Genomic DNA, 115,343 nt, shown 5'->3' on the forward strand with positions numbered 1-115,343 from the left:
CTTTTCGTTCGCGTAAGGATGGCAAATGAATTTCCATGGTATTGATTCGGTACAATAAATCTTCACGGAATGTTTTATTTTTTACTTCCGCTTTAATATCGCTATTTGTTGCGGCAATAATACGGACATTTAACGGTCTTGGTTTGCTTTCGCCCAAGCGGGTTACGGTTTTGGTTTGTAAAACATGTAATAATTTAGCCTGTAAATGCAACGGAATATTGCCAATTTCGTCCAGAAAAATAGTACCATTTGAGGCCATTTCGAATCTTCCCGGAGTATCAATTTTGGCATCCGTAAAAGCGCCTTTCGCATATCCAAAAAGTTCGCTTTCAAATAAATTATCGCTCAAAGAACCCAAATCGACATGCACAAAAGGCTGGTTTTTTCGCTCTGAATGCTGATGAATAAACTCGGCAAAAACATATTTTCCGGTTCCGTTTTCACCTAAAATCAATACATTAGCATCGGTTTTCGCAACTCTTTCAGCAATAGAATAAGCTTGTTTTATTTTTTGGGAAGTCCCTACAAAATATCTTTTTTCGGTTTTATCAACTACTGGTTTTTTACTGTTTTTTCTACTTTCGGCCACAGCCTTATCAATTGTTTCCAGCAATTTTTCGTTGTGCCAGGGTTTCAAAACATAATCGAAAGCACCAATTTTGATTCCTTCGACAGCCGTTTCAATTTTACCAAATGCCGTCATTAAAATTACAATAGTTTGTGGCGAAAGTGTTTTGATTTCTTTCAGCCAATGAATTCCTTCTCGCCCATCTTCAAAACCAATGCGGTAATTCATGTCTAACAGAACCACATTTATTTCATTTTCGCTTAAAAGAGAAATGATTTTTTTTGGATTGTTAGTGGTAAAAATGGTTTCAAAATGCTTTTTGAGAATCATTTTTGCCGAAAAAAGAATTTCTTCCTGATCGTCAACAATTAATATTTGAGCTATTTTTTTTCGCATCTGTCTTTTTTTGTCCGATTTTGAACGGTCAACTGTTCATTATTGAACACTCCTTTTTTTGAATGGTTTTTAAAGCTTCTTTAAAATCAAGGCTTTACAAATTATAAATTTTGTGGCACAGTATTTACCTATTGGTAATCAGTAAATTATTTAAAAAATGGACAAGGTAATTCCTCGTAAAAATAGAAAATTTAGATATCTCACAATAGCAATTGGAGTTTTTTTAGTTTTGGCCGTTATCGTCTTTTTTTCGTTTAACACTAAAAGAAGTTTAAATGTAAAAGCTGAAGAACTATCAATTCAAAAAATAGAAAAAGCCTATTTTGAAGATTTTGTGGTTTTCCAGGCCAAAGTCGAACCTTTGAATGTAATGCTTGTAAATGTTACCGAAGGAGGATCTGTAAAAGAGATTTTTGTCGAAAACGGAGCAATGGTAACCAAAGGACAGTCGCTGGCACGATTGTATAACCCAAACACAGAATTGAATTATCTTACTCAGGAAACAGCCATTATCGAGCAAATCAATAATCTGAATAGTGGAAAATTGAATATCAGAAATCAGGAACTGAACTTAAATAAAGATTTGGTTTTGATCGAACACGATTACAACGACGCAAAAAGATTGTACGATATGAATGCACGTTTGTATGAGAAAGAAGTGATTTCGAAAAACGACTGGAATACTTTTAAAGAAAGCCTACGTTTTCAGGAAGAACGAAAAAGAACGATTCAGCAAAGTATCCAGAAAGAGAAACAAACCAATCAGATTCAGATTTCACAAATCAATCGTTCCATTCAGACGATGGAAAAAAGTCTGGATATTTTAAGAAACAATAAAAAGAACTTTTTGATTACAGCTCCTGAAACTGGCCGATTGACATCCTTCGAACCTGTATTAGGAAAAACATTCCAGGCAGGAGAAAGCATCGGAAAAATTGATTCAAAACGTGGTTACAAACTGGCCGCGGATGTAGATGAATTTTATCTCGAAAAAATTCGCGAAGGCTTAAAAGGTCAGGTAGAATTTAAAGGAAAAACATTGGAAGTTTTGGTAACCAAAGTAATTCCGGAAGTAAAAAGCGGACATTTTACAGTGGAACTAGCTTTTACCTCTAAAGAAGAAATCGTTTTACAGGACGGACTTAGTTTTGGCGTAAAACTGATTTTATCAGAAAAAAACAAAACATTAGTAGTTCCAAAAGGAAGCTTCAATCAGGAGACAGCCGGGAAATGGATTTTTGTAGTAAAAGGAAATAAAGCCGAAAGAAGAAACATCAAATTAGGCAGAGAAAATCCTTCTTATTATGAAATCCTGGAAGGATTAAAAGAAGGAGAATCTGTGATTACTTCATCTTATACGGATTATAAAGATGTTGAGGAGTTGTCGATTAGTTCTCAATAAAAAAGGTTTCAAGTTTCAAGTTTGAGGTTTCAGGTTTCAGGTTTCAAGTTTCAGGTTTCAAGTTTCAAACCTCACAATTCACAATTTACAATTTACAATTTACAATTAATAAGGGTTTCAATCATCAATCAAAAAATCAACATTAACACATTTAACACCTTTAGCATTATGATAACAATTCAAAATTTAACCAAAGTTTTTAGAACAGAAGAAGTAGAAACATCAGCTTTAAGCGGAATCAATTTAGAAATTAAAAAAGGTGATTTTTTAACTATCATGGGACCTTCAGGTTGTGGAAAATCGACTTTGCTAAATATCATCGGACTTTTAGACAGTGCTACCGGCGGAAGTTATAAATTATTAGGCCAGGAAATGCTTGGCCTTAAAGAAAAAGGCAGATCACAGGTCCGAAAAGAAAATATCGGGTTTATTTTTCAGAATTTTAACCTGATCGATGAGCTTTCTGTTTACGATAATATCGAATTGCCTTTGCTTTACAACAACGTAAAAGCTTCGGACAGAAAACAAAAAATTGAAGCCATTGCCGAAAAACTAAATATTTCGCATCGTTTAAAACATTATCCACAACAGCTTTCCGGTGGTCAACAACAAAGAGTTGCTGTTGCAAGAGCTTTGGTTAATGATCCGAAAATCATTTTAGCCGATGAGCCAACTGGTAACCTGGACAGTAAAAACGGTAATGAAGTAATGGAACTTTTGACTGATTTGCACGCAAAAGGCGCGACAATTTTGATGGTAACCCACTCTGATTATGACGCTTCGTTTTCGCAAAAAACGATTCATATGAAAGACGGTATAATATTTTCTGAAAAATTAAATCAGAGAAATGTGGATGTTTTTATGGACGCTAAATAATTTCAAAATGATAAAATTTATTATAACTGCAATTACAATCCTGGTAGGATTTGTTTGCCAAATATTGTCAATTATTTAAAAAAAAACTAATAGGCACAAGGTCTTTTAGTCTTCAAAAAAACTAACTAATTATAAAAAATACACCATGATTTTTAACTGGTTTAAAATATTTATTTATCATTTAAAGCAAAACAAACTGTTTTCGTTTTTGAATGTTTTAGGATTAAGCATCGGGATTGCCGGTGTAATATTCGCTATTTTATATTGGAATAATGAAAATGCATACGATCAATGGAACTCTGAAAAAGAAAATTCGTATCAGGTACTAAATCAATTACCTACGGGTGATGTTTGGGCCAATAGCTCTATTCCGTTTGGAGAAACCTGTAAAGCTACAATTCCGGAAATTGAGAAAATCTGCTTTTTTGATATTTGGTATACAGAGTCTGTCATAAAATTTCAAAATCAGAAATTAATCGATAAAAAAATAGTACTAACCGATAACAATTTCTTCGATTTTTTCCCTTTCCCAATCGTAAAAGGAGCAAAAACAGATATTTTAAAAGAAAAAAACAGTGTTGCAATCTCAGAAGAACAAGCCAAACTGCTTTTTAAAAATGAAGACCCAATTGGGAAGTCTATCAATTTTAATAATAAATTCTATACTGTAAAAGCTGTTTATCAAATTGTAAAACCATCTTCGATTGAACCAAATTACGTTTTTGGAGGGTATAAAAGAGAACAAGATGCAGACCAATGGGGGAATTTCAACTATGGCTTGATGGTTAAAATTAAGAAAAATGCTGATCCCGCTCTGGTTTTAAAGAAAATGCAAAATGTCAATTTTGTAAACAGAACCGCAAAAGATGCTAAAGAAAGCGGACAAACTGTGGCGCAATATATTAAAGAAAACGGCGAACTCACTGTTATTCTGGACCAACTAAAAGTAGCCCGTTTACATGGTACAAAATCGAATGCCGGATCAAACTTTCCGGAAGGAAAAGGCAACTTGCAACTACTTTATATCATGGTGGGCCTTTCTATTTTGATTCTAACCTTATCTCTGGTTAATTATATCAATTTAGCAACTGCTTCTGCTATAAAACGAGCTAAAGAAGTAGGTGTCCGCAAAATTGTGGGCGCAAGCAAAAAACAAATTATTGCACAGTTTATATTTGAAACTTCTATAATTGTGGTTCTTGCTATTTTATTTGCCTTAGCAATAGTTGAACTTTCTCTACCCTATTATAACTTCTTTTTAAAGAAATCTTTGACTATGAATGGTGGCGAATTTTACCTGCAGCTCATTTTGATATTTGGATTAGTAATCATTCTTGCGGGTATTTTCCCTGCCATTTATATCTCAAATTTTGAAACTTTAAAAGTCTTAAAAGGAAATTTCTCCAGAAGCAAAAGCGGTATCTGGATTAGAAATTCGATGCTTATTTTTCAATTCGGAATTGCGGCCTTTTTCATTATCGGTGCATTAATCGTGAATTCGCAGGTTACTTATATGATGAACAAGGATTTGGGATTTAGTGGCGACCAGGTGATACGAATTCCATTTAACTATGTAGATTTCAAAAAGAAAACAGACAAATATCTGGCAATGAAACCCGAAATTACAAAAATATCTGGTGTTCAGGAAGTCTCTACTTTTGCCGGGAATTTTGGAAGCAGTGCGGGATCTAGTTCGGGATTCACCCATAATGGCGTTTTTGTGCAGCCTCTAAATGTTGAAATGGACTTTGGTTTTCTGAAAATGATGAAAATTAAAGTTGTTGAAGGCAGAGATTTGTCTCCCCAATTTGCCTCTGACACAATTGACAACTGGCTGATAAATGAAACCCTTGCCAAAAAATTGAATCTAAAAAAACCTTTAAATACTGTTATTTCATCTGGTTGGGGAAATGAAAAAGGGAATATGAAATTTAAAATTGTAGGTATTGTTAAAGATTTTCATATTACCGGATTTCAAGACGAAGTGAGACCGATGGTTTTTATCAACCTTAAAACTTTAAAATGGAACAACTTTAATAATGTTTTCGTAAAAGTCTCTCCAGATAATTTGAATGAAACTTTAGCAAAATTAAAAACATACTGGGAGAAAAATGTAAATCCTGATTATCCGTTTGATTACGAATTTGTCAATAAAGGATTTGCCAAAACTTATGCAGAACAAGTAAAACAAAAAGATTTGTTTTTCATTTTGAATCTTGTCGTAATTATTATCGCCATTTTTGGATTATTTGCTTTGGCATCATTTTCGATGGAAAGAAGATTGAAAGAAATTGCAATCAGAAAAACATTAGGAGCAGAAACGGATATTTTGCTTAAAGAATTATCAAAACAATATGTGATTTTTTGCTTAATAGGATTTTTGATCGGGATTGTTCCGGCTTATATTTTATTACAAAAATGGCTTGAAAACTTTGCCTTTCGAGTGAATATTTCGCCAGTTCCGTTTACTGTTGCATTAGTTTCTTTATTAGTATTGACGTTGATGATTGTTTTGGCAAAAGCCTATCAGGTAACGAAAATAGATATATTGAAATACTTAAAATACGAATAAACTTGTAGACCATTTTTTTTAAAACCCAATCGATTTTTTCTTCGGTTGGGTTTCTTTTTTTATTTAATTCATCAATCCTCTGATCAATAAATATGATTCAAAAACGCAGAAATACGAACATAATGAGTTATCTTTGCAGTCTGAAATGAGTTTAAATAAACATAGTACATAGGCGAATTTCATCAATAGAAAATACCTACATTAAAAATGAAATTAGATAGAAAAGAAATTCTTAAAGCTCTAGAAACGATTACTATAGCAGGAGAAGGAAAAAATATGGTTGAAAGTGGCGCTGTTGCTAACGTATTAACCTTTGGCGATGAAGTTGTAGTAGATTTAGTACTACATACGCCAGCAATGCACATTAAAAAAAGAGCGGAAGATGATATCAAAAAAACAATTCATGAATTGATATCTCCTGAGGCAAAAATCAAAGTAAACATTAAGGTTGAAACTAAAGAAAACCCTAACGAAATAAAAGGAAAAGCAATTCCGGGAATTAAAAATATTATTGCCGTTGCCTCTGGTAAAGGTGGAGTAGGTAAATCTACAGTTACTGCAAATCTAGCTGTAACACTTGCCAAAATGGGATTTGCTGTTGGAGTTTTAGATGCTGATATTTACGGGCCTTCGATGCCAATTATGTTTGACGTTGAAAACGAAAAACCAATTTCGATTACCGTTGACGGAAAATCTAAAATGAAACCAATCGAAAGTTATGAAATCAAAATACTTTCTATTGGCTTCTTTACTTCGCCAAGTCAGGCTGTAATCTGGAGAGGTCCGATGGCTGCAAAAGCATTAAACCAAATGATCTTTGATGCTGATTGGGGAGAATTAGATTTTATGCTAATCGATTTGCCTCCGGGAACAGGAGACATTCATCTTTCGATTATGCAATCATTACCAATAACCGGAGCAGTAGTAGTTAGTACACCTCAGGCTGTGGCTCTTGCCGATGCTAAAAAAGGAGTTGCAATGTTCATGCAGGACAACATTAATGTTCCTGTTTTGGGAATCATCGAAAATATGGCGTACTTTACACCAGAAGAATTACCTGACAACAAATATTATATCTTTGGTCAGGAAGGAGCAAAAAACCTTGCAGAAGATTTAAATGTTCCTTTCTTGGGAGAAGTACCAATTGTACAATCTATCCGTGAAGCTGGAGATTATGGTCGTCCGGCAGCTTTACAAACAGCATCAACAATTGAAACTGTTTTTGAAGAAATCACCAGAAATGTGGTACAGGAAGTAGTAAACAGAAACGATAGTTTACCAGCAACAGAAGCCATTAAAATTACAACTATGGCAGGATGTTCAGCGGTTAAAAAGAATTAGATAATTTGGATAATTAGATAATTAGATAATGTAGTAGTAGAGAATTAAAATTTTCTAATTAGCACATTTTCTAATTCTCTAATTTTCTAATTGACACATTAATAATTATGACAACAGAAGAATTAACAAGCAACGTATTACTGGCTCTGGATGAAATCAGACCTTTTTTAAATTCTGATGGAGGAGATATTACGCTTATTTCGATAGATGATGACAAACATGTTAAAGTTCGTCTTGAAGGAGCATGCATTAGCTGCAGCGTAAACCAAATGACTCTAAAAGCAGGAGTTGAAACAACAATAAAAAAATACGCTCCACAGATAGAAACGGTGGTAAATATCTTGTAATAATAGAGAGATATTTGAGCTTTAAAATTTTATTCTATTTAACAAGAATAATACCTCTTTAGGTGTTTGGTTTGTGAATTTTAAAAAAAACAGCTGAAAAAAAAGTTGCTTTTTGCGAATTTATCAAAAAACAACATAAAGATTTAAGAGTTTTAGTTGTGGAATTTTTACATTTTTAACTTAAATTTGTAACATAACCCCTAAATCTCAAAATATGAAGAATTATTACGCTCTATTTTTATTGTTATTTTTTGCATCTGTAAATGCGCAACAAGCCACACAAACTTTAATAGTTGATAAAGCGTGGTTAAACGATTCGGAAGAATGGACTGACTTTACATATTCAGGACAAATTATATTTTCAACAAATGCAAATGCTGAAGAAGGAAGCTTAAGAATCGGTAATTACGATTTTTTATATGATTTCTGTGAAGGAAAAGCTAAATTTGCCAACAAAGCAACTTATAGTGCTGCAGAATTCGCACACCCTAGAAAACTATCTGCTACCACAGACAAACAAGGAGTGTTAAACTCAACTTACGAAGGCACTTTAATTTTTCAGGCAGATAGAGATTATTATTCTGTAATTGCCGTAGTTACAATATTAGAAAAAAATGGAAACACGCTTGGCGTAAAAATGCACCTTAAAGAAGGTAACAAAAAGGAATACGCTTTTAGCTTAAAGTCCAGTTAACATAAATAAAGGATTTTTTCACGTTATAAAATCCAAACCAATAATTTCCAATTAATAAAATGGATGTATTAATAAAGATTAAAGATCGAGAAGGAGTTATACACGAGTTGCAGGCTCCCACTGATATGGCAATGAATATAATGGAGTTATGCAAAGCATACGAACTTCCTGTTGAAGGAACCTGCGGAGGAATGGCAATGTGTGCCTCCTGCCAGTGTTATGTTCTGAATGATATTGCATTACCAGAAATGGGAGATGAAGAAGAAGCCATGCTTTCGGAAGCATTTTATGTTAAATCTAACAGCCGTTTAGGTTGTCAGATTCCAATTACTACAGAATTAGAAGGCTTAGAATTAGAACTGGCCCCAGAATATTAAAAAACGAAAAAGCGAGAATTTAGATTCTCGCTTTTTTTTATGCCTTTTATAAAATCGACAGGTTTTATCCTGAGACTTCGGGACTGTCGGGTTTCCTATATCCTATTAAAACCTACAAAAAAACCGCAATCACATTGCTGCAATTGCGGTTTCTTCTTTATAACAATCTTCTTTAATCTCTAATTATACCAAACCAGCTGCAATCAGGTATTCGGCAATCTGGATGGTGTTTGTTGCAGCCCCTTTTCTTAAGTTATCAGCAACGATCCACATGTTTAATGTATTTGGCTGGCTTTCGTCGCGACGGATTCTTCCAACAAAAACATCATTTTTACCTTCAGCATAAAGCGGCATTGGGTAAGTGAAAGTATCTAAATTATCCTGAACCACTACTCCATCAGTATTGTGCAAAATTTCGCGTACTTCATTTACATCAAAATCATTTGTAAACTCAACATTTACTGCTTCACTATGTCCTCCAACAACTGGTACACGTACCGCAGTAGCCGTTACTCTGATGGTATTATCACCAAGAATTTTTTGAGTCTCACGAACTAATTTCATTTCTTCTTTAGTGTATCCGTTTTCTTCAAAACTATCGCAATGTGGAATAGCATTTCTATGAATTGGATATTTGTAAGCCATTTCACCCTGAATTCCTGCATATTCATTTTCTAATTGTCTTACCGCTTTTACACCAGTTCCGGTGATGGATTGGTAAGTAGAAACAATTACTCTTTTAATATTGTATTTTTTGTGCAAGGGAGCCAATGCCAAAACCATTTGAATAGTAGAGCAGTTTGGATTTGCAATAATTTTATCTTCTTTAGTTAAACTTGAAGCATTGATTTCCGGCACTACTAATTTCTTTGTAGGGTCCATTCTCCATGCCGAAGAATTATCAATAACTGTTGTTCCGGCTGCAGCAAATTTTGGAGCCCACTCTAACGAAGTGTCACCACCAGCAGAGAAAACCGCAATATCAGCTTTCATATCTACAGCAGTTTGCATTCCTACAACCTTATATTTTGTTCCTTTATATTCAATTTCTTTTCCTACTGATCTTTCAGATGCAACAGGAATTAATTCTGTAACCGGAAAATTTCTTTCGGCTAAAACTTTCAGCATTACTTCGCCAACCATACCAGTGGCACCTACAACCGCTATTCTCATTTTTATATTTTTAGTATGAATTAATCTAAATTATATTGCAAAAGTATACATAATAAAAGTGAAAACAAGACGCTTCACAAAAAATAACAAAATGTTACAAATTAAACAAAATCAAAAAAACCGCCCCAATTAAGGAACGGTTAAATTAGACTTAGTGTAGCGGTATATTATTTATTTTTTAATAGATCTCTAATTTGAGTAAGTAATTCTTCCTGAGTTGGTCCAGCTGGTGGCGGAGCAACAACTTTGTCTTTCTTTTTAGCGGCATTGATTCCTTTGATGATCAAGAACAAAACAAAAGCAACAATTATAAAATTAATTACAGCCGAAAGGAACAAACCATATTTTACTCCTCCAAAAGCAGTTAATTCCTCAATCGTAGATAAATGTGCTGCGTCCAGAGCAGGTTTCAATAACAATGGCGTAATTACATTTTCGATAAATGAGCTTACAATTTTACCAAAAGCAGCTCCAATGATTACACCGACAGCCAGATCAACCACGTTGCCTTTCATTGCAAATTCCTTAAATTCAGAAAAAAATCCCATAATTGTTTATTTAATTGCGATTAATATAACCCGAATTTACGGAATTTTCTTTGAAATTCCAGCAAACTATCGGAAAAACACTCTTTTTACGCGCTGCGAAATACTTGTTAAAATTTCATACGGAATCGTTTTTAAAGCAGCGGCGATTTCAATAACCGTTGGGCTTTCGCCAAAAATAATAACCGAATCTCCTTCTTTGCAATCAATTTCACTTACATCTACCATTAGCATATCCATACATACACTCCCCAAAATAAAAGCTTTTTGATTTTTGATTACCACATAACCAATCTCATTACCCCACAATCTCGAAATTCCGTCAGCATACCCTATTGGGATTGTGGCTATTTTTGTTTCTTTTTCAGCCATAAAACGACGGCCGTAACCAACACTATCACCAGCCGGAATAGTTCTTATTTGAGAGATAATCGATTTTAGAGTACTTACGTTTTCTAAATATTTTTGTTCCGATGGATCATTGGAAACGCCGTATAAACCAATTCCTAAGCGTACCATATTATATTGTGCGTCAGGAAAATTACTGATTCCGGAAGTATTCAAAATGTGACGAATTGGGTTGATATTTAATTCTGATATTAATTTTGATGATAATTTTTCGAACAAATTAATCTGCGAAAGTGCAAATTCATAATGTTTCATCTCATCACTTGTAGCCATGTGTGACAAAATACTTTGAATTCGAACGGTTGAATTTCCTTTTAAAGTTGCTATAAGTTCATCGATTGTATTCTCTTCAAAACCCAGACGATGCATTCCGGTATCTAATTTAATATGAATCGGAAAATCTTTAAGATTCCTTTCCCTTGCAATTTTCAAAAATGCATTTAATCCTTTTATACTATAAATTTCAGGCTCTAACTGATATTGAATTATCGACGGAAAACTGGTCGACTCCGGGTTCAAAACCATTATTGGTGATTTGATTCCGCCATTTTTTAATGAAATTCCCTCATCGGCAAATGCCACACCTAAATAATCTACTTTATGATGTTCTAGTAGTTTTGCGATTTCCAATCCTCCATTTCCGTATCCAAAAGCTTTTACCATCACCATGATTTTCACTCCGGGATTTAATTTCGCCTTAAAGAAATTCAGGTTATGACTGATCGAATCTAAGTTGATTTCAAGAACGGTCTCATGTGTTTTTTCTTCAAGCAACGAAACGATTTCCTCAAACTGAAATGATCTTGCTCCTTTAATTAAAATCGTTTCATTATTGAAACTCAAACTTTCTATCTTAGAAATAAATTCGGCTGTATTTTGAAACGTGGTAATATTCGAAAATTTGGCTGCAAAAGACGAAATAGTCGCACCAATTCCTATAACACGATTTACTTTGTTATCAGTAATAAGCTGGGCAACTTTAGTATATAATTCTTCATTTGAAAATCCGCTCTGGAAAATATCAGATAAAATAACCGTTTTAGAAGCATTCTTTTTTTGGCTTTCTAAAAAATCCAAAGCAATTTTAAGCGACTGAAAATCGGAACTGTAACTATCATCAATAATACTGCAATTGTTGATTCCGTTTTTAACTTCCAAACGCATTTCAACAGGATATAACATTTCCATACGACTCTGAACTGTATCAAAATCATACTTAAAATAAAGTAAAACCAATAAACATGAAATAGCATTTTCGATAGAAGCCGAATCCTGAAATGGAATTTCCAAATCGAAAGTTTCTCCTTTATATTGATATTCAATATGCGTGAATGTTGTTTTATTTTCTTTTTTCAGAATAAAAACATCAGCCGATTTATCTGTGAAACTCCAGGAGAATAATTTTCTGTCATTTAAATGATTTTCTGCAGAAAACTGAATTAAACATTTATCTATCAGAGCATTTTTTTGATAAACAACAACTTTTGATTTTTTGAAAAGCAATAATTTCTCTTTGATTTTTTGCTCCAGATTTTCAAAACCTTCGTCGTGTGCAGAACCAATATTCGTTAAAACTCCAATAGTGGGTTTTATGATATTTTCGAGTTTGCTCATTTCGTTAACAGTCGAAATGCCGGCTTCGAAAATACCTAAATTATGTTTTTCGTTTATTGCAATCACAGAAAGCGGCACTCCAACCTGAGAATTATAGCTTTTAGGGCTTCTGATAATATTATAGTCGGGACTTAATAAAAAATTAAGCCATTCTTTTACAATTGTTTTTCCGTTGCTTCCGGTAATTCCGATAATAGGAAAATCGAAAAGATCACGATAATAACCTGCAAATTCCTGCAACGCTTTTAAGGTGTTTTTTACCACCAAAAAATTCGCTTTTCCGTTGCAATTTTCAGGAATATATTGAACGACAAAATTCTGAACGCCTTTTTCTATAAGCTCTGGAATAAATAAATGAGCATTATTATTCACACCTGTTAAAGCAAAAAACAAAGTTTTTGAACCATTTTGCAACGAACGGCTGTCTATAGAAATATGATCAACAAAAACATCAGCGTCTGAACCAATCCATTTGGCGTCAAGAACCGGAATCAGGTTTTTTAAATTTATGCTCATTTAGAAAATTTCTTTTGTCAAATTTAGAAAAAGGTTTGCCACTTATTTCACAAATTTTCACTAATTATTCGTTTTGCACCAAAGTAAATGGGAAAAAGTTTGCCACAAACTGCACTAATTTTCACGAATTCTTATTTTGTTTTTTGCCACAGATTATAAAATTAAAAAGATTCCAATCTGTGATAATCTTATAATCTGTGGCATATATTTTTAAGGCGTGTCAGTAATATAGTTCGTGTAAATTCGTGTAATTCGTGGCAAAAAAACTGTAATTCGGGGCAAAAACATTATTATATTTGTTGAATTGAACCACAAAATATAGCATTTTGAAAAAAATACTTCCACTATTCTCTTATATACTTCATCCGATATTTATATCGATGTATGCTACATTGTTTTATCTTTTCTGTAAGGAGGACACTTTTTCAAATCAGGAGAAATATTATGTCTTGTTTCAAATCCTGATTATTACGATTCTGGTTCCTGTTTTGTTCTTTTTATTGCTGCGTTCTACAGGACACGCAAATTCAGTAATGCTTCCTGAAACCTCACAACGTAAAATTCCGCTAATTTTACAATGTTTTTTATATATTTTATTGGTAAAAAGGAGTATTGTCATTGCACGTTATCCTGAACTTCATTTCTTTTTCCTGGGTGCATTATTCAGTACCATTTTGGCGTTAGTCTGCTCACTTTTTAAAATAAAAGCAAGTTTACACATGGTGGCTATTACCGGTTTTACCGTTTTCGTAATCGGTTTAACTGTTCATTTGCAAATGCAAAATCCTTACTGGGGCGCTTTGATGATTTTCATGACTGGAATTATCGCTTCATCAAGATTAGAAATGGAAGCTCATACACCAAAAGAACTAATGATTGGATTGTTACTTGGGTCGATTCCACAGTTAATGTTTTTGTATTTGTGGCTATAGAATATAAAACATCAAACCAAGATTCAGCGTTCTCATATTAACACTTTCTCCATTCAATGTCTTAACATACGATTTATACAACGGATTCAGTCCATAATAAGCATAAACATTCCAGGTATTGTATCCCGCCGAAATATAGGCTCCGTATTGAAAATCATTTAGATCTGGATTATTCTTGATTTTATAAGTCGTTTCTCCATCATTCAAAATAGATTTGGCTGCAAAAACGTAGCTAAATTTAAATCCGGCATAAATTCTCCAGAATTTAGTACTTTCAAAAGTCGAGTTTCTCCACCTAAATTCTATCGGCAAATCGACGGAATATTGTCGAAATCTATTCGATACAAATTCATTGTAATTATTGACCCCATATAAGTACGATCCATCAACAGTTGTTGAAACGGTCAGATTTTGATAGTAATTCTGATAACTAAATCCCAATCCGGGTGCAATTGCAAAGGTTCTTTTTTTATTAAGTGGAATATCACGTAAAAATCCTGTAGAAAATCCCGCAGAAAACTTATCCTGCTTCAAACCTTCAGGACCCTGAACTAACATATTATACGTTATGGAAAAATAGAACTGATCTTCACGATACAGAGAGTCAATTTTTACAATTGGCTGTATTTTAGGCGGTTCATCTTGTGAGAAACCATTAAAAAACGAAACTAAAAACAAACAACTAAAAAGGAATCGCATATCGTATTTTGGTTTTAAGGAGGTTTTCAAGTAAACGTTTTTTAGAGTAAATTTATTTTACTTACAAATATAATATAATGCCAGTTCAGGAGACGAACTGAACGCAATTATTCTCTTTTTACTTAAGAATAAAATCTTTTGTTGAATAATTTTCAATAAATCATCTACGGAAACAAAAAAACAAATCGAATATTCATTGCGCTTTTATACCTTTGTGGTATATGAAAAGAAGGCAGCTCATATTAAGTATTTCTTTGGCAGTAACGGTATTGTTCTCAATATTGTTTCAGTCTATACACAGTTATGAGCACATTGTAAAGCAACTTTCAGAAAAACAATGTCATCACGATTATAGCGATCCAAGCGGAGAAATAACACATCAGCATCATAATTATGATTTGTGTTATGTTTGTCATTTCGCTTTCGGAAGTTATATTCTTCCACAGGATTTCACTATTCAATTTCGCACTTTTCACAAAGAAATCCCATATTTCTTTTCTTTTTCAGAGAGCATTGTTTCCTTTTCAGGCAGCGCTTATTTATTGCGTGGCCCACCTGCTGCTATAGTTTCTTAGATTTCGAAATACTCGAAATAAACTCAAATTCTTAATATAAAATTCGAAAGAAAATAAATTTTCCATCTTGATATATTTCAGGATTGGGACTTTTGCTTTGATTTCTGTTTTTATTTTAAATGAAAAATCAATTAACTATAGCATCATTTTCAAATGAAAAAAATAATATTAGCCCTTATTTTAGGGTTCTCCAGCATTCTTTCCGCTCAAAATTCGGTATCAGGTATTGTAACCGATGCTCAAAATCAACCCTTGCCAGGAGTATCCGTTTATGCACAGGAATTGCATAAAGGAACTACAACCGATGCAAACGGAAAATACGAATTTACGAATCTTCCAAACGGAAGTTTACGTCTTGCTTTTTCTTATGTTGGATATGCCAATCAAAATCAAACGATCGATAAATTATTAAAAGAAAATACACTTAATATTAAACTTTTAGAATCTATTTTAGAAATGGATGAAGTCGTGGTTTCTACTCCTTTCAACAAATTGCAATCGCAAAATGTCATGAAAATTGAACACGAAAGCATCAAAACATTACAGCAAAAAGGGACTTCAACTTTAATTGAAGGTCTGGCAACCATTCCCGGAGTTTCTCAGATTTCGACAGGAACTTCTATCGGAAAACCCGTTATTCGTGGTTTGAGTGGCAATCGTGTTTTGGTATATTCTCAAGGTGTACGTATCGAAAATCAACAATTTGGAGATGAACACGGACTTGGTTTAAACGATGCCGGAATCGAAAGTGTTGAAGTTATCAAAGGACCCGCATCTCTACTATATGGTTCTGATGCTTTGGGCGGCGTATTGTATTTTAATCCTGAAAAATTTGCTGATGAGAATACTTTCAAAGCTAATTTCAGTCAAAAATATTTCACTAATACACAAGGAAGCAATTCATCAATCGGATTAAAAACATCGACTGATAACTGGAAATTTTTAGCTCGCGGAAGTTTCAACACTCATTCTGATTATAAAATTGCCGACGGCGATCGTGTAACGAATTCACGTTATAACGAAACCGATTTTAAAACTGGAATAGGATACAGCAACTCTAGTTTTTCAAGTGTTTTGAGATACAATTACAATAAATTAGATATTGGAATTCCCGAGGACGGAATTGCAGAACAATCTTCCAGCAAAGACACCCAATTTCCGAGACAGGGAATTTTTAATCATTTATTGAGTTTGAACAACGTCATCTTTTTTGAGAATTCTAAATTAGATGTCGATTTGGGTTATATCGCCAACGACCGAAGCGAATTTGAAGACAGCAACGATGCATCGCTTCAAATGAAATTAAATACTTTCAATTATAATGCAAAATACCATTTCCCGAAATTCGGTAAAATTGAAACTATTTTGGGTGTTCAGGGAATGCATCAAACCAATAAAAATTTTGGAGAAGAGTATTTGATTCCGGATGCTACAACCAATGATTTTGGTGCTTTTGGAACAGCCAATTACGAGTGGAACAATAGTGTTTTACAAGCCGGATTGCGTTTTGACAATCGAAAAATAAATTCTGAAGCGCACGGAATTGCTGGCGAAGAAGGTTATTTTGAAACTTTGGATAAATCTTTCGACAGTTTTAATGCTTCTTTGGGATATAAAACAAAGTTAGCAGAACCTTTAACGCTTCGCTTGAATATTGCAACTGGATTCAGAGCGCCAAACTTAGCCGAATTAACTTCAAACGGAGTCCACGAAGGAACGAATCGATATGAAATTGGAAATGCTGATTTGAAAACAGAACAAAACGTTCAGACCGATTTGAATTTAGAATATAAAAATTCGCATTTCGAATTTTTCGTAAACGGATTTTACAATCATGTGAATAATTACATCTACACTTCGCCAACGGGAGATGTTATTGACGATAATGATGTTTTTGTGTATGTTCAGGATAATGCGCAATTGTTTGGTGGGGAAGCTGGTCTGCATTTTCACCCACATCCTTTAGACTGGCTGCATTTTGAAACAAGTTTTGAAACTGTAACCGGTAAAAAAGATAACAAAGATTATTTGCCTTTGATTCCTGCGAATAATTGGACTAATACACTGAGAACCGAATTCAAAATCAAAGACTGGTTTCAGGAAGGTTTTGCGACTTTGAACGTTTCTTCTACTTTTAGTCAGGATAATGTGAGTGGTTTTGAAACGGCTTCAAAAGGATATACTTTGGTAAATTTAGGTTTTGGAGGAACAGTAAAACTAGGAAAAACAGCTTTTGATTTAAATCTGAACGGAAACAATTTATTTGATAAAAATTATATCGCTCACCTTTCTAGATTAAAAACAGACGGCATTCCAAACATTGGAAGAAATATCGTATTGGGAGTGAATTTTAATTTATAATTTTAACTTAACCGCAAAGGACGCCAGGAATTACGCAAGGTTCGCAAAGCTTTGTTATAAACTTTGCGAACCTTGCGTAAATCACTTTGCGCACTTTGCGGTTAAATATTTATCATCGAACAAAAAATGCTATTTTTGTTACAACCGAAAACTAAAACGATGAAAAAAACAATTCTGATAATGGCTATTACAACTGCAGGAATTTCATTTGGACAAAATAATATCCAATATCCCGAAACAAAAAAAGGCGAAACTGTCGATGTTTATTTTGACACAAAAGTAAACGACCCGTATCGCTGGCTTGAAGACGACAAATCTGCTGAAACCGGAGCTTGGGTAAAAGCTCAAAATCAAGTTACTTATGGTTATTTAGATAAAATTCCGTTTCGTGATGCATTAAAAAAACGAATGGAACAACTTTGGAATTATGAAAAAATAAGTGCTCCATTTACAGAAGGAAAATATACTTATTATTCGAAAAATAACGGGCTTCAAAATCAATCTGTAATTTACAGAAAAGGTTCTGACGGAAAAGAAGAAGTTTTCTTAGACCCGAATACTTTCTCTAAAGACGGAACAACTTCACTTGGTGGATTAGATTTTTCTAAAGATGGATCGAAAGCAGCCTACTCTATTTCTGAAGGCGGAAGCGACTGGAGAAAAGTAATTATTATTGATGCTTTGTCTAAAAAAGTTTTAGAAGACACTTTAGTGGATGTAAAATTCAGCGGAATTTCATGGCATGGAAATGAAGGTTTTTATTACTCTAGTTACGACAAGCCTAAAGGAAGCGAATTATCTGCTAAAACAGATCAGCATAAATTGTATTTCCATAAACTGGGAACTTCTCAAAAAGAAGACAAAGTTATTTTTGGAGCCGACCAGAAAAGAAGATACGTTGGCGGTTATGTTACTGAAGACGATCATTATTTAGTGATTTCAGCCGCTAATTCTACTTACGGAAACGAGTTGTACATTAAGGATCTAAAAACTGCCAAGAGTCCGATAATTACTATTGTAGACAACTTTAACAGCGACAATTCAATTATCGAAAATGAAGGAAGCAAATTGTTTATCGAAACAGATTTGAATGCGCCAAACAAACGTGTTGTTTCTGTTGATTTCAATAATCCGAAACCAGAAAACTGGAAGGACTTTATTAAAGAAACTCAAAATATACTTTCGCCTTCAACCGGTGGCGGCTACTTCTTTGCGAATTATACGAAAGATGCTGTTTCGTTTGTTCAGCAATATGATTATAACGGAAAATTAGTTCGTGAAATCAAACTTCCGGCGGTAGGAACAGCAGGTGGATTTGGCGGTAAAAAAGACGAAAAAAAAATATACTATAGCTTCACCAATTATACTACGCCGGGAACTATTTATTCTTTAGAACCAAAATCTGGTAAATCAGAAATCTATCAAAAACCAAAAGTAGATTTCAAAAGTGAAGATTACGAATCTAAACAAGTTTTCTATACTTCAAAAGACGGAACAAAAATCCCAATGATTATTACCTATAAAAAAGGATTGAAATTAAACGGTAAAAACCCAACTATCCTTTATGGTTACGGCGGATTTAATATTAGTTTAACTCCAGCTTTTAGTATTGCAAACGCAGTCTGGATGGAAAATGGAGGTGTTTATGCTGTTGCCAATTTAAGAGGTGGCGGTGAATACGGGAAAAAATGGCATGATGCAGGAACTAAATTGCAAAAACAAAATGTATTTGACGATTTTATCGCAGCAGGTGAATACCTAATCGCTCAAAAATATACTTCATCAGATTTCCTAGCGATTCGCGGAGGTTCTAATGGAGGTTTATTGGTCGGAGCAACAATGACACAACGCCCGGATTTAATGAAAGTAGCATTGCCAGCCGTTGGTGTTATGGATATGTTGCGTTACCATACTTTTACAGCGGGTGCTGGTTGGGCATACGATTATGGAACTGCTCAGGACAACAAAGAAATGTTTGAATACCTGAAAGGTTATTCGCCTGTTCAAAACGTAAAAGCAGGAGTTAAATATCCGGCTACGATGGTAACAACAGGAGATCATGACGACCGTGTTGTTCCGGCACACAGTTTTAAATTTGCTGCCGAATTACAGGATAAGCAAACTGGCGATAATCCGGTTTTAATTCGTATCGATGTAAAAGCCGGACACGGAGCAGGAAAATCTGTTGCAGCCTCTATTCAGGAAAATGTAGATGTTCAGGCATTCACGCTTTACAATATGGGTCTTACAGCTTTACCGAAAAAATAAAATAAAATTTAAGTTTTTTTAGCCACGAATTACACGAATTTCCACTAATTAAATTCGTGAATTCGTGGCTTATTTATTAGTTATCTAGTATTTTGTTTTCACGCAGATTTTGCAGATTCAGGCAGATTTTATTTGATTTAATAAATAAAAAAATCTGTGTATATCTGCTAAAATCTTTTTAAATCTGCGTGAAAAATAATTCGCGAAAATTCGTGAAATTAGTGGCAAACCTTTTTTTAAATTTGAAAAACTAAAAAACCGAAAGATGAAAATCATAAAATGGGGAATTATAGGCTGTGGAAATGTAACCGAAGTTAAAAGCGGACCCGCTTTTCAAAAAACTCCCAATTCAGCTTTAGTTGCCGTAATGCGAAGAGATGGGGCTCTTGCCGAAGATTACGCCAAACGTCATAATGTTCCGAAATGGTATTCTAATGCTATTGATTTAATCAACGATCCGGAAGTTGATGCCGTTTATATTGCAACTCCCCCGTCATCTCATAAAGAATACACCATTTTATGCGCCAAAGCAGGAAAACCTGTTTATGTCGAAAAACCAATGGCACTTACATTTGAAGAATGCAACGAAATGATCCGCGTTTGCAAAGAACACAATGTACCTTTATTCGTTGCCTATTACAGAAGAAGTTTACCTCGATTCTTGAAAATAAAAGAACTAATCGATCAAAATAAAATTGGAACTGTAAGACATGTAAACTGCGTTTTATACCATCCGTTTGAAGAACGTTACGACGATGAAATTAATTTGCCCTGGACTGTTTTACCTCATATTTCCGGCGGAGGAATTTTTGTTGACTTAGCATGTCATACTTTAGATTTCCTTGATTTTGTTCTTGGTCCGATTAAATCGGTTCGCGGGCATGCGAGCTCGCAGCTTATGGCTTATCCTGCCGAAGATGCAGTTTCGATGTCCTTTTTATTTGAAAACGGAATTCACGGAACGGGATTATGGAATTTTGGCAGTTTCGAACGTTACGACAATACTGAAATTGTTGGAGATAAAGGAAAAATTTCTTTTTCAACTTTCGGAAATGACCCAATTCATATTCAATATACAAACGGAGAAAAAGAAAGTACTGCCATCGAAAATCCACTTCATATCCAGCAGCCGTTTATAGAAACTGTAGTTTCTGAACTTTTAGGTGCCGAAGGAGCTTCTCCATCAAAAGGAATTTCCGCAGCCAGAACGAGCTGGGTTATTGATGAAGTTTTGAAGGAATTTAGGGGCTCGAAGATTTAAGTAATTCTTGAATTGCCTCCTGCTTTAGCTGGAGGCTGAAGAATTGATAGCAAAAGGCTTTAGCCAAAAGATTAAGTCCTTTTTGGCTAAAGCCTAGCCTTCTTTTCTTTCTCGCATTTCATTCCTCCAGCTAAAGCAGGAGGCAATTCAATTTCTTTTGCCCTAAACATTTTGAAGCAAAAAAAAGAGGATATTCAATGAACATCCTCTTTTTATAAACTATAAATTCTTTAGAATTATAGGCTGTATTTAAGACCTAAAGTTAATCCTAAACCTGAGATTCCAACATAAGAGCTTAATTCATCCATTGGTTTAGCTGTATCAACACCATTTGGATTAGTTAAAGCATTATTTGAATTTGTATCTAAATGATCTACATAATTTGTATGAATTGCAGCAGTTGAAGCAGCTCTGAATGAAGTTGTAGTGTTTAATTTATCTACTCCATTTTCAGTATACTCAGTAGTTTCTTTAGTTTTTCCGTGTACAGTAAAGTTACGGTATTCTAATTCAGCAAAAGCAGAAATGTGTTTTCCTAATTTATAAGATGTACCGAAAGCAGCCATGAAACCCAGTGTTGGATTTGGTTTTACAACATCTTTTGAGTAAGCTTGAGTAACTGCTACTTGATTAGCACCTACAAAAGAAGTGTAAGTTCTATCAGTTTTAATATCTAATGTACCGTGAATTGGAACAATCACCCCAACTTTAGTGTAAGGTTCAAAACCATGAGCCTCTCCTAAGAACATTACAATTGCCGGAGCTAAATCAAAAGCTTTAATTTCTCCTTGTGCTGTAAAATTCACATAAGTCGCAACAGTTGTCTGTGGGTTATAAGAAGCAAGTCTGTTTGTAGTTTGAGCCATAGTTTTCTCATTACTAATGTAGTAATTTGCAGCCATCTCAACTCCTAAACGTGTAGAAAAACGGTAACCAGCTGTAATTCCAGATCTGAAACCCTGACCAAAAGATCCTGTAACGCTTTCTCTTGAAACTAATTTATTATTTGTTAAAGTACCTGCATAAACATCTCTATTTGGCAATTGACCTCCTACAACAGGAAATTCTGTTGAAGCTGTTTGATTAAAATAAGATCCTCCTAATTTAAAATACCAGCTTTCTGGCTTATCTGCTTTTTCTGTTTGCGCCATTGTGGCCATAGAGCAAACTAATAATCCTAATAAAAATAGGTTCTTTTTCATAATTCTGATTTAATTAATTTATGCAAACTTAAAATATTTTAACATATTTTTTTGGTTTGCAAAGTTAGACTTGGAACGAAAACGTTATAATTTTGGGCAATATTACTAAAAAACTATTATGCGTGCATATTTTTAACATAAAAAATTAGCATTTTCTTAAATTTTAACTGTTAAAATTTAATTCAGCTTAAAATTTATCTGCATTTTTTCTAATTCCTGCAATAGCTCTGTTGAAATCTTGACTTTTAATCTCCTGCTTGGCATTGTTAATTTAGTAACCACTTTTATTTCTTCAATTTCTTTTACTTCCTGAATTTTAGTATCTTCCAATGACGCATCAATATCCTCATTTTCATCTACAAAAACGGCGTCTTCAGTTTCTTCAAATTCAGTATTGGTTTCTACTTCAACTAAACGTTTTATTTTTTCTAATTCCATGATTTCAAAAGTCACCGAATTATCGCCTTTATTCTCATTAAACAAATGACTCAGCTTATGAATAAAATCTGCGTGCAAATCTTTAATATTCAATAAAAGAATTAGCTTTTTAGCAAAGGCTTCTAATATGTCCTGCAATTGTCGTATCTCAACAAACTGCATTCTTGGATCCGATTTTTTTCCTGTATCATGATTTACCCATCCATCTTTGATTAATATTTTTAAATAGGCAAAATTATTCTGAATTAAGAAATGGCGGAATTTTAAATACTCCTCACCAAATATCTTAAACTCATAACTTTCATCATATCCTTCAAGATTAAATACAGCCCATCCTTTTCCGTTTTTAGCCACACGATGCTGTACGTTATTAATAATTCCGGCAAAATTTAGATTTTTACCCACATATTCGTTCATGCTTTTCAGTGCTTCTAATCTAGCGTTGCAGAAGTATTTCATCTCAAACCTAAAATCGTCCAAAGGATGTCCCGAAATATAAATTCCGACAACTTCCTTTTCCTTCGCTAATTTTTCCATGGTGCTCCAGTCTTCACATGGAGGCACGACAGGTTCGGCAATTTGAACTTCACTCGTTTCTCCAAATAAACTTACTTGCGACGAGTTTTCATTTTCCTGAAATTTAGATCCGTAACGCATCGCTTTTTCATAAAATGTAATTCCATCGCCATCATCATGAAAATATTGCGCTCTGGTAGTTCCTTCAAAAGAATCAAAACCACCTGCAAGTGCTAAATTTTCAATCGCTTTTTTATTCGCAGCACGCAAATCAATACGTTTCGCCAAATCAAAAATCGATTTATATCTTCCGTCTTTTCTGTTTTCAACAATTGTTGCTACCGCCCCTGAACCTACACCTTTAATAGCACCCATTCCAAAACGAACAGCATAACTATCGTTTACCGTAAATTTATAGTACGATTCGTTTACATCTGGCCCTAAAACCTGCAAGCCCATTCGCTTACATTCTTCCATAAAAAACGAAACCTGTTTGATGTCGTTCATATTATTCGAAAGTACCGCCGCCATATATTCGGCAGGGTAATGTGCTTTTAAATATGCCGTTTGGTACGCAATCCAGGCATAACAAGTGGAGTGCGATTTGTTGAAGGCATAACTCGCAAAGGCTTCCCAGTCTTTCCAGATCTTTTCCAAAATTTTCGCATCGTGACCTTTTAAAGCAGCTTGTTCAACAAATTTTGGCTTCATTTTATCCAGAACGTCCTTTTGCTTTTTACCCATCGCTTTACGTAAAACGTCGGCCTCACCTTTTGTAAAACCAGCAAGCGATTGGGACAAAAGCATTACCTGCTCCTGATAAACCGTAATTCCGTAGGTTTCTCCTAAATATTCTTCGCAGGCATCTAAATCATATTTAATTTCCTCTTCTCCATTTTTTCTTCGAACGAAAGAAGGAATATATTCTAAAGGTCCGGGACGATATAAGGCATTCATCGCAATTAAATCTCCAAAAACCGTTGGCTTCAGATCCTTCATATATTTCTGCATTCCGGGTGACTCATATTGAAAGATCCCAACCGTTTCCCCTCTTTGGAATAGCGCATAGGTTTCCGGATCATCAATCGGAAAAGTATCCGGATCCAAATCAATATTTGTTCTGTATTTTACCAGTTTAACGGTATCTTTTATCAGTGTAAGGGTCTTCAGACCCAAGAAGTCCATTTTCAGCAATCCTGCACTTTCAGCAACCGAGTTATCAAACTGCGTTACGTATAAATCGGAATCTTTTGCGGTAGTAACGGGAACGAAATTCGTAATATCCGATGGCGTAATGATTACCCCGCAGGCGTGAATTCCCGTATTTCGCATCGATCCTTCAAGGATTTTTGCCTGCTGAATCGTTTCTCCTGCCAAATCATCTTCATTGGCAATCGCGATTAATTCTTTTACGGCGTCAAATTCATCAGAACGAAGCGCTTTTTTAACCTCTTCTTCGCTTTCCGAAATAAAACGCGCCAAATTCCATTTTGACGGCATCATTCCGGGAATCAGTTTTGCAATTCTATCGGCTTCAAAAAGCGGTAAATCCAAAACACGCGCCGTATCACGAATCGCCGATTTGGTTGCCATTTTACCATAGGTGATAATCTGGGCAACCTGATTTTTACCGTATTTGTTGATTACGTAATCCATAACACGACCACGACCCTCGTCATCAAAATCGATATCAATATCGGGCATGGACACACGATCCGGATTCAGGAAACGCTCAAAAAGCAAATCATACTTAATCGGGTCGATGTTTGTAATTCCTAAACAATATGCCACTGCAGAACCGGCAGCAGATCCACGTCCCGGCCCTACCGAAACGTCCATTTTTCTGGCCTCGGCGATAAAATCCTGAACGATCAAAAAGTAACCTGGGTATCCGGAATTCGAAATCGTCAATAACTCAAAATCTAAACGTTCCTGAATCGATTCTGTAATTTCACCATATCTTTTTGCAGCACCAACCATAGTAAGATGACGCAAATATTTATTTTCACCCCGAACCCCACCATCAGCTTCATCTTCTGCAACAACAAATTCTTCCGGAATATCAAATTTTGGAAGTAATACATCGCGATAAAGAGAATATCCTTCAACCTTATCGACAATCTCCTGAATATTGATAATCGCTTCCGGTAAATCTGCAAAGAGTTTTTTCATCTCTTCTTCCGACTTATAATAGTATTCCTGATTCGGTAATCCATAACGGTAACCACGGCCGCGCCCAATTGGTGTTGCCTGTTTTTCACCATCTTTTACACACAATAAAATATCGTGCGCGTTGGCATCTTCTTTATTTAAATAGTAAGTATTATTGGTCGCAATTAATTTGACATCGTGCTTCTTAGAAAATTCAATCAGGGTTTTGTTAACACGATTTTCATCTTCCTGATTATGGCGCATGACTTCCAGATAGAAATCATCTCCAAATTGTTCTTTCCACCAAATCAAAGCTTCTTCGGCTTGATTTTCACCGATGTTCAGAATTTTACTCGGAATCTCTCCGTATAAATTTCCGGACAAAACCATAATATCTTCTTTGTATTTTTCGATGATATTTCGATCAATCCTCGGAACATAATAAAATCCTTCCGTAAAAGCGATGGACGACATTTTTGCCAGATTGTGATATCCCTTTTTATTTTTAGCCAGCAATACAACCTGATTTCCGTTGTCTTTTTTGCTCTTGTCTAAGTGATTGTCACAAACATTAAATTCACAACCTACAATTGGTTTGATCTCCGTTTCGGTTGGTTCTTCTCCGGCTTCAACTAAAGCTTTGTTTTTTGTCGATGCCGCTTTGTTGTGGTTCATAACAGCGCTCACAAAATGGAAAGCGCCCATCATATTTCCAGTATCGGTCATGGCAACAGCCGGCATCCCGTTTTTGGCTGTAGCAGCAACAATATTTCCAATTCCGATTGTCGATTGAAGAACCGAAAACTGCGTATGATTATGTAAATGCGAATATTTTGCTGCTTTAAAATCGGCTCTGTCTGTAGCTGAAACCGTAGTTTGTACATCATCAACCTGTAAAGCTTTTATTTGCTCTCTGATTTTATCAGAAGCCGCTTTTAAATTGATGTGTTTTAATCCGATTAATGGAAATTCCTGTGGATTTCTTTCCTGAAATTCCTTGAAATAATCCTTTGGAACATCTAACTCTTCTTTAGTAAAAACCTCTCTTCTAATTAACTCTAAAAAACAACGCGTAGTTGCCTCAACGTCGGCAGTTGCGTTGTGCGCTTCCGCGAAAGGCTTATTAAAAAGATAACTATGTAATTCTGTTAAGGTCGGTAATTTAAATTTTCCTCCACGACCTCCGGGAAGCTGTAATAACGAAGCGGTAACTTCGGTACAGGTATCCAAAACCGGCATCGTACTCATTGAAGAATCCACACCCATTCTATGGAATTCAGCTCCCATAATATTGACGTCAAAACCTAAATTCTGACCAACAATGAATTTGGTTTTGCTTAAAGCGATATTGAATTTCTCCAAAACTTCAGCCAAAGTGATTCCATCGGCTTCAGCCAATTCGGTCGAAATCCCATGAATACGTTCGGCGTCATACGGAATATTAAATCCGTCCGGTTTTACCAAATAATCCTGGTGCTCTATAAGCTGTCCCATTTCGTCATGGAGCTGCCATGCGATCTGAATACAGCGGGGCCAGTTATCAGAATCGGTAATTGGGGCGTCCCAGCGTTTTGGTAATCCGGTTGTTTCGGTATCGAATATTAAATACATAGAGTTAAATAACAAAAATTAAAGCTCCAAATTCCAATTTTACCAATATAAATCTTTGATTTTATGGAGGATAAAAAATTGCCTTATATAAAATGGAGGAGGTTCAAATTTACGCTTTTTTTACAGAAATAACGAAGCGAAAGTTGTTAACAAAAGCATTATTTAATACCCATTGGTTGTTATTCATAAAGCATATTAAACACATAGAAACATAGATTTTAGTTTATAAAATAGAAATTTAAAAAAAATCTAGATTTTCACACATAGTCCCGATCCCGAAACTTCGGGACGGGATGTTTTAAATAAGTGAAACGCCTTTTTAAAGTAACAAATCTATGTTTCTATGTGTTAAAAAATTACGCACAAAGTTTTTTTAGCTGTTATATAATCCTAAAAAAATCGATTATTCATTTTGGATACTCATTGCACCAAAATGGATACTTTTTAACTCCTCTCTATCCTGAACTTTGCTTCATCAAATAAAAACAAATTATTATGAAAACAATTTTTATCACAGGCGCATCTTCCGGATTAGGAAAAGCAACAGCAAAATTATTTCACCAACAAGGATGGAATGTAATCGCAACAATGAGAAGTCCAGAAAAGGAAACAGAACTTTCTGGTTTACAAAATGTAACGCTATTACCCTTGGATGTTACCAATTATGACCAAATACAAAGCACGGTTCAAAAAGCACTGGAATTAGGTGATATTGATGTTGTTTTTAACAATGCCGGTTACGGTTTAATTGGTCCCTTGGAAAGTTTTAACGATGATCAAATTACCAAACAACTTAATACTAATTTATTGGGCGTAATACGTGTTACCAATGCTTTTATTCCGTATTTCAGAGAAAGAAAAAGCGGACTATTCATCTCCACCACTTCTATTGGCGGCTTGATTTCTTTTCCTTTAGGATCTGTTTATCACGCAACCAAATGGGGACTTGAAGGCTGGAGCGAAAGTATGGCGTATGAATTAAATCCGTTTGGTGTGAACATTAAAACGGTTTCTCCGGGCGGTATCAAAACAGAATTTCTGCACGGTTCACTTGATACAGGAGGCAGACCTGAATATGAAGCAATGACAAACAAAATGTTTGAAAATGTGGATGCCATGTTTGAGATGGCATCGACTGCAGAACAAATTGCCGAAGTTGTCTACGAAGCAGCTACAGATGGAAAAACCAAACTCAGATATGTGGCCGGAGAAGATGCTAAAGCACTTTATCAACAAAGACTGGAACAAGGCGATGAAGTTTTTCGCGCTGCCTTTGGAAAACAATTTTTGGGAGCATAATTCATTAATTCCTAACTGATACCGTACAGATTTTGATAGGCTGCACGGTATTGGTTTTTGATTTTTTATACCTTTATATCATGGATAAGAAACACAACAATCCGTCGAGACTTTCTTCTATATCGCAATTTCATAGTTTATTTCGGTTACCAAAACCGATTCATCCTATGATTAGTCTGGTTGACAATACCAAATTGGTTATCAATGCTGAATTGACGAATAATGCTTTTTTGCTTGATTTTTATAAAATATCTTATAAATATTCTACCAACGGAAAAATGGGCTACGGTCAGGGTTATTATGATTTTAATGAAGGTGGATTAATGTTTACTTCTCCCAATCAACTGATTTTCACTGATAATGAAGAAGGAGCCGAATATCACGGTTTTACATTGTTTTTCCATCCGGACTTTATTAGAAATTATCCTTTGGGGAAAAACATCAAAAAATATGGTTTCTTCTCTTATGATACCAACGAAGCGCTACACCTTTCTGATACTGAAAAAACAACCATTATAGGATTATTAAATAGTATTGATAGTGAGCTTCATAATGCCATAGATGAAATGAGCCAGGATGTAATTGTTTCTTATCTTGACGTTTTGCTGAATTACAGCAATCGTTTTTACAAACGACAATTCATTACACGAAAAACGATTAGTAGCGATCTATTGCTGAAAGTAGAAGAAACACTTGACAATTATCTCAACGATGCCGAAACCTTAAAGAGAGGATTACCAACAGTAGATTTTCTTGCTTCGCAAATTAATGTTTCCAGTCACTATTTGAGCGACATGCTCCGGAATTTAACCGGACAAAATGCACAACAGCATATTCATTCAAAACTAATTGAAAAATCTAAGGACTTCCTGATTTCCACCAATCTTTCGGTAGCAGAAGTAGCGTACCAACTTGGCTTTGAATATCCGCAGTCGTTTAGTAAATTATTCAAAAAGAAAACGAATCTTACTCCTTTAGAATTCAAAAATTCATTGAATTAGTCTAAAATAAATTCTCTGCATTATCATTCCTTTTTCCTCCTAATATTCATAAATTTTCATAAAAATACACTTCTTGGATGTCGTAGTATTTGAATTAAAATTGGACTTACCGATATCCATCCTAAATTGATTTTTTAGACTTTAAAATCATATTAATTGCCAACTTCTTAAATTCTAAAAGACAATCCAAAACTAACAATTATTACTATTTTTACTCATTTTGTTACATTTTTTTAAATAAAACAGTATATTTTATAGTGATTTTGAGATAAATTTGCAAACTATTAAAATTAAAAGCAATCCTGTCAAAATTAACGGGAAAAAGAAAAACAAAAGCAATTTATCATTGATTTTCCGAACAAAATTAAACGGATAAATACGAATAGTAATTTGTATTTAAGTTTGGGTATCGTATATAATGAAATATTGAAATTGACCACTTTGTATCTTTTTTTACTTTTGTTTTGCTATTATCAGGAATTGCTGTGATTATAGAAATTACAATTAAAAAAAATAAAAAATGAGTAAGACATTATTTGACAAAGTATGGGATTCACATGTAGTGCGTAAAATTGAAGATGGACCAGATGTGTTTTTTATTGACCGCCATTTCATTCACGAAGTTACGAGTCCTGTTGCTTTTTTAGGATTAAAAGCCAGAGGCGTTAAGGTTCTTTACCCAGAGCGTACTTTTGCAACTGCAGATCACAATACACCAACCATAAACCAACATTTACCCGTTCAGGATGCGCTATCAGCTAATCAGCTGAAAGCACTTGAAGACAATGCCAACGAATACGGAATTTCACACTGGGGATTAGGTCACATTAAAAACGGAATTGTACACGTAGTTGGTCCTGAAAACGGAATTACTTTGCCAGGTGCTACTATTGTTTGTGGAGATTCACATACTTCTACTCATGGTGCTTTTGGTGCTATTGCTTTTGGTATCGGAACTTCTGAGGTTGAGATGGTGCTTTCTACACAATGTATCATGCAGCCAAAACCAAAGAAAATGCGTATCAACGTAAACGGTCAATTGAGTAAAGGTGTTGGTCCAAAAGACGTTGCACTTTATATTATTGCACAATTAACTACTTCTGGAGGAACTGGATATTTTGTTGAATACGCCGGAGATGTTTTCGAAAATATGACTATGGAAGGCCGTATGACAGTTTGTAACTTAAGTATCGAAATGGGAGCTCGTGGAGGTATGATTGCACCAGACCAAACTACTTTTGATTTCCTTGAAGGAAGATTATATGCTCCAAAAGGTGAAGCCTGGACTAAAGCGGTTGAATACTGGAAAACTTTAAAAACGGATGCTGATGCAGTTTTTGATGCTGAATTAAACATCAACGCTTCAGACATTGAACCAATGATTACTTATGGTACTAACCCTGGAATGGGAATTGGTATCTCAAAACATATTCCGAACGCCAATCAAGTTGAAGGTGGTGCCGAAACTTACAAGAAATCTCTAGCTTACATGGGCTTCCACGAAGATGATGTAATGATTGGAAAACCAATTGATTATGTTTTCTTAGGAAGTTGTACAAACGGACGTATTGAAGATTTTAGAGCTTTCGCTGAAATTGTAAAAGGAAGAAAAAAAGCAGATAATGTTACCGCTTGGTTAGTTCCGGGTTCTCACGTTGTTGAAGCTCAGATTAAAGAAGAAGGTATTTTAGATATTTTAACTGAAGCTGGTTTTGTATTACGTCAGCCAGGATGTTCAGCATGTTTGGCAATGAACGATGATAAAGTTCCAGCTGGAAAATATGCAGTGAGTACATCAAACAGAAACTTTGAAGGTCGTCAGGGTCCTGGTTCAAGAACTTTGTTAGCTTCTCCAATTATGGCAGCAGCGGCTGCTGTTACAGGAAAACTAACTGATCCGAGGGAACTTTTTTAATTTTAGATTGAAGATTTTAGATTTTAGATTTCACTATGTGTCGTTTGTCTTCTAAAATTCTTCAAACAAAAATTGATTTACATTATTTAATACAAAACATTTTTAGATTCTAAGTTTAAGTTTTCAAAAGAAAATCTAAAATCTAAAAATCTAAAATCTAAAATTCCAAAAAATGGCATACGATAAATTTAATATACTTACTAGTAGTGCTGTGCCACTACCAATTGAGAACGTAGATACAGATCAAATCATTCCGGCTCGTTTCCTGAAAGCTACAAAACGTGAAGGTTTTGGAGATAATCTTTTTAGAGACTGGAGATATAATGGAGATGATACTCCAAAAGCTGATTTCGTTTTAAACGATTCAACTTATAGTGGAAAAATCCTGGTTGGAGGAAAAAACTTCGGTTCAGGATCTTCAAGAGAACATGCTGCGTGGGCGGTTTACGATTACGGTTTTAGAGCTGTAGTTTCAAGTTTCTTTGCTGATATCTTCAAAGGAAACTGTTTGAATATTGGTGTTTTGCCAGTTCAGGTTAGCCCTGAATTTGCTGATACAATTTTCAAGGCAATCGAAGCTGATCCTAAAACAGAATTAGAAATCAACTTACCAAATCAAACAATTACTTTATTGGCAACTGGTCAATCAGAATCTTTTGCAATCAACGGATACAAAAAGAACAACATGATCAATGGTTTTGATGACATTGATTATTTGCAAAATATTAAGGAAGATATTGTGGCTTTCGCCGATAAACTTCCTTACTAAAAAATCAGGTTCAGTCCTATGAGACCCGACAGGTTTTTTAAAATCTGTCGGGTCTTTATAAGTTAAGCTAAACCAAGACAACATAACTACAATTTACTTTGAAAAGGAATTTAGAAATCAATATGGAAAAAAGAAAAATTGAAATAATGGATACGACGCTTCGTGATGGTGAACAAACCTCAGGAGTATCATTTTCTGCTGCAGAAAAACTAACCATTGCGCAATTGTTGTTGGAGGAATTAAATATTGATCGAATCGAAATTGCTTCCGCCCGTGTAAGCGAAGGCGAGTTTCAGGCTGTAAAAGGCATTACAACCTGGGCTAAAGAAAGAGGATATATTAATCGCATTGAAGTACTTTCGTTTGTAGATGGAGGAGTTTCAATTGAATGGATGAAAAAAGCCGGTGCCAAAGTACAGAATCTATTGACCAAAGGTTCGATGAATCACTTAACGCATCAATTAAAAAAAACTCCGGAACAACACTTTTCTGAAATTGCACAAATCATCGCTTTAGCGAAAGAAAATGACATTGAAACCAATGTTTATTTGGAAGACTGGAGCAACGGAATGCGAAATTCTCCAGACTATGTTTTTCAATTTCTGGATTTCTTATCCACTCAACCCGTTAAAAGGATATTGCTTCCGGACACTTTAGGCGTTTTAATTCCGTCCCTGACTTTCGAATTTCTTTCAAAAATCAGAGCAAAATATCCGACAATTCATTTTGATTTTCATGCACATAACGATTACGATTTAAGCGTGGCAAACGTTATGGAAGCCATTAAAGCTGGCATAAACGGACTACATGTTACGGTAAACGGAATGGGAGAACGTGCCGGAAATGCTCCACTTGAAAGTACCGTTGCTGTAATAAATGACTATTTACCGGAGGTTAGCATTAACATCAAAGAAACTTCTTTATACTCTGTAAGTAAGCTTGTAGAAACTTTTACAGGTTATAGAATTCCAGCCAACAAACCAATTGTCGGCGATAATGTTTTTACACAAACTGCAGGAATTCATGCTGACGGAGACAATAAAAACAATTTATATTTTAATGATTTGCTTCCGGAGCGTTTCGGAAGAACTCGAAAATATGCTTTAGGAAAAACTTCCGGAAAAGCCAATATTGAAAAGAATCTTCAGGAATTAGGTTTGAAATTAAACCAGGAAGATTTAAAATTGGTTACCCAAAGAATCATCGAATTAGGCGATAAAAAAGAAACCGTTACCAAAGAAGATTTGCCATACATTATTTCTGATGTTTTGGACAGTCACACTTACGAAGATAAAATTACAATCGAGTCATATATATTAGTGCACTCAAAAGGAATGCGCCCATCAACGACTTTATGCCTAAAAATTGATGGCGAAGTAATTGAAGAACACGCTCAGGGCGATGGTCAGTTTGATGCTTTTATGAATGCTTTGTCAAAAATTTACAAAAGCAAAAAACTAACGCTTCCAAAACTAATTGATTACGCAGTGCGAATTCCACCCGGAAGTAGTTCTGACGCTTTGTGCGAAACAATTATCACCTGGATAAACAACGAAAAAGAATTTAAAACCCGAGGATTAGATTCAGATCAAACGGTTGCAGCGATTATTGCAACGCAGAAGATGTTGAATGTAATTGCTTAATTTAAGGGACAAAGGTTCAAAGTTACAGAGGGACAGAGGTTCTCTCACTTTGTGTTTTAAACTTTGAACCTTTGTTCCTCTGAACCTTTGAACCTTAAAATAAAAAATAAAAAAATGAAATTTAACATAGCCCTTTTAGCCGGAGACGGAATCGGACCAGAAGTAATTAATGAAGCTGTAAAAGTTTCTGATGCTATTGCAAAAAAATTCAATCACGAAATAACATGGACACCTGCATTGACAGGAGCTTGTGCAATTGATGCCGTTGGAGTTCCTTATCCTGACGAAACTCACGAAATCTGTATGAAAGCGGATGCGGTTTTGTTTGGAGCTATTGGACACCCAAAATACGACAATGATCCAAGCGCTCCAGTAAGACCAGAACAAGGATTATTGTTAATGCGTAAAAAATTAGGTTTATTTGCTAATGTACGTCCAACCTTTACTTTTCCTTCTTTAATTGATAATTCTCCTTTAAAAAGAGAAAGAATCGAAGGAACTGATTTAGTTTTCTTAAGAGAATTAACTGGCGGAATTTACTTTGGAGAAAAAGGAAGAAAAGATGGTGGAGAAACTGCTTTTGACAATTGTGTTTACACAAGAGCTGAAGTGCAGCGTTTGGCTAAAAAAGGTTTTGAACTAGCAATGACACGTAGCAAAAAATTATGCTGCGTTGACAAAGCAAACGTTTTGGAAACTTCACGTTTGTGGAGAGAGACGGTTCAGGCAATGGAAAAAGATTATCCTGAAGTTACAGTTTCTTACGAATTTGTTGATGCTGTTGCAATGCGTTTGGTGCAATGGCCAAACTCTTATGATGTATTGATAACAGAAAATTTATTTGGAGATATTTTAACTGATGAAGCTTCTGTAATTTCAGGTTCTATGGGATTAATGCCATCTGCTTCTGTTGGAGAGCACACTTCATTATACGAACCAATCCACGGATCATATCCACAAGCAACAGGATTGAATATTGCTAATCCGTTAGCGACTATTTTATCTGCAGCAATGATGTTCGAAGATGCTTTCGGATTAAAAGATGAGGCGGAAGCAATTAGAGCAGTTGTAAATAAATCTTTAGAACAGGGAATTGTTACCGAAGATTTAGCTCCAAAAGGATCAAAAGCCTACAAAACAAGCGAAGTTGGAGATTGGCTTATAGCTAACTTATAGGATTGTTTCAAGTTTTATTTGTTTCAAGTTTCATGTAGAGGCGCACAGCAGTGCGTCTTCAACTTGTGTTAGATGCACTGCTGTGCATCTCTACAGAAAATATTCTTAAAAAGGACAAACAAAGGCTTTAGGTTTTTCCAACTTGAAACCTGAAACAAAATAAACCTGAAACAAAATTATTTATCACAAAAAAAAGGGATCAACTTTCGTTGATCCCTTTTATATATTTAGAAAAAAATATTAATATCCTCCTCTGTTACCTCCACGGTCATTTCCACCACGGCTGTTTCCTCCACCATAACCACCGCGTGAATCACCACCACGACTGTTATTGTTGAAGCTTCTTCTTTCGCCTTCTGGTTTCGGTTCAGATTTATTAACTACAATTGCACGACCTTGAACAGTAGCTCCGTTCAATTCATCAATTGCTTTTTGAGCTTCAGCATCGTTTGGCATCTCAACAAAACCAAAACCTTTGCTTCTTCCTGTAAATTTATCAGTAATGATTTTAACTGAATCTACTGCTCCGTAAGCCTCGAAAGACTCTCTTAAATCTGCTTCCTCAATACTGAATGGAAGGCTTCCAACAAAAATGTTCATATGTACTTATTTATAATAATGTAGCAAATGTAATCTTATTTTTCTCTAATCTACTATATATTAGCTTATTTATGTTTTTATTTTGATTTTAAAAAACAGAATCCACTAAAACCAATTGATTACAAATAAAAAATTTACTTCGCTGGAGCAACTGCAATTGGGATTTTATAAAAAACGCCTTCAGTAAAAACAACTTTTGGGCTTTCAATATTACTTTCGTCCTTATTAGGAGCCGTGAATTTAAATGTTCCCGAAATCGTGTTTGTTTCTGTATTAAACTCAGTAACAACAATCTGACCAGTACCTTTATTTGCACCCGTACTGAAATCAGCTAATTGTCCTGGAAAAGTATTTGAAAAAGATGCAACTGTAAGATTATCAACCCCCAGAACGTACGTTTTTACCGCGGTAGAAGGAATTTTCAAAATCACTTTTTCATAGCCTAAAGTACCTTCGATAATCATATTTCCGGCGGTTCCCGTGTATGCATTATAACCAATTGCCCTCCAAAAAACATTATCTTTTAAAGTTTGGAAAGCCGGATTATTAAACTTAACATCCTCAGTACAAGATGAAAAAGCAAAAACAAGCAACAGAAAATACAAGGTTTTTTTCATGTAGAAAGAGTTTGATACAAAAGTACCTTATTTGATATAAACATTTAAAAATTACAACCTAAAACCGAAAAAAAAGTTAAAAAGCGATCTCAAATATATTTAATATTATTTGGAACACATAATTCATAAAAAAATTATATCTTTGCGCCCTTAATTAACAGAGGTCGAGTACCTCAAAATTTAATCATAAGATTATGTCAGTAAAAATTAGATTACAAAGACACGGTAAAAAAGGAAAACCTTTTTACTGGGTTGTAGCTGCAGATGCACGCTCAAAAAGAGATGGTAAATACTTAGAGAAAATCGGTACTTACAATCCAAACACTAACCCTGCAACTATCGACTTAAACCTTGATAGCGCTGTAAAATGGTTACACAATGGTGCACAACCAACTGATACTGCCAGAGCAATTCTTTCTTACAAAGGTGCTTTATTGAAACACCACCTTGATGGAGGTATTCGTAAAGGTGCTTTAACTCAAGAGCAAGCTGATGCTAAATTAGCTGCTTGGTTAGAAGCTAAAGCTGGAAAAGTTGATGCTAAAAAAGACGGTTTAACAAAAGCGCAAGCTGATGCTAAAGCTAAAGCTTTTAAAGCAGAACAAGAAGTTAACGCTAAACGTTTAGCTGCTGCAGCTCAAGCTGAAGCTGATGCTATCGCTGCTGCAACACCTGCAGTTGAAGAAGAAGAAGTTGCTGAAGTTGAAGCGGAAGCTGCTACTGAAGAAGCTCCTGCTGCTGAAGAAAATAACGAAACAACTGAAGCATAATTTTACTAAGCGAGAATGCGTAAAGAAGAATGTTTTTATTTAGGTAAAATCGCTAAAAAATTTAGTTTCAAAGGTGAAGTTCTGGCTTATTTAGACACGGACGAACCTGAGTTATACGAAAACCTGGAATCAGTGTTTGTTGAATGCAACAAACACTTGGTTCCTTTTTTTATTGAAAAAAGTTCTCTACACAAAAACGATTTTCTTAGAATTCGTTTTGAAGACATGAATACAGAAGAAGAAGCAGATGCCATTATGGGAAATGCAATTTATCTTCCGTTAAGTATGTTGCCAAAACTTTCAGGCAACAAATTTTATTTCCATGAGGTTATCGGTTTTGAAATCGAAGACCAGCGTTTAGGCGTTTTTGGAAAAATTGTCGCTGTCAATGACACCACTGCACAACCTCTTTTTGAAGTTTTAAATGGCGAAGTCGAAATGTTAATTCCGATGATCGATCATTTCCTTGTAAAAATTGATCGTGAAAACAAAAAAGTAATCATGAATCTGCCAGAAGGTTTGGTGGAGATGTACCTTTAAGAAGAAATTCCAAATTTTTTTAAATTCCAAATTCCAAAAAAAGGAATTCCAAATCTCAATAATAAAATTGAACTTCAATTTTGTAAATGACCTTTTTATTAAAAAAAAATTGAAAGAAAAATCTTATTTAAAAATAAATTCTTATTTTTGAACCCTACTTATTGAAAATTGGAAATTAAAAGAATTGGAAATTTTTATGATTAACAAACCATATGATTTAGAAGAGAGAACTTTTTTGTTTGCAAAAGATTGTCGTCTATACATTAAAACTTTAACTACAACAATATCCAATATTGAAGATGGCAAACAATTAGCCAGATCATCAGGTTCTGTTGGTGCGAATTACATTGAAGCAAATGAAAAACTCGGAGATAAAGATTTAATTTTTCGACTAAAAATATCCCGAAAAGAAGCTAAAGAATCTAAATATTGGCTACGACTATTACAAGAATTAAATCCTGAACAAAAAAACCATTCAGAATCTCTACTGTACGAAATCGAAGAATTAAGAAAAATTCTATCCGCAATAATCACCAAAACTTCGAAATAAAAATTAAGATTTTAATCTTACTTTTGCAACTCAAAATTACTCCGCTTTAAATTTGGGATTTGGAATTTCTTTATTGGAATTTTATTTTTCGAGTTGGAATTTGGAATTTAAAAAATTGGAATTTAATTTTTATGTTTACATTCAAACAATTCTCTATTCAACAAGACAAAACCGCTATGAAAGTCGGGACTGATGGCGTTTTACTTGGTGCCTGGGCTCCAGTAAGCCACAATCCTTTTAGTATTTTAGATGTTGGTGCCGGAACAGGAATTATTGCTTTGATGTTGGCTCAACGAAGTCATGCCGAACAAATTGATGCTCTTGAAATAGATGAAGAAGCATATGAACAGGCCGTAGAAAATTTCGAAAATTCACCTTGGGGAGATCGATTGTTTTGTTTCCATGCTGGTCTTGATGAATTTATTGAAGAACCGGAAGATGAGTACGATTTGATTGTTTCGAATCCGCCTTTTTATGCCGAAGATTATAAAACTGAAAGCGAACAGCGCGACTTAGCTCGTTTTCAGGATGCCATGCCTTTTGAAGAATTAGTGCAAGCTGCTGATTTATTACTTTCCGAAAATGGAATATTTGCTTTAATTATTCCTTTCAAAGAAGAAGAAAAATTTATCGCTCTTGCGAGAGAATCTGAATTGTATCCCCTAAAAATTACGCGCGTTAAAGGAACATCAAAATCTGAAATTAAGCGCAGTTTATTGGCTTTTAGCCGAAATGAAACGTCTGAAATCGAAATCGATGAATTAATTATCGAAATCGACAGACACGTTTATACTCCTGAATATATTGAATTGACAAAGGAATTTTATTTGAAGATGTAAAATTATCTTTGTCAAAATTTAAAACTTTGAAGATTACACGCGCAGTCAAACCTGCTCAAAAATATTCTTAAACTGATACAGTACTCTTTCTATTAATCTCAAATCTTCAGTCACAATCTCAGCACTTCCTTTCATTTCCTGCTGAAATATAATTTGCTTGTTGTACGAAGTCAATAAGCCATTTGGCAAGGCAACATCTAACAACAAATTTCCATCTTTATCCGGAATAAGGGAAATATTTTGAATTTTTCCTTTCAAAACACCAAACTCTCTGTCCGGAAAATTAGCCAGCCTGATGTTTACGGTTTGACCTACTTTTATTTTACCCGAGTTCAATGCCGGAGCTTTTACTTTTCCGATAAAACCATTTTTAGCATCGGGAATAATTGAAAATACATTATCACCTACATTAATCGTTTGGTTTTCTGTCCAAACCTGCAAAAAAGTAACCACACCGCTAACGGATGATTTTAAAGTGTAAGCCAATTCCCAATCTTTTATCACTTTTTTAAGCTGATAAAAAGACTGCGCCATGTTGCGACCTAGGTTAACTTCTTCTTTAGTCCCGCTTATCTGCGAATTCTGACTCAATTTTGTATTATCTATCAAAGAGGACTTCAACTCTGAAATCGACGATAACAGACTTCTATAATTCTTTTGTGCCTGCAAATAAGTTAGTTTTTTGGCTTCCATTTCCTGAGCTGAAATAATTCCTTTATTGAACAACGTTTCAAAACGGGCAATTTCATTTTTTTGAAGTTGTAATTCGCTTTCGTTTAATACTTTTTGCTGCTGCAGAATTTCCAATCGATCCTTGATCTGAATTTTTTCAGAATTTTGTGCTCTGTTTTCTACTTCAAATGGCTGTAGATTTTTATTTAATTCCTGCGCTTCATAATCTTTCTGAAAAACAGCGTAGGCACTTTCTATTTCGCCTAATTGTGTATTTTTTAAAACAGCAAATGGAAATGCTTTTCGACTATTATTAACATTATAATTATCGACTATGTTTTTCAGCAAAAAAACATCTTTGTAATTGGCTGTATTTTCAATAATAGCTAAGGTTGTATTTTTTGGCACTGCAGCTTTATCCTTTACTAAAATTGCTTCAATGCGTCCGGAGGATTTTGATACTATTTTCTCCGGAGGAATATTAGTTGTGATTACAATTTCGGTGTTGACAACATCAGGATATTTGATGAACCACGACACGAAAAACAGCATAAAAATGATGGCAAATATCAAAACAGTTCCCCATCGGATCATCCAATGTGGGACTTTGGTAAGAATGTCCTGAACTTCTTCGCTTCGTAATTCGAATGTATCTTCAACCATGATTTAATTTCCTAATTGCAATTGATTCTTAACCAGTTCGAAATAATTTCCTTTTTGTTCCACTAAAGCAGAATGATTTCCGATTTCGATAATTTTTCCTTTATCCAAAACCACAATCTGATCCGCGTTCATAACAGTACTTAGTCGGTGCGCTATCACGACCACCGTTTTATTTTTGAAAAAAGTATCGAGTTTTTGCATTATTTCTTTCTCATTATTTGCATCTAATGCCGATGTTGCTTCATCAAAAAACAATATTTCAGGGTTTTTATACACCGCCCTCGCTATCAATAAACGCTGTTTTTGTCCGGTGCTCATTCCCATTCCTTCTGCACCAACTTTAGTGTTGTAACCAAGAGGCAGTTCACTAATGTATTCTTTTATATTAGCAACATCTGCAGCGTAGACCAAACGTTGTTTATCTATTTTATCAACACCAATTGCAATATTATTGGCAATGGTATCACTAAAAATAAAACCTTCCTGCATCACAGCGCCAACTGTAGATCGCCATGCTTTTTGTGCAATATTTTTAAGTTGAGCATTTCCTATTGTTATTTCGCCTTTTTCGGGTTCATAAAATTTTAGCAGTAATTTCATCAAGGTTGTTTTTCCGCTGCCGCTGACACCAACTATTGCCGTCACTTTATTGGCCGGAATAATCAGATTCATATTATCTAAAACAGGAATATCTGATCCTAAATAACGATATGAGAGGTTTTTTATCACAATATCAGAATCGTATGGAACTTCATTTGTCTGATGAACTTCTTGTTGTGTTTCATCTTCTTTTTCGTGAATTTCAGACAATCTCGCCAATGATATTTTGGCATCCTGCAATTCTCTTACAAATTCGATTAGCTGTGTTATTGGGCCGTTTAAACTCCCCACAATTGAACTGATAGCCAACATCATTCCAAGTGAAATCGACCCTTCAATTACCAATTTTGCTGAAAGAAATATTATAAAAATGTTCTTTAATTCATTAATAAAAGAGGAACCTACAGTTTGAGTTTGTTCTAGAATCAGTCCTTTTATTGAAACCCTGAAAAGTCTCGCCTGTACATACTCCCAACCCCAACGTTTTTGTTTTTCGGCATTATGAAGCTTGATTTCCTGCATGCCATTAATTAGCTCTATAACTTTACTTTGTTCCTGCGAAACCTCAGCAAAACGTTTATAATCGAGAACTTCTCTTCGTTTTAAAAACAGAGTAATCCATCCAAAATAAAGAACGCTTCCGATGAAAAAAACGAGAAATATCTTCAAATTAAAATAAGCCAGAACGCCTCCCAAAACAAACATATTGATGACAGAGAACAATACATTTAAAGACGATGTGGTCAGAATTTTTTCTATACGACGATGGTCGTTAATACGCTGCATAATATCTCCGGTCATGCGGACATCAAAAAATGAAATGGGGAGATTCATCAGTTTTATAAAAAAATCTGAGATAAGCGAAATATTTATCCGGGTAGAAAGGTGAAGCAATATCCAGCTTCTGATAAGCTCTAGTCCCATCCTGCCCACAAAGACGAACAATTGTGCAAAAAGTATTAAATAAACAAAATGAAGGTTTTGATTCTGTATCCCGACATCAACAATACTCTGGGTCAAAAAAGGCGAAATCAGCATCAATAAACTACTGGCAAACAAACCAACACTTAATTGGGTCAAAAATGATTTATAACGCAGCACATATTGCGATAACAATTTAAATCCTAAACCTTTATTCTCCTCTTTATCAAATTCAGACTGAAAGAATTTTGGTGTTGGCTCGAGCAATAATGCAATTCCTTCTTTAGTTAAATTATCAGCGTTATTTCCAATCCAAAACTTGATGAAATCTTCTTTATTATATTCAATCAATCCAAAACCAGGATCTGAAATATAATAATTATTTTTTTTTATTTTATAAAGTACAACGTAATGATTTTTATTCCAATGCAAAACACATGGCAAAGGAGCTTCTTCTAATCGTTCTACATTTAATTTTACCCCTAAACTCCTGAAACCCATTTTTTCTGCAGCATCGCTTAAAAAAAGCAAATTACTTCCTTCACGAGTTGTTTCGCTGATATCCCGCAACTCCTGAATGTTGACTGTTTTGCCATAATGTTTTGCTATAATTTTCAAACATGTTGGCCCACAGTCTTTAAAATCTGCTTGTTTGTAATGGGTAAATTTTTTCAATTTATTTTTGGTTTATTCAGCAGCAATTTAACATTATATTTTTTGATATAATATTAAAAAAAAACAGAGAAGAAACAAATCTTCTCTGTTAAGTATTTAAAAACGTTATTATTAGTAAAACAATTTCTGTAGGATATGGCACTGGTTAACTCTAACCAAGTAAAACTAACACAGTGACCAATTTTCCTAAGAATCCCGACACCAATCATCAATGTTGGGATATTTGCTCAATGTTCCACGATCGAGCGCCTACAAATTAAAAAAAACATGACTAAATTCTAATAAAGGCTATTTTGTTTTACTATAAAAGTTAAAAATTAGCAGCAAAGGCGACTTGAATCACATACACCCGATGTTTTATCTATTGGGCAAGGTTCACCAAATGGCATTAAAACACAACCTGCCTCTAAAGCATAAATCCAACATTCAGGAATTACACCCTTAATTGTCTTCTGTTCAGTTTTGCTAATATGCTGAGCATTTTTAAGATTTAAAATTTCTTTTAACATATTGATTTTGTTTTAATTGCTAAATCACTTTCTATTGACTTGAAATTCTCTTTTTAGAAAATTTTTAATTTATCATGCTATATAGTTCCAACGGAAAATATGGCGTACAATCTTCATACGTTATCAATGTCTCATTCCAGGTATCACATCGTGATGATCTTTCTTTTACATTACTGGCAATAATCTTTTTTTGTTCATTTGCCGTTAATTCCTGAGTTCCCTCAAGGTTTAAAATATTCTTTAGCATAAGGTTAATTTTTGGGGATAATCGTTCTAAAGCCTTTGAAATTGTGTCGGTATATTGCTATAATTAATTTTTAATGTTATGCTATTTTTTCAAGAACTTCAATTTCTTCTACATAATCGTTTAAAAAATATCTCAACTCATTGAGTTCATATTCATTCGGAAACAATTTATCATTTACAATTTTAACCGGTGTATAATTAAAGTTATTTTTAGAACACCATTCGTATTGCTTTTGTATTTCCTGATTTATCATCATGCTAACCGGCTCTCCGTGCCATTTTTTCAACCATTTTTTGAGTCCAATTTTCTTAATATGCCAATCTGAAATAGCTTCCACTATTTTTCCGGGAGTTGATCTATTAATTGCCAAGAGCCTCTCAACCACAATCTTGTATGGATTATCTGTATTTTCAGGATTGATATTGAATAAAACTTTCAAATATATTCTGTCCGGAAATTTCAAAACTAAATCAAACGCTTCCTGAAATGTATTATGGCAATGTTCGCAACTCGGACTTATAATTACAGATAGTTTTACAGCTCCATTTCTATTACCAAAATTCAAACCTCTCAAATCATCAAATCCTTTTGTGTTAGGTACTTTTTTAGATAAGAAGTTTAATAGTGAATAATTTCTTTTGAATTTTTTTAATTCTTTGAGAGAATTTTCATTATTCAGAATATTTTTCAACATTGGCTTCATTGCAAGCCAGATAGGAACCAAAATGATCAGTGAAAATAAAAATGGAAAAATACTTTCAAAAGCAAAAGTTAATGTAAAGAGATCTGATATAAACCAAATAACGCTTTGTGTAAAAATTAAAAGCGAAACCATTAAACACATAACGCACCATTTCTGAATTTCAAATTTTTGAATCCAAATTGAAGACACTATAACAGGGATAGTCAATAAACTTAAAAACCCAACGAAAATTGCAGAATCTAAAGGTTGTACCAAAATTGCAATCGTGCTTGCTCCGAAAAAGAACAATGGTAAATCTGAAAAATTTAATAACTTATTCTGATTTTTACCAGTAGAATTAATAACCGAATTACATGATGAATTTGGACTTAGATCGCAAAATTTTGAAATTATGTTATTTTTAAAGCCCAATTTTTCCTGCACGATAAAAATGCTAACTATAAAACCTAAAATAGATGTCGTTAAAAAAACAAGACTAAATACGTTATAGGTGTTGTAAAAAAAAGATAGCCCCACTAAAAGCAATAAAGGCAAAATATACTTTAACCAGCTGTATTCAACTTTTAAGTTTTCTCTCGCTATTATATTGTTTGGTTCGATTGCTACAATTACTCCGCTCCAGTCTAAAAGGAATTTTTCATAAGCCATTTTAAAGACTCCTTTTTTAGAACTCGTAACACGAACACCATTTTTAGCTTTTTCTACCAATATAAGTTCGTCTTGAAAATACGCTAAAAAATTTGACGGCAAATCTACGATCTGTTCCTTCGGAACTCTTATTGCTGCATTTTCTATAGACATTAAATCTAACGAATCTGTTATTGCAAATAAACTTGGATAATTGGGATGAGAAAGAAACAGATCCTTAAACTCATTTTTTATCTCTGAGTATCTATTAATTTGAAGAAATTTTTGGACAAGTTGTAACATCTTTCTGTACCGTTTAAATCATAATTACAGTACAAATATTGTTGATTTTTTCATAAAATATAGACTAGCCTTACACATTTTATCAATTATACTACATACAATTTATAAATTATAGCAACCATATAAACCGAATTAATCATTTGATTTTAAGATATTTACATTGAAATAATTTTAATAAAAAACCTCAAAACCGCAATATCGATTAAGCGTTTTCCTTTTTGTCTAGTTTTGAGGTAGTAATAATTAAATACCTAAGAACATGGCAAATAAGAAATTAAGATTCGAAGATTTTGAAGAAGAAAAATTATCTAAAAATCAACAAAAAACCGTTAGAGGTGGTGATGATCCAGTTGTTCTTCCTCCAATCGATGGCGATCCTGGAAAAGGTGGAACTAGTGGAGGACATGGCGTTACTCAACCATAAGGTAATGAAAAATTAAAAGGCCGATGATTTAGAAGAATAAAATCATCAAAAAGCTATCAGAAAAAGCACCTAGTAGAGATCTCTCTTTGTGAATCTGATCTTAAAAACAAGGAAAAACCTTAAAATATTTAAATACTATTCGCAAACTGAGCCGGAGAAACTCCGGTTCTTTTGCGAAATGACTTTGCAAAAGAAACCGCATTTTTAAATCCTACACTTTCTGCAATTGCCTGCGTAGAATATTTGCGATACATATGATTGGTTATCATCTCATTGATAACGTAATTAATTTTTAGTTCGTTCGAATATTCACCAAAAGATTTACCAAATCGTTTATTGACTACATAGGATAAATAAGTCGTATTTGTTTTTATTTTTTTTGCCACATATGGCAACGTAAAATCGGCATTCAAAAATTCCTGTTTACTCTCGAGCGCCAATAGTTTTTCGACTATTTTATTCTCTTTAGCTTCATCAATACTTAAATTGATATTTTCTTTTTTCAACAGAACCTCCTCAGGCTCCGGAACCAGTTCAGGCAGTTCCGGTTCGGTTTCGATTTGATTTCTCTTTTCAATGTTTGCCTTAAACTCTTCAATTAAAGCATTCATCTTTTTATGTGCATTATTTTTGTCTCTAATATTTTTGATTAACAAAAAGACTATCCCCACAAACAACAGCATGTAAAAAACTTTCAGAAATCTATCCCAAAAAACATCGTTTTGGTATTTTTTCTCAATGGTAATCATCTCAGCAGTCAAATCACCAACCCCTTGTTTATAATTTACTTCTAATGCTTCTTCGCTCAATTTTTCTTCAAACTTCTCATAATTATCCAAATAGATTTTTGAATGTTTATAAGCTAATTCAGGTTTTTTAAGGATGTTATAAATTTTGGCCTGATAGTAATTCGACTTTACAAAATCTATTTTATTGATTTGTGTTATCGCCGCAATTGAATCGCATTTTTTAAAGAACACTAAAGCTTTTTCATACTTTTTGGTGAAGTAATAAATGTCCCCTAAATTATAGTTTGCAACGCATAAAATATCTTTCTGATTGTTTTGTTGTGAAAGGAAGACTACATCATAATACGTTTTTTCAGCATTTTTATAGTCCTTCTTCCAATTATACACATTTCCCAAACTTAATTTCGCGGTAATCTTATTATCCGTGAAAGTTTGAGAATAATTGATCGATTTCTTGTAAAAATATTCTGCCGAATCTAAAAGATGCCTCTTATTTGGATTCTTCACGAAGTAACTTTCATAGGCACTTCCTAAATTCAAATTGATATTACTTTTATAATTCAATAATTGATCTTTAGTATAAACGCCCTCATTTTGTTCGACAAAATTATTCAGGTATTTTAAGTTTTTAATAGCCAATTGGTAATTTCCAACTCCCTCATTAACTAAAGCTATATTAGCTTTAAATTTAACGATCTGTTTGATATCATTTATTGCTGTAGAAAGCTTTAATCCTATTTGGTAGGTTTCAAGAGCTTCACTTAAATTACCTTTGTGCCACTCTGTCAATCCTTTATAATTATACAAGTAAGACTTTAATTGCGTCTTATCTCGTGAATCGGTCATTTTTTCTAAATAACTAAGCGCCTCACTATATTTCTTTTTAGAATCATTAGTACTGCCTTTTATTTGATACAAATAAGACATTACACCATTTGCGAATGCTAAATGTTTATAGTTATTCGATTTAGCCATTTCTTTGGCATATACGAACGAACTATCGACATTTACATTAAGATTTAGTCGAATTTTGTCCTGTAATAATAAATACTCCTGTTCTGTTAGCTCAACTTTATGCTGAGCGAAGGTATTATTCAGAACAAAAAGCAGTAAAAAAGAGATGATTAGCCTCATTTAATTTGATTTTGGAGTATCAAAAATAACTTATAAATTATCAATAAACTCATTATATATCGTAATGTTGTCTTGACGATGCAAAAATATAACAATTTACCTTTGTTTTGTTATATTTTTATTGCGTAAATTTGTTTTAGTTAAACTATCAAAAATGAAACCAGATTTATTTCAAGCCCCAGATTATTACAACCTTGACGATTTATTGACAGACGAACACAAGCTAGTTCGCGAATCAGCACGTGCATGGGTAAAAAGAGAAGTTTCTCCTATTATAGAAGAGTATGCTCAAAAAGCAGAATTCCCAAAACAAATTATAAAAGGACTTGGAGAAATTGGCGGCTTTGGACCATATATTCCAGTAGAATATGGTGGTGCTGGTTTAGACCAGATTTCATATGGTTTAATCATGCAGGAAATTGAGCGCGGAGATTCGGGTGTACGATCTACTTCATCAGTTCAGTCTTCATTGGTAATGTACCCAATTTGGAAGTATGGAAACGAAGAACAAAGAATGAAATATCTCCCAAAATTAGCAACTGGAGAATTTATGGGTTGTTTTGGACTGACTGAACCTGATCACGGTTCTGATCCTGCAAGCATGATTACCAACTTTAAAGACATGGGAGATCATTATCTTTTAAACGGTGCCAAAATGTGGATTTCGAATGCTCCTTTTGCTGATATTGCAGTGGTTTGGGCTAAAAATGAAGAAGGCAGAATTCATGGTTTAATCGTTGAACGAGGAATGGAAGGTTTTACAACTCCTGAAACTCATAATAAATGGTCGCTTCGTGCATCATCGACCGGTGAATTGATTTTTGATAATGTTAAAGTACCAAAGGAAAATCTTTTACCAAATAAATCCGGATTAGGAGCCCCGCTTGGCTGCTTAGATTCTGCACGATACGGAATCGCCTGGGGAGCAATAGGAGCCGCAATGGACTGTTACGATACAGCTTTGCGCTACGCGAAAGAAAGAATTCAGTTTGGGAAACCAATTGGAGGAACACAGTTACAACAAAAAAAATTAGCCGAAATGATTACTGAAATTACCAAAGCCCAATTATTAACCTGGCGTTTAGGTGTTTTAAGAAACGAAGGAAAAGCTACAACAGCACAAATTTCGATGGCAAAACGTAATAATGTCGATATGGCTATTCATATTGCACGCGAAGCCCGACAAATGTTAGGCGGAATGGGAATCACAGGTGAATACTCCATCATGCGACATATGATGAATCTTGAAAGTGTAATTACTTATGAAGGAACGCACGACATTCATTTGTTGATTACCGGAATGGATGTAACCGGAATTGCAGCATTTAAATAGCTGACAACTATTAAAATATATACAAAATCAATATAAAAAGCTTCTCTTAACAAGAAGCTTTTTATCTTTGCAAAAATTTTACAAATGAATATTGAAACTATAAACAATAGCATTCAACCTCAAAAGGAGCAACTTTTACAACATTCTTTATACAACAAAATCCAGAGCATTGATGATTTGCATAGTTTCTTAGAGAGTCACGTTTATGCAGTTTGGGATTTTATGTCACTACTAAAAGCTTTACAAGCCAAACTAACTTGCACTACAACGCCTTGGTTTGCTACTAAAAACCCTGAAACAAGATATTTAATCAACGAAATTGTTCTTGCTGAAGAAACAGATTTAACTATCGACGGAAGAAGACAAAGTCATTATGAAATGTATCTTGAAGCAATGGAAGATTGTGGCGCTGATACAAGCGGAATCAATAATTTTTTAGCTGAAGTGCATTCGCTTCACAATATTTTTGTTGCAATCAAACAAAGTTCATTACACCCCAATATTAAAGCATTTTTAGATTTTACTTTCCGCGTTATCGAAGAAGGAAAACCACATCAAATTGCCGCTGCATTCACTTTTGGAAGAGAAGATTTGATTCCGAGTATGTTTACCCAAATCCTTAAAAACTTTCAGAAGAATTTACCTGAAACTGATTTGAGCAAATTACTCTATTATTTTGAAAGACATATCGAACTTGATGCCGACGAACATGGACCAATGGCGATGCAGATGATCCATGATTTATGTGAAGATGATGCTCAAAAATGGAAAGAGGTGGAAGAAATTTCGATATTGGCGTTAGAAAAACGCATCGGACTTTGGAATGCCATCGAAGAAGAAATTCTGCTGAAAACAGAAATGGCATAAAAACCAAAACAAAATATTTAACGTAACTATTTGTTTCGAATGATGTATAAGCTAATTTTTAGAAATTATGAAACCACAATTCAAGCAAATAGTTACGATTATACTGGCTATTTTTCTTTTAAGCTGCAATAGTGACGAAACTCCTTCGCCAATTGTTGTTTCTCCTCCACATGTAATTCCTCCTGTAAACCAGGTTCCAGTTAAGCCAATTTCAAGCACTGTAACTTATTTAGCTTTAGGCGATAGTTATACGATTGGTCAAAGTGTTTGTGAAACTTGTCGCTTTCCGGAACAATTAAAGTCAAATTTAAAAGCAGTTTTTCCACAAAGCGCGTTTTCGTTAAAAATAATTGCAACAACCGGATGGACCACTACCAATTTAATTTCGGCAATAAATACTCAAAAACCAGAATCAAATTATGATTTGGTTACCCTTTTAATTGGCGTAAACAATCAATATCAGGGAAGAGATTTTTCAATTTATGAAAAAGAATTTCCTGAACTAGTTGCTAAAGCAATAACTTTAGCGAAAGGTGATAAAAAAAACGTCATTGTTCTTTCTATTCCTGATTATGCCTACACACCCTTTGGAAAAACGACTATGAATCAGGAGACAATCTCCAACGAAATAAACAAATACAATTCATTTGCCGAGAACTATTGTACGATGAATAATGTCGCCTTTGTTTCAATTACAGATATTACCAGACAAGGTTTGAATAACCCAGGTTTAGTAACAACAGATGGCTTACATCCTTCTGAGTTGGCCTATAAAATGTTTGTAGAACGTATGCTTTCTAAAGTTAAGATGGTTTTGCAGGATTAGATTTTTTAGTTTTCCATATAAATCCGTCAAGCAAATAATGTGTAAACTGTGGTACACTTAGCAAGGGTACTATTAAAAATTGCCAGGTTGAAAAATCAAAAGTCAACATTGATATATTTTCTTTCCAGACCATGATTTCCCATAAAAATTCTTCTGTAAAGGAAATTCCCAACAAAATTAAAACATAAATAAGTATCGCGTTATAGCTTTTCAAATAACCAAAAATACCTGATTTTACATTTGTTTTACTTTCGACTTCTTTGAAATAAATCAAGGCGATATACGGAATACCATGTGAAATGACATTTAATAACGTAAAAATAAGATCATCATTAAAATAAACAATACCAAAATACCAAGAAAGGGCTGTCCCTAAAATAATTGCATTTTTGGGAATGTTTACAAATTTATTTTTGACGCTTTTGTTGATAGTATAAATTATATAAACAAGAATAATCGCAACATAACTCCATTTTGAAAGTTGCAGTAAAAAGTCATTTTGAAAGCGAAAAAACTCATTCTCAACAAACCAATTAAATTTTCTGTCGGAAGACAAAAACCAATACAGCATCGGATAACCGGTTGAAGAATAGATTACAAGATTATCCAAAACAACAGATAGTTTTGTTTTCTCTTCGTTTCTGCTGTACAAACGCATGAAACCATATTGCTGCCTTATAAAATGAAAAACGGCAACGTATGCTAGAAAAGACCAAAAGACTAAACTTCCAAAAGAAAAAAGAATGATTCCGATTGCGAAACAAATTGTCGGTAATAACAGCAATCTTTTCTTATTTTTTCTAAACTCATCGGCTACGAAATAGGTTTTAAATAATGTCGCATAAACGTGTGCTACGTCAATAAAAACAATAAGAAACAACCAAGTATAAAATGAATATTTACTTTCAATTTTGGTTATGTAATCCTGAAATAGAAAGATAATGGCCAATACAAAAAATGAAGGCCCGATAATAAAAAACGCATCCGTTTTGGCTTTATGAATCCAGGGTTGTTTCATCTAAAATTTGGTTTACGACGTTAATTCCGTGATGAAAGCCTTCTTCAAAAATTGAAATTCCCGACAAATCGGTATGAGCAAAATATATCATATTCTTAATACTTCTTGAAGCCTCTTTTTTTGTTTCGCCAAAAATAAATCCGGGTGACGGGCTAATCATTCCATGGCCTAATAAAAAAACCTCCATTTGCTCCGTACAATCCTCAATGTCCGGATGTGCGATTTTTAGATCGTCAAAAACGAACTGTTTCCAATATTCTTTATCCTTTTTGTACAATTCTTTTCGTGATTTTTTTAAATCTGAAGAAGAAAAACTGTAGTAGTACGTAATTACTTTTTTATTCTGAATTTGTTCTAAAGACTGATGCTGATCATAAACATAACCCAATCCTTTAGCACCATAAATAACATTGTCCCATGAAAGTGGAAAACTAAAATTATCCGATAAATTTGTCACCGTTAAAGTCGCCAGAAGCCAGGGAGTATAATGAAATTCTTTTGTGAATTCTTTTCGATCCTGAATTAAATATTGATTTACAAATTGAGGTGTCGCCATAATTACCTTGTCTGCGATTATTTCCAGCGATACTTTTTTGACATCATCAAATGCCGTGGCAATGACTTTATTGGCTTCAATCTTCACTTCATAAACCAAATGATTTTTCAGTGTTTTATTATTGGTATACTTTTTTAAGTGAGATGCCAATCTTGCATTTCCTTCAGGCCAGGTCAAAACGCTTTCTTTTTTATCAGAAGTTGCATCTTGTTTTCGTCCGGCAAAATAATGAATTCCAGCCCAGGCAGAAACATAATTAATTCCCAGTCCAAAGTCATCTTTACAACAGTAATCAATATAATCGAACAATGGTTTGGTTTTAAAATTATTGGTTTCAAACCATTCCTTCATTGTAATTTTATCTAAACTTATATTTGCAGTATCTCTTGATGAAAGGTAAAGCGGAATATCAAATAAATATTTTCCATCAGCTCCCTTTCCTTCTCTAAAAGAATCCATCAATTTAAAGAATCGCTGAAATTCGAAATCTTCTTCTTTAGAATTTCCTTCTTTGGGGACCACACCATCCTGCCAGTTATTTTTATAAAACAAACGTTCGTCAGGAGCAAATGACAATTGTAATTCATCAAAAATGGGGAAACCTTTCTGATCATATCCTAAAATGATTTTTTCTTCTTCTAAAAACTGTAATAATTCTTTATCATGAAAATTTGGCAAAGGCAAATAATGTGCTCCTAACGGAAATTTAGAATGCTCATTTTCTCCGTTTGAAGAATTTCCGCCTAAATGTCCTTCTAATTCAATTACCAGAAAATCAGAAATTCCTTTTTTATGAAATTGTCTGGCAGCACTCAGACCCGAAATCCCGCCACCAATTATAAGATAGGGAACATAAATTTGTTTACTTGGTTTTGGAAAATCTTTAATCCAAAGACGATGTCCCAAAAGATGATTTGTTCCAGACAAACGAATCAGTAAATGAACTATTTTATCTGAGCAAAACTGTAAAAAAGGGATTAACAACAAAGAAGCCGTAATTCCTTTTACAAAATTCCGCCGTGATTTACTGTAATTTTCCCCATTCTTCATCAAAATAGCGTACTAAAATTTGGTTGTCCAATCGATTGATTTCAATTTCATTTGAGATCATATCGTTGGTAAAATAATTAAATCGATCGAACTGATAATTGTAGAATTTTAATCCGGGAGCTTTTCTATTAACCTGATTAAAAGTAGTTCCAAATCCGTTAATTGCAATAGTATACCCCCATTCTCCAAACGAAGGAACGTAGGCGTGATACGCATCCACCTGAGAAAAAACCCGCATTACTGTTTTATTAATACACCAAAATGATTTTGGCGCAAAATAAGGTGATGTTGTCTGAATTACGACTGCTGCGTCAGGCTGTAAAATGTTTTTTACCGTTTGATAAAAATTAAGTGAATACAATTTTCCTAAGCTATAATTTGATGGATCGGGAAAATCTATAATCGCCACATCAAACTTTTCCTTAAAGCTTTTTGCCCAAATATAAGCATCGGTATTTATGACGGTCACTTTTGAATTATTTAGGGAACCTTTATTAAAATCAGTTAAAACTTTATTGGTCTTGAATAATTTTGTCATTCCCTGATCTAAATCAACCAAAGTAATTTTCTGAACGTCTTTGTATTTAAGAATTTCGCGCACTGCCAGACCATCTCCCCCTCCAAGCACTAAAACATTTTTGACACTTTTAGCAATCGACATTACCGGATGAACTAATGCTTCGTGATAGCGATATTCATCGGCTGAACTGAATTGTAAATTGTTGTTTAAATATAGTCTGTAATCGCTCTTATTATGAGTTAAAACAATACGCTGATAAGGAGTTGAGTTTGTATAAATGATATTTTCTCCATAAAGCTTTCCTTCGGAATACGCTAAAATCATATCCGAAAAGATAAATACGCCTAATAAAATTGCGAATGAAAAAACAGCTTTTACTTTTAAGAAATAGCTATTTTTAAGCTCTCTCTTTAAAAGAAAACATAAGGCAATTGCGATACTAACGTTGATCATTCCGAAGAACAATGAGGTTCCCATAATCCCCAACTTCGGAACTAAAATTAAAGGAAAAAGTATCGATGCCAGCAACGCTCCAATATAATCGAAGGTAAATACATTGGAAACTAAATCTTTAAATTCGACTTTGTCTTTTAAGATATTCATCAACAATGGAATTTCTAATCCCACTAAAAATCCTGTTACGAAAACCAACAGGTATAAGATGAACTGAAAGTATTCGACACTTTCAAACAATAAAAATAAAACTACTGAACTTAATCCTCCAATTAGACCAACTAAAATTTCGATTTCGACGAAAGTATTTAGTAGATTTTTATTGAAAAACTTAGAGAAAAAAGAGCCGATACCCATTGAAAACAGGTAAACTCCAATAATAAACGAAAACTGCTTTACTGAATCTCCTAATAAATAACTGGCCAAAGTACCCGCAACAAGTTCGTAGACAAGTCCGCAGGTCGCGATAACAAATACTGCAAATAGAAGTAAAAATTCAAATCGGAGAAACTTTTTACCCATGAATCGCGGCACTAATAATCATTGAGATCCCAATGATAAACGCTGCAAGAACAATTGCAACTGCTATATTGTTTTTTTGAACCACTTCTTTCCACGTATTTTCGGGAGTGATTTTTTCGATAATAAAATAAGCCACTATTAAGATTATAATTCCTAAAAACGAATAAATGATCGAATTAGCGATTGGCTGAGTGTGTATTAAATCCATATTTTAAAATTATTATTTGTGATAAAAACGATTTATGGAACTATGACTTCCTGATGAACTATATTTTTCTGTTGATTCGCAATCACAAATTCGGTTTCCTGAATACGCAAAATACAAATATGCTGCAAAGCAAAATAAGCCTATTACGGTTGCAGCTACATTATTCTTTATAAAATCGAAAATTTCTTTCATCTTCTTTTATTCGCTATAGGGAGAATAGGAGCTGTCTGACCATCTCTTTTTCTCAAAATTGATTTTTAAAAAACGGATCAATAGGAAAACAGCAATCATAAAAATGACAACGAGCCAAACATTTCGGGTTGAGGGTTCATTCCATAATACTTTTACCGTCATTATATTATTATTAATATCTTCCGGCGCCTTTACCGGTGTAATTAAAAGGTGATATTTTCCTGCCTTTACACCACAGATATTAAACTTTTCATTTGAACTTCCTTCTGTCCAGCTTTCTCCGTCTTCGTAACCGTGATAAAATTCGATATCTTTATTGGCATGAATTTCTTCATTATTTTTCTCATCTACCAAAGCCACATCGACATTTGCCCATGAATTATTTACATCGGTTGACACGTGAATTGTAATTGGTGCCGAACCTCCGCTCAAAACAAATGAATCACCTATGATATCTTTATCATTGAAATCAGTAAACGTAAATGATCTATCAAATACCGTTTGCTGTGTCTGATCTTTATAAATGTACCAGTTTGAAACTATAATCAATAAAGCAAAAATGCAAAATATTATCGCTGTGTTTTGCAGGTCAAAATAAAAGGGCTGGGTTATATTTACTCCCGTTTGATACGGTAAATTGGCATCAGGAAATCCTTTTTTAATTTCGTTTTTAGCGATGTATTCACCAAGAAAAGCAGTTTCTGCCTGATCTATTTTTTCAACCGAAATCATTAAAGGAGGCTGAATATATTCAACCATATGAATTTTATAATTTGGCAATGAAAAATCAAAATATCCCTGAGCATTTTCAATTCTCGCATCACAATACTCATAAAGGTCAAAATTGGTATTGTTGTATTCCAATTTTTTGGGATGTTTACTGACCTCAAATTTTTCTTCCATTTCTGTTAAAAGAATCCAATTTCCATCTGATTCCGAAAGGTAAACAAAATCACCTGTTGCGCTGTTTAAAATATATTCTGTCCAATAATAACCGCCGCTGACTTTTTTGACTATTGCACCTGTAACTGTATATTCAACTCCTTTTAGAACTCCTTCTTCTCCAATCTTGAAGGCAAAATCATTTACTTCAGGTGTATATTTCGTTTTTAATCGAAGCTGTCCTTCACTATCAGACACGTATAAACTGTGACATGAGGGGCAAACAAAGTTTTTAACTTCAAAACCAACTTCTAATTCAGTAACAGTATTACAATTATAGCAGGGAACTTTCATATACTATCGATTAATTTCAAAATCTTTTATAATTGTTCCTTCAAAATAAGCAATATAGCCGGCCACAATATCTCGTACTTTTTGAGAATTATCCTGCTGATAATTGCACAGATAAACATCTAAAGTCAGTTGATTGTATTCAGGCCATGTGTGTATACAAATATGGGATTCTTTAAGGCAAAAAGAAATTGTAAAACTATCATTGTCAAAATCATGAACAATAACACCTACTTTTTCAAGTTGATAAGCCTCTAAAATTGAATTGGTAATTGCAACAAAACCTTTACTATCCGTTAGCCTTTGAGGGTGATCGACATGTAGCGTAATTAGTTTATGCAACCCCGGAGAGTAAGCAGGTAAATCCATTAAAATTATTTATATACGTTTCAAATATATAATATTTTTGGATATTTTTAACAAGAAACAATATCCCCCAAACGAAATCTTATACCGTGTATGGGTTTGGAAAAATATTTCTATTTTTACCAAAAGTTGTTTACTCATAACCTAATCAGTTAACAATTAAAACAATGCAAGTTTCACCGCCAAAAGAATTATTATCTTACATAAAACATTATCTTTTTTTAGATAATGAAGAAACGGCGATCCAAAAACTTCGCTTATTTTCTGACGGCAATACCGGGCTTGTATTTTCTTTAAAAAGCAAACTTATTTCAGGAATCAGTAATTACAAAGTAAAAAATTATCTGCCAGCTTCCTTTTTATACGGGCAGCTCGACGGCTTTAAAGACATTTATTCGAATAATGAAATTGCTTTAATAATCGTTGTTTTTCAACCGAACGGAATACATCAGTTATTAGGAATTTCTGCGAATGAATTTCAGGATTCCATTATTTCAATTGATGATATATTTGGTTCAGAAGGTTTGATTCTTCAGGAAAATTTAGCCGAAAAGCATAATAATCACACCCGACTTGAATTTTTAAATGATTTCTTCAGAAATTTAATCTGCCAGAACAAATCATCAAACCAATTTATAATCAATAGTTCTTTAGATTTTATAATGGTAAAAAAAGGCGTTTTCTCTTTAGAACAATTAGTAAAACATAGTGGCTATACGGAAAGACATCTGGAAAGAAAATTCAAAGAATCAATTGGCTTAAATCCGAAGAAATTTGGCAATATCATAAGGCTGCATCATTTTTTAAAATTGTTAAAAGACAAACCTAACCATACGAATCTTACTTCAATTTGTTATGATGCAGGATTTTCAGATCAATCTCATTTGATAAAAGAATTCAGGAAACACACCGGAATATCTCCCAAAGAATATTCTTCCACCAGCGGAAAATTAACCAGCAATCTTATCAAAACGACTCCAGCTGTTTCTCTTTAAAATGTCGGTTTTATACAATTTATAAGATTTTCCAAATACTACTTTTAATTCTAAAATAATAAGCAGTAATATGAAAAATCTAAAAATTGCAACAGCTCAGTTCGAAAATAAAAGCGGCGACAAAAAATACAATTTAGGTGTAATAGAAACGCTTTCGCAGAAGGCCGCCAATGACGGCTGCGATATAATTTCGTTTCACGAATGTTCTATCACCGGATATACTTTTGCCAGAAATTTATCGAAAGAACAAATGCTGGATTTGGCCGAAATTATACCCATTGGAGAAAGCATCTTAAAACTTACTGAAATTGCTCAAAACCAAAATATTATAATCTTAGCAGGGCTTTTTGAAAAGGATGAAAATGACAATTTATTCAAAGCTTATGTCTGTGTTGATAAAAATGGTCTAGTCGCCAAATACAGAAAACTTCATCCGTTTATAAATCCGTATTTAACACCTGGAGATTGCTATTGCATTTTTGAAATCAAAGGCTGGAAATGCGGCATTTTAATTTGCTATGACAATAATATTATCGAAAATGTCCGTGCCACAAAACTTTTAGGCGCAGACATTATTTTCATGCCACACGTGACGATGTGTACCCCTTCTACACGTCCTGGCGCCGGATTTGTGGATTCGCAGCTATGGGAAAACCGCGAAGCTGACCCAACTTCTTTACGTTTGGAATTCAACGGAATGAAAGGGCGTGACTGGTTAATGAAATGGCTTCCTGCAAGATCTTATGACAATGCGATTTATACGATTTTTTCAAACCCAATTGGTATGGATGACGATCAGCTTAAAAATGGCTGTTCGATGATTATTGATCCTTTTGGAGATATTATTGCTGAATGTCATTCTTTTGACGATTCATTTGCAACGGCAATTATAACGCCTAAAAAATGCCGTAAGGCTGGAGGAAATCGCTATATACAAGCCCGAAGACCAGAATTATACCGGGACATTATTGGGCAGGAACACGAATCGAAACAAAATGTAATTTGGCTAAACTCTGACGAAATAAATTAAGAAAAAACTTATTATTTGTGTTTTGTGCTTTCGTTATTCCTTATAATATCGAGGATACACTTTCTTATTTTCTGAAAATCAAAGTATTAAATCAAGTTGCACTATCTTTGATAATTGCCTCGCAATTATGGAACAAAAAAAAGATAGTTCAATAGCGCTAAATAAGACTTCAGATGAACATACGATACATCAAACGACTGAACTACTTTTAGCCAATAAAAAGCTCATTTTACAAATTCAAAATAATGAAAAACGTACTACTGAATTAGTTGTTGCTAATAAGGAAATTGCTTTTCAGAATAAAGAAAAAGAAAATCGTGCTTCTGAACTTGTTGTTGCCACTACCGAACTGGCTTTTCAGAATCAGGAAAAAGAAAATCGGGCTGCTGAACTCTTCCTTGCCAATACCGAACTTGCTTTTCAAAATCAGGAAAAAGAAAATCGTGCCGCCGAACTTCTGATTGCCAACACTGAACTTGCTTTTCAGAACACAGAAAAAGAAAAACGGGCTGCGGAACTTGTGGTTGCCAATGCTGAACTTGCTTTTCAGAATCGGGAAAAAGAAAATCGAGCCGCTGAACTGCTAATTGCCAATACAGAACTTATTTTTCAGAATAAGGAAAAAGAGAAACGGGCTGCCGAGCTTGTTGTTGCCAATGCTGAACTTGCTTTTCAGAATCAGGAAAAAGAAAACCGGGCCGCTGAACTGTTAATTGCAAATACAGAACTTATTTTTCAGAACACAGAAAAAGAAAAACGTGCTGCCGAATTAGTGCTTGCCAATAAAGAACTTGAAGCTTTCACTTATATTTCAAGCCATCATTTACAGGAACCTTTAAGAAAAATACAGGTTTTTTCTGATAGAATTCTGACAGAAGAACTCCAAAATTTTTCCGCAAAAGGAAAGTTTTATTTTGAACGAATTAAAGTTTCTGCTTCTCATATGCAGGCACTTATCAACGATTTACTGACGTATTCAAGAACTAATGTAACAGAAAGAAAATTTGAAAGTACAAATATTAATACCGTTATAAATACAGCGTTAGAAGATTTAAAAGAAGATTTATTGCTGCAAAACGCCATTATTGAAATATCCGGAAATTGTAAAGCCAATATTATTACCTCGCAGTTTGAACAGCTTTTTTACAACCTGATCAGCAATTCGATTAAATTTTCAAAACCTAATGAAACTCCGCACATAACAATAGAAACCTCTTATACGAAACCAAACATTGGAAACATTACTTTACCCAATGATTATTGTCACATTATAATTTCTGACAACGGAATTGGATTTGATTCTCAATTTGAGAATCGCGTTTTCGAGATGTTTCAGCAGCTTCACAGTAAAACTGATTATAAAGGAACCGGAATTGGTCTGGCCATCGTAAAAAAAATTGTAGAAAACCACAACGGAATTATCAAAGCTTCGGGGAAATTAAATGAAGGAGTAAAGTTTGATATTTATATTCCGGTAGAGCACTAAAAAGTATAACCAAGTCTTACGTGAAAATAAGGCGTATATTGATTTCTGTTTGTAGACGAATCATCAACATTTTGCGCAACTCCATTATAATAATTTGGTTTAAGAAAAACAATTCTGTATCCTAAACCGGCTCCGCCTTCATATGTAAAATGCTCTCCAACCACTCGTCTAAATCCCCAGGTAGGAACAATCGATAAATCCGCGGTTTTTGTGATATTATCATCTAAATTCAACACGAACCAATCAGGATGATAACTTGTTTTTAACGAGACATAATTTCCACTGTTTTTGGATATATTTTTCCCGTTTTGACTTCTTTTATTCAAATTATAATAAAGCTTAGGTTCTATAGTCAACACTGGTTGAAAAATAAAACCTGCTCCTTCATATTGATCTCCAACAGCGATATCATGTTCAATTCCAACCTCACTTCTTAACACAAAGTTATTTACAAGACGACTTTCATTGTTAATCCATAATCCAATAAATCCCGCTTGTGCTCCAAATATAGATTTTTCAGCTGTTGCAGTTTGAGCATGTAAATTCAAACTTATTCCAAGGATTACTAATAATAAAATTCTTTTCATTTACAATTTTTACTTTTTTAATAGACAATAAAAAAACCTGCAAAATAATTTACAGGTTTTAATTTTATTCAGCAGAGAGGATGGGATTCGAACCCACGATACAGTTACCCATATACTAGCTTTCCAGGCTAGCTCCTTCAACCACTCGGACACCTCTCTTTGTTGGTCTGCAAAGAACACAAAAAAAAACGAGTTAGAAAAACAAAATCAAAAATTACTTTACATACTTTTTCTGAATTCTTCTATAAACAATTTTACAGCCTTTTTTTGATACGCGCCTTCAATGGTAAGTATGAACGAATCTCGTTGTGTTCCAACGCCGGTAATCTGAATTGCTTTTAAATTATCCCAGCCTTGCAGGGCTTTTTCGGTTACAATTGTCGCCCAATCGCTGTCTCCAACCAATCGTAAAAGTGCATGAACTGCGTTTAATTCAATCGAAACTTTTGGTTTCATATTATTTTTCAAAAACAATTCATCTAAAAACTCTCTTGAATTAAATCCGCGAACGGGCAAAATAAGTGGAATATCTTCTATTTTCTTAAACGGAATTTTATCTAAAACCGCCAAAGGATGTGATTTTGCAACCGCCATAACCAGATTTGAAGTAAACAATGGAATTTTCTGAAAAGAACGCTTAATCTCATTATAAGAAATGACCAAAACCATGTCTAATTCATTGTCTAATAATTTTTGTTCCAAAGGTTCGGTCGTTCCATATTCTACCACAATTTTTAAATTCGGATATGTTTTTGCAAACGAATTTACAATCGGTAAAACCAAAAGTCCGAAAATGTACGTCACTCCTATTCGTAATTCGCCACCAATCATCTCGTTCAAATCATCAATTGCCTGCTTTCCATTCTGAACATTTTCTATAACCTGTCTGGCGTGAATTAAAAAAACAGAACCCGCTTCAGTAAGTTGTACTTTTTTTCCAATTCGAATAAACAAAGGCATCCCGAGTTCTTCTTCTAATTTTTTTATCTGCTGTGACAATCCGGATTGCGTTACAAAACACAACTCGGCCGCTCTTGTAAAATGCAGTACTTCAGCAGTTTTGATAAAATATTGCAATTGATAGATTTCCATATTGATAAGTTTTTCTACTCATTATCAGTAAAATTATTAATTTTTCTAATGAAATCATAATCCCGAACTTTGTAAAAAAATATTTAGGATTATGTTTAAAGCGTTAAAATCAAAAAACTTCAAATTGTTCTTTTACGGACAATCGGTTTCTGTTATCGGAACGTGGCTTCAAAAAACAGCCGTAAGTTGGATGGTTTACAGCGTTACCGGTTCTGTTTTCTTATTGGGTTTAGCTACTTTTTTAAGTATGATTCCGTCTTTATTTCTGGCGCCAATTGCCGGAAGCATTATTGGGCGTTACGACAGACACAAAAGCATGATTTTATTGCAATCTCTGGCAATGTTTCAGGCGGGAGCTTTGGCTTTGCTGATTTATCTAAAAATATACAACATCAATTATATCCTGGCTTTGAGTCTTTTTCAGGGAATCATCAATTCTTTCGACATGACCTGCAGACAAACCATGATGATTGATATTGTGAATGACAAAGAAGATTTACCAAATGCCGTTGCCCTTAACTCTACATTGAACAATTTCGCCCGAATCGCAGGTCCTGCTTTGGCGGGAATTATTCTGCATCAATATGGCGAAGACATTTGTTTTATTGGGAACTTCCTGAGTTATATTCCTGTTTTGATTTCTTTGTTGATGATGAAAATCACGCCGCATATTAAAGCAACAGATAAATTGAAAATGTGGGATGATTTTATTGAAGGCCTGGACTATGTTAAAAAAGAAACTGAAATGACAAAAATGCTTTTGATGTTAATGGTCAGCAGCTTATTTGTGATTTCTTTCAATACTTTGATGCCGGTTTTTGCGAAAGATATTTTTAGCGGAAATGCCCAAACTTTCAGCTGGTTTGAAAGTGCTGCCGGAATTGGTTCTATTGTATCAGCCATTTATCTGGCCAATCTTAAAAAATCCGACAATATGAATAAAATAATGATCGCAGCGAGCTTATTATTAGGCTTTAGCATCATTATACTTGCTTATTCAAATAGTTTGACTGTAGCGCTAATTTGCATGGCCTTGAGCGGTGTAGGGATGATGGCGCAAACCTCATCGATCAACATTTATGTGCAAACGCAAAGTACCGTAAATATGAGATCCAGAAGTATCAGTTATTATCTAATGGCTTATCAGGGAATGATTCCTGTGGGAAGTTTGATAATCGGTTACGTTTCTCACATTATCGGAACGAGAACGACGGTAGCAATTCAGGGTATAATCTGTATTATTTCGGTTATTGTTTATGTGTATTACAAAAAACAAAGTTCTGATGAAGAGTTGGAAACTTGTGCAGTGAGATATAAAAATTGATAAATTCAATAAAAAAATTCCAAATTCCAAACTTTAGAAATAATTTTCTTCGTTTTGGAATTTGGAATTTTTTTATTGGAATTTTCTATAGTGAAATCTCCCCGCGCAAGGCAGTTTCAAAAATAGTTTTGAAGTTTTCTTTTGGAATATTATGCCCCAGCAAATACATCAATTTTGTAATAGCTGCTTCTGTAGTGATGTCTTTTCCTGAGATAACGCCCAAGGATTTCAACTTTGTACTAGTTTCGTATTGTCCCATATTTACGCTTCCGCCTGAGCATTGCGTTACATTTACGATGTGCAGACCTGACTGAATGGCTTTCTGAATTAAATTCAAAAACCAATCTTCGGTTGGCGCATTTCCTGAGCCATATGTTTCAAGGACGATACCTTTTAAATCTTTTATAGCTAAAATTGAGGACAAAACAACTTCGCTCATTCCCGGAAACATTTTTATGATGGCAACGTGATTATCTAAATTTTTATGAACAATCAATTTGGCATCTTTCTTTACAGGAAGAAATAAATGTCTGTTTAATTTAAGGTGCACACCAGATTCTACCAATTCAGGATAATTGGGTGCTGTAAAGGCTTTAAAATGTTCAGCATTTACTTTTGAAGTTCGGTTACCTCGGTACAATTTATACTCAAAATACAGACAAACTTCAGTAATAACGGGTTTTCCATTTTCCTGAAGAGAAGCAATCTGAATGGCTGTGATCAGGTTTTCTTTGGCATCGGTACGCAAATCTCCAATTGGCAATTGCGAACCCGTAAACACAACAGGTTTTGCTAAATTTTCGAGCATAAAACTCAAAGCCGAAGCTGAATACGACATGGTATCTGAACCGTGAAGAACTACAAATCCGTCGTAAGCAGTGTAATTTTCCTCGATAATTGTGGCAATTTTCGTCCACATTTCGGGATTCATGTTAGAGGAATCAATTGGGTTTTCAAAAGAAACCGTTTCGATTTCGCAATCTAATTGTTTGATTTCAGGAATCTTTTGCAATAATTTTCCAAAGTTGAACGCTTTAAGTGCGCCGGTTTCAAAATCTTTACTCATACCAATAGTTCCACCGGTATAAATCAAGAGTATTTTAGCTTTAGATGACATCCTGATATTTTAATTTATTGACAACCGGATTGGCATACATGCACAAAAATCCTTGTTTGGTAACAGGATTGTCACTTCCGATACGCATTTCTAAACGACGCTCAAAAAGCGATTTTTCATTCTCTTTATACATATGAGAGAATTTATTTGTTTCGTTTAAAATATCGTAAGCAATAAAATTGGTTGGCCATAATTGATAACTTTTCAAAATCGAATCATCAATAACTTGTGCCAAAGCCTGAACTTGTTTGTTTGCGTTATCATTTTCTGCTACAATCTGATCAATTTCAGTGTCCAGAACATCTCCAACAGAAATATGTATTCTTTTTTTGGTTCCCATAATACCACTTAGAATGGTCATGAAATCCTCATTTTTTTCTTTAATGTAAACTTCGTTTTTTGCTTCGGCCATTAATTGTGGCATTTTCAAAACATCAGTCGGATCGTATTCGTAGGAGATAGAAACCGGAACGATTTTTAATTTTTTGAAATAATCCATCAAATTAGCTTCGTCAGAACCCATTCCGATCATTTTAAGAACACCCGGATTGGTTTCATCATTTCCGTCTTTTGTACGTCCTTCACGCTGCGCAATCCAAACCGAACGATTTTCGCGAAGCAATAATTGTCCCATATATTCTGAAAGCAATTTAGAACTCTGCAGCATTTCTCTTGGCGTCAATCCTCTCAAAACCAAAAAGTTTCTGTTCAGTTTTGCCAAAGTGCTCAGGAATGCTTTTTTAACCAGGTTGTCTCCAATTGCAGAAGCTGTCATGACCAACCCATGTTCGAATAGACAAACATTCAATAAAGTTGTATCTAAAAGAATATCTCTGTGATTCGAAATAAATAAGTAAGAAGTATTTTTTTCTAGTTTTTCGAATCCTGAAGTTGTAAGACCTTCAGAACTTTTCTCCAAAACCTTTTGTATTGTATTATAAATAAAGTTGCATTGAAAATCACGAATTGAATGTGTTTTTTTAAGCTGCTCTTTCCAAACCTCATCTTCAACTTCCGGAAAAGTAAAGTTCATCATGGTTTTCATCATCGGATGATTCACAACATCATGAAGCGCTTCATTTATTTCTGAATCATAAAACGGTCGAATGGCATCAAATTTCTGCATTATAAATATTTATTTAGGTGGGCAAAAGAACAAAAAAAAAATTAAAGTATTGTTAGTTGATTATTAAATACCAAAAACGTCTTTCGAGTTTTGTGTTGTAATTTCTGCAATTTCTTCTTCAGAAATATTATAAATATAAGATAATTTTGCTAAAACATTGACTAAATAACTGCTTTCATTTCGTTTTCCACGGTACGGAATCGGCGCTAAATAAGGAGAATCGGTCTCTAAAACAACATGCTTTAAATCAATTTGATTCAGGAATTGATCGATTTTTCCGTTCTTAAAAGTTACGACTCCGCCAATTCCCAACTTCATATTATAGGATATGGCTTGTAAAGCCTGTTCGTGTGTTCCGGTAAAACAATGAAAAATTCCGAACAAATCATCCGATTTTTCTTCTTCTAAAATTTCAAAAATCTCGTCAAAAGCTTCACGACAATGAATTACAATCGGCAATTTGTATTGTTTTGCCAATTGAATTTGTCTTCTAAAAGCAATTTGCTGCTCTTTTAAATGGGTTTTATCCCAGTATAAATCAATTCCGATTTCGCCAACAGCGTAAAACTTTCGTTTGGCTAATTCGGTTTCAACATGTTTAAGTTCTTCCTCGTAATTATCTTTCACGTAAGTCGGATGCAAACCCATCATCAAAAAGACATATTCCGAATAATTTTGCTCTAAATCGTACATTGATTGTGTTGCAGCGGCATCAATAGCTGGAATAAAAAAACGTGTTACTCCGACATTTATCGCTCTCTGTATCATTTCGTCACGATCCTGATCAAACTCTTCAGAATATAAATGGGTATGTGTATCGGTAATTATGGGTGTTGAATTCAATACTGTAATTTTTAAAAGGGCAAAATTACGACAATATTAAAAACTTTCCCAATTTGAATGAAATGGCACGCGGATGATACGGATTCACTTCATGAAAACGCGGATTTAGCACGGATTTTTATTTTGTCGGACTGAGCGCAAAAAAAAAAATTCGCAAAGCTTTTTATAACTCTGCGAATTTCTGTTTATTTCTTCGTGTATCTCTGTGAAACAACTCTAATCTAAAGCATCCAAAAGCTCCTGAACTTCATCGTAATCTTCATAATCCTGCGAAATCGTCTGAAGAATTGCTTTACATCCTTTGTAATCTTTCTGTTTTAATTTTATTAAAGCTAAATTCCAGATTGCTTTGTCTTTGTAATCCGGACTGCCTGCTTTTAATTCATTTAGAACATTTTCTGCTTTTTCATACTGATTGGCTTCCATCAATGTAACGCCATAAGAATATTGAACCTCCGGCGTTTTGTTTTCTTTACGAATTGCCTCAAAAAACGGAATTGCATCTTTAAATTTTCTCGTGTTAAATGCTTTTTCGGCCTGTACCAAATTTACATCAGTAGCCTTTTTTGTTGCAAAATGAACTTGCCCAGGATGGTTGTAATCATGAAAGCTCGGTTTCTGATTATAATCAAAAAAGAATAATCCGAATAAAATAATTACAGATATTGCCACCGCATAATACCAAGGACGCATCAATGCAGCTTTTGGTTTATTTGGATTGAAGTGTTTTTCTGAAATGTGATTCAGATTTTCCTTAAACGCCTCTCTTTCGGCATCGTTTTCTTTATTTTGTAAAAGATTTTGTTGATTTTCGAATTCTTCTGTTTGCCCAATTAATGCAAGTGCAGATTCATTAATAGAGATGACATCTTCGTGAATTGTAACACCTTTATTAGAAATTTTTTCAAACTCGCGAACCCATTTTCTTTTGCATAATAGAAAAAAGTAAGCTTCAAACGGGCATGTCAATTGCAATGTTTTGGTTTTCGTCTGATCGAAAAGCAATATCAAAACTTCTTTCACTATTTTTTGTGCCTCTTCTTTCCCTCCGGAATTATTCATTACAAAAAAGACGACTTTTGGTACGAATTTCTTATAAATAGACTGAATTATTTCGGAATCATTTGCTGCAATTCCTTCAATATACACTTGATCAGGATGAATTTTGTTGCCCATAAAAAAAACATTTTGTTAGCTAATTTAGAAAAAGAATCTGAAATAAATACCATTTTACAGAGTAACAATTACAAAGTCAGGCTGATATAGAGGAATTTTATTTTTTTTATCCCAATAAAATGAAAAGAATCAGGATCTGTTTTAGAAATTACTTTATTTTTGACTTTCAATCTCAATCGAAATGGAAAACCTTCATCAAGTTCTCAAGAAAAAGAAATACAAAAAAATAAAATTCAAAGTTTCTAAAACACAGCATCTTTTAATAAAAGGCCGCATCAATGGTATTTTAGGAAATTTTATTTTAGACACCGGAGCGTCAAATTCTTGTGTAGGATTTGAGAGTATCGATCGTTTTGAATTATTGGCAAAAAAATCAAAAACCAAAGCTTCCGGCGCCGGCGGAACGGGTATGAAAACCCAAATATCTGCTCACAATCTCTTACAAATCGGGAGCTGGAAAAACTCAGATTTTAGTTTAGTGATTTTTGATCTTTCACATGTAAATGAAGCTCTTGAGGCGTACAAATCAAAACCTGTTGACGGTATTATCGGAGCTGACGTTCTACTTGAAGGTAAGGCAATTATAGATTATTACAATAATTATTTATATTTGCAATAAAACATACGTTTAGGTTTTTTAGTTATATTTGGGCAGCCCATTTTAACAAATCTAATACTATGAAAAAAACTTTACTTTGTTTTCTTTTCTTATTTACTACTACTTTTTATGCTCAGGTGAGCGACATGATTGGATGTCAAACTTATCCAATTTTTGACTTAACTACCCGAAAAGCACAATTAATTGGCAATTTAAATCCTGCAGAAACTACTGTTAGTTTTCATTTGAGCGTCAATGATGCTACCAATAATGCAAATGTGATTCCAAATCCAACAGCTTATATTTCGGAGACTGCAAAAACAATTTTTGCGCGAATTGACAATAAAGGAGCCATTACTACAAATTTTTTTAATATAATTTTTCCTCCACCATTACAAGTAATATGGGCTATGCGGGTACCTGCTTGCGAAAATCAAAAAGGAGGCCTTGATATTTTAGCAACCGGAGGAACACCTCCCTATTTTTATTCTATCGACAACGGGCAAACTTACAGTACCACTGGACGTTTTGATTATCTTAATCCTGGCGTATATAATATAAGAGTGCGCGACAGCTACAACTGTATAACACAACCTGGACCAGTTGCACAAATACCAGCAGCTCCAAGTCCTTTAATTGCAATTGGGACTGTTACGGAAGGTGTTAATTGCGGAGATCGTGATTTAGTAACGCTTAAAGCATCTGGAGGGCAAGGGCCTTATTATTATTCTTTTACGGATATAAATAATTTCACGAGTGTAACAACAGCAAATAATTTGGCTGCGGGAACACGAACTTTATATGTAAAAGATCAAAATGGCTGCATCTCTAGCACAACTGTTACTGTAAATAACTTTAAGGCAACATTATCTTCAACTATAGATATTCAACCTATTTCTTGTGTCAATACTAAAGGTACTATTACCGCAAAAGGATTGGGTGGAAAATCTCCTTATCTGTACTCTTTAAATGGTCAGTCTTACCAATCAAATAATGTATTTACAAATTTAGTTCCTGGAATATATGAAGTTAAAACTAAGGACGCTTTAGGTTGTGAAGCATCATTAATCGGGGTCATAACCGATTTTATTCCTTTAAAATTAAATACTTTTACAGCAACTTCACCAACTTGTTTTGGAGAGTCAAACGGATCTATTAACGTAAGTGTTTCTGATGGAAAGGCACCATATAGCTATTCACTTAAAGGCATTTCTGGTGTTCCTATTGTAAATTCTCAACAGAGCACTATTTTTACGAATTTACTTTCCGGTACTTATACCGTTGAAGTAACTGATGCAATGGGATGTATAGTCTCATTTATGGCAGAAATTACTCAACCATCAAATTTAGTTGCTGTAATTAATGTCCAAAATAAAACTATAGAAATTACTACTACTGGCGGAACTGGCACTCATGTATATTCTTTAGACGGAGGTACTTTTCAACAAAACAATATTTTTACAAATGTAAGTTATGGAACACATGAGATATTAATTAAGGATGTAAATGGTTGCATCGTTTCAATGGTCGCCGATGTAAAACCGTCTGCGCCTTTAGTAAATGGCAAAAATATCATCACTTTAATTTACAAAATCGGTCAAACTCTTGCAGATCTTATTATTGACGGTCAAAACATTAAATGGTATCTAAATCAGAATCCATTGGCTGGAAAAACGAGTAGAACAACCGAAGCACCTTTACCCTTAACAACAGTTATTGTTGATGGAACTACTTATTACGCTTCGCAAACGATAGACGGAATCGAAAGTGTCGAACGTCTTGCTGTTACAGCAAAATCAAACGGAGCGCTTTCAACCTCAGATTTTAATTTGCCTAATTTTAAATTTTATCCAAATCCGGTAAAACATATTTTGACTCTAAATAATACGGCTCTTATTGACGAAATTGAAATATTCTCTATTTCAGGAAAATCTGTTTTATCAAAAAAATTAAACAGCAATCATTCTGAAATTGATTTATCTCAGGTTTCTTCAGGGCTTTATCTATTAAAATTAAAATCAGAAGGCAAGACAAAAACAATCAAATTTATTAAAGAATAAAGAAATTCAAATTCCAATATAAAAAATTCCAAATTCTAAATTTTAGAAGTTCCACGATTAATTTTTTTTATAAAAAAATCCCAAACTCCTTTCGGAATTTGGGATTTTTTGTATTTGAGATTCCTTTGGAATTTGGAATTTCTTTATTGAATTTTCTAGTGCGTATGTTTCGGATTGAAACCGTCTTCGCTTAATTCGGTATGCTCATAATCGGCAACCATTTCAGCTTCGTAATCGATTTTTTCTCCTTTAGAGAATTTATGAATAATTTTCTCCATGATGTTATAAATAACAGGAACCACAATCAAGGTTAGGAATAAAGAAGAAATTAATCCTCCGATAATTACCCAAGCCAATCCGTTTTTCCATTCAGCGCCAGCTCCAGACGCTAATGCAATTGGGAACATACCAAATACCATCGCAATTGTAGTCATCAAAATCGGACGTAAACGAGCGTGATTCGCCTGAATTAATGCCGTTCTGATTGATTCTCCGGCAGCTCTTCTTTGGTTGGTATAATCGACAAGCATGATCGCATTCTTACACACCAGACCAATCAACATAATGATACCTAAAATGGTAAAGATGTTTAATGAGTTATTTGTTAAAGCTAATGCCAACATCGCACCAATAAACGAAAGTGGGATAGCAAACAATACTACGAATGGGTGAACGAAACTGTCATACAAACTCACCATTACCAAGTAAACTAAAATAATAGCGGCTAATAAAGCGATTCCTAAAGTACCAAATCCTTCAGACTGATTCTCCTGATCACCTCCCCAGATATAGTTTACACCTGCTGGTTTTTTCAATTTGTCTAATTTAACCTGCCATTGTTGTACAATTGTTCCTGACGGAACCCCAACGTTTTGTCCTTTTACAGTTACCGACGCTGATTTATCTCTACGCTCTAACTGGCTAGGTCCTGAACCTTCAGTAATTGTAGCAAATTGAGATAATTTAATTTGTTGACCTGCTGCATTGATGAAAATCAAATTACTAACATCAGTAATACTTTTTCTGTCGAATGCATTATATCTGATGTTGATGTCGTATTCGTATTCACCAGCTCTGTATTTACCGTCTGTGTTTCCGCTAAAAGCAGTTTGCATGGTTAAACCAACTGTTTGTAATGTCAATCCTAAAGCGGACATTTTATCACGATCCACCTTAACGTTAATCTCCGGATTACCATCTTCAACCGTTAATTTGATCTCGGTTGTTCCAGGAATTGTACGTAATTCAGCTTCCGCCTGTTTAGCAAATGCCATAGCCGCTTCTGTTGAAGGACCAGTTACGATCAATCCTAAAGTTGCATCTTCAGCAGTACCTAAGATACCAACCGGGACCGTTTTTACTTTTGCTCCAACTAATACTTTTTCAAGTTTACGTTTAATTTTTGCAGCGTATACATTCGCATCATCCGTACGATCTTTTTGCTCGATCATTTTTACGTCAATCTCCGCTTTGTAAGCTGTAGCTTGCGATGCTCCAAAACCTTCAGAAGTTTGTCCTACTGTTGTAATCTGACTGTGAACATATTCCTGAGCTTTCAAATAAGCTTCTGCTTTTTGCGTCATGAAGTTGGTTTGTTCTAACGAAGCATCTTTTGGCATTTCGATTTGAACTAAGAACTCTCCACTATCAGAAGAAGCAAAAAACTCTCCTCCAATGAAACCTCCACCCATTAATCCTATTGTTGATCCGAAGAACAATACCAATACAACTAAGATAGTTTTAACATAGTGATCTAAACACCAAGTCAATAATTCAGAAACCCAGTTTGTAAAACGAGTTAAATAACTTTCGAAGCCAAGAATTACTCTTCCAAATAAATTCTTTCCTTCGATATGCTCTAATTTACCAAAACGAGATGATAACCATGGAATAATAGTAAATGAAGCTAAAAGTGATAGTAAAGTTGAAATAATTACGGTAACACAGAATTGTGTAATAATATTAGAAACTAAACCAGAACTCATCGCGATAGGCAAGAATACAACCACAATTACCAATGTAATCGAAGTTACAGTTCCACCAATTTCTGCAGTTCCATCGTATGATGCACGGATTCTGCTTTTACCCATTTCCATGTGCCTGTAAATATTTTCCAATACTACAATCGCATCATCCACAAGAATACCAACCACCAGAGATAATCCTAATAAACTCATTAAGTTCAGAGTATATCCCATTAAATAAATACCAATAAATGTTGCGATCAAAGATGCCGGAATAGAAACCATTACAATCAACGAGTTTCTAATACTGTGCAAGAAGAACAACATTACAAAAGCTACCAGAATTACCGCAATCAATAAATCGTGAACCACAGAGTCTGCTGCTTCAAGCGTAAAGATTGTACTGTCTTTTGCTACTTCTAGTTTTAAATGATTTTTTTCATAATCTTTTTCAAGAGTGGCAATTGTTTTTAATAACTGCTCACTTACCGCAACCGCATTTGCATCAGATTGTTTAACGATTTGTAAAACAATTGCACTTTTTTGATCTACACGAGATATTTTCTCAGCGATTTTTTGAGTATCCTGAACATCCGCAATATCGCTTAAACGAATTTGAATTCCGTTTTGAGAAGAAACTACTAAGTTTCTTAATTCTTCAACACTTCTATATTTACCCGCTAAACGAATTAATATTTTTTGATTTCTTGTCTGAATGTTTCCTGTGGGGAAATCTAAGTTTGAAGTCAAAATATTTTGTTGCACCTGAGGAATAGATAATCCGTAACCCTGCATTTTTACTGCATCAAGATTTACCTGAATCTCACGTTCTTCACCTCCAATAATATTTACCTGTGCTACACCTTGTACACGAGATAAAATAGGAGCGATTTTTTTATCAATTAAGTCATAAAACTCTGCTTCATCCATTTTTCCGTTGGCACCCAATGTCATAATTGGTAAATCACTCAGCGAGAATTTGGTTAGTGAAGGGGTCTCTGCATCATCGGGTAAATCACTAATAATCGCGTTGATTTTTCGCTGCGCATCATTTAATGAGAAATCGACTTTTGCATTTGATGTCAATGTAATCGAAACAATAGACAAACTTTCGTACGATTTCGAGTCAATTTTCTTGACATTTTCTAAGGACGCAATCGCATCCTCAATTTTCTTGGTTACGGTGTTTTCTACCTCACTTGGAGAGGCTCCAGGATAAATTGTAGAAATTGTAATAACGTTTTGCTCAAATTTAGGGATCAGCTCATAACCTAACTGGCTGTAACTGAACAATCCACCAAGTGTCAGAATTGTAAACAATACAATTACTAACGACGGACGTTTTATGGATATTTCGGCTAATTTCATATTTTTTTAATGCTATAGGCTTTAGGCTCTAGGCTTTAAGCTTTAAGGTTTAATTTCATATTTTGTTTACGACTTTAGACTATAAGCTATTGGCTTTTTAAAAAAGCTTATAGCTTATTGCCTATAGCTTAAAGCTTACTTAATAATTTCTACTTTATTACCGTCTTGTAAGTTAATCTGACCGGTAGTAATTACTTTTTCGCCATCAGATAATCCATTGATGATTTCAACCTGATCTCCTAAAATTCTTCCCGCAGTTACTTTTTTCAATTTTGCGACACCATTTTCAGCTACAAAAATCTCGTTGCTGCTTACACTTCCTACGAATGCATTTCTAGGTACAACCATTAAATGTTGTTTTTGTTGGTTTGAAGCAAAATTTGCAGTTCCGTACATACCTGCTTTCAGGTCGTTGTTGATGTTGTTTGCGATTTCAATTTCAACTGGAAAGTTTAAACTCTCATCTGCTTTTGCAGCAATAAAAGTTATTTTTCCAGAAAAAGTTTTATCAGGATAAACACTAGCAGTTACGTTAATAGTATTTCCAACTTTTAAACTTGCAACCTGATTTTCGTTTACTGTTACTACTAATTTTAGTTTAGAAACATTAACAATATCAAACAATGCAGTTGCAGGCATTCCGGTTAAAATAGATCCCGGCTCAATGTATTTTTTATTAATGAAACCACTAATTGGAGCTTTTACTCTTGTATCTCCAACATTAATGTTTGCCTGTGTTAAACTAGATTGCGCATTTGTCAACGCTAATTTTGCCTGATCTAATTGCTGTTTTGTAACACCACCCGTTTTGTAAGCATTTTCATATCTCGCATAATCAGATTTTGCATTTGCATATACAGCCTGTGCTTGTTGTGCATTCACATTGATTACATCTCCCCTCATTGTTAATAAAGTCTGACCTACTTTTACGTAATCACCTTCTTTTGCCAAAACGCTGATTACTTTTCCAGATTTCTCAGCTGAGAATGTCAACTGTTGAATAGGTTGGAAATTTCCGTTTGCAACGAAGTCCAATGAAACTTCCTCTGTTTTTACAGGAGAAATTTTTACTGAAACCGCAGCATTTTTTTCTGCTACAATATCTGTTTTCTCTTTATTCTCTTTCTTATTCTTATTTAAGACAAATCCAATCAGAGCCAATGCTGCAATTATGATTACGATAGTTATAATAGTTTTCTTCATTTTTATTTAGTTATTTAATAAGAGTTTTTAGTTCGCCTTTTGATTTGATTAGTGTTATCTCAGCAATTTTGTAATTTAAAACTGCTCTTGTGAAATTATTTTGAGCTTCAAGAGATTCGTTCTCAGCATCCAGTAAATCTGTTAATGAAGCTAATCCCTGAAGATAATTATTTTTTGTATCGCTTAAAATTTCTTTTGCCAAACGCATGTTTTCCCTTTGATTATTAATCGTGATAAGGTTGTTCTCAATTTGAGCCATTGCGTTTCTGTAATCCAGATCAAGTGAAAGTTTGGTGTCTTTAATATCTTCCTGAAGTGATCTGATTTCAACATCGGCTTGTCTTACTTTAGCACGAGTTCCGAAACCTGTAAAAATTGGTACGTGTAAATTCAATCCAATTGCAGAGTAGTCTGACCAATAAACGCCATCTTTTGGTTTAGCAAAAAGAGGCATTTCAGGGCCCTGACCTATATAATTATAACCAGCAACTAAGTTTAATGTTGGATAATAAAGTGCTTCCGTAGCTTTTTTATTAAATACTAAAAGCTCTTCTTGTTTTTTCAAAAGCAAATATTCCGTTCTGTTTTCAACATTAGGAACTTCTGTTAATGCAGCCGGAACCACTTCAAATTCTTCTTTTGGAATTACGATTTGTGCTTCAATAGGCATTCCCATATAAAACTTCAACGCATTTTCCTGTAAAGTAATCTGATTTTTAATTTGTTGACGCTCTGTATCAATGTTTGACATTTTTACGATAATACGGTCTAAATCAATTTTTTTAGCCAATCCGTTGTCAAATTGTCCTTGAACTATATTGCGAACTTTAGTCGTATTAACGTAATTACTATCTAATAAAATTAATCTTTCGCGTTGTACATAAACACCGTAGTAATTATTTGCAACTCTTTCTATTACTTGCTCTTCTGTCAACTGATCATTAATTTGATAAAATTCACGAGTAGATTTTGCAGCTCGTAATCCTGTAAAAACAGATTGATCAAACAAAGCCTGACTTAAAGAAATCCCGGCTCCTGAAGTCCAGTTTTGGCCAAAAGTCGCCTGAATGGTAGTTCCTGGCTGACCAAAAGAACCTCCATCAATAACATTAGTTTGCAAAATTGGATTATAAGTTAAACTTGCATTACCTGAAATTTGCGGTAATGCTCTGGAGCGAATTTCCTGAATTTGATATTCACTATTTTCAACCTGTAATTTAGATTTCTTAGCATCCGCTTTGTTTTGAAGCGCATAGTTAAGAGCATCTTTTAAGGTTAAAGTCTGGACTTGTGCGCTGGCAGTCAAACCAATTGAACACAAAAATATAAGAATTATTCGTTTCATATATATAGATTAATTAAGAGTAATTTTTTTAAGTTGTTTTTCTAATTCCAAAATTCCTTCCGGGGTCGCCATAGCTCTGGTGTGATATTCCAACGCTTCCAATTCTATTTTTTGTGCTTCTCTTTCAGAAACCGTAGTTTCATTAATATGAAAAATCAGCGTGTAATAAAATTTCACATACAAAGGAATATTCAAATCCGGTCTGTATAAATTCTCACGGATTCCTTTCAGAATATTATCTTTAAAATAATGATTGCACTGATCGATTTCATGTGTCATTACGTTTTGATATATTTCAGGATAATGCTTTTTCAACTGATAAAGAGGAGACGTATCCGTGGCATTTTTAAACATATCGCGAAACATTTCTCTGATCTCAAAATTCTCATGAATCGCATTATAATTTTTTGCCACAATGGTATCAATAACTTCATGAACTTGTTTATGCACCATCGAAGTACTCTCTTCAATCAAAACCTCTTTATTACAAAAATATTTGTAAATCGTTTTTTTCGAAATACACATTTCTCCTGCAATATCATCCATCGTAACACTTTTAAAACCGAGTCTTAAAAATAATTCACTCGCTTTTGATATAATTTTATCTTTCATTTTGATTTTAAAATTGCATTACAAATATACTTAGGAAACTAAAACCTAAAAAATAGTTTCCGTTGTATTTGTAATAATTTTACGTTAATTTTTTCATTAAGTAAGATTTATATGCTGAATTCTAAATTTGCAATAAGTTTAATATCCTTTCCTAATGCTAAACCACCATTGTAGTTGTACGCATTATAATCTAAACCGAAGTCCTGACGTTTAATATCTCCTTTGATTTCAAAAGCAACTTTTCTCTCTCCATTGTATGAGTTGATACCGATAAATTCTGCATCAAGTTCTACAACTTTAGTGACATCTTTTATGGTTAAATCACCTTTGAAAAAATTAATGTTATTATTGATTTTTTGAAATGAAGTCGATTTAAAACTGATAATCGGATGCTCATTCACATTGAATAAATCATTGAGTTGCATGTGAGAATCGATTTGCTGAAAACTGTCATTTTTATTATTAATATCCAATGAAAATTCAACCGAAGCATCTTCGATTTCATTGTCTTCAATACTAACATAACCATCAAATTTATTTGTAGTTCCTCCTAAATAGGCAATGATCGAATGTCTCATCTTAATTAAAACATCTGACTGGCTAGAATCTAAGGTCCATGTTGTTTTCATAAATATTTGGTTTTGTTAGTTCAAAAAATACCTGAATTTCTTTTGGAAACTTTTATAGTGTTCAAAGTTTCCGTTAAAGATTGCAAATATAGACAGGAAACTCTAAACACCAAAAAAGTTTCCGTGTTTTTTTAAAATATTTTTAACGCCTTTAAATTGAGTTCAATTCTGACTGATTTTAAATCTTGATTACCATTTAGATTTTTGGACGGAATAATTCATATTTGAATTGTATCTTTGAGCCTCGATAATCAGATTTTCATTTTATGCACGATATTAGTCAGTACCAGGAATTTTTCATTAATTATTTAGAAAGCCAAAGTATAAGCAAAGAGCCTAAAAATCTTTACGAACCTATCACTTATATTTTAGGTCTTGGAGGAAAAAGAATGCGTCCTGTACTAACATTAATGGCTGCCGAAGTTTTTGATGCCGATTATAAAATAGCGCTTCCGGCAGCAATGGCGGTCGAAGTTTTTCATAATTTCTCTTTAGTTCATGATGATATTATGGACGACGCGCCTTTGAGAAGAGGAAAAGTAACCGTGCATGAAAAATGGAATATCAACACCGGAATTCTTTCTGGTGACGCGATGCTAATTCTTGCGTATCAATATTTTGAACAATACGAACCAGCCGTTTTTAGGGATTTGGCGAAATTATTCAGCAAAACTGCCCTTGAAGTTTGCGAAGGACAACAATGGGATGTTGATTTTGAAGAAAGAAGCAACGTTACCATTCCTGAATACCTGAAAATGATTGAATACAAAACAGCCGTTTTAGTTGCCGCGGCCATGAAAATGGGTGCAATTGTAGCCAAAACTTCTGAAAAAGAAGCCGATTTAATTTATGATTTCGGACTTAATTTAGGATTGGCTTTTCAGTTGCAGGATGATTATTTAGATGCTTTTGGAGATCCTGAAACTTTCGGGAAACAAGTTGGCGGTGATATCATCGAAAACAAAAAAACCTATTTATATCTTAAAGCGATTGAATTTTCATCTGAAGAAAAAGCATCAGAATTACAAAAATTATTCGGATTGCAATTAGAAGATAATTCAGAAAAAATAGAAACTGCAAAAGTCATTTTTAACGAATCCGGAGCTTCAGAAGCCACACAGGAAGCGATTGAAATGTACACTTTTAAAGCTTTTGAAACTTTAGAAAAAATGAATATCAATGCCGAGAAAAAAGACATTCTAAGAACTTTCGGCGAGAATTTAATGGGACGCAAGGTTTAGTTTTCAGTCGCAATTTTCAGTTTTCAACATCAAAAAATCTACAATCATAAATCAGCAATCTAAAATCTAAAATTAAAATGTTTGTAGCACCAATCAATACCGAATCGTTGTTAGCAGAAGCTCAGGCAGCCACTTTATACCTCAACCTGATTGAACAAATCAACAAGGATTTTAATTTGGCCAATGAAGGAATTGATTTCCCTTTAAGCATTTCTCCCGAAGAATTAAAGATTCAGCTACATGAAAAAATCTACCGAATGATTCAGTACAAGTTCGCTGAATATTTGAATCTCCTTTATATTATTGATGTTTCTGAACCTGAAATTAAAAAACTCGATGGCTCCGATTTAGTGATTCTTGCTGAACAGGTTTCGTTTTTGATTTTAAAAAGAGAATGGCAGAAGGTTTGGTTTAGGAAGAATTTTAAGTAAAGGGTACAAAGGTGCAGAGTAGCAAAGGGACAGAGTTTTCCTTACTTTGCGTCAATGAGTAAAACCTTTGTTGCTTTGAACCTTTGAGCCTTTGAACCTCCTAAAAATACGCCCTCACAAAAGGCATAAATCCAGAGCCGTAAAGACTCGTGTTTGGATTATACAAGACATCATAACGTGCGCCAATTGTTACATTCCCGGTTCTGTAACCAGCACCGAGATATAAGGCTGTGTTCCAAAAATTATCAGAATAAGCAGGGAAATAATAGGTTGCTTCATAATTTGTATTGACTCTCACCTGTTCCAATTCGGCAGATAACTGAATTTGCGGAATCGGATTTACATAGGTTAAAAAACTTGCTCCATAGACGAAAGAGTCGTAATAATTTTTTTGATATAAGTAACCAAATTGCAGTCCAACCCCCAGCGACACAATCTCATTAACATTATAAATTGCACTTGGCATTACAGAAATATTGGTATATCCAGATCCAAATCCAAGTCCTAAACCACCTCCGAACTGAACTTTATCCCAAAAGTTAGGACTCTGATCTATAACATAATTTTGCTGTGCACTGGTATAATTAAAAAAAAACAGTACCATAATCACATAAAAAGGTTTGAAAACGATTGAAATTTGATTTTTATTCATAGTTGTGTCTATTTTTAACAAATTTTTACGTAAAAGTACGTAAAAAAAAGATTTAAATAAATGTGATTGTTGTACTTTTGCCATTCTATTTAACAAAAAGTATATTCACTAATATTATGGATAGGTTTTCATTTTTAAATGCAGCGCATACAGAGTTTTTCGCACAATTATATGATCAGTATTTAGTTAACCCAGATAGCGTTGAGCCAAGCTGGAGAAGTTTTTTTCAAGGTTTCGACTTTGGACAGACGACTTATAATGACGAAAATCCGGTTCAACAAATCGTTGAATATGTGACTAGCCCAAGCACAGATTACACTCAGGTTTCTGAAAAGTTACAAAAAGAATTCAACGTATTAAAATTAATTGATGGTTACCGTACGCGCGGGCATTTGTTTACAAAAACAAATCCGGTTCGTGACCGTAGAACTTCATCTCCAACCTTAGATATTGAAAATTTCGGACTAACAAGTGCTGATCTTTCAACCGTTTTTGATGCAGCTAAGACTATCGGAGTTGGACCATCTACTTTACAGGATATTGTAACTCGTCTTAAATCGATTTACTGCCAGCATATTGGAATTGAATATATGTACATCAGAAATCCTGGTGTTGTAAAATGGATCCAGGATAAATTAGCAGTTAATGTTAATCAGCCTAATTTTTCTACAGAAGAAAAGAAAACAATCTTAAATAAATTAAACGAAGCAGTTTCTTTCGAGAACTTCTTACACACTAAATATGTTGGACAAAAACGTTTTTCACTAGAAGGTGGAGAATCTATTATTCCAGCTTTAGATGCTTTGATCGAGCAAGCTGCTGAAAAAGGTGTTGAACAATTCGTAATGGGAATGGCACACCGTGGTCGTTTGAACGTTTTGGCAAACATCTTCGGAAAATCTACTCAGGATATTTTTGGTGAGTTTGACGGTAAAGATTACGATCAGGAATATTTTGATGGTGACGTAAAATACCACTTAGGTCTTACTGCTGACAAAAAAACAAGATCAGGAAAAAGTATCAACATCAATTTAGCACCAAACCCTTCGCACTTAGAAACTGTTGGAGCTGTTATTGAAGGAATCACAAGAGCAAAACAAGATAAATATTATGCTGACGATTTCTCTAAAGTATTACCTATCGCCGTTCACGGAGATGCTGCAATTGCAGGACAGGGTATCTTATACGAAATCATTCAGATGGCTCAGCTTGACGGTTACAAAACTGGAGGAACAATCCATATTGTAATTAATAATCAGGTTGGTTTTACAACCAATTATTTAGACGCTCGTTCATCAACTTATTGTACAGATGTTGCCAAAGTAACGCTTTCACCAGTATTACACGTAAATGCTGATGATGCTGAAGCTGTTGTACACGCAGTATCGTTTGCATTAGACTACAGAATGCAATTTGGACGTGACGTATTTATCGATTTATTAGGATACAGAAAATACGGTCATAACGAAGGTGATGAACCTCGTTTTACTCAACCGGTTTTATATAAAATTATCGCAAAACATAAAAACCCAAGGGATATTTATGCAGAGAAATTATTGTCTGATGGCGTAATCGATGCTTCTTATGTAAATGCTCTGGAAACAGAATACAAATCGGATTTGGAGCAGAATCTAGAAGCTTCCCGTAAAAAAGATTTGACCATTATAACTCCATTCATGAAAAATGAATGGGACGGATTTGTTCAGGTAACTGATACACAAATGCTTCAAAAAGTTGACACTACTTTTGATAAAAAAGGACTGGATTCTATTATCAATACCATCTCAACTTTACCATCTGACAAAAAATTCATCAATAAGATAACTAAAATTGTTACAGATAGAAAAACAGGATACGACAATAACACTATTGACTGGGGAACTGCTGAGGCGTTAGCTTACGGATCTCTTTTAACTGAAGGATTTGATGTTCGTATTTCTGGTCAGGACGTAGAACGTGGTACTTTCTCTCACCGTCATGCGGTAGTTAAAGTTGAAGATTCTGAAGAAGAAGTAGTTTTATTAGATGCTATCGAAAACAAAAAAGGAAAATTCGGCGTGTTCAATTCTCTATTATCTGAATATGGCGTTCTTGGTTTTGATTATGGATATGCATTGGCAAATCCAAATGCATTAACGATTTGGGAAGCACAATTTGGAGATTTCTCTAATGGAGCGCAAATTATGATTGACCAATATATTTCATGTGGTGAAGATAAATGGAACAACCAAAACGGTATTGTTTTACTATTGCCTCACGGATATGAAGGACAAGGTGCAGAACACTCTTCTGCAAGAATGGAGCGTTATTTACAACTTTGTGCAAGACAAAATATGTACGTTGCAGATTGTACAACTCCGGCCAACTTCTTCCACTTGTTGAGAAGACAAATGAAAACGAATTTCCGTAAGCCTTTGGTAGTGTTCTCTCCAAAAAGTTTATTGCGTGACCCAAGATGCGTTTCTACAGCAGATGAACTAGCAACAGGAAGTTTCCAGGAAACAATTGACGACAATACAGTAGATAAAAAAGGAGTAAAAACTTTAGTTTTTGTTACAGGTAAATTCTACTATGATATTGTTGCAGAAAGAGAAAACAACGGAAGAAATGACGTTGCAGTTGTTCGTATCGAGCAATTATTCCCTTTACCGGTTGAACAATTAAAAGCAATTATTGCACAATATCCAAATGCTGATGATTATGTTTGGGCACAAGAAGAGCCTAAAAACATGGGAGCTTACAGCTTTATGTTAATGAACTTTGATCTTGTAAAATGGAGATTAGCTTCATTAAAAGCTTACGCTGCACCAGCATCAGGAAGTTATACACGTGCAAAACGTCGCCATGCTGATGCAATTAGAATGGTTTTCGATAAAAATTTATTCAGATAAAAAAGAATGTTTCAAGTTTAAAGTTTCAAGTTTGATGACCTGAAATTTTAAACCATAAAAACCTTAAACAAAAACAAAGATGATTTTAGAAATGAAAGTCCCATCACCAGGGGAATCAATAAAAGAAGTTGAAATTGCAACTTGGTTAGTAAAAGACGGAGATTATGTAGAGAAAGATCAAGCTATTGCTGAAGTTGATTCAGATAAAGCTACTCTTGAATTGCCTGCTGAAATGAGCGGAATTATTACGCTTAAAGCTGAAGAAGGTGATACAGTTGCAGTAGGAGCTGTCGTTTGTTTAATTGATACAGATGCAGCAAAACCTGCAGGTGATGCACCAGCGGCTCCAGTAGCTGAAGCGCCGAAAGCTGAGGTACCTAAAGCTGAAGCCCCAAAAGCAGCTCCTGCTCCGGCAGCAGCGCCAGCAGCAACAAGTTACGCAGCTGGAACTCCATCTCCAGCAGCAAGAAAAATATTAGACGAAAAAAATATAGCACCAGCAACAGTTTCAGGAACTGGTAAAGGTGGAAGAATCACAAAAGATGACGCTGTAAATGCAGTACCTTCAATGGGAACTCCAACTGGTGGAAGCCGTGGAACTGAGCGTACAAAATTATCAATGTTACGTCGTAAAGTAGCAGAAAGACTAGTTTCTGCGAAAAACGAAACAGCAATGTTAACGACTTTCAACGAAGTTAACATGACGCCAATCAACCAAATTCGTAATGAATACAAAGATGCATTCAAAGCGAAACATGGTGGTTTAGGATTAGGTTTCATGTCTTTCTTTACAAAAGCAGTTACAAGAGCCTTACAATTATATCCGGATGTTAACTCAATGATGGATGGTGATTACAAAATCGCTTACGATTTTGCTGATATCTCTATCGCAGTTTCCGGACCAAAAGGTTTAATGGTTCCTGTTGTTCGCAACGCTGAACTATTAACTTTCCGTGGAATTGAAGCTGAAATCAAAAGATTAGCTTTAAGAGCTCGTGATGGTCAAATTACTGTTGACGATATGACTGGTGGAACTTTCACTATTACTAATGGTGGAGTTTTTGGAAGTATGTTAAGTACTCCAATCATCAACCCTCCTCAATCAGGAATTTTAGGAATGCACAACATTATCGAGCGTCCAATCGCTGTAAACGGTAAAGTTGAAATTCACCCAATGATGTACGTTGCTCTTTCTTACGATCACAGAATTATCGACGGACGTGAGTCAGTTGGTTTCTTGGTTGCTGTTAAAGAAGCCTTAGAAAATCCATTAGAATTATTGATGAATGGCGATGCTAAACGTGCTTTAGAGTTGTAATTTAAAGTAATTTTTCAACAATATTAAAAGCCTGTTCTTCATTGAACAGGCTTTTTTTCTGCTTAACAATAGCTTAAGATTAGCTTAAGATGTTAATTTTTTGAGAAAATGAAAATTTTAACCCTTAAAAAATAATTTATTTAGAATAAATAAAAATAACTTGTATAGGTGGTGTTCGCGACTTAAATTTGCACTATTCAAATCAATTCTAAATAAAAAATGAAATATAAAGTTACCATTTCTTTTTTGAGCGTTTGTTTCTTATTATTAACAAGCACATCAATTTGGGCCCAGGAAAAAGCAACAATTAAAGGCCAAATCACCTTAACACCAAATCAGCCCGCAGATAACGTTTCAATAACTTTAAAAGGTACAAAAATTGGAACCAATACTGACAATACAGGTCACTACGAGATTAAAAATCTAAAACCAGGAAATTATATACTACGAGTTTCTGCTGTTGGCTTTACCTCTAAAGAAAAAAGCATTACTCTAAATAGTGGAGACGAAATTATAGAGGATTTTACTATTAGTTCAAACTCTGAACAGTTAGACGAAATTGTAATTAATGGCAATGCTAAAAAAAATACATTTGCCCGCAAAGAAACACAACAAGTGTCAAGACTGCCTCTTAAAAATCTTGAAAACCCACAAGTTTATACCACAATCACAAACGAACTTTTAAAGGAACAAGTGGTTACTAATATTGATGACGCACTTAAAAATGCTCCGGGATTATCTCCTCTTTGGGCTTCTACAGGACGTGGAGGCGACGGTGCAGGTTATTTCTCTTTAAGAGGATTTGCTGTACAGCCAACCATGATCAACGGACTGCCAGGATTAACAAACGGAAGTATTGATCCTGCAAATATTGATAAAATTGAAGTAATAAAAGGACCGTCTGGAACTTTATTTGGAAGCAGTTTAATCTCTTATGGAGGTTTAATAAACTTAACGACTAAAAAACCATACGACCATTTTGGAGGAATAGTAGATTACACAGCAGGAAGTTATGGTTTAAACCGCGTTACTGTTGATGTTAATACTCCATTAGATGAAGAGCACAAAATTAACGTTCGGGTAAATTCAGCTTATCATACTGAAAACAGTTTTCAGGATGCAGGATTTAAAAAATCATTCTTTTTTGCACCCTCTTTATCTTATCAGGTTAGCGATAAACTTTCGTTTTTCATCAACACTGAATTCATGAATTACAGAGCTACTAATCCAACAATGTTATTTTTAGACAGAGGAGCTGCATTGAGAGTTCATAATATTGATGAATTAGGGTATGACAACAAACGTTCTTACACAAGTAATGAATTGGCAATCGAAACTCCGTCATTTAACCTTCAGGGACAAATGAACTATAAATTTTCTGATCAATGGAGTTCTCAAACTGTAGTTTCCAGAGGATCATCAAAATCAGATGGATACTATTCTTACATTTATGAAGGTACACAATCTGCACCAACTGCAATTTCAGAAGGTATTGTTTTAGCCCGTTACATGAACTACCAAAACTCTACAACTTTAACAACTGACATTCAACAAAACTTTATTGGTGACTTTGCAATCGGAAACATGAGAAACCGAATTGTTGCCGGTTTAGATTACTTCAATAGAGGTGCTATTGACAATGGATCAGGATATGTAGGAAATGGACTTATTTATATTGGAAATCTTGATTTGAAAACAGTAAATGAAAACCTTTACGGTATTACTGACCCAGCGAAATACATCACAAATGGTGATAGCGGAATCTTAACAAAAGCAGGATCTGATGCGCTTTTAGCGACAGCTCCAATGAACAATAATAAAACAAAACAAGAAGTTTACAGTGCTTATGTATCTGATGTAATCAACTTTACTCCAGGTTTATCTGCAATGGCAAGTTTGCGTGTTGACCGTTTTATGACAGAAGGTGATGTTAGCACAAATGCTGACGATTATAACCAAACTTCTCTTTCTCCTAAATTTGGTTTAGTTTACCAGCCAATTATAGACAAAGTTTCGATTTTTGCTAACTATATGGATGGTTTTGCTAATACTGCTCCGGTAAATGATGTTTTACCCGATGGAACTTCTCAACCACGAACTTTCTCTCCTGAGCATGCAAATCAATTTGAAGTTGGAACAAAATTGAATATTTTTCAGGACAAACTTTATGCTACATTCAGCTACTACGACATTAAAGTAACAGATCAGGTTTATACCGTTTATACTGCTACAACGCAAACCTCTTACCAAAACGGTGGACAAAGAAACAAAGGTTTCGAAGCTGAAATCGTTGCAAACCCGATTACAGGCTTAAACATTGTTGCCGGATACAGCTATAATGATGCTCTTTTGACTGCTGGTGATCCGGATTTCGTAGGTCACAGACCAGAAAGCGCAGGGCCACAAAACACGGCAAACCTTTGGGCAAGCTATAAATTTTCTGAAGGAGATTTACAAGGCTTTGGTTTAGGTTTTGGAGGAAATTATGCTGATAAGAATAAAATCATGAACAGAACCGTAACGGGTCAATTTACATTACCATCTTACACGGTTTTAAATTCATCTATTTTCTACGGAACTGAAAAGTATGTTTTGACTCTTAAACTTGATAATATTTCAAACATCGATACATATGATGGCTGGTCTACAATTCACCCAAAAAACATGAGAAGTGTATCAGCAAATTTCTCCTATAAATTCTAATAGAAAACAACAAAAAACACCTTTCTGTTAAACCAGAAAGGTGTTTTTAAATTTTTAAGATGATGATAACAATTGCCAGTCTTATCGTTTTTTTAGCTTTTTATACGCTGTATTACACCTCAAAAAGAGCGACTTTGTCTTATGATTTAGGTTTTGAAAAATGGATGAAAAACAATCCAAAACAAACTAAAATTACAGGATTATTACTTCTTTTATTAGCTTACTCAGTATGGCTTTTTACACAATCATTATGTTGCGGTACTCTCATGTTTTTTGTTCAGCTTATGGCAATTGGCAGTTTGATTATCATTTTAAAACCACTAAAAAAAGTAAATAGCATTGCTCTTTTATTGTTCTTTATAATTATCGCTTTATTAGAATTTTATTATTACTAATTACTTAAGCAGTCTATGCCAGCAAATCCAAAATATTTAACCCAATCAAAATGGCAACGCTTTGCCAAAATTACCGCTGCCATTCTAGGCGGCTATTTTGTTTCTGTTACTTTTCATTTGGCTTTGGCTTCATGGTTCAACAGAGCAAATATTTTAATGACAATGGCTTTTACTGGTTTTATTTTGTGGGTAGCATTAATGGTAATTGCATTTCTGGCAAAAAGCGGATGGAAAATCTGGGGTATTTATATACTGCTTACCTTAATTTTTTCTCTTTTTATTTATTTGGGTCAAACCTATAATCCAATGACACAATAACTCATGAGCAACCGTAATTATAATATCTACTTTCACACCCATACTGTTAGCGGAATCGTTATTAGTGTTGTCCTTTTTGTAATTTTCTTTGCAGGATCTTTTTCTTTTTTTAGAGATGAAATCATCAATTGGGAAAGAAGTGAATCTACTGCTATTACAAAAGAAATTCAGTTAGACTACAATAAAGCTTTGCAAAAGTTAGACAAACAATATGTCTTACATGGAAGAGATATTACAATTTCTAAACCAAGTACAGAAAGAAGAGTTGCCATTTACATGGAAGGCACTAAAGATACTTTGGCTCCTGCTAAACAAAAAGAAGGTTCGTTTTTTTATTTGGACACTAAATCTTTCAAAACCTTTACTTATGAAGAATCCTATTCTTTAGGTGAGTTTTTATACCGATTGCATTTTCTTGCTCAAATTCCATATCCTGTTGGATATTATCTTTCTGGCTTTATTGCGCTATTTTTCTTGTTTGCTATTATTACAGGTGTTTTATTGCATTGGAAAAAAATAGTTTCTAATTTTTATGTTTTCCGTCCAAAGGAAAAATTAAAAACATTGTGGACAGATGCACATACCGCTTTAGGAATGATTGGTCTGCCTTTTCAATTTGTTTATGCTGTTACAGGAGCTTTTTTCATGATTAAGCTTTTGATAGTTGCTCCAGCTGTCATGGCTTTATATCAAGGCGATCAGGACAAATTATATAAAGAATTAGAATACACAGATCCTCAATATAAATTTGAAAATAAAAAACTGGCTACTCCTTTTAATATTGATCAGTTGGTTGCGAAAGCAAAAAACAATTGGTCCGATTTTGAAGTTACCCGCGTTTTTATTCAGAATTATGGTGATGCCAATATGCATATTTTGGTTGAAGGTGAATTGCCTAATCACAAAAAATTCACTGGGATTGGAAAAGTACTTTACCGTGTTTCTGATGGAAAAGAAATTGCAAAGAAAAACCCTGTTACGCAAACCAGTTATTTAGATATCGTCAAAAATGTTTTGTACAGAATTCACTATGGTGATTACGGTGGTTACGCTTTAAAAATAGTCAGCTTCATTTTAGGAATTATTACCTGTTTTGTGATCATTTCGGGAGTTATGATTTGGCTCGTTGCAAGACAAAAAAACAATATGCCTGAAAAGAAAAGACGTTTTAATAATGCCGTTGTTCGCATTTATTTGGCCATTTGTTTGAGCATGTATCCAATTACCGCCCTTGCCTTTATCGTTACTAAAATATTTTATCCTTTGACTCAGGATAATCTTTATACGTTTTATTTTGTGGGATGGCTGATTCTTACCCTCTTTTTTATCCTTAAAAAGAATGATGCTTTCACCAATAAATGCTGTTTGATTTTAGGAAGTATTTTAGGTTTTTTAATCCCGATTACAAACGGAATTGTTTCCGGAAACTGGTTTTGGACTTCTTTTATGGAGAATAAAATTCAGGTTTTTGTTATCGATGTTTTCTGGATTGTTCTGGCTTCAATATCACTTTATGTTGCGTACCATCTTAAACCTAAAAAAGAGGCTGTTGCCGAAAAATAATTGAAATGTTTTACCTTTTTAATCAAAGAAAATAATAAGATCCATTTAAAATAATCTCGCAAAGTCGCGAAGTCGCAAAGTTTTTGTACTCTTTGCGACTTCGCGACTTTGCGTGAACCATCTACTCCGCAATTAACTTTATAATCTCTTTTATTTGAAAAGAACTAAAATATTTGTCTCTTATTGATTTAGCATATACTTTTACGCTTTTATTCAAAAGATGGGATTCAAAAAACAAGTACGTTTTCTACATAAATGGCTCGGATTAATTTCCGGGCTTATTGTTTTTATAATAAGTATTACAGGATGTATCTTTTGTTTTCATGATGAAATAAAAGACATTACAAGAAAAGAATGGCGATTAGTTGAAACCCAAAATAAACCTTTTCTCTCTCCATCTGTATTACAGCAAAAGGCAAAAGACATTGCTCCAAAGAATACAGCAAGTATGGTTTCTTATTATGGGAGAAATCGGTCTGCGATTGTCTATACTTACTCTGAAACTGAAAATTTATACCTGTATTTTAATCCGTACACGGGAAAATATCTAAAAACCGAAAATCCAAAAACTGATTTTTTTATTATTGTCGAATACATTCATTTATATCTACTCCTTCCCGATTATATTGGAAAACACATTATTGGCGGTGCAACCATAATCTTTATTTTACTGTTGATTTCAGGAATTATTCAATGGTGGCCGAAACGAAAAAGCGATATAAAAAGAAGCTTATCTGTAAAATGGTCCGCTCGCTGGCGTCGTGTAAATTACGACTGGCATAATACTTCCGGATTTTATATTGCGCTTATTGCAACCATTATTGCGATTACCGGTTTGACTTTTACCTACGAATGGGTTGGCGACGGGATTTATAAAACTTTTAATTTTGGCGGAGACAAAGCACTTGAAACCAAAGCGCCAATAATTGATACAACAAAATTTAAAACTAATAGCATAATTGCTGTTGATCGGGCGTTTATCGAAACTGAAAAATTACAGCCAAAATCTGAGATGTTTTACGTTACGTTTCCACATCAAAAAGGGGATATTATAAATACAGGTGCCTACCCTCATACCTTAAGATATGATCATCAGAGTAATTATTATTTTCATCCGCTTGACGGAAAACTACTTCAAAGCGATCCTTACAATAAAAAGAGTTTAGGCTTGCAAGTTGTCGAAATGAACTACGGAATTCATACAGGCCAGATTCTGGATTTACCCGGAAAAATTATAGCTTTTATTGTAAGTTTAATAGCAGCAGCTCTGCCAGTATCAGGTTTTATAATCTGGTACGGAAGAAAGAAGAAAAGCTGCAAAAAGTTGAAAGCATAAAAAAACCGCTCATAAAAAGCGGTTCTTTATTTGTATCTTCGAAATTACTTTAGTTACTATTTGCTAAAGCATTTTTCTGTAAGTTTTTAACTGAGCTGATTCTGCTGTTTTCATAAGCAACTTCGCATAGGCTTTTTTCATTAAAGAAAATCCATTTTCCAGTTTTCAATCCATCTGTGTATTCTCCTACGGCAACTTTATTCCCATTTTCATCATATGATACCCAAACGCCATCCAGTTTACCATCCTTAAAAAAGCCTTCTTGTTGTACTTTACCATTATCATAATAATAAGTAGCTTTTACCTTGTTTCCAACAGCTTCTAATTCGGGTTTTACTTCTTGTGCAACTAAAATTCCAGAGAACAATATTGCAACTAAAATTACACACTTTTTCATATCTTTAGGTATTAATGTTATCAAATCGTTATCAAATATAATCATAAGTTTACATTAAACAAACTTTTACTTAACAATTTGGTAACATTAGATAAAAGCTTAACATTGGAAATTCTCAAAAAACAAAAAAACCAACGCTTAAGCATTGGTTTTACTGGGATTTTAGAAAAAATCCAATATTACGAAATCGTTATCAATTTTGTACAGAAATTAATTCAATATAGAATCTAATTGCATTTGAAGTTCTGGAGAAGAGGGTCTTGCAGCATCAGAACTCACAACATTCCCTGTCGGATCAATTAGAATAAATCTCGGAATTCCGTTTACTTCATAACTTGTTACAAAATCAGATTTCCACTCATTATCTGAAAATAATTGAATTCCTCCTAATTGTTTATCTGTTACAAATTTTTGCCATTTGTCATGATCTTTTAAGGCATCAACCGAAATACTCACAAATTCAATGTTTTTTCCATGATACTTTTCTTCAATTTTTTGCAAATACGGAATTTCAGCTCTGCAAGGCCCACACCATGTTGCCCAAAGATCAATATAAACATATTTCCCTTTTAAATCAGAAAGCTTTGTTTTTCCTCCTTTATGATTTTCAAAATCAAAATCAGGCGATGATTTACCAACCATTTTCTTTGCTTTTGACACTCTTTCATATTCTTGCGAAGCATATTGATTGAAACGTTCAAAGTTACTTTGCATCGCCGTTACAAATTCCGGATCAAAAGATCCTTTTTCCAAACTTTCAACATCCGCCTTTTTCTTAGCCTCAAATAATACAGCAAATTCATCAGACCCTTTAGAAAAACCTTCTTCAAGTTTTTCATTCCTTAAAGATTGTTGTGCAAGAAAATTACTTTCGTCTACACCTTTACCTTTATAAACAATCGTTTCATCAAATTCTTTGGCATTCATCGTTAAGTTTACCACAGAATTTGGCTTCAAATATAATCTCGAAGATTCAATTCCGTCAGAAAACACATAAAATCCTTTTGGGGCATCAAATGAAGCCACAAAAACTTCCTTTTTGTTAATCGGAATAACTTTCTTAAAATCTTTTCCTTGTATGACTAAAGTATCACTATTTCGATTCGCAATTTTAGCAGTAAATTTGATTTGATTTTTGGCTTGACCAATAACATTCAAAGCACTAAAAATCAATAGGCCAGTGACGAAAAATTTCTTCATATATATTAAAGTTTGAAATTAATACCTCAAATCTAAAGAAATTAGAACGCCAATATTTAACAATTAACAAAATATTTCAAATTAATACTCATCTAGTTGCACACTTTTCTATATTAATTTGAATTTTGTGTTTACTTTTGCAGTCTAAAATTTTGATCATGTATAGAAGTCATAATTGTGGCGAGTTAAACGCCTCAAATATTAATACCGAAGTTACGCTTGCAGGCTGGGTACAAAAATCACGCGATAAAGGATTTATGAATTGGGTTGATTTGCGTGACCGTTACGGAATTACACAACTTATTTTCGACGAAAGCCGTACTGAGAAAACTGTTTTTGAATTAGCAAAAACTCTTGGGAGAGAATTTGTAATTCAGGTTAAAGGAACTGTGATTGAGCGTGAAGCCAAAAACAAAAATATTCCGACTGGTGAAATCGAAATTTTAGTTTCAGAATTGACAATTTTGAATGCAGCTTTAACGCCTCCATTTACAATCGAAGATGAAACCGATGGCGGAGAAGATATCAGAATGAAATACCGTTATTTAGACATCAGAAGAAATCCTGTAAAAAACAGTTTGTTATTCCGTCATAAAGTAGCGATGGAAGTTCGTAAATATTTATCTGATTTAGATTTCTGCGAAGTTGAAACGCCTTATTTAATTAAATCTACTCCTGAAGGAGCAAGAGATTTCGTTGTACCAAGCCGTATGAACGAAGGACAATTTTATGCTTTGCCACAATCTCCACAAACTTTCAAACAATTATTGATGGTGGGTGGAATGGATAAATATTTCCAAATCGTGAAATGTTTCCGTGATGAAGATTTGCGTGCAGACCGTCAGCCCGAATTTACACAAATCGATTGCGAAATGGCATTTGTGGAGCAGGAAGATATTTTGAATGTTTTTGAAGGATTGACAAGACATTTACTAAAAGAAATTAAAGGTATTGAAGTAGATAAATTTCCAAGAATCACCTACGATTATGCCATGAAAACATACGGAAATGACAAACCGGACATTCGTTTCGGAATGGAGTTTGGTGAGTTAAACCAATTCGCACAACATAAAGATTTTCCAGTATTCAATGCTGCGGAATTAGTAGTTGGAATTGCAGTTCCGGGAGCAGGAAATTATACCCGTAAAGAAATTGACGGATTAATTGATTGGGTAAAACGTCCCCAAGTTGGAGCATCTGGAATGGTATATTCAAAATGCAATGACGACGGAACTTTTAAATCATCTGTAGATAAATTTTACGATCAGGATGATCTAGGACAATGGGCAAAAATTACAGGAGCAAAACCTGGCGATATGATTTTTGTACTTTCTGGTCCTGCTAATAAAACACGTGCACAACTTTCAGCACTTCGTATGGAATTGGCAACGCGCTTGGGGTTACGTAATCCGGAAGAATTTGCTCCATTATGGGTTGTAGATTTCCCATTATTAGAGCTTGATGAAGAAAGTGGACGTTATCACGCCATGCACCACCCGTTTACATCTCCAAAACCAGAAGATATGCAATTATTGGAAACTGAACCTGGAAAAGTTCGCGCCAATGCTTATGATATGGTTCTTAACGGAAATGAAATAGGTGGAGGATCAATTCGTATTCACGATAAAGCTACTCAACAATTAATGTTCAAATATTTAGGATTTACCGAAGAAGAAGCAAAAGCGCAATTCGGTTTCTTAATGGATGCTTTCCAATTTGGAGCTCCGCCTCACGGAGGTTTAGCATTTGGTCTTGACAGACTTGTTGCAATTTTAGGTGGTCAGGAAACCATTAGAGATTTTATCGCATTCCCGAAAAACAATTCAGGACGTGATGTTATGATCGATGCACCTGCAACAATTGATGATGCTCAATTAAAAGAGCTGCATATTAAAGTTGACATTCTATAAATTCTAAGAATTTTTAAATAACAAAAGCTGCAATTTGAAAATAATTGTAGCTTTTTTTTATTAATAATTGGTAATAGATAAATTCAGGAAAAATGTCAAAAAAAAGATTAAATGCACACAAAAGTGAACAAATTCAAATAATTGTCAAAATGACCTTAAATGCGGCCTGATTTTCCCTAGTTCTATTCTTACAATTAACGATTCTCAAATAAAGCACATCTGTATAAGATTTGATGCAATATAAATAGCGAAAAGACTGTGAATCAATAATTTTTACAAAAAATTAACACCTTATTGTCTTTTGTATGAATTTATATCTTACATTTGCTTCATTATAAATTATTATTACAATTACAATGCGTACAGGTACAGTAAAATTTTTCAATGAGTCTAAAGGTTATGGATTCATTACAGACGAAGAAACAGGAAAAGATATCTTCGTTCACGCTTCAGGAATTAACGCGGAAGAATTACGCGAAGGTGACCGTGTAAGCTATGAAGAAGAAGAAGGAAGAAAAGGGAAAGTTGCTGCTAAAGTAGCAGTAATCTAAGAAAAATATAGCAATTTATTTTTTTTGCCTCTGAATGGTTTTGAAAACGTTTCGATTTATTTCGAAACGTTTTTTTTTGCTCATTTCTTAAAAAAATATTAAAATTTCCTAATCTTATTTATAATCAATAAAAATTAGACACAAACGCAGTTTCAGAGCGCACTTAAATCATTTTTTAGCTTGTGATTTACAGAGTTGAAAGTTATCTTTGTGGCTTATTCTTTAAGTAAAAACCCTAAGTTTATGCAATCTGATCAATACAGTTACATTCCTATTTTAATGCAGTTCATTTTAGCTGTTGGTTTTGTGGTAGGAACAATCATTATTTCTGGAAAATTAGGACCAAAGAGAACCTCTGAAGTGAAAGACAAAAACTTCGAGTGCGGTATCGAATCTGTTGGTAACGCTCGTATTCCGTTTTCTGTAAAATACTTCTTAGTAGCTATTTTGTTCGTATTGTTTGACGTAGAGGTAATTTTCCTTTATCCTTGGGCAGTAAATTTCAAGGAACTGGGAATGGAAGGAATGTTGAAAATGATTGTCTTCATGGCACTTCTTTTAGTTGGTTTTTTCTATATCATCAAAAAGAAAGCTTTAGACTGGGAATAACACGATTTTAGATTTTAGATTGATGATTTTAGATTTAAGAATTAAAGCTTAACTGAAACATAATTTAAAATTTGAATTCTTCGAATTAATATACTGATTTAAAAAATTGATTTTATCTTTTACGATTTCAAAAATCTAAAATCTAAAATCAGAAATCTAAAATAAAATGAGCGATTCAAATGTAAATATGGTTGCGCCGCCGGAAGGAGTTGTAGGAGAAGGTTTCTTCGCTACAAAACTAAATGACGTTGTAGGTTTGGCAAGAGCCAACTCATTATGGCCATTACCTTTTGCAACTTCATGCTGTGGTATCGAATTCATGGCGACTATGGCTTCACATTATGATTTAGCACGATTTGGTTCTGAGCGTGTGAGTTTTTCTCCGCGTCAGGCAGATATGTTGATGGTTATGGGAACTATTTCTAAAAAAATGGCACCTATTTTAAGACAGGTTTACGAGCAAATGTCTGAGCCTCGCTGGGTAATTGCAGTTGGAGCTTGTGCTTCATCAGGTGGAATCTTCGATACTTATTCTGTTTTACAAGGAATTGACAAAGTAATTCCGGTTGACGTTTACGTTCCGGGATGCCCGCCAAGACCAGAACAAATTGTTGATGGAGTAATGAAACTTCAGGAATTGGTAAGAAGCGAATCTGTTAGACGCAGAAGCTCTCCAGAATACCAAGAATTATTAGCTTCATATAATATCTCATAAGATGGCCTTAGAAAATACCCTGATTCAGGACAAACTTACAGAAACATTTGATTCAAGTGTTTTTAACTTTCAAGAAGAAAGAGATATTTTTTCAATAGAAACAACAGCTGATAAAATCACTGCTTTAATTCTTTTTTTGAAAAATGATTCTGATTTACGTTTTCACTTTTTAACTGATTTATGCGGAATTCACTATCCGGACAACGAAGCAGATCGTCAGTTTGCGATAGTATATCATTTGCACAACTGGTACGAAAACAAACGCATCAGAATTAAAGTATATCTTAACGGCGAAAAACCAGAGATAAAAACCATTTCAAATATTTTCCTGAGCTCCAACTGGATGGAAAGAGAAACTTACGATTTCTTCGGAATTAACTTTATTGGACATCCGCAATTGAAACGTATTTTGAATATGGATGAAATGATCTCTTTCCCAATGCGAAAAGAATTCCCAATGGAAGACAGCGGAAGAACGGATAAAGACGACAGATTCTTTGGAAGAACAACAACAAATTGCTAAAAAATAAATAATTCAACATTATAAAATGTCAGAACTATTATTACCACCAGAGCATCGATATGCTAAAATAATAAACGAGAAACTAAACGAAGACGGAAGCGAGCTTTCAGTACTGAATTTAGGTCCAACACACCCTGCAACTCACGGTATTTTTCAAAATATCTTATTGATGGATGGTGAAAGAATTCTTGAGGCTGAACCAACTATTGGTTATATCCACAGAGCATTCGAAAAAATTGCCGAAAATCGTCCTTTCTATCAAATTACGCCTCTTACAGACCGTATGAACTATTGCTCCTCTCCTATCAATAATATGGGATGGTGGATGACTTTAGAGAAATTGTTGGGAATTGAAGTTCCAAAACGTGCTCAATATTTAAGAGTGATCGTAATGGAATTAGCTCGTATTACTGACCACTTAATCTGTAACTCGATTTTGGGTGTAGATACTGGTGCATATACTGGTTTTTTATACGTTTTTCAATTTAGAGAAAAAGTTTACGAAATCTACGAAGAAATTTGTGGTGCTCGTTTAACAACAAATATGGGAAGAATTGGTGGTTTCGAAAGAGATTGGTCACCAGAAGCTTTCCGCAAATTAGAAGTGTTTTTAAGAGATTTTCCTGTCGCTTGGCAAGAATTTGAAAACTTATTCGAAAGAAACAGAATTTTCCTTGACAGAACTGTAAACGTTGGAGCAATCTCAGCAGAACAAGCAATGGCTTACGGATTTACAGGTCCAAATTTACGTGCTGCAGGAGTTGATTACGATGTTCGTGTCGCACAGCCTTACTCGTCTTACGAAGATTTTGATTTTATTGTTCCTGTTGGAAAATCAGGCGATACTTACGATCGTTTTTGTGTTCGTAATGCCGAAGTTCGTGAAAGTTTAAGCATCATTCGTCAGGCTTTAGATAAAATGCCGGCCGGAAACGAATATCATGCAGAAGTTCCGGATTATTACCTTCCTCCAAAAGAAGATGTTTACACTTCAATGGAATCTTTAATTTATCACTTTAAGATTGTAATGGGAGAAGTTCCTGTACCAGTTGCAGAAATTTACCACCCTGTTGAAGGAGGAAATGGAGAATTAGGATTTTATTTAGTTACTGACGGAAGCCGAACTCCATATAGATTACATTTCAGAAGACCTTGCTTTATTTATTACCAGGCATATCCTGAAATGATTAAAGGTGCTTTATTATCAGATGCAATTGTTATCCTTTCAAGTTTAAATGTTATTGCAGGAGAATTAGACGCCTAAAAAAATTGTTGATTTTAGATTTTAGAATGTAGATTGAAAAATCTAAAATCATAAATCTAAAATCATAAATCTAAAATCTAAAATAAAAGAGATTGCAGAATATGGATTAAGGACAAAGATTGAAAAAATCTAAAATCTAAAATCTAAAATCTAAAATAAAAATGGAACGTAAACATTACAAACAAGAAATAAACATGACTGAAGCATTGATGACTCGCATCAATGAGTTGATCAGTCATTATCCTGAAGATAAAAGAAAATCAGCTTTGTTGCCTGTTTTGCACGAAGTGCAGGATGCGCACGATAACTGGTTAAGTATCGAGTTGCAGGATAAGGTTGCTGAAATTTTGCACATCAAACCAATTGAGGTTTACGAAGTGGTTACTTTTTATACCATGTACAACCAAAAACCAATTGGAAAATACATGTTCGAATTCTGCCAGACTTCTTGTTGTTGTTTAAATGGTGCTGAAAATTTAATGGATTATACTTCTGAAAAATTAGGCATTAAAATGGGAGAAACAACTCCTGATGGAATGTTTACCATTGCCGGAGTAGAATGTTTAGGTGCTTGCGGATATGCTCCGATGATGCAGTTAGGCGATTTCTACAAAGAAAAATTGACAGAAGAAAAAATCGATCAGTTAATCGCTGATTGTAGAGATGATAAAATAATATTACACGATAAATAAGATGTCACAGAAAATATTATTAGATAAAATCAATGTTCCAGGTATTAAAACCTACGAAGTATACCGTCAAAATGGTGGTTATGCTTCTGTAGAAAAAGCTTTGAAAACACTTACGCCAGACGAAGTTGTTGAAGAAGTTAAAAAATCAGGACTTCGTGGCCGTGGTGGTGCGGGTTTCCCTGCCGGAATGAAATGGAGTTTTATTGATAAAAAATCAGGTAAACCAAGACACTTAGTTTGCAATGCCGATGAGTCTGAACCAGGAACTTTCAAAGATCGTTATTTGATGGAGTTTATCCCTCACTTATTGATCGAAGGAATGATTACCTCAAGTTTTGCCTTAGGTGCTAACCTTTCGTATATCTACATTCGTGGAGAATATATGTGGGTTTTCAAAATTTTAGAAAGAGCAATCGCCGAAGCAAAAGCTGCCGGTTGGTTAGGAAAAAATATATTAGGAACAGGTTACGATTTAGAATTACACGTTCACTGTGGAGCCGGAGCTTATATCTGTGGAGAAGAAACTGCACTTATAGAATCTTTGGAAGGTAAAAGAGGAAATCCTCGTATTAAACCACCTTTCCCAGCGGTTTCTGGACTTTGGGCTAATCCGACAGTAGTAAACAATGTGGAGACTATCGCAACTGTGCCTTGGATCATCAACAACTCTGGAGATGATTATGCTAAAATCGGAATTGGTCGTTCAACCGGAACTAAATTAATTTCTGCTTCAGGACACATTAAAAACCCAGGAGTTTATGAAATTGAATTAGGTTTAAGTGTTGACGAATTCATGAATTCTGATGAGTATTTAGGCGGAATGTCTTCTAGCAGACCTTTGAAAGCGTTTGTTCCCGGAGGATCTTCGGTGCCAATTTTACCAGCTGAATTGATTTTCAAAACAGCAAACGGCGAAGACAGATTAATGACTTACGAATCTTTAAGTGATGGTGGTTTTGCTACCGGATCAATGTTAGGTTCAGGAGGATTTATCGTTTATAATGATACTGCTTGTGTAGTAAGAAATACATGGAATTTTGCACGTTTTTACCACCACGAATCTTGCGGACAATGTACGCCTTGCCGTGAAGGAACTGGATGGTTGGAAAAAATCTTATGGAGAATTGAAAACGGTCAGGGGCGTGAAGAAGATATCGAATTATTGTGGAGCATTCAAAGTAAAATCGAGGGTAATACCATTTGCCCGCTTGGCGACGCAGCTTCTTGGCCAGTAGCAGCAGCGATCCGTCACTTTAGAGATGAATTTGAATACCACGTTCGTTTCCCTGAAAAAATAAAAAATAGAGATCATTTTGTTGCTGAACCTTTCTCGCAAGTGAAACATTTAGTAGGCAAATTAACAGTATAAAAAGTTTCAAGTTTCAAGTTTTTTTAGTTTCAAGTCAAAACCTGAAACGTGAAACCTGAAACTAAAAAAACAAAATTAAGAGATGAAAGTAACCATAGACGGTCAAAGTATAGACGTAGAGCCAGGAACAACGATCCTGCAGGCTGCACGTATGATTGGTGGAGATTTGGTACCGCCAGCCATGTGCTATTACTCAAAATTAAAAGGCAGCGGCGGAAAATGTCGTTGTTGTTTAGTTGAAGTTGCTAAAGGTAGCGAAGCTGACCCAAGACCAATGCCGAAGTTAATGGCATCTTGTGTAACAGGATGTATGGACGGAATGGAAGTAAACAGTAAATCTTCTGACAGAGTAACGGAAGCCCGTAAATCTGTAACAGAATTTTTATTGATCAATCACCCGCTTGACTGCCCGGTTTGTGATCAGGCTGGAGAATGTGATTTGCAAAACTTAAGTTTTGAGCACGGAAATCCAAAATCACGTTTTATTGAAGAAAAAAGAACATTTGAACCAGAAGATATTGGTCCAAATATTCAACTGCATATGAACCGTTGTATTCTATGCCAAAGATGTGTACAAGTTGCAGATCAATTGACAGACAACAGAGTTCACGGGGTATTAGATCGTGGAGATCACGCTAATATTTCAACAGGGATTTCAAAAGCTATTGACAATGAATTCTCTGGAAATATGATTGACGTTTGTCCTGTTGGAGCATTAACTGATAAAACTTTCCGTTTCAAATCAAGAGTTTGGTTCAACAAACCTTATAATGCACACAGAGAATGTACAACTCCGGGATGTTGCGGAAAAACTACCGTTTGGATGTTTGGAGGAGAAATTCAACGTGTAACGGGTCGTAAAGACGAGTATCATGAAGTGGAAGAATTCATCTGTAACTCTTGTCGTTTTGATCACAAAAACGTAAATGACTGGGTTATTGAAGGACCAAGAGAATTTGAAAAAGATTCTGTTATCAATCAAAATAACTACACTCAAAAATTAGAGAAAGTAGAAATCGATACTGAAAAAACTATCCTTATGGGTAGAGATATTGACCGTAAAAAAATTAGTATGGCTGAAATTCCATTAAACACTAACAACAAAATTTCTTAATGATGGTAGATGGTACGTTTATTATAGAGAAAAGTGTTGTAATTGTTGTGGTATTTGCTATAACAATGATTATGGCGATGTATTCTACCTGGGCTGAACGTAAAGTTGCGGCTTTTCTTCAGGATCGTGTAGGACCAAACCGTGCCGGATGGGGAGGTTTATTACAACCACTTGCAGATGGTATGAAATTATTCTCAAAAGAAGAATTTGAGCCAAACACGCCTAATAAATTTTTATTCGTTGTTGGTCCGGCAATTGCCATGAGTACGGCTTTGATGACCAGCGCTGTAATTCCATGGGGAGACAGACTACATGTTTTTGGACGTGACGTTTTATTGCAGGCTACAGATGTAAATATTGCCTTATTATATGTTTTCGGAGTAATTTCTGTTGGAGTTTACGGAATCATGATTGGTGGATGGGCGTCAAACAATAAATTTTCCTTGATGGGAGCTGTTCGTGCGGCTTCGCAAATGGTTTCTTATGAAGTTGCTATGGGATTATCAATGATTGCATTGTTGATGATGACCGGAACTTTAAGCTTAAAAGAAATTTCTGAGCAGCAAGCTGGGATGAACTGGAATGTTTTTTATCAGCCATTATCCTTCTTGATTTTCTTGATTTGTGCTTTCGCAGAAACAAACAGAACGCCTTTCGATTTAGCAGAATGTGAGTCTGAGTTAATTGGTGGATATCATACTGAATATTCATCTATGAAAATGGGATTCTATTTATTTGCTGAGTATGCCAATATGTTTATCTCTGCTACCATTATATCAGTATTGTTTTTTGGAGGATACAATTATCCAGGAATGCAATGGATGGTAGAAAATGCAGGAGTTAATATAGCTAACGTTTTAGGAATTGCAGTATTATTTGCTAAAATATGCTTCTGGATCTTTTTCTATATGTGGGTTCGTTGGACAATTCCAAGATTTAGATATGACCAATTAATGAATTTGGGATGGAAAATTTTAATTCCGCTTTCGATTGTGAATATCATGATTACAGGAGTTGTAATTTTAAGACATGATATCGCAGCATACTTAGGGTTTTAATACCTGAGTGCCCTAGCCCTGATAGAAGCAGCATCCTTTTGTTTTTTTCTTTAAAAAACAAAAGATACAGCTGATAGCAGGATTAGCTACAAATTAAAAATAAAATAGATTTTGGATTTGATTTAACCGTCAAATTGTGAATCGTAAATCATACATTAAAAAATGTCAATAGAAACTATATCATTATCGGGTAGAAAAAAGATGGTCTCGAACAAAGAGATGACTTTTTGGGAGCGATTGTATCTTGTGGCGATTGTGAAAGGATTGTTCATTACACTTAAACACCTTTTCAGAAAAAAAGTAACCATTCATTACCCAGAGCAAGTGCGTGAAATGAGTCCGGTTTATCGTGGTCAACACCAGTTGAAACGCGATGAACAAGGTCGTGAAAACTGTACTGCTTGTGGTTTGTGTGCTTTATCTTGCCCTGCAGAAGCAATCACAATGAAAGCTGCTGAGCGTAAACCAGATGAAAAACATTTATATAGAGAAGAAAAATATGCTGAGATTTACGAAATCAACATGTTAAGATGTATTTTCTGTGGTCTTTGTGAAGAAGCTTGCCCGAAAGATGCCATTTATTTGACAACTTCAAAAGTTTTGGTTCCTTCTAGTTATGAAAGAGAAGATTTCATTTTTGGAAAAGACAGATTAGTGATGCCTCTTGATGTGGCGATCAAAAATGCTCAACTTAATAATGCTAACTAAATGATACATATTCCTGATTTTGCACACGCAACAACTGTACAAATAATATTTTGTTTCTTAGCGTTTATTACGGTGATGACCGCATTTTTGACCATTTTTAGCAGAAACCCAATTCATAGTGCTATTTATTTAGTGATTTGTTTTTTCTCAATTGCCGGTCATTATTTACTATTAAACTCTCAATTTTTGGCTATCGTACATATTATAGTCTACTCGGGAGCAATTATGATTTTGTTCCTGTTTACGATTATGTTAATGAATTTAAATGAGCGCCATCAGGTTCACAGACCAAGAATTACTCGTTTGGGTGCTATTGTTTCTTTTTGTTTAATTGTTATTGTATTGATTACAATTTTCATCAATTCTAAACCAATTGTTGGAGAATATGATTCGACTGGAGAAGATTTTCAATCTATAAAAGTATTGGGTAAAATATTATTGAACGAATACATGGTTCCGTTTGAATTTGCTTCGATTTTGCTTTTAGTAGCCATGATTGGAACAGTATTATTGTCTAAAAAAGAAAAATTAAATAAATAATGGGTAATATATTAAATCAAATAGGTATTGAAAACTACATCTTTTTAAGTGTTGTACTTTTTTGTATTGGTGTTTTTGGTGTATTGTACAGACGAAATGCTATTATCGTTTTCATGTCTATCGAAATCATGTTGAATGCAGTTAACCTTTTATTTGTTGCTTTTTCAACGTATCATCAAGATGCACAAGGACAAGTTTTTGTGTTCTTTTCGATGGCAGTTGCTGCAGCAGAAGTTGCGGTAGGATTGGCCATTTTGGTTTCTATTTTTAGAAATTTAGGCTCAATTAGTATCGATAATTTAAAAAATTTAAAAGGATAAATGGAAATGGATACCAATTTAGCTTTAGTCTTAGTTTTATCTCCTTTTTTAGGATTTTTAATCAATGTTTTTTTCGGGAAAAGCTTAGGAAAAACAGTTTCGGGTATTATCGGAACAGTTGCCGTAGCAGTTTCTTTTGTGGTTACACTTGTACTTTTTAATCAAATTACTTCAACTGGAAAAGCCATTCAGGTAACTTTATTTGACTGGATCCAGATCAGTAATGTTCATATTAATCTAGGATTTTTATTAGATCAATTATCAGTTTTATGGTTGCTTTTTGTAACTGGAATTGGATCATTGATTCACTTATATTCTATCAGCTACATGCACGATGATGAGAATATGCATAAGTTTTTCGCGTATTTGAATCTATTCGTATTCTTCATGATTACGCTTGTAATTGGAAGCAACTTATTAGTATTGTTTATTGGTTGGGAAGGTGTTGGACTTTGCTCGTACTTATTAATTGGATTCTGGCATAAAAACCAGGATTACAATGATGCTGCGAAAAAAGCTTTCATCATGAACAGAATTGGAGATTTAGGTTTATTAATCGGAATGTTCATTCTTGGTTCAATGTTCTCCACTTTAGATTATGCAACTTTAAAAACAGCAATTGCCGGAGCAACAAATCTGAACTTGCCTTTACTTTCATTAGCAGCTTTATGTTTGTTTATTGGAGCTTGTGGTAAATCAGCACAAATTCCGTTATACACCTGGTTACCTGATGCGATGGCTGGACCAACTCCGGTTTCGGCATTGATTCACGCAGCGACGATGGTTACTGCTGGTATCTTTATGGTAACGCGATTAAACTTTGTTTTTGATTTAGCGCCAGACGTTCAGACAGTAATTGCAATTGTTGGAGCTGTAACTTCATTAGTAGCAGCAACAATTGGTTTAGTTCAGACAGATATCAAAAAAGTATTAGCCTACTCTACTGTTTCTCAATTAGGTTTAATGTTTTTAGCGTTAGGATTCGGTGCTTATGAAGTAGCCGTTTTTCACGTAATTACACATGCTTTCTTTAAAGCTTGTTTGTTCTTAGGATCAGGATCTGTAATTCACGGATTGCACGGAGAGCAAGATATGCGTAAAATGGGTGGTTTACGTAAAGCAATGCCAATCACTTTCTGGACGATGTTGATTTCATCATTAGCTATTTCAGGTGTTCCTTTGTTTTCAGGTTTCTTCTCTAAAGATGAAATTTTAATGACTGCTTTTCACCATAGTATTCCTTTATACGTTATCGGATCTATTGCTTCAATCATGACAGCATTTTACATGTTCAGATTGATATTCCTTACTTTTTTCAAAGATTTCAGAGGATCGGAAGAGCAAAAACATCATTTACATGAAAGTGATGGATTGATTACTTTCCCATTAATGATATTAGCTTTGTTAGCAACTTTTGGAGGTCTTATCAGTCTTCCTGGAAATAGCTGGCTAAATGAATATATGGCTCCACTTTTCACAAAAGTGGCCGGAGATGAACATCATTTAGGTACAACAGAATATACGCTAATGGGAGTTGCTGTTTTAGGCGGATTGATCGGTATCTTAATTGCTTATATCAAATATTTCAAACAAGATAATGTTCCTGAATCAGATGAGAATATCACTGGTTTAACCAAAGTTTTATACAACAAATATTACGTAGACGAAATTTACGATGCGATATTTGTACGCTCTATAAACGGATTGTCAAAATTCTTTAGAGATTATGTTGAAACAGGTTTATCAGCAGTTGTTTTCGGATTAGGCAAAGTAACTAATGAACTGGCTTTTCAAGGTAAAAAATTACAAAACGGAAGTATCGGATTATATCTATTTGCTTTTGTTTTGGGTCTTTGTGCCATTATTTCCTATATATTTTTAGCTCAATAATTTTATAACTATGAACGTTTCTCTTATATTAATTATTCTTTTAATTGGTGCATTTGTCACTTATTTTGTTGGTGATAAACTAGCATCAAAAGTAGCTTTGTTCTTTAGTTTGGCAGCTTTGGGCTGTTCGGTTGTCTTATTAAATCATTTTTGTGCTGGTGAAAACATCAGTGTAATTAATGCATGGATTACACAACCTAAAATTTCATTTGCGCTAAATGCTGATGGATTGGCAATTGCTATGCTTTTATTGACCGTAGCTTTAACGCCAATTATTATATTCTCTTCTTTTGGGAATGAATATAAAAATGCTAAAGGTTTTTATGCTTTAATTTTATTTATGGCTTTTGCTATGACAGGAACCTTCCTGGCGGCAGATGGTCTTTTATATTATATTTTCTGGGAATTAGCTTTAATTCCGATTTACTTTATTGCACTTATTTGGGGTAATGGAGATGCTGAAGAACGCAGAAAAGCAGTGGTTAAATTCTTTATTTACACACTTGCAGGTTCACTGTTCATGCTAGTTGCTTTCATTTACTTGTACCAAAAAGCCGGAAGTTTCCTAATCGAAGATTTATACAAATTAAACTTATCTGCTGATGAGCAGTTATGGATATTCTTAGCTTTCTTTTTAGCTTACGCAATCAAAATTCCAATTATTCCTTTCCACACTTGGCAGGCAAATGTGTACCAAAAAGCACCAACTGTTGGAACTATGCTTTTATCTGGTATCATGTTAAAAATGGGATTATACAGTGTTATTCGTTGGCAATTGCCAATTGCACCTCTTGCTGCAAAAGAATACATGCATATTTTCATCGCTCTAGGAATTGCAGGTGTAATCTACGGATCAATCGTTGCTTTAAGACAAAAAGATCTAAAGAAATTATTGGCTTATTCTTCTCTTGCTCACGTTGGATTAATTGCTGCCGGAACTTACACTTTAACTATTGACGGTTTCCGCGGAGCAGTTTTACAAATGATCGCTCACGGTTTTGTTGTAGTTGGATTATTCTACGCTGCTGAAATTATTTATAGAAGATTTGAAACCAGAAACATTTCTGAATTGGGTGGTATTCGTACGCAATCGCCAAAATTCACTTCGATGTTTTTAATTTTGGTTTTAGCGTCTGTAGCTTTGCCAACAACTTTTAACTTCGTAGGAGAATTTACAGTTCTATATAGTTTATCTCAAATTAATATCTGGTTTGCTGTTTTAGGCGGAACAACTATTATTTTAGGAGCTTATTATATGCTTAAGATGTTTCAAAATGTAATGTTAGGCGAAACAAATTCGAAAATTTTTGCAGATGTATCTGTTAATGAAGGAATTTCATTAGTAGTGATTATAGCTGTTTTAATTTTCTTCGGATTTTATCCAAAACCAATTACAGATTTGATTACACCAAGTTTAGAAACGATTTTGAGCGTTATCAATAAAAATTAATATTTTAAATAAAAATAAATTAGGACATCTGTAGTTTGGATTTCCTAAATCAAAAAAGCAAAAATGAATACATTAATAGCTATAACAGGATTGGGTATTTTCTGCCTATTATTTGAAATTCTTAATTTAAGAAAAGCCATTGTTCCAATCACCATTCTTGGTTTATTGGGCGTTTTGGCACTTAATTTTTCTGAATTTGGATCAACAGAAAGTTACTACAACAATATGATCACAGTGAGCAAATTCTCTACTGCGTTTTCTTCATTGTTTATTATCCTGACCATTTTCTTAGTGGCATTAAGTCATAATTTCTATGAAAATCATCCTACCAAAATCTCAGATTTTGTTGCTATAAAAATATTTTTATTGGCAGGAGGGGTTGCAATGGTTTCTTTTGGAAACTTAGCGATGTTCTTTTTAGGAATCGAAATTTTATCCATTGCCTTATATGTACTTGCAGCAAGTGAGCGTTTAAATCTGAAAAGTAACGAAGCCGGTATGAAATACTTTTTGATGGGATCATTTGCATCAGGAATTATTTTATTTGGTATCTGTTTGATTTACGGAGCCATGGGAAGTTTTGACGTTGTTGAAATCAGCGAAAGTTCTTTATCTGCCGAATTACCAATTTGGTTCCCTATTGGGATGGTTTTGATGGTAATTGGAATGTTGTTTAAAGTAGCAGCAGTTCCATTTCACTTTTGGGCTCCGGATGTTTACGAAGGATCCCCAGCTTTGACAACAGCCTTAATGAGTACTTTGGCAAAAGTAGTAGCTATTGCAACCTTATATAAATTAATCTCAGCATTGAATTTAATCCCATCACTTGATAATCAGGATTTATTACCAACTTTTGAAACTATTGTTGTTATCATTTCTATTGCTTCTATGACTGTTGGAAATATAATGGCATTGCGTCAGGTAAATGTAAAACGTATGTTGGCATTCTCAGGAATCTCACATGCAGGTTTTATGTTGATGACATTATTGACGATCGCAACCTCAGCAGGAGTTTTACTTTATTACACTGCTGCTTATGCATTAGCGGGAATCGCTGCATTTAGTGTTATTTTATACGTTTGCAAAAATCAGGATAACGAAGATATCACCAATTTCCATGGTTTAGGAAAAACTAATCCGTTATTGGCTGCAATCTTAACCGGTTCATTATTATCGATGGCTGGTATTCCAATTTTCTCTGGATTCTTTGCTAAATTATTTTTATTTAACCAAACAATCGAAGCTGGATATATCGCTTTAGTTATTGTAGCTGTTATCAACTCCATTATTAGTGTTGGATATTATTTCAAACTAATTTTGGCAATGTACTCTAAAGAACCAAATCAAGAACGTGCCGGAAAGCCATTTCTTATTTATGCCGTTGCAATAATTTCAATGGTATTAAATATTGTTTTAGGTTTGTTCCCATCTTTAGTTTTAGATTTATTGAACTAAAAATTACATCAAAATAAATACAGGTCCATCAAGAGTTTTTTTGATGGACTTTTTATTTTAAAGCCTTGTAAGAACAAAGAAAATTTCATGTTAAAAATTTTACAGAAACAATTGCACTTCAAAAAAACTCCATATATTTGAGTACAATTAAATGTATTAGAAATATGAACTTCAATTCAAAAAATCCATTTTTAAGCGACAAGCGTTTTTCATCAAATGCTGTTTCAAAAGCTGAAGAAGTGCACGAAGCAAAGATTATTGATTACAATCAGGAAATGACTTTGTCAGGTACTATCAATAAAACAGCTATTTTATTTTTAATTTTAACGGCTGCCGCTATGGTAACATGGTGGATGGCTTTCAACGGAATGAATCCAATTTTGCCTGCTTTTGGAGGTGCAATTGTTGGTTTAATTCTAGTTGTTATATCTTCTTTCAAACCGCAGCTTTCCCCATATTTAGCCCCGGGATATGCGTTATTTGAAGGTCTATTTATTGGAGGAATCTCTGCTATTTTTGAAATTAAATATCCCGGAATTGTTGTCAACGCTGTTAGCGCAACCTTAGTAACGTTCTTAGTTTGCTTAGGTTTATATAAATTTAAAATTGTAAAAGTTACTGAGCAATTCAAGTCTGTAGTTATTGCTTCGACACTGGCAATAGCAACGTACTACTTGTTTTCTTGGTTAGCTTCCCTAATTTTCAATTTCACACCGGTACACTATGGAAATGGTATGATGAGCATTGGAATTAGTGTTTTTGTAATTGTCATCGCAGCTTTAAATCTTTTCTTAGATTTCGATCAAATCGAAAAAGGAGTTCAGCAAAGAATGCCAAAATTCATGGAATGGTTTGGCGCTATGGGATTAATGATTACGCTAGTTTGGCTATACGTCGAATTTTTAAGATTATTATCTAAATTAGCAAACAATAAATAATTTTTTCTACAACACATAAAAAAAAGCCCTTTTGAAATTCAAAAGGGCTTTTTTTTATGCGCCTTTTTAAACAAATACATTCTTATCAATACATTTATGTATTTACCCAAATCAGGAATCTTGTTTTTTAAACAAAGTAGGTCTCTTAAAAAGCAGATTCATTTGATCCAAATAATTTCAATTTAAAAAGTTTTTCAAGAATATGTAATAAATTGCATTTTGTGTAATTTATTACATATATGTTAAAAATTTAGTATTTTTTTTATATGATGTATTTTTTAATCATAAAATAATTAGAATTCAAAAAATATGCATATGTTTGTGTAATCGATTACAATTTTAAATTATCTAAAAAGAATCGAAATCTCCAAAAACCACAAACTAACTACTTAAAAAACTCTACTAATGATGAAAAAATTACTTTATCTTATTTTCCTGCTGGCTATTTTACCACTTTCGGCCCAACAGATAACCTTTACCGAATCTTCTGGCTGGCTTGAATCAGCTTTTGTAAAATGGACACCGCTCACGGGAGCTGACACGTACAATGTTTACTATACAGGAGGCGGACAAACAAACAAAAAAATCGATAACGAATTAATCCGCAGTTATGGATCTTATTTTCGTGCAGACATTCCAGGACTTGCGGCCGGAAATTATACGATAACCGTAAAACCAGTTACAGCTAGTGTAGAAGGAACAGGAAGCACAACATCGAGCTTAACAGTATTACCGCAAGATCGAACAGGTTTTGCTTTTGATGGCGGACGAGTTCCGGGAGGATACAATGCAGACGGAACTCCAAAAACCGGAGCCGTAATTCTTTACATCACTCAAAACACAAAAAACACTATTTCCATGAATATTACAGGAGCCAGCGCCAATCCGTGTGTTGGGTTACAAAATATTCTATACGGTATTAAAAAAGGGAAAGATACCCGCCCATTTATCATCCGATTAATTGGAAACATTACTGATATGACCGTAATGGAAGGTGGCGATATTACAATTGAAAACACTAACAATGCAAGCAGCTATTTAACAATTGAAGGAATTGGAAATGATGCCGTAATAAATGGAATGGGTATTCGTCTAAAATCTGCTTCAAATATTGAAGTTAGCAATCTGGGATTCATGAACTGTAACAGTACAGCAGGAGATAATGTAGGACTACAGGATAAAAACGATCACGTTTGGGTTCATAATTGTGATTTATTTTATGGAGACGCAGGTTCAGATGCCGATCAAATAAAAGGAGATGGAGCAATGGACAATAAAGGGTCGACGTTTATTACCTTCTCATACAATCACTTTTGGGATAGTGGAAAATCAAGTCTCTTAGGATTAAGTGAAGACACTACAACCGGACTCTATATAACGTATCACCATAACTGGTTTGACCACTCCGATTCACGTCACCCGCGTGTACGTTTTTATTCCGCCCATATTTACAATAATTATTATGACGGTGTTTCAAAATACGGCGCAGGTTCGACTATGGGTTCTTCACTTTTTGTAGAAGGTAATTACTATCGTAATAGCAAACATCCAATGATGACTTCACTACAAGGTACAGACGTTTGGGACGAAGCTGGTCAAAAAAATAATCCGGGCACTATGGGTACTTTTTCAGGTGAAGCCGGCGGATCCATTAAAGCATTCAACAATACATTCGATACCGATATTGCGACAAATAATATGCGCTTTGTAGCTTATGGAGATACAAACCCATTATTCAATATTGCAGGAAAAATTAATTCTACAACAGATTTTGATGCTTATGTAGTAACAAATAGAGAGGATCAGGTTCCATCAACTGTGTTATCATTTTCCGGAGCCAACACCTACAATAACTTTGATACCAACGCTTCATTTTATGTAAAAAACCTTATTATAGAACAACCTGCTACCGCAAAAAATAAAGTAATACAATATGCAGGACGCGTTTCTGGCGGTGATTTAAAATGGACTTTTAACAATTCTATTGACGATGCATCATCAACAGTTATCGCAGCATTAAAAAACGCTCTTAGCACTTATACTTCTACAATGGTTGCTGTACAAGGCGAAACTGTTGCCGTTGTAACCAGTCAGACACTTTCTACAGATACGGACAACAATCAAACTGTAAGTGCTGACACAGCAATTACACCAATGATTTATACTTGGGGCGGTGACGCAACAGATGCAACCGTAACAGGATTACCAGCATCTGGAGTAAGTTTTGTAAAAGATACTACAGCTAAAAAAATCACAATTTCAGGAACTCCAACAGCTAACATTTCATTCTCAATAAAAACAACCGGTGCAAGCGGAACCCCTGCAAATGCAACAGGATCTATAACTCTTGAAGGTGTGGTAACGCCACCGCCTGCAGATCTTGTACATAACTTTACAGAGAAAGGAAAGGACAACAGCTTTTATGCAATTACTGGAAATCTTGCCACAAACAAAGGAACTGTTACCTATAATGGATTAACATTAACGCAATGCCTAAAAATGGAAACGGCAACAACTATTACTTATAAAACATCTAAGGCAAGCACACTAACTTTAGTTTTTATCGAAGCAGCAGCCACCGCAATAGTAGATAACATTGCTTATACTGCAAACGGCGGAATAATTAGCATAGATTTAGAAGGTGGAAATCATATAATTGCCAAAAAAAATACCGCTAACTTATTTTATATGAAGACGGTTTATTCTGGTACACTGGGATTAGGTTCAAAATTTGAAACAAGTAAATTGACACTCTATCCAAATCCTGCTACGAATCAAATTTTTATTTCCGGGCAAGATATTGAAAGAGTTGACATTTATAATCTATTAGGAATATTGGTGAAAACTGTCGATAAAAACACCCAAACTATTGATGTGAGCAATCTACCAACTGGCAATTATATTGTAAAAATGACAAACGGAGAAGGTACAGTAACTAAAAAAATCATCAAAAAATAACATTTCTTGCTCATTATAAAGTAAAAAGGCTTCCAAAAATTTGGAAGCCTTTTTTTCTACTACTATTTCAAAAATATTCTTAACTAATTTTACAAATCAAATTTGATTCCTTGTGCCAATGGCAAACTAGTTGTATAATTAATCGTGTTGGTTTGACGACGCATATAAATTTTCCAGGCATCAGATCCAGATTCACGGCCTCCTCCTGTTTCTTTTTCACCTCCAAAAGCACCGCCAATTTCAGCTCCAGAAGTTCCGATATTTACATTTGCAATTCCACAATCAGAACCTACAACTGATAAAAATCTCTCAGCCTCACGTAAATTATTTGTCATAATTGCCGATGATAATCCTTGCCCTACTCCATTCTGAATATCGATTGCATTATCAACTTCACCGGAATATTTAATTAAATATAATACCGGAGCAAATGTTTCGTGCTGTACAATTGCAAATGAATTTTCAGCTTCAGCAATTGCCGGTTTTACGTAACAGCCACTTTCATATCCTTCTCCAGAAAGCACCCCTCCTTCTACTAAAATTTTTCCACCCTCGGCAACAACTCTGTTTAGAGCAACTGCATACATTTCGACAGCGTGCGTATCAATAAGTGGCCCCACATGATTATTTTCGTCAAGCGGATTTCCAATTCTTAATTGTTTGTAAGCTGCTACCAAAGCATCTTTAACTTTATCATAAATACTTTCGTGAATAATCAAACGACGTGTTGAAGTACAACGTTGTCCGGCAGTTCCGACAGCTCCGAAAACGGCTCCAATAACTGTCATTTTAATATCCGCATCTGGCGTAACAATGATTGCATTATTTCCTCCTAATTCCAATAATGATTTTCCTAAACGGCCTGCAACTGCCTGGGCAACAATTTTTCCCATTCGTGTTGAACCAGTTGCTGAAATTAACGGAATACGAGTGTCTTTCGTCATTAATTCTCCTATTTGGTAATCACCATTAATAAGACAAGAAATACCTTCAGGAAGATTATTTTCTTTGATCACCTGTGCGATAATATTTTGACAAGCAATTCCGCATAAAGGTGTTTTTTCAGAAGGTTTCCAAACACAAACATCACCAGAAATCCATGCTAAAGCAGTGTTCCAGGCCCAAACTGCCACTGGAAAATTAAATGCAGAAATAATTCCCACAACACCCAATGAATGATATTGCTCATACATACGGTGACCCGGTCTTTCAGAATGCATTGTTAATCCGTGTAATTGGCGCGATAATCCAACAGCAAAATCACAGATATCAATCATTTCCTGAACTTCTCCATAACCTTCCTGCAAAGATTTTCCCATTTCATAGGAAACCAATTTACCAAGAGCTTCTTTATTTTGACGTAATTTTTCTCCAAACTGACGTACAATTTCGCCACGCTGTGGTGCCGGAATTAAACGAAATGTTTTGAAAGCCTCCGTTGCGGATCGCATTACTTTTTCGTAATCTTCTTGTGTTGACATTTTTACAGAAGCAATTAATTTTCCATCAACTGGTGAAAAACTATTCAAAATTTCTCCTGATGAAAAATTTTGCAAACCTGTTGATGTTCCTTCATTTATCAATTTGATGCCCAATTTATCCAGAGCCTCATTCATTCCAAATTGCGATGCTATTGTTGTCATTGTAACTTTTTTAGTTAAAATTGTTATATTTTTGTGTAAAGATATTATTTCGCGTTGAATTCTGGTTGAATTACGTTGTTAAAATCAAAGTAAATTTAGGGTTAATTAATATGAATTTCGGGCAAACCCGCCTATTTATTCACTTTAATTGATGAAATTTGCAGTATAAAATTTTTTAGATATGACCTTTTTAAACCGGTTTTTAATTTGTTTCGTTTTAATTTCTTTCAATGCTTTTTCTCAAAAAGAGCAAAAATCAGCATTTCAGGTTGTTCCTTTGGGCGTGAAAGGCGGAATAGATGAGAAAAATTTATCCGCTTATTTGATTGCTCCAACGAACACAAAAGATTATATCTGTCTTGATGCCGGAACCCTAAATTCCGGAATTGAAAAAGCAATCGAAAACAAAGTCTTCAAAGTTTCTACTAGCGAAGTTTTAAGAAAATATATAAAAGGTTATTTAATTTCACATGCCCATTTAGACCACGTTTCGGGCTTAATTATCAACTCGCCAGCCGATTCTTCAAAGACAGTTTACGCTACCAATAAATGTATAGAAATGATGGAAAATCATTATTTCAACGATCAGACCTGGGTAAATTTTGGCGATCAGGGTGTTGGTTTTCCGCTGAAAAAATATCATTTTCAAACTTTAAATATTGCAGAAGAAACTCCACTGACGAATACTACAATGACTGTAAAAGCTTTTTCGCTAAGTCACGTGAATCCTTTTGAGAGTACTGCTTTTTTAGTTAAAAACGAAAATGATTATGCTCTATATCTTGGCGATACAGGATCTGATGAAGTAGAAAAAAGCAACGACTTACAAACTTTATGGACCGCAATTGCTCCACTCGTTAAAAATAAACAGCTGAAAGGAATTTTTATTGAAGTTTCTTATCCAAATGAACAGCCTGACAAATTTTTGTTTGGGCATTTGACTCCAAATTATTTGATGAAAGAGCTTCATGTTTTAGAAACATTAGCAGGAAAAGATTCTTTAAAAGGTTTTAAAATTATCATCACACATTTAAAACCACCGGCTAAGAATATTGCAAAAATTAAAGAACAATTGAAAAATCAGAATGATTTAGGTTTGAAGATAATTTTTCCTGAACAAGGGAAGAGTTTTGAATTGTAATTTTATTTGGCCACAGATTACAATGATTTAACTGATTTTCTTTAACAAAAAAATTTAAACCATTAAGAGATTAAGAAAAATTAAGATTTCATACTTAACCAAACTTAATCTCTTAATGGTTTTTTATTTAATTGTAATAACTAAATCTTCTTGTGAAAACGGATACCCTAGCCCCGATAGCAGTGGAAATCCTTTTTTATTGTTTTTTCTACAATAAAAAAGATTGAAACGGATAGCGGGAAATAGCTCCTAATAAAACTATTTCTTCGCTGTAAATCTAGGATCTGATTCCATTACAGTTCCGCATTTATCGCAGGTTCTCAGGTCTTCAGAATTGTAAAAATGTTCGAAATGAGGCAGAAAATCTTTCTCGATGTTATGCAATTCAAAATAGACTTCGTATAATTTATGATTGCAGTTTTCGCAATGCCAAAGCAATCCATCAGTATATCCTTTTCCGGCACGCTTGCGCTCGATTACCAATCCGATTGAACCCGCAGAACGCACTGGAGAATGCGGGATTTTGGCTGGATGCAAGTACATATCGCCGGCATTTAGCTCCATCTCTTTACGTTCGCCATCTTCCTGAATTACGACTTTTATAGATCCTTCAAGTTGATAAAAAAGTTCTTCGGTTTCGTTGTAATGATAGTCTTTACGGGCATTCGGACCCGCAACAACCATCACAATATAATCGCCTGAATCAACATAGAGATTTTTATTTCCAACTGGTGGTTTTAATAAATGACGGTTTTCGTCGATCCATTTAGTAAGGTTGAAAGGTTTTGCTATTGCCATTTTTTAGTGGTACTGAGTTTGTAAGTAGCTAAGTTAAGAAAAAGTTTTCTGTAGAGGCGCACAGCAATGCGTCTAAACGTGCCTAATTTGACAAATGAAGACGCACTGCTGTGCGCCTCTACGGTAAAAAAATCAATTCTTTTCTTTTATCAAATAAATATAAACGGGAAAATGATCGCTGAAACCCACTTCGGTTTGACTATGACGCAATGGATATCCTTTGTATTGACCAGAAGTCTGAATGAGATACGATTTATTGAAAATGCCTGATTTCCAAAATTTAAAAGATTCGAAATCGGGTCGTATAAAAGATTCTGTCATTATAATTTGGTCAAAAATATCCCAAGAATCGCGAAAAGCAATTGTTCCCATTCCTTTATTGGCCATTTCTTCAAAGGGATTAAAGGTGCCAAATTCTGGAACTTCAGATTTTTTTGCTTTTGTACCTAAAGCAATTTTCAGGCTTTTATTGTAGGGTCCGTCGTTTAAATCACCCATTGTAAGTACTTTTGCGTTCGGATTTATTTTTTGAAGCGAATCAATAATCTTCCGGTTTAGTTTTCCTGCTTCTTCGCGAAATTTGCTTGATGCTTTTTCGCCACCCGAGCGCGACGGCCAGTGATTGACAATAATACTTATTTCTTCGCCTTCTAAAAAACCGGTAATTAAAAGCTGGTCTCGCGTAAAAACTCTATTGTTTTCGCTTATAATTTCAGGTTCATCACTTTCCGTTTCTTCTTTTTTATTCTCTTTGATAACGATTT

General features: G+C 34.3%; 98 protein-coding genes and 1 tRNA gene (2 of these 99 cut by a window edge). 60 read left to right on the plus strand and 39 right to left on the minus strand.

Features of this window, described 5'->3' with window-relative positions:
- Positions 1 to 964, minus strand: partial view of a sigma-54-dependent transcriptional regulator gene (locus tag J2X17_RS01450; protein WP_310293989.1) — the 5' portion only. The gene continues 395 nt to the left of window position 1, outside the view; 964 of the gene's 1,359 nt are visible here — the first part of the coding sequence; the start codon lies at positions 962 to 964; its stop codon lies off the left edge, out of view.
- A gap of 157 nt (positions 965 to 1,121) precedes the next feature.
- On the opposite strand from J2X17_RS01450, the gene J2X17_RS01455 reads away from it, so the two are divergent.
- The 7 genes from J2X17_RS01455 to J2X17_RS01485 all read left to right on the plus strand — a co-directional run bounded on the left by J2X17_RS01455 (position 1,122) and on the right by J2X17_RS01485 (position 8,573).
- The gene (locus J2X17_RS01455; RefSeq protein ID WP_310293991.1) at positions 1,122 to 2,366 is read left to right on the plus strand and encodes an efflux RND transporter periplasmic adaptor subunit; all 1,245 of its coding nucleotides are present in this window, start codon (positions 1,122 to 1,124) and stop codon (positions 2,364 to 2,366) included.
- 168 nt (positions 2,367 to 2,534) lie between these two features.
- On the plus strand, positions 2,535 to 3,242 hold the full coding sequence (locus J2X17_RS01460) for an ABC transporter ATP-binding protein (protein ID WP_310293993.1): 708 nt from the start codon (positions 2,535 to 2,537) through the stop codon (positions 3,240 to 3,242).
- Positions 3,243 to 3,387: 145 nt separating this feature from the next.
- The gene (locus J2X17_RS01465; RefSeq protein ID WP_310293997.1) at positions 3,388 to 5,814 is read left to right on the plus strand and encodes an ABC transporter permease; all 2,427 of its coding nucleotides are present in this window, start codon (positions 3,388 to 3,390) and stop codon (positions 5,812 to 5,814) included.
- Between the two features lie 207 nt (positions 5,815 to 6,021).
- Positions 6,022 to 7,155, plus strand: coding sequence for an Mrp/NBP35 family ATP-binding protein (locus tag J2X17_RS01470; RefSeq protein WP_310293999.1), 1,134 nt, complete (start codon positions 6,022 to 6,024; stop codon positions 7,153 to 7,155).
- A gap of 107 nt (positions 7,156 to 7,262) precedes the next feature.
- Entirely contained in the window at positions 7,263 to 7,502 is a 240-nt protein-coding gene (locus J2X17_RS01475) for a NifU family protein (protein ID WP_310294001.1), read from the plus strand.
- A gap of 214 nt (positions 7,503 to 7,716) precedes the next feature.
- On the plus strand, positions 7,717 to 8,196 hold the full coding sequence (locus tag J2X17_RS01480; RefSeq protein WP_310294002.1) for a hypothetical protein: 480 nt from the start codon (positions 7,717 to 7,719) through the stop codon (positions 8,194 to 8,196).
- 59 nt (positions 8,197 to 8,255) lie between these two features.
- A complete protein-coding gene (locus tag J2X17_RS01485) occupies positions 8,256 to 8,573 on the plus strand; it encodes a 2Fe-2S iron-sulfur cluster-binding family protein (RefSeq protein WP_099710409.1) in 318 nt (105 codons plus the stop codon).
- 183 nt (positions 8,574 to 8,756) lie between these two features.
- Here the strand turns inward: J2X17_RS01485 and J2X17_RS01490 are convergent, their stop codons facing one another.
- The 3 genes from J2X17_RS01490 to J2X17_RS01500 form a co-directional block, all read right to left on the minus strand.
- Positions 8,757 to 9,746 (minus strand): aspartate-semialdehyde dehydrogenase, encoded by a 990-nt coding sequence (locus J2X17_RS01490; RefSeq protein ID WP_310294005.1) that lies wholly within the window; start codon positions 9,744 to 9,746, stop codon positions 8,757 to 8,759.
- Between the two features lie 167 nt (positions 9,747 to 9,913).
- Positions 9,914 to 10,294, minus strand: a complete 381-nt coding sequence (mscL, locus tag J2X17_RS01495; protein ID WP_310294006.1) for a large conductance mechanosensitive channel protein MscL — start codon at positions 10,292 to 10,294, stop codon at positions 9,914 to 9,916.
- A gap of 66 nt (positions 10,295 to 10,360) precedes the next feature.
- A complete protein-coding gene (locus J2X17_RS01500; protein WP_310294007.1) occupies positions 10,361 to 12,829 on the minus strand; it encodes a bifunctional UDP-N-acetylmuramoyl-tripeptide:D-alanyl-D-alanine ligase/alanine racemase in 2,469 nt (822 codons plus the stop codon).
- Positions 12,830 to 13,155: 326 nt separating this feature from the next.
- On the opposite strand from J2X17_RS01500, the gene J2X17_RS01505 reads away from it, so the two are divergent.
- Positions 13,156 to 13,761, plus strand: coding sequence for a hypothetical protein (locus tag J2X17_RS01505; RefSeq protein ID WP_310294009.1), 606 nt, complete (start codon positions 13,156 to 13,158; stop codon positions 13,759 to 13,761).
- Here J2X17_RS01505 and J2X17_RS01510 read toward each other — a convergent pair.
- Positions 13,756 to 14,490: a porin family protein gene (locus J2X17_RS01510; protein ID WP_310294011.1), complete on the minus strand. Its 735-nt coding sequence runs from the start codon at positions 14,488 to 14,490 to the stop codon at positions 13,756 to 13,758. The two genes, J2X17_RS01505 and J2X17_RS01510, sit on opposite strands and share 6 nt — an antisense overlap.
- Before the next feature lie 191 nt (positions 14,491 to 14,681).
- Here J2X17_RS01510 and J2X17_RS01515 point away from each other — a divergent pair, with 191 nt between their 5' ends.
- From J2X17_RS01515 to J2X17_RS01530, 4 genes are all read left to right on the plus strand, one after another.
- Positions 14,682 to 15,035: a hypothetical protein gene (locus tag J2X17_RS01515; protein WP_310294013.1), complete on the plus strand. Its 354-nt coding sequence runs from the start codon at positions 14,682 to 14,684 to the stop codon at positions 15,033 to 15,035.
- A 153-nt stretch (positions 15,036 to 15,188) separates the two neighbouring features.
- Positions 15,189 to 17,396: a TonB-dependent receptor gene (locus tag J2X17_RS01520; RefSeq protein ID WP_310294014.1), complete on the plus strand. Its 2,208-nt coding sequence runs from the start codon at positions 15,189 to 15,191 to the stop codon at positions 17,394 to 17,396.
- Between the two features lie 159 nt (positions 17,397 to 17,555).
- Positions 17,556 to 19,664 (plus strand): prolyl oligopeptidase family serine peptidase, encoded by a 2,109-nt coding sequence (locus tag J2X17_RS01525; RefSeq protein ID WP_310294016.1) that lies wholly within the window; start codon positions 17,556 to 17,558, stop codon positions 19,662 to 19,664.
- 265 nt (positions 19,665 to 19,929) lie between these two features.
- The gene (locus J2X17_RS01530) at positions 19,930 to 20,925 is read left to right on the plus strand and encodes a Gfo/Idh/MocA family protein (protein ID WP_310294018.1); all 996 of its coding nucleotides are present in this window, start codon (positions 19,930 to 19,932) and stop codon (positions 20,923 to 20,925) included.
- Positions 20,926 to 21,161: 236 nt separating this feature from the next.
- Here the strand turns inward: J2X17_RS01530 and J2X17_RS01535 are convergent, their stop codons facing one another.
- Positions 21,162 to 22,127 (minus strand): outer membrane beta-barrel protein, encoded by a 966-nt coding sequence (locus J2X17_RS01535; protein WP_310294020.1) that lies wholly within the window; start codon positions 22,125 to 22,127, stop codon positions 21,162 to 21,164.
- 177 nt (positions 22,128 to 22,304) lie between these two features.
- Positions 22,305 to 26,843, minus strand: a complete 4,539-nt coding sequence (gene dnaE / locus J2X17_RS01540; protein ID WP_310294022.1) for a DNA polymerase III subunit alpha — start codon at positions 26,841 to 26,843, stop codon at positions 22,305 to 22,307.
- Between the two features lie 495 nt (positions 26,844 to 27,338).
- Between dnaE and J2X17_RS01545 the strand changes: the two genes are divergently transcribed.
- The 6 genes from J2X17_RS01545 to leuB all read left to right on the plus strand — a co-directional run bounded on the left by J2X17_RS01545 (position 27,339) and on the right by leuB (position 34,646).
- Positions 27,339 to 28,142 (plus strand): SDR family oxidoreductase, encoded by an 804-nt coding sequence (locus J2X17_RS01545; RefSeq protein ID WP_310294024.1) that lies wholly within the window; start codon positions 27,339 to 27,341, stop codon positions 28,140 to 28,142.
- A gap of 80 nt (positions 28,143 to 28,222) precedes the next feature.
- Complete coding sequence (locus J2X17_RS01550) at positions 28,223 to 29,143, plus strand: helix-turn-helix domain-containing protein (protein WP_310294026.1); 921 nt, start codon at positions 28,223 to 28,225, stop codon at positions 29,141 to 29,143.
- Between the two features lie 520 nt (positions 29,144 to 29,663).
- Positions 29,664 to 31,058 (plus strand): 3-isopropylmalate dehydratase large subunit, encoded by a 1,395-nt coding sequence (gene leuC, locus J2X17_RS01555; RefSeq protein ID WP_310294028.1) that lies wholly within the window; start codon positions 29,664 to 29,666, stop codon positions 31,056 to 31,058.
- Between the two features lie 172 nt (positions 31,059 to 31,230).
- Positions 31,231 to 31,827 (plus strand): 3-isopropylmalate dehydratase small subunit, encoded by a 597-nt coding sequence (gene leuD, locus J2X17_RS01560; protein ID WP_026982656.1) that lies wholly within the window; start codon positions 31,231 to 31,233, stop codon positions 31,825 to 31,827.
- 122 nt (positions 31,828 to 31,949) lie between these two features.
- Complete coding sequence (locus tag J2X17_RS01565; protein ID WP_310294033.1) at positions 31,950 to 33,470, plus strand: alpha-isopropylmalate synthase regulatory domain-containing protein; 1,521 nt, start codon at positions 31,950 to 31,952, stop codon at positions 33,468 to 33,470.
- Between the two features lie 114 nt (positions 33,471 to 33,584).
- Positions 33,585 to 34,646 (plus strand): 3-isopropylmalate dehydrogenase, encoded by a 1,062-nt coding sequence (leuB, locus tag J2X17_RS01570; RefSeq protein WP_310294035.1) that lies wholly within the window; start codon positions 33,585 to 33,587, stop codon positions 34,644 to 34,646.
- A 240-nt stretch (positions 34,647 to 34,886) separates the two neighbouring features.
- Here the strand turns inward: leuB and J2X17_RS01575 are convergent, their stop codons facing one another.
- Positions 34,887 to 35,246, minus strand: a complete 360-nt coding sequence (locus J2X17_RS01575) for an RNA recognition motif domain-containing protein (RefSeq protein WP_026982652.1) — start codon at positions 35,244 to 35,246, stop codon at positions 34,887 to 34,889.
- Between the two features lie 134 nt (positions 35,247 to 35,380).
- Positions 35,381 to 35,863, minus strand: coding sequence for a DUF6252 domain-containing protein (locus J2X17_RS01580; protein ID WP_310294036.1), 483 nt, complete (start codon positions 35,861 to 35,863; stop codon positions 35,381 to 35,383).
- 194 nt (positions 35,864 to 36,057) lie between these two features.
- Between J2X17_RS01580 and J2X17_RS01585 the strand changes: the two genes are divergently transcribed.
- From J2X17_RS01585 to J2X17_RS01600, 4 genes are all read left to right on the plus strand, one after another.
- Complete coding sequence (locus tag J2X17_RS01585) at positions 36,058 to 36,633, plus strand: 30S ribosomal protein S16 (RefSeq protein ID WP_310294037.1); 576 nt, start codon at positions 36,058 to 36,060, stop codon at positions 36,631 to 36,633.
- Between the two features lie 15 nt (positions 36,634 to 36,648).
- Positions 36,649 to 37,173, plus strand: coding sequence for a ribosome maturation factor RimM (rimM, locus tag J2X17_RS01590; protein ID WP_310294040.1), 525 nt, complete (start codon positions 36,649 to 36,651; stop codon positions 37,171 to 37,173).
- Positions 37,174 to 37,369: 196 nt separating this feature from the next.
- On the plus strand, positions 37,370 to 37,723 hold the full coding sequence (locus J2X17_RS01595; protein ID WP_310294042.1) for a four helix bundle protein: 354 nt from the start codon (positions 37,370 to 37,372) through the stop codon (positions 37,721 to 37,723).
- Positions 37,724 to 37,854: 131 nt separating this feature from the next.
- Positions 37,855 to 38,562, plus strand: a complete 708-nt coding sequence (locus tag J2X17_RS01600; protein WP_310294044.1) for a tRNA1(Val) (adenine(37)-N6)-methyltransferase — start codon at positions 37,855 to 37,857, stop codon at positions 38,560 to 38,562.
- Between the two features lie 45 nt (positions 38,563 to 38,607).
- Here J2X17_RS01600 and J2X17_RS01605 read toward each other — a convergent pair whose 3' ends face one another.
- From J2X17_RS01605 to J2X17_RS01625, 5 genes are all read right to left on the minus strand, one after another.
- Positions 38,608 to 39,897: an HlyD family secretion protein gene (locus tag J2X17_RS01605; RefSeq protein WP_310294046.1), complete on the minus strand. Its 1,290-nt coding sequence runs from the start codon at positions 39,895 to 39,897 to the stop codon at positions 38,608 to 38,610.
- A gap of 3 nt (positions 39,898 to 39,900) precedes the next feature.
- The gene (locus tag J2X17_RS01610) at positions 39,901 to 42,093 is read right to left on the minus strand and encodes a peptidase domain-containing ABC transporter (protein WP_310294048.1); all 2,193 of its coding nucleotides are present in this window, start codon (positions 42,091 to 42,093) and stop codon (positions 39,901 to 39,903) included.
- A gap of 317 nt (positions 42,094 to 42,410) precedes the next feature.
- Positions 42,411 to 42,602, minus strand: a complete 192-nt coding sequence (locus J2X17_RS01615) for a hypothetical protein (protein WP_310294050.1) — start codon at positions 42,600 to 42,602, stop codon at positions 42,411 to 42,413.
- A 64-nt stretch (positions 42,603 to 42,666) separates the two neighbouring features.
- Positions 42,667 to 42,849 carry a hypothetical protein gene (locus J2X17_RS01620; RefSeq protein ID WP_310294052.1) on the minus strand — a complete coding sequence of 61 codons (183 nt, stop codon included), beginning with the start codon at positions 42,847 to 42,849 and terminating at the stop codon, positions 42,667 to 42,669.
- A gap of 76 nt (positions 42,850 to 42,925) precedes the next feature.
- Entirely contained in the window at positions 42,926 to 44,353 is a 1,428-nt protein-coding gene (locus J2X17_RS01625) for a vitamin K epoxide reductase family protein (protein ID WP_310294054.1), read from the minus strand.
- A gap of 388 nt (positions 44,354 to 44,741) precedes the next feature.
- Between J2X17_RS01625 and J2X17_RS01630 the strand changes: the two genes are divergently transcribed.
- Positions 44,742 to 44,906: an rSAM-modified peptide gene (locus J2X17_RS01630; RefSeq protein WP_310294056.1), complete on the plus strand. Its 165-nt coding sequence runs from the start codon at positions 44,742 to 44,744 to the stop codon at positions 44,904 to 44,906.
- A gap of 128 nt (positions 44,907 to 45,034) precedes the next feature.
- Here J2X17_RS01630 and J2X17_RS01635 read toward each other — a convergent pair whose 3' ends face one another.
- Entirely contained in the window at positions 45,035 to 46,789 is a 1,755-nt protein-coding gene (locus J2X17_RS01635) for a helix-turn-helix domain-containing protein (protein ID WP_310294058.1), read from the minus strand.
- 154 nt (positions 46,790 to 46,943) lie between these two features.
- On the opposite strand from J2X17_RS01635, the gene J2X17_RS01640 reads away from it, so the two are divergent.
- From J2X17_RS01640 to J2X17_RS01650, 3 genes are all read left to right on the plus strand, one after another.
- Positions 46,944 to 48,122: an acyl-CoA dehydrogenase family protein gene (locus J2X17_RS01640; protein WP_310294059.1), complete on the plus strand. Its 1,179-nt coding sequence runs from the start codon at positions 46,944 to 46,946 to the stop codon at positions 48,120 to 48,122.
- An 84-nt stretch (positions 48,123 to 48,206) separates the two neighbouring features.
- Positions 48,207 to 48,989, plus strand: a complete 783-nt coding sequence (locus J2X17_RS01645) for a DUF3050 domain-containing protein (RefSeq protein WP_310294061.1) — start codon at positions 48,207 to 48,209, stop codon at positions 48,987 to 48,989.
- 67 nt (positions 48,990 to 49,056) lie between these two features.
- Positions 49,057 to 49,815, plus strand: coding sequence for an SGNH/GDSL hydrolase family protein (locus J2X17_RS01650; RefSeq protein ID WP_310294063.1), 759 nt, complete (start codon positions 49,057 to 49,059; stop codon positions 49,813 to 49,815).
- Here J2X17_RS01650 and J2X17_RS01655 read toward each other — a convergent pair.
- From J2X17_RS01655 to J2X17_RS01680, 6 genes are all read right to left on the minus strand, one after another.
- The gene (locus tag J2X17_RS01655; RefSeq protein ID WP_310294065.1) at positions 49,793 to 50,833 is read right to left on the minus strand and encodes a hypothetical protein; all 1,041 of its coding nucleotides are present in this window, start codon (positions 50,831 to 50,833) and stop codon (positions 49,793 to 49,795) included. The genes J2X17_RS01650 and J2X17_RS01655 overlap by 23 nt on opposite strands.
- Positions 50,811 to 52,439 (minus strand): NAD(P)/FAD-dependent oxidoreductase, encoded by a 1,629-nt coding sequence (locus J2X17_RS01660; RefSeq protein ID WP_310294066.1) that lies wholly within the window; start codon positions 52,437 to 52,439, stop codon positions 50,811 to 50,813. Before J2X17_RS01660 ends, J2X17_RS01655 begins: the two co-directional genes overlap by 23 nt.
- Positions 52,414 to 53,934, minus strand: coding sequence for a polyamine aminopropyltransferase (locus J2X17_RS01665; protein WP_310294068.1), 1,521 nt, complete (start codon positions 53,932 to 53,934; stop codon positions 52,414 to 52,416). Before J2X17_RS01665 ends, J2X17_RS01660 begins: the two co-directional genes overlap by 26 nt.
- A complete protein-coding gene (locus J2X17_RS01670) occupies positions 53,927 to 54,142 on the minus strand; it encodes a DUF350 domain-containing protein (protein ID WP_310294070.1) in 216 nt (71 codons plus the stop codon). Before J2X17_RS01670 ends, J2X17_RS01665 begins: the two co-directional genes overlap by 8 nt.
- A gap of 198 nt (positions 54,143 to 54,340) precedes the next feature.
- Entirely contained in the window at positions 54,341 to 55,570 is a 1,230-nt protein-coding gene (locus J2X17_RS01675; RefSeq protein ID WP_310294073.1) for a DUF4178 domain-containing protein, read from the minus strand.
- A 3-nt stretch (positions 55,571 to 55,573) separates the two neighbouring features.
- Positions 55,574 to 55,936: an S-adenosylmethionine decarboxylase family protein gene (locus J2X17_RS01680; protein WP_310294075.1), complete on the minus strand. Its 363-nt coding sequence runs from the start codon at positions 55,934 to 55,936 to the stop codon at positions 55,574 to 55,576.
- A gap of 164 nt (positions 55,937 to 56,100) precedes the next feature.
- On the opposite strand from J2X17_RS01680, the gene J2X17_RS01685 reads away from it, so the two are divergent.
- The 3 genes from J2X17_RS01685 to J2X17_RS01695 all read left to right on the plus strand — a co-directional run bounded on the left by J2X17_RS01685 (position 56,101) and on the right by J2X17_RS01695 (position 59,444).
- The gene (locus tag J2X17_RS01685) at positions 56,101 to 56,928 is read left to right on the plus strand and encodes a helix-turn-helix transcriptional regulator (protein WP_310294077.1); all 828 of its coding nucleotides are present in this window, start codon (positions 56,101 to 56,103) and stop codon (positions 56,926 to 56,928) included.
- 70 nt (positions 56,929 to 56,998) lie between these two features.
- Positions 56,999 to 57,958, plus strand: coding sequence for a nitrilase family protein (locus J2X17_RS01690; RefSeq protein ID WP_310294079.1), 960 nt, complete (start codon positions 56,999 to 57,001; stop codon positions 57,956 to 57,958).
- Between the two features lie 127 nt (positions 57,959 to 58,085).
- A complete protein-coding gene (locus J2X17_RS01695; RefSeq protein ID WP_310294081.1) occupies positions 58,086 to 59,444 on the plus strand; it encodes a sensor histidine kinase in 1,359 nt (452 codons plus the stop codon).
- Here J2X17_RS01695 and J2X17_RS01700 read toward each other — a convergent pair.
- From J2X17_RS01700 to J2X17_RS01710, 3 genes are all read right to left on the minus strand, one after another.
- Positions 59,441 to 60,031, minus strand: coding sequence for a hypothetical protein (locus J2X17_RS01700; RefSeq protein ID WP_310294084.1), 591 nt, complete (start codon positions 60,029 to 60,031; stop codon positions 59,441 to 59,443). The genes J2X17_RS01695 and J2X17_RS01700 overlap by 4 nt on opposite strands.
- A 72-nt stretch (positions 60,032 to 60,103) precedes the next feature.
- Positions 60,104 to 60,190: transfer RNA gene (locus tag J2X17_RS01705), tRNA-Ser, on the minus strand.
- 60 nt (positions 60,191 to 60,250) lie between these two features.
- Positions 60,251 to 61,123: a LysR substrate-binding domain-containing protein gene (locus tag J2X17_RS01710; protein WP_310294086.1), complete on the minus strand. Its 873-nt coding sequence runs from the start codon at positions 61,121 to 61,123 to the stop codon at positions 60,251 to 60,253.
- Positions 61,124 to 61,214: 91 nt separating this feature from the next.
- On the opposite strand from J2X17_RS01710, the gene J2X17_RS01715 reads away from it, so the two are divergent.
- On the plus strand, positions 61,215 to 62,447 hold the full coding sequence (locus J2X17_RS01715; RefSeq protein WP_310294088.1) for an MFS transporter: 1,233 nt from the start codon (positions 61,215 to 61,217) through the stop codon (positions 62,445 to 62,447).
- 85 nt (positions 62,448 to 62,532) lie between these two features.
- Here the strand turns inward: J2X17_RS01715 and J2X17_RS01720 are convergent, their stop codons facing one another.
- The 4 genes from J2X17_RS01720 to J2X17_RS01735 all read right to left on the minus strand — a co-directional run bounded on the left by J2X17_RS01720 (position 62,533) and on the right by J2X17_RS01735 (position 66,709).
- Positions 62,533 to 63,564 (minus strand): asparaginase, encoded by a 1,032-nt coding sequence (locus tag J2X17_RS01720; protein WP_310294090.1) that lies wholly within the window; start codon positions 63,562 to 63,564, stop codon positions 62,533 to 62,535.
- Complete coding sequence (locus tag J2X17_RS01725; protein WP_310294092.1) at positions 63,554 to 64,690, minus strand: 1-acyl-sn-glycerol-3-phosphate acyltransferase; 1,137 nt, start codon at positions 64,688 to 64,690, stop codon at positions 63,554 to 63,556. Before J2X17_RS01725 ends, J2X17_RS01720 begins: the two co-directional genes overlap by 11 nt.
- 63 nt (positions 64,691 to 64,753) lie before the next feature.
- Entirely contained in the window at positions 64,754 to 65,533 is a 780-nt protein-coding gene (locus J2X17_RS01730; protein WP_310294095.1) for a TatD family hydrolase, read from the minus strand.
- Between the two features lie 216 nt (positions 65,534 to 65,749).
- Entirely contained in the window at positions 65,750 to 66,709 is a 960-nt protein-coding gene (locus J2X17_RS01735) for a tetratricopeptide repeat protein (protein WP_310294097.1), read from the minus strand.
- Between the two features lie 181 nt (positions 66,710 to 66,890).
- Here J2X17_RS01735 and J2X17_RS01740 point away from each other — a divergent pair, with 181 nt between their 5' ends.
- Entirely contained in the window at positions 66,891 to 67,328 is a 438-nt protein-coding gene (locus tag J2X17_RS01740; RefSeq protein WP_310294099.1) for a retropepsin-like aspartic protease, read from the plus strand.
- Between the two features lie 59 nt (positions 67,329 to 67,387).
- Positions 67,388 to 69,367, plus strand: coding sequence for a T9SS type A sorting domain-containing protein (locus J2X17_RS01745; RefSeq protein WP_310294101.1), 1,980 nt, complete (start codon positions 67,388 to 67,390; stop codon positions 69,365 to 69,367).
- Positions 69,368 to 69,522: 155 nt separating this feature from the next.
- Here J2X17_RS01745 and J2X17_RS01750 read toward each other — a convergent pair whose 3' ends face one another.
- The 5 genes from J2X17_RS01750 to J2X17_RS01770 all read right to left on the minus strand — a co-directional run bounded on the left by J2X17_RS01750 (position 69,523) and on the right by J2X17_RS01770 (position 76,488).
- Entirely contained in the window at positions 69,523 to 72,699 is a 3,177-nt protein-coding gene (locus J2X17_RS01750) for an efflux RND transporter permease subunit (protein WP_310294102.1), read from the minus strand.
- A gap of 135 nt (positions 72,700 to 72,834) precedes the next feature.
- Positions 72,835 to 73,902 carry an efflux RND transporter periplasmic adaptor subunit gene (locus J2X17_RS01755; protein ID WP_310294104.1) on the minus strand — a complete coding sequence of 356 codons (1,068 nt, stop codon included), beginning with the start codon at positions 73,900 to 73,902 and terminating at the stop codon, positions 72,835 to 72,837.
- A 10-nt stretch (positions 73,903 to 73,912) separates the two neighbouring features.
- The gene (locus J2X17_RS01760) at positions 73,913 to 75,247 is read right to left on the minus strand and encodes a TolC family protein (protein ID WP_310294105.1); all 1,335 of its coding nucleotides are present in this window, start codon (positions 75,245 to 75,247) and stop codon (positions 73,913 to 73,915) included.
- A 9-nt stretch (positions 75,248 to 75,256) separates the two neighbouring features.
- Positions 75,257 to 75,859: a TetR/AcrR family transcriptional regulator gene (locus J2X17_RS01765; RefSeq protein WP_310294107.1), complete on the minus strand. Its 603-nt coding sequence runs from the start codon at positions 75,857 to 75,859 to the stop codon at positions 75,257 to 75,259.
- Positions 75,860 to 75,966: 107 nt separating this feature from the next.
- Positions 75,967 to 76,488: a YceI family protein gene (locus J2X17_RS01770; RefSeq protein WP_310294110.1), complete on the minus strand. Its 522-nt coding sequence runs from the start codon at positions 76,486 to 76,488 to the stop codon at positions 75,967 to 75,969.
- Between the two features lie 266 nt (positions 76,489 to 76,754).
- Here J2X17_RS01770 and J2X17_RS01775 point away from each other — a divergent pair, with 266 nt between their 5' ends.
- Together J2X17_RS01775 and J2X17_RS01780 are read left to right on the plus strand one after the other, a co-directional pair.
- Positions 76,755 to 77,729 carry a polyprenyl synthetase family protein gene (locus tag J2X17_RS01775; protein WP_310294113.1) on the plus strand — a complete coding sequence of 325 codons (975 nt, stop codon included), beginning with the start codon at positions 76,755 to 76,757 and terminating at the stop codon, positions 77,727 to 77,729.
- Between the two features lie 77 nt (positions 77,730 to 77,806).
- Positions 77,807 to 78,160, plus strand: a complete 354-nt coding sequence (locus J2X17_RS01780) for a hypothetical protein (RefSeq protein WP_310294115.1) — start codon at positions 77,807 to 77,809, stop codon at positions 78,158 to 78,160.
- A gap of 100 nt (positions 78,161 to 78,260) precedes the next feature.
- On the opposite strand, the gene J2X17_RS01785 is transcribed toward J2X17_RS01780, so the two are convergent.
- Positions 78,261 to 78,812 carry a hypothetical protein gene (locus J2X17_RS01785; RefSeq protein ID WP_310294117.1) on the minus strand — a complete coding sequence of 184 codons (552 nt, stop codon included), beginning with the start codon at positions 78,810 to 78,812 and terminating at the stop codon, positions 78,261 to 78,263.
- 116 nt (positions 78,813 to 78,928) lie between these two features.
- Between J2X17_RS01785 and J2X17_RS01790 the strand changes: the two genes are divergently transcribed.
- From J2X17_RS01790 to J2X17_RS01820, 7 genes are all read left to right on the plus strand, one after another.
- Positions 78,929 to 81,703 carry a 2-oxoglutarate dehydrogenase E1 component gene (locus J2X17_RS01790; RefSeq protein WP_310294119.1) on the plus strand — a complete coding sequence of 925 codons (2,775 nt, stop codon included), beginning with the start codon at positions 78,929 to 78,931 and terminating at the stop codon, positions 81,701 to 81,703.
- Between the two features lie 79 nt (positions 81,704 to 81,782).
- Positions 81,783 to 83,021, plus strand: coding sequence for a 2-oxoglutarate dehydrogenase complex dihydrolipoyllysine-residue succinyltransferase (gene odhB, locus J2X17_RS01795; RefSeq protein ID WP_310294121.1), 1,239 nt, complete (start codon positions 81,783 to 81,785; stop codon positions 83,019 to 83,021).
- A gap of 219 nt (positions 83,022 to 83,240) precedes the next feature.
- Positions 83,241 to 85,724 (plus strand): TonB-dependent siderophore receptor, encoded by a 2,484-nt coding sequence (locus J2X17_RS01800; RefSeq protein ID WP_310294123.1) that lies wholly within the window; start codon positions 83,241 to 83,243, stop codon positions 85,722 to 85,724.
- 59 nt (positions 85,725 to 85,783) lie between these two features.
- Positions 85,784 to 86,119, plus strand: a complete 336-nt coding sequence (locus J2X17_RS01805; RefSeq protein ID WP_310294126.1) for a hypothetical protein — start codon at positions 85,784 to 85,786, stop codon at positions 86,117 to 86,119.
- A gap of 15 nt (positions 86,120 to 86,134) precedes the next feature.
- A complete protein-coding gene (locus tag J2X17_RS01810; protein WP_026982608.1) occupies positions 86,135 to 86,437 on the plus strand; it encodes a hypothetical protein in 303 nt (100 codons plus the stop codon).
- A gap of 3 nt (positions 86,438 to 86,440) precedes the next feature.
- Positions 86,441 to 88,000 carry a PepSY-associated TM helix domain-containing protein gene (locus J2X17_RS01815; RefSeq protein WP_310294127.1) on the plus strand — a complete coding sequence of 520 codons (1,560 nt, stop codon included), beginning with the start codon at positions 86,441 to 86,443 and terminating at the stop codon, positions 87,998 to 88,000.
- 220 nt (positions 88,001 to 88,220) lie between these two features.
- Positions 88,221 to 89,336, plus strand: a complete 1,116-nt coding sequence (locus J2X17_RS01820) for a PepSY-associated TM helix domain-containing protein (protein ID WP_310294129.1) — start codon at positions 88,221 to 88,223, stop codon at positions 89,334 to 89,336.
- A 49-nt stretch (positions 89,337 to 89,385) separates the two neighbouring features.
- On the opposite strand, the gene J2X17_RS01825 is transcribed toward J2X17_RS01820, so the two are convergent.
- Together J2X17_RS01825 and J2X17_RS01830 are read right to left on the minus strand one after the other, a co-directional pair.
- Complete coding sequence (locus J2X17_RS01825; RefSeq protein WP_310294132.1) at positions 89,386 to 89,733, minus strand: toxin-antitoxin system YwqK family antitoxin; 348 nt, start codon at positions 89,731 to 89,733, stop codon at positions 89,386 to 89,388.
- 210 nt (positions 89,734 to 89,943) lie between these two features.
- Positions 89,944 to 90,933, minus strand: coding sequence for a TlpA family protein disulfide reductase (locus J2X17_RS01830; RefSeq protein ID WP_310294134.1), 990 nt, complete (start codon positions 90,931 to 90,933; stop codon positions 89,944 to 89,946).
- Between the two features lie 158 nt (positions 90,934 to 91,091).
- On the opposite strand from J2X17_RS01830, the gene aspS reads away from it, so the two are divergent.
- The 18 genes from aspS (at position 91,092) to J2X17_RS01920 (ending at position 110,997) form a co-directional block, all read left to right on the plus strand.
- On the plus strand, positions 91,092 to 92,843 hold the full coding sequence (gene aspS / locus J2X17_RS01835) for an aspartate--tRNA ligase (RefSeq protein ID WP_310294135.1): 1,752 nt from the start codon (positions 91,092 to 91,094) through the stop codon (positions 92,841 to 92,843).
- 356 nt (positions 92,844 to 93,199) lie between these two features.
- Positions 93,200 to 93,394, plus strand: coding sequence for a cold-shock protein (locus tag J2X17_RS01840; protein ID WP_007137066.1), 195 nt, complete (start codon positions 93,200 to 93,202; stop codon positions 93,392 to 93,394).
- Between the two features lie 243 nt (positions 93,395 to 93,637).
- A complete protein-coding gene (locus J2X17_RS01845; protein WP_026982602.1) occupies positions 93,638 to 94,003 on the plus strand; it encodes an NADH-quinone oxidoreductase subunit A in 366 nt (121 codons plus the stop codon).
- A 166-nt stretch (positions 94,004 to 94,169) separates the two neighbouring features.
- Entirely contained in the window at positions 94,170 to 94,718 is a 549-nt protein-coding gene (locus J2X17_RS01850; RefSeq protein ID WP_029271568.1) for an NADH-quinone oxidoreductase subunit B, read from the plus strand.
- A gap of 1 nt (position 94,719) precedes the next feature.
- Complete coding sequence (locus J2X17_RS01855; RefSeq protein WP_310294137.1) at positions 94,720 to 95,241, plus strand: NADH-quinone oxidoreductase subunit C; 522 nt, start codon at positions 94,720 to 94,722, stop codon at positions 95,239 to 95,241.
- 25 nt (positions 95,242 to 95,266) lie between these two features.
- On the plus strand, positions 95,267 to 96,505 hold the full coding sequence (locus J2X17_RS01860; RefSeq protein WP_310294139.1) for an NADH-quinone oxidoreductase subunit D: 1,239 nt from the start codon (positions 95,267 to 95,269) through the stop codon (positions 96,503 to 96,505).
- Positions 96,506 to 96,666: 161 nt separating this feature from the next.
- Complete coding sequence (locus tag J2X17_RS01865) at positions 96,667 to 97,197, plus strand: complex I 24 kDa subunit family protein (protein WP_029271565.1); 531 nt, start codon at positions 96,667 to 96,669, stop codon at positions 97,195 to 97,197.
- Position 97,198: 1 nt separating this feature from the next.
- On the plus strand, positions 97,199 to 98,566 hold the full coding sequence (gene nuoF, locus J2X17_RS01870) for an NADH-quinone oxidoreductase subunit NuoF (RefSeq protein WP_127338246.1): 1,368 nt from the start codon (positions 97,199 to 97,201) through the stop codon (positions 98,564 to 98,566).
- A gap of 82 nt (positions 98,567 to 98,648) precedes the next feature.
- Positions 98,649 to 99,680, plus strand: a complete 1,032-nt coding sequence (locus tag J2X17_RS01875) for an NADH-quinone oxidoreductase subunit G (RefSeq protein ID WP_074662550.1) — start codon at positions 98,649 to 98,651, stop codon at positions 99,678 to 99,680.
- Complete coding sequence (gene nuoH, locus J2X17_RS01880; RefSeq protein ID WP_310294144.1) at positions 99,680 to 100,738, plus strand: NADH-quinone oxidoreductase subunit NuoH; 1,059 nt, start codon at positions 99,680 to 99,682, stop codon at positions 100,736 to 100,738. The genes J2X17_RS01875 and nuoH overlap by 1 nt, the downstream gene beginning before the upstream one ends.
- Positions 100,739 to 100,900: 162 nt before the next feature.
- Positions 100,901 to 101,446 (plus strand): NuoI/complex I 23 kDa subunit family protein, encoded by a 546-nt coding sequence (locus J2X17_RS01885; RefSeq protein ID WP_310294145.1) that lies wholly within the window; start codon positions 100,901 to 100,903, stop codon positions 101,444 to 101,446.
- The gene (locus tag J2X17_RS01890) at positions 101,447 to 101,986 is read left to right on the plus strand and encodes an NADH-quinone oxidoreductase subunit J family protein (RefSeq protein ID WP_310294146.1); all 540 of its coding nucleotides are present in this window, start codon (positions 101,447 to 101,449) and stop codon (positions 101,984 to 101,986) included.
- Positions 101,986 to 102,306, plus strand: coding sequence for an NADH-quinone oxidoreductase subunit NuoK (gene nuoK, locus J2X17_RS01895; protein WP_026982591.1), 321 nt, complete (start codon positions 101,986 to 101,988; stop codon positions 102,304 to 102,306). The genes J2X17_RS01890 and nuoK overlap by 1 nt, the downstream gene beginning before the upstream one ends.
- Positions 102,307 to 102,312: 6 nt before the next feature.
- Positions 102,313 to 104,196: an NADH-quinone oxidoreductase subunit L gene (nuoL, locus tag J2X17_RS01900; protein ID WP_310294148.1), complete on the plus strand. Its 1,884-nt coding sequence runs from the start codon at positions 102,313 to 102,315 to the stop codon at positions 104,194 to 104,196.
- 10 nt (positions 104,197 to 104,206) lie between these two features.
- Positions 104,207 to 105,646, plus strand: a complete 1,440-nt coding sequence (locus J2X17_RS01905) for a complex I subunit 4 family protein (RefSeq protein WP_310294150.1) — start codon at positions 104,207 to 104,209, stop codon at positions 105,644 to 105,646.
- Between the two features lie 63 nt (positions 105,647 to 105,709).
- A complete protein-coding gene (locus J2X17_RS01910; RefSeq protein WP_310294152.1) occupies positions 105,710 to 107,101 on the plus strand; it encodes an NADH-quinone oxidoreductase subunit N in 1,392 nt (463 codons plus the stop codon).
- Between the two features lie 164 nt (positions 107,102 to 107,265).
- Positions 107,266 to 108,039: a Bax inhibitor-1/YccA family protein gene (locus J2X17_RS01915; RefSeq protein WP_310294154.1), complete on the plus strand. Its 774-nt coding sequence runs from the start codon at positions 107,266 to 107,268 to the stop codon at positions 108,037 to 108,039.
- Positions 108,040 to 108,444: 405 nt separating this feature from the next.
- A complete protein-coding gene (locus J2X17_RS01920) occupies positions 108,445 to 110,997 on the plus strand; it encodes a pectate lyase family protein (RefSeq protein WP_310294156.1) in 2,553 nt (850 codons plus the stop codon).
- An 89-nt stretch (positions 110,998 to 111,086) separates the two neighbouring features.
- Here the strand turns inward: J2X17_RS01920 and amaB are convergent, their stop codons facing one another.
- Entirely contained in the window at positions 111,087 to 112,640 is a 1,554-nt protein-coding gene (amaB, locus tag J2X17_RS01925; RefSeq protein ID WP_310294158.1) for an L-piperidine-6-carboxylate dehydrogenase, read from the minus strand.
- 181 nt (positions 112,641 to 112,821) lie between these two features.
- On the opposite strand from amaB, the gene J2X17_RS01930 reads away from it, so the two are divergent.
- Entirely contained in the window at positions 112,822 to 113,781 is a 960-nt protein-coding gene (locus J2X17_RS01930; protein ID WP_310294160.1) for a 3',5'-cyclic-nucleotide phosphodiesterase, read from the plus strand.
- Between the two features lie 258 nt (positions 113,782 to 114,039).
- Here the strand turns inward: J2X17_RS01930 and J2X17_RS01935 are convergent, their stop codons facing one another.
- Positions 114,040 to 114,579 carry a 3-hydroxyanthranilate 3,4-dioxygenase gene (locus J2X17_RS01935; RefSeq protein WP_310294162.1) on the minus strand — a complete coding sequence of 180 codons (540 nt, stop codon included), beginning with the start codon at positions 114,577 to 114,579 and terminating at the stop codon, positions 114,040 to 114,042.
- A 132-nt stretch (positions 114,580 to 114,711) separates the two neighbouring features.
- On the minus strand, positions 114,712 to 115,343 hold the 3' portion of the coding sequence (locus J2X17_RS01940) for an endonuclease/exonuclease/phosphatase family protein (RefSeq protein ID WP_310294163.1). The gene runs 469 nt beyond the window's last position; only the last 632 of its 1,101 coding nucleotides appear in the window; the start codon falls outside the window, past its right edge — the gene reads right to left on this strand; the stop codon is at positions 114,712 to 114,714.

This window comes from Flavobacterium aquidurense (genome assembly GCF_031458035.1).
In the GTDB taxonomy this organism is placed as follows: Bacteria; Bacteroidota; Bacteroidia; order Flavobacteriales; family Flavobacteriaceae; genus Flavobacterium; species Flavobacterium aquidurense_C.

What these genes read in the sequence shown, in the direction of transcription:
- J2X17_RS01455 (WP_310293991.1), top strand. Translation starts at nt 1,122, where the DNA reads ATGGACAAGGTAATTCCTCGTAAAAATAGAAAATTTAGATATCTCACA.
- J2X17_RS01460 (WP_310293993.1), top strand. Translation starts at nt 2,535, where the DNA reads ATGATAACAATTCAAAATTTAACCAAAGTTTTTAGAACAGAAGAAGTA.
- J2X17_RS01465 (WP_310293997.1), top strand. Translation starts at nt 3,388, where the DNA reads ATGATTTTTAACTGGTTTAAAATATTTATTTATCATTTAAAGCAAAAC.
- J2X17_RS01470 (WP_310293999.1), top strand. Translation starts at nt 6,022, where the DNA reads ATGAAATTAGATAGAAAAGAAATTCTTAAAGCTCTAGAAACGATTACT.
- J2X17_RS01475 (WP_310294001.1), top strand. Translation starts at nt 7,263, where the DNA reads ATGACAACAGAAGAATTAACAAGCAACGTATTACTGGCTCTGGATGAA.
- J2X17_RS01480 (WP_310294002.1), top strand. Translation starts at nt 7,717, where the DNA reads ATGAAGAATTATTACGCTCTATTTTTATTGTTATTTTTTGCATCTGTA.
- J2X17_RS01485 (WP_099710409.1), top strand. Translation starts at nt 8,256, where the DNA reads ATGGATGTATTAATAAAGATTAAAGATCGAGAAGGAGTTATACACGAG.
- J2X17_RS01490 (WP_310294005.1), bottom strand. Translation starts at nt 9,746, where the DNA reads ATGAGAATAGCGGTTGTAGGTGCCACTGGTATGGTTGGCGAAGTAATG.
- mscL (WP_310294006.1), bottom strand. Translation starts at nt 10,294, where the DNA reads ATGGGATTTTTTTCTGAATTTAAGGAATTTGCAATGAAAGGCAACGTG.
- J2X17_RS01500 (WP_310294007.1), bottom strand. Translation starts at nt 12,829, where the DNA reads ATGAGCATAAATTTAAAAAACCTGATTCCGGTTCTTGACGCCAAATGG.
- J2X17_RS01515 (WP_310294013.1), top strand. Translation starts at nt 14,682, where the DNA reads ATGAAAAGAAGGCAGCTCATATTAAGTATTTCTTTGGCAGTAACGGTA.
- J2X17_RS01520 (WP_310294014.1), top strand. Translation starts at nt 15,189, where the DNA reads ATGAAAAAAATAATATTAGCCCTTATTTTAGGGTTCTCCAGCATTCTT.
- J2X17_RS01525 (WP_310294016.1), top strand. Translation starts at nt 17,556, where the DNA reads ATGAAAAAAACAATTCTGATAATGGCTATTACAACTGCAGGAATTTCA.
- J2X17_RS01530 (WP_310294018.1), top strand. Translation starts at nt 19,930, where the DNA reads ATGAAAATCATAAAATGGGGAATTATAGGCTGTGGAAATGTAACCGAA.
- J2X17_RS01535 (WP_310294020.1), bottom strand. Translation starts at nt 22,127, where the DNA reads ATGAAAAAGAACCTATTTTTATTAGGATTATTAGTTTGCTCTATGGCC.
- dnaE (WP_310294022.1), bottom strand. Translation starts at nt 26,843, where the DNA reads ATGTATTTAATATTCGATACCGAAACAACCGGATTACCAAAACGCTGG.
- J2X17_RS01545 (WP_310294024.1), top strand. Translation starts at nt 27,339, where the DNA reads ATGAAAACAATTTTTATCACAGGCGCATCTTCCGGATTAGGAAAAGCA.
- J2X17_RS01550 (WP_310294026.1), top strand. Translation starts at nt 28,223, where the DNA reads ATGGATAAGAAACACAACAATCCGTCGAGACTTTCTTCTATATCGCAA.
- leuC (WP_310294028.1), top strand. Translation starts at nt 29,664, where the DNA reads ATGAGTAAGACATTATTTGACAAAGTATGGGATTCACATGTAGTGCGT.
- leuD (WP_026982656.1), top strand. Translation starts at nt 31,231, where the DNA reads ATGGCATACGATAAATTTAATATACTTACTAGTAGTGCTGTGCCACTA.
- J2X17_RS01565 (WP_310294033.1), top strand. Translation starts at nt 31,950, where the DNA reads ATGGAAAAAAGAAAAATTGAAATAATGGATACGACGCTTCGTGATGGT.
- leuB (WP_310294035.1), top strand. Translation starts at nt 33,585, where the DNA reads ATGAAATTTAACATAGCCCTTTTAGCCGGAGACGGAATCGGACCAGAA.
- J2X17_RS01575 (WP_026982652.1), bottom strand. Translation starts at nt 35,246, where the DNA reads ATGAACATTTTTGTTGGAAGCCTTCCATTCAGTATTGAGGAAGCAGAT.
- J2X17_RS01580 (WP_310294036.1), bottom strand. Translation starts at nt 35,863, where the DNA reads ATGAAAAAAACCTTGTATTTTCTGTTGCTTGTTTTTGCTTTTTCATCT.
- J2X17_RS01585 (WP_310294037.1), top strand. Translation starts at nt 36,058, where the DNA reads ATGTCAGTAAAAATTAGATTACAAAGACACGGTAAAAAAGGAAAACCT.
- rimM (WP_310294040.1), top strand. Translation starts at nt 36,649, where the DNA reads ATGCGTAAAGAAGAATGTTTTTATTTAGGTAAAATCGCTAAAAAATTT.
- J2X17_RS01595 (WP_310294042.1), top strand. Translation starts at nt 37,370, where the DNA reads ATGATTAACAAACCATATGATTTAGAAGAGAGAACTTTTTTGTTTGCA.
- J2X17_RS01600 (WP_310294044.1), top strand. Translation starts at nt 37,855, where the DNA reads ATGTTTACATTCAAACAATTCTCTATTCAACAAGACAAAACCGCTATG.
- J2X17_RS01605 (WP_310294046.1), bottom strand. Translation starts at nt 39,897, where the DNA reads ATGGTTGAAGATACATTCGAATTACGAAGCGAAGAAGTTCAGGACATT.
- J2X17_RS01615 (WP_310294050.1), bottom strand. Translation starts at nt 42,602, where the DNA reads ATGTTAAAAGAAATTTTAAATCTTAAAAATGCTCAGCATATTAGCAAA.
- J2X17_RS01620 (WP_310294052.1), bottom strand. Translation starts at nt 42,849, where the DNA reads ATGCTAAAGAATATTTTAAACCTTGAGGGAACTCAGGAATTAACGGCA.
- J2X17_RS01625 (WP_310294054.1), bottom strand. Translation starts at nt 44,353, where the DNA reads ATGTCTATAGAAAATGCAGCAATAAGAGTTCCGAAGGAACAGATCGTA.
- J2X17_RS01630 (WP_310294056.1), top strand. Translation starts at nt 44,742, where the DNA reads ATGGCAAATAAGAAATTAAGATTCGAAGATTTTGAAGAAGAAAAATTA.
- J2X17_RS01635 (WP_310294058.1), bottom strand. Translation starts at nt 46,789, where the DNA reads ATGAGGCTAATCATCTCTTTTTTACTGCTTTTTGTTCTGAATAATACC.
- J2X17_RS01640 (WP_310294059.1), top strand. Translation starts at nt 46,944, where the DNA reads ATGAAACCAGATTTATTTCAAGCCCCAGATTATTACAACCTTGACGAT.
- J2X17_RS01645 (WP_310294061.1), top strand. Translation starts at nt 48,207, where the DNA reads ATGAATATTGAAACTATAAACAATAGCATTCAACCTCAAAAGGAGCAA.
- J2X17_RS01650 (WP_310294063.1), top strand. Translation starts at nt 49,057, where the DNA reads ATGAAACCACAATTCAAGCAAATAGTTACGATTATACTGGCTATTTTT.
- J2X17_RS01655 (WP_310294065.1), bottom strand. Translation starts at nt 50,833, where the DNA reads ATGAAACAACCCTGGATTCATAAAGCCAAAACGGATGCGTTTTTTATT.
- J2X17_RS01660 (WP_310294066.1), bottom strand. Translation starts at nt 52,439, where the DNA reads ATGAAGAATGGGGAAAATTACAGTAAATCACGGCGGAATTTTGTAAAA.
- J2X17_RS01665 (WP_310294068.1), bottom strand. Translation starts at nt 53,934, where the DNA reads ATGGGTAAAAAGTTTCTCCGATTTGAATTTTTACTTCTATTTGCAGTA.
- J2X17_RS01670 (WP_310294070.1), bottom strand. Translation starts at nt 54,142, where the DNA reads ATGGATTTAATACACACTCAGCCAATCGCTAATTCGATCATTTATTCG.
- J2X17_RS01675 (WP_310294073.1), bottom strand. Translation starts at nt 55,570, where the DNA reads ATGAAAGTTCCCTGCTATAATTGTAATACTGTTACTGAATTAGAAGTT.
- J2X17_RS01680 (WP_310294075.1), bottom strand. Translation starts at nt 55,936, where the DNA reads ATGGATTTACCTGCTTACTCTCCGGGGTTGCATAAACTAATTACGCTA.
- J2X17_RS01685 (WP_310294077.1), top strand. Translation starts at nt 56,101, where the DNA reads ATGCAAGTTTCACCGCCAAAAGAATTATTATCTTACATAAAACATTAT.
- J2X17_RS01690 (WP_310294079.1), top strand. Translation starts at nt 56,999, where the DNA reads ATGAAAAATCTAAAAATTGCAACAGCTCAGTTCGAAAATAAAAGCGGC.
- J2X17_RS01695 (WP_310294081.1), top strand. Translation starts at nt 58,086, where the DNA reads ATGGAACAAAAAAAAGATAGTTCAATAGCGCTAAATAAGACTTCAGAT.
- J2X17_RS01700 (WP_310294084.1), bottom strand. Translation starts at nt 60,031, where the DNA reads ATGAAAAGAATTTTATTATTAGTAATCCTTGGAATAAGTTTGAATTTA.
- J2X17_RS01710 (WP_310294086.1), bottom strand. Translation starts at nt 61,123, where the DNA reads ATGGAAATCTATCAATTGCAATATTTTATCAAAACTGCTGAAGTACTG.
- J2X17_RS01715 (WP_310294088.1), top strand. Translation starts at nt 61,215, where the DNA reads ATGTTTAAAGCGTTAAAATCAAAAAACTTCAAATTGTTCTTTTACGGA.
- J2X17_RS01720 (WP_310294090.1), bottom strand. Translation starts at nt 63,564, where the DNA reads ATGTCATCTAAAGCTAAAATACTCTTGATTTATACCGGTGGAACTATT.
- J2X17_RS01725 (WP_310294092.1), bottom strand. Translation starts at nt 64,690, where the DNA reads ATGCAGAAATTTGATGCCATTCGACCGTTTTATGATTCAGAAATAAAT.
- J2X17_RS01735 (WP_310294097.1), bottom strand. Translation starts at nt 66,709, where the DNA reads ATGGGCAACAAAATTCATCCTGATCAAGTGTATATTGAAGGAATTGCA.
- J2X17_RS01740 (WP_310294099.1), top strand. Translation starts at nt 66,891, where the DNA reads ATGGAAAACCTTCATCAAGTTCTCAAGAAAAAGAAATACAAAAAAATA.
- J2X17_RS01745 (WP_310294101.1), top strand. Translation starts at nt 67,388, where the DNA reads ATGAAAAAAACTTTACTTTGTTTTCTTTTCTTATTTACTACTACTTTT.
- J2X17_RS01750 (WP_310294102.1), bottom strand. Translation starts at nt 72,699, where the DNA reads ATGAAATTAGCCGAAATATCCATAAAACGTCCGTCGTTAGTAATTGTA.
- J2X17_RS01755 (WP_310294104.1), bottom strand. Translation starts at nt 73,902, where the DNA reads ATGAAGAAAACTATTATAACTATCGTAATCATAATTGCAGCATTGGCT.
- J2X17_RS01760 (WP_310294105.1), bottom strand. Translation starts at nt 75,247, where the DNA reads ATGAAACGAATAATTCTTATATTTTTGTGTTCAATTGGTTTGACTGCC.
- J2X17_RS01765 (WP_310294107.1), bottom strand. Translation starts at nt 75,859, where the DNA reads ATGAAAGATAAAATTATATCAAAAGCGAGTGAATTATTTTTAAGACTC.
- J2X17_RS01770 (WP_310294110.1), bottom strand. Translation starts at nt 76,488, where the DNA reads ATGAAAACAACATGGACCTTAGATTCTAGCCAGTCAGATGTTTTAATT.
- J2X17_RS01775 (WP_310294113.1), top strand. Translation starts at nt 76,755, where the DNA reads ATGCACGATATTAGTCAGTACCAGGAATTTTTCATTAATTATTTAGAA.
- J2X17_RS01780 (WP_310294115.1), top strand. Translation starts at nt 77,807, where the DNA reads ATGTTTGTAGCACCAATCAATACCGAATCGTTGTTAGCAGAAGCTCAG.
- J2X17_RS01785 (WP_310294117.1), bottom strand. Translation starts at nt 78,812, where the DNA reads ATGAATAAAAATCAAATTTCAATCGTTTTCAAACCTTTTTATGTGATT.
- J2X17_RS01790 (WP_310294119.1), top strand. Translation starts at nt 78,929, where the DNA reads ATGGATAGGTTTTCATTTTTAAATGCAGCGCATACAGAGTTTTTCGCA.
- odhB (WP_310294121.1), top strand. Translation starts at nt 81,783, where the DNA reads ATGATTTTAGAAATGAAAGTCCCATCACCAGGGGAATCAATAAAAGAA.
- J2X17_RS01800 (WP_310294123.1), top strand. Translation starts at nt 83,241, where the DNA reads ATGAAATATAAAGTTACCATTTCTTTTTTGAGCGTTTGTTTCTTATTA.
- J2X17_RS01805 (WP_310294126.1), top strand. Translation starts at nt 85,784, where the DNA reads ATGATGATAACAATTGCCAGTCTTATCGTTTTTTTAGCTTTTTATACG.
- J2X17_RS01810 (WP_026982608.1), top strand. Translation starts at nt 86,135, where the DNA reads ATGCCAGCAAATCCAAAATATTTAACCCAATCAAAATGGCAACGCTTT.
- J2X17_RS01815 (WP_310294127.1), top strand. Translation starts at nt 86,441, where the DNA reads ATGAGCAACCGTAATTATAATATCTACTTTCACACCCATACTGTTAGC.
- J2X17_RS01820 (WP_310294129.1), top strand. Translation starts at nt 88,221, where the DNA reads ATGGGATTCAAAAAACAAGTACGTTTTCTACATAAATGGCTCGGATTA.
- J2X17_RS01825 (WP_310294132.1), bottom strand. Translation starts at nt 89,733, where the DNA reads ATGAAAAAGTGTGTAATTTTAGTTGCAATATTGTTCTCTGGAATTTTA.
- J2X17_RS01830 (WP_310294134.1), bottom strand. Translation starts at nt 90,933, where the DNA reads ATGAAGAAATTTTTCGTCACTGGCCTATTGATTTTTAGTGCTTTGAAT.
- aspS (WP_310294135.1), top strand. Translation starts at nt 91,092, where the DNA reads ATGTATAGAAGTCATAATTGTGGCGAGTTAAACGCCTCAAATATTAAT.
- J2X17_RS01840 (WP_007137066.1), top strand. Translation starts at nt 93,200, where the DNA reads ATGCGTACAGGTACAGTAAAATTTTTCAATGAGTCTAAAGGTTATGGA.
- J2X17_RS01845 (WP_026982602.1), top strand. Translation starts at nt 93,638, where the DNA reads ATGCAATCTGATCAATACAGTTACATTCCTATTTTAATGCAGTTCATT.
- J2X17_RS01850 (WP_029271568.1), top strand. Translation starts at nt 94,170, where the DNA reads ATGAGCGATTCAAATGTAAATATGGTTGCGCCGCCGGAAGGAGTTGTA.
- J2X17_RS01855 (WP_310294137.1), top strand. Translation starts at nt 94,720, where the DNA reads ATGGCCTTAGAAAATACCCTGATTCAGGACAAACTTACAGAAACATTT.
- J2X17_RS01860 (WP_310294139.1), top strand. Translation starts at nt 95,267, where the DNA reads ATGTCAGAACTATTATTACCACCAGAGCATCGATATGCTAAAATAATA.
- J2X17_RS01865 (WP_029271565.1), top strand. Translation starts at nt 96,667, where the DNA reads ATGGAACGTAAACATTACAAACAAGAAATAAACATGACTGAAGCATTG.
- nuoF (WP_127338246.1), top strand. Translation starts at nt 97,199, where the DNA reads ATGTCACAGAAAATATTATTAGATAAAATCAATGTTCCAGGTATTAAA.
- J2X17_RS01875 (WP_074662550.1), top strand. Translation starts at nt 98,649, where the DNA reads ATGAAAGTAACCATAGACGGTCAAAGTATAGACGTAGAGCCAGGAACA.
- nuoH (WP_310294144.1), top strand. Translation starts at nt 99,680, where the DNA reads ATGATGGTAGATGGTACGTTTATTATAGAGAAAAGTGTTGTAATTGTT.
- J2X17_RS01885 (WP_310294145.1), top strand. Translation starts at nt 100,901, where the DNA reads ATGTCAATAGAAACTATATCATTATCGGGTAGAAAAAAGATGGTCTCG.
- J2X17_RS01890 (WP_310294146.1), top strand. Translation starts at nt 101,447, where the DNA reads ATGATACATATTCCTGATTTTGCACACGCAACAACTGTACAAATAATA.
- nuoK (WP_026982591.1), top strand. Translation starts at nt 101,986, where the DNA reads ATGGGTAATATATTAAATCAAATAGGTATTGAAAACTACATCTTTTTA.
- nuoL (WP_310294148.1), top strand. Translation starts at nt 102,313, where the DNA reads ATGGATACCAATTTAGCTTTAGTCTTAGTTTTATCTCCTTTTTTAGGA.
- J2X17_RS01905 (WP_310294150.1), top strand. Translation starts at nt 104,207, where the DNA reads ATGAACGTTTCTCTTATATTAATTATTCTTTTAATTGGTGCATTTGTC.
- J2X17_RS01910 (WP_310294152.1), top strand. Translation starts at nt 105,710, where the DNA reads ATGAATACATTAATAGCTATAACAGGATTGGGTATTTTCTGCCTATTA.
- J2X17_RS01915 (WP_310294154.1), top strand. Translation starts at nt 107,266, where the DNA reads ATGAACTTCAATTCAAAAAATCCATTTTTAAGCGACAAGCGTTTTTCA.
- J2X17_RS01920 (WP_310294156.1), top strand. Translation starts at nt 108,445, where the DNA reads ATGATGAAAAAATTACTTTATCTTATTTTCCTGCTGGCTATTTTACCA.
- amaB (WP_310294158.1), bottom strand. Translation starts at nt 112,640, where the DNA reads ATGACAACAATAGCATCGCAATTTGGAATGAATGAGGCTCTGGATAAA.
- J2X17_RS01930 (WP_310294160.1), top strand. Translation starts at nt 112,822, where the DNA reads ATGACCTTTTTAAACCGGTTTTTAATTTGTTTCGTTTTAATTTCTTTC.
- J2X17_RS01935 (WP_310294162.1), bottom strand. Translation starts at nt 114,579, where the DNA reads ATGGCAATAGCAAAACCTTTCAACCTTACTAAATGGATCGACGAAAAC.